125 protein-coding genes and 2 tRNA genes (1 of these 127 only partly in view) are annotated in these 109,438 nt (G+C 63.5%); 87 read left to right on the forward strand and 40 right to left on the reverse strand.

Annotation, left to right across the window (positions count from 1 at the left end):
- Positions 1 to 14: 14 nt before the first annotated feature.
- The 4 genes from rplL to QQK18_RS23420 all read left to right on the forward strand — a co-directional run bounded on the left by rplL (position 15) and on the right by QQK18_RS23420 (position 9,852).
- On the forward strand, positions 15 to 392 hold the full coding sequence (gene rplL / locus QQK18_RS23405; protein WP_284342817.1) for a 50S ribosomal protein L7/L12: 378 nt from the start codon (positions 15 to 17) through the stop codon (positions 390 to 392).
- A gap of 282 nt (positions 393 to 674) precedes the next feature.
- Positions 675 to 4,814: a DNA-directed RNA polymerase subunit beta gene (gene rpoB / locus QQK18_RS23410; protein ID WP_284342818.1), complete on the forward strand. Its 4,140-nt coding sequence runs from the start codon at positions 675 to 677 to the stop codon at positions 4,812 to 4,814.
- A 79-nt stretch (positions 4,815 to 4,893) separates the two neighbouring features.
- On the forward strand, positions 4,894 to 9,078 hold the full coding sequence (gene rpoC, locus QQK18_RS23415; RefSeq protein ID WP_284342819.1) for a DNA-directed RNA polymerase subunit beta': 4,185 nt from the start codon (positions 4,894 to 4,896) through the stop codon (positions 9,076 to 9,078).
- A 108-nt stretch (positions 9,079 to 9,186) separates the two neighbouring features.
- On the forward strand, positions 9,187 to 9,852 hold the full coding sequence (locus QQK18_RS23420) for an O-methyltransferase (protein WP_284342820.1): 666 nt from the start codon (positions 9,187 to 9,189) through the stop codon (positions 9,850 to 9,852).
- A 51-nt stretch (positions 9,853 to 9,903) separates the two neighbouring features.
- Here QQK18_RS23420 and QQK18_RS23425 read toward each other — a convergent pair whose 3' ends face one another.
- A complete protein-coding gene (locus QQK18_RS23425) occupies positions 9,904 to 10,380 on the reverse strand; it encodes a YbjN domain-containing protein (RefSeq protein WP_284342821.1) in 477 nt (158 codons plus the stop codon).
- 461 nt (positions 10,381 to 10,841) lie between these two features.
- On the opposite strand from QQK18_RS23425, the gene rpsL reads away from it, so the two are divergent.
- The 32 genes from rpsL (at position 10,842) to cml (ending at position 30,735) form a co-directional block, all read left to right on the forward strand.
- Positions 10,842 to 11,213 carry a 30S ribosomal protein S12 gene (gene rpsL / locus QQK18_RS23430; protein WP_035080811.1) on the forward strand — a complete coding sequence of 124 codons (372 nt, stop codon included), beginning with the start codon at positions 10,842 to 10,844 and terminating at the stop codon, positions 11,211 to 11,213.
- Positions 11,214 to 11,227: 14 nt separating this feature from the next.
- Entirely contained in the window at positions 11,228 to 11,698 is a 471-nt protein-coding gene (gene rpsG / locus QQK18_RS23435) for a 30S ribosomal protein S7 (protein WP_284342823.1), read from the forward strand.
- Positions 11,699 to 11,709: 11 nt separating this feature from the next.
- Positions 11,710 to 13,800, forward strand: coding sequence for an elongation factor G (gene fusA / locus QQK18_RS23440; RefSeq protein WP_284342824.1), 2,091 nt, complete (start codon positions 11,710 to 11,712; stop codon positions 13,798 to 13,800).
- A gap of 70 nt (positions 13,801 to 13,870) precedes the next feature.
- Positions 13,871 to 15,061 carry an elongation factor Tu gene (gene tuf / locus QQK18_RS23445; RefSeq protein WP_284342825.1) on the forward strand — a complete coding sequence of 397 codons (1,191 nt, stop codon included), beginning with the start codon at positions 13,871 to 13,873 and terminating at the stop codon, positions 15,059 to 15,061.
- 71 nt (positions 15,062 to 15,132) lie between these two features.
- Positions 15,133 to 15,441, forward strand: coding sequence for a 30S ribosomal protein S10 (gene rpsJ, locus QQK18_RS23450; RefSeq protein ID WP_035038345.1), 309 nt, complete (start codon positions 15,133 to 15,135; stop codon positions 15,439 to 15,441).
- A gap of 85 nt (positions 15,442 to 15,526) precedes the next feature.
- On the forward strand, positions 15,527 to 16,228 hold the full coding sequence (gene rplC, locus QQK18_RS23455) for a 50S ribosomal protein L3 (protein WP_284342826.1): 702 nt from the start codon (positions 15,527 to 15,529) through the stop codon (positions 16,226 to 16,228).
- Positions 16,229 to 16,870: a 50S ribosomal protein L4 gene (rplD, locus tag QQK18_RS23460; protein ID WP_284342827.1), complete on the forward strand. Its 642-nt coding sequence runs from the start codon at positions 16,229 to 16,231 to the stop codon at positions 16,868 to 16,870.
- On the forward strand, positions 16,867 to 17,160 hold the full coding sequence (locus tag QQK18_RS23465) for a 50S ribosomal protein L23 (protein ID WP_284342828.1): 294 nt from the start codon (positions 16,867 to 16,869) through the stop codon (positions 17,158 to 17,160). Before rplD ends, QQK18_RS23465 begins: the two co-directional genes overlap by 4 nt.
- 17 nt (positions 17,161 to 17,177) lie before the next feature.
- A complete protein-coding gene (rplB, locus tag QQK18_RS23470) occupies positions 17,178 to 18,017 on the forward strand; it encodes a 50S ribosomal protein L2 (protein WP_284342829.1) in 840 nt (279 codons plus the stop codon).
- A 3-nt stretch (positions 18,018 to 18,020) separates the two neighbouring features.
- Positions 18,021 to 18,299 carry a 30S ribosomal protein S19 gene (gene rpsS / locus QQK18_RS23475; RefSeq protein WP_284342830.1) on the forward strand — a complete coding sequence of 93 codons (279 nt, stop codon included), beginning with the start codon at positions 18,021 to 18,023 and terminating at the stop codon, positions 18,297 to 18,299.
- Positions 18,300 to 18,302: 3 nt separating this feature from the next.
- Positions 18,303 to 18,683, forward strand: a complete 381-nt coding sequence (gene rplV / locus QQK18_RS23480) for a 50S ribosomal protein L22 (protein WP_284342831.1) — start codon at positions 18,303 to 18,305, stop codon at positions 18,681 to 18,683.
- Positions 18,683 to 19,399: a 30S ribosomal protein S3 gene (rpsC, locus tag QQK18_RS23485; RefSeq protein WP_284342832.1), complete on the forward strand. Its 717-nt coding sequence runs from the start codon at positions 18,683 to 18,685 to the stop codon at positions 19,397 to 19,399. The genes rplV and rpsC overlap by 1 nt, the downstream gene beginning before the upstream one ends.
- A 14-nt stretch (positions 19,400 to 19,413) precedes the next feature.
- Positions 19,414 to 19,827, forward strand: a complete 414-nt coding sequence (gene rplP / locus QQK18_RS23490; RefSeq protein WP_284342833.1) for a 50S ribosomal protein L16 — start codon at positions 19,414 to 19,416, stop codon at positions 19,825 to 19,827.
- Between the two features lie 11 nt (positions 19,828 to 19,838).
- Positions 19,839 to 20,033 carry a 50S ribosomal protein L29 gene (gene rpmC, locus QQK18_RS23495; RefSeq protein ID WP_284342834.1) on the forward strand — a complete coding sequence of 65 codons (195 nt, stop codon included), beginning with the start codon at positions 19,839 to 19,841 and terminating at the stop codon, positions 20,031 to 20,033.
- An 11-nt stretch (positions 20,034 to 20,044) separates the two neighbouring features.
- On the forward strand, positions 20,045 to 20,278 hold the full coding sequence (rpsQ, locus tag QQK18_RS23500) for a 30S ribosomal protein S17 (protein WP_284342835.1): 234 nt from the start codon (positions 20,045 to 20,047) through the stop codon (positions 20,276 to 20,278).
- A 70-nt stretch (positions 20,279 to 20,348) separates the two neighbouring features.
- Complete coding sequence (gene rplN / locus QQK18_RS23505; RefSeq protein ID WP_284342836.1) at positions 20,349 to 20,717, forward strand: 50S ribosomal protein L14; 369 nt, start codon at positions 20,349 to 20,351, stop codon at positions 20,715 to 20,717.
- The gene (gene rplX / locus QQK18_RS23510) at positions 20,717 to 21,028 is read left to right on the forward strand and encodes a 50S ribosomal protein L24 (RefSeq protein ID WP_284342837.1); all 312 of its coding nucleotides are present in this window, start codon (positions 20,717 to 20,719) and stop codon (positions 21,026 to 21,028) included. Before rplN ends, rplX begins: the two co-directional genes overlap by 1 nt.
- Complete coding sequence (rplE, locus tag QQK18_RS23515) at positions 21,021 to 21,578, forward strand: 50S ribosomal protein L5 (protein ID WP_284342838.1); 558 nt, start codon at positions 21,021 to 21,023, stop codon at positions 21,576 to 21,578. The genes rplX and rplE overlap by 8 nt, the downstream gene beginning before the upstream one ends.
- A gap of 29 nt (positions 21,579 to 21,607) precedes the next feature.
- Positions 21,608 to 21,913 (forward strand): 30S ribosomal protein S14, encoded by a 306-nt coding sequence (gene rpsN, locus QQK18_RS23520; RefSeq protein WP_284342839.1) that lies wholly within the window; start codon positions 21,608 to 21,610, stop codon positions 21,911 to 21,913.
- A 13-nt stretch (positions 21,914 to 21,926) separates the two neighbouring features.
- Positions 21,927 to 22,325: a 30S ribosomal protein S8 gene (gene rpsH, locus QQK18_RS23525; protein ID WP_284342840.1), complete on the forward strand. Its 399-nt coding sequence runs from the start codon at positions 21,927 to 21,929 to the stop codon at positions 22,323 to 22,325.
- A gap of 95 nt (positions 22,326 to 22,420) precedes the next feature.
- Positions 22,421 to 22,954: a 50S ribosomal protein L6 gene (gene rplF, locus QQK18_RS23530; protein ID WP_284342841.1), complete on the forward strand. Its 534-nt coding sequence runs from the start codon at positions 22,421 to 22,423 to the stop codon at positions 22,952 to 22,954.
- Positions 22,955 to 22,966: 12 nt separating this feature from the next.
- On the forward strand, positions 22,967 to 23,329 hold the full coding sequence (rplR, locus tag QQK18_RS23535) for a 50S ribosomal protein L18 (RefSeq protein ID WP_284342842.1): 363 nt from the start codon (positions 22,967 to 22,969) through the stop codon (positions 23,327 to 23,329).
- A 22-nt stretch (positions 23,330 to 23,351) separates the two neighbouring features.
- Complete coding sequence (rpsE, locus tag QQK18_RS23540) at positions 23,352 to 23,888, forward strand: 30S ribosomal protein S5 (protein ID WP_284342843.1); 537 nt, start codon at positions 23,352 to 23,354, stop codon at positions 23,886 to 23,888.
- Positions 23,889 to 23,909: 21 nt separating this feature from the next.
- The gene (gene rpmD / locus QQK18_RS23545; protein WP_284342844.1) at positions 23,910 to 24,104 is read left to right on the forward strand and encodes a 50S ribosomal protein L30; all 195 of its coding nucleotides are present in this window, start codon (positions 23,910 to 23,912) and stop codon (positions 24,102 to 24,104) included.
- 11 nt (positions 24,105 to 24,115) lie between these two features.
- Complete coding sequence (rplO, locus tag QQK18_RS23550; RefSeq protein WP_284342845.1) at positions 24,116 to 24,607, forward strand: 50S ribosomal protein L15; 492 nt, start codon at positions 24,116 to 24,118, stop codon at positions 24,605 to 24,607.
- 139 nt (positions 24,608 to 24,746) lie between these two features.
- Entirely contained in the window at positions 24,747 to 26,084 is a 1,338-nt protein-coding gene (secY, locus tag QQK18_RS23555; RefSeq protein WP_284342846.1) for a preprotein translocase subunit SecY, read from the forward strand.
- Positions 26,081 to 26,647, forward strand: a complete 567-nt coding sequence (locus QQK18_RS23560) for an adenylate kinase (RefSeq protein ID WP_284342847.1) — start codon at positions 26,081 to 26,083, stop codon at positions 26,645 to 26,647. Before secY ends, QQK18_RS23560 begins: the two co-directional genes overlap by 4 nt.
- A gap of 179 nt (positions 26,648 to 26,826) precedes the next feature.
- A complete protein-coding gene (rpsM, locus tag QQK18_RS23565; protein WP_284342848.1) occupies positions 26,827 to 27,195 on the forward strand; it encodes a 30S ribosomal protein S13 in 369 nt (122 codons plus the stop codon).
- 85 nt (positions 27,196 to 27,280) lie between these two features.
- A complete protein-coding gene (gene rpsK, locus QQK18_RS23570) occupies positions 27,281 to 27,673 on the forward strand; it encodes a 30S ribosomal protein S11 (RefSeq protein ID WP_284342849.1) in 393 nt (130 codons plus the stop codon).
- A gap of 96 nt (positions 27,674 to 27,769) precedes the next feature.
- The gene (locus QQK18_RS23575) at positions 27,770 to 28,792 is read left to right on the forward strand and encodes a DNA-directed RNA polymerase subunit alpha (RefSeq protein ID WP_284343304.1); all 1,023 of its coding nucleotides are present in this window, start codon (positions 27,770 to 27,772) and stop codon (positions 28,790 to 28,792) included.
- 31 nt (positions 28,793 to 28,823) lie between these two features.
- The gene (rplQ, locus tag QQK18_RS23580; protein ID WP_284342850.1) at positions 28,824 to 29,255 is read left to right on the forward strand and encodes a 50S ribosomal protein L17; all 432 of its coding nucleotides are present in this window, start codon (positions 28,824 to 28,826) and stop codon (positions 29,253 to 29,255) included.
- Positions 29,256 to 29,532: 277 nt separating this feature from the next.
- Positions 29,533 to 30,735 (forward strand): CmlA/FloR family chloramphenicol efflux MFS transporter, encoded by a 1,203-nt coding sequence (gene cml / locus QQK18_RS23585; protein ID WP_284342851.1) that lies wholly within the window; start codon positions 29,533 to 29,535, stop codon positions 30,733 to 30,735.
- Positions 30,736 to 30,752: 17 nt separating this feature from the next.
- On the opposite strand, the gene QQK18_RS23590 is transcribed toward cml, so the two are convergent.
- Positions 30,753 to 31,292, reverse strand: a complete 540-nt coding sequence (locus tag QQK18_RS23590) for a P-loop NTPase family protein (RefSeq protein WP_284342852.1) — start codon at positions 31,290 to 31,292, stop codon at positions 30,753 to 30,755.
- A gap of 123 nt (positions 31,293 to 31,415) precedes the next feature.
- Complete coding sequence (locus QQK18_RS23595) at positions 31,416 to 32,588, reverse strand: type III PLP-dependent enzyme domain-containing protein (RefSeq protein WP_284342853.1); 1,173 nt, start codon at positions 32,586 to 32,588, stop codon at positions 31,416 to 31,418.
- A 197-nt stretch (positions 32,589 to 32,785) separates the two neighbouring features.
- On the opposite strand from QQK18_RS23595, the gene QQK18_RS23600 reads away from it, so the two are divergent.
- The 7 genes from QQK18_RS23600 to QQK18_RS23630 all read left to right on the forward strand — a co-directional run bounded on the left by QQK18_RS23600 (position 32,786) and on the right by QQK18_RS23630 (position 39,039).
- Positions 32,786 to 34,270, forward strand: a complete 1,485-nt coding sequence (locus QQK18_RS23600; protein WP_284342854.1) for a DegQ family serine endoprotease — start codon at positions 32,786 to 32,788, stop codon at positions 34,268 to 34,270.
- Positions 34,271 to 34,379: 109 nt separating this feature from the next.
- Entirely contained in the window at positions 34,380 to 35,717 is a 1,338-nt protein-coding gene (locus tag QQK18_RS23605) for a replication-associated recombination protein A (RefSeq protein ID WP_284342855.1), read from the forward strand.
- Complete coding sequence (gene crcB, locus QQK18_RS23610) at positions 35,718 to 36,101, forward strand: fluoride efflux transporter CrcB (RefSeq protein WP_284342856.1); 384 nt, start codon at positions 35,718 to 35,720, stop codon at positions 36,099 to 36,101.
- Complete coding sequence (locus QQK18_RS23615) at positions 36,098 to 37,087, forward strand: RluA family pseudouridine synthase (protein ID WP_284342857.1); 990 nt, start codon at positions 36,098 to 36,100, stop codon at positions 37,085 to 37,087. The genes crcB and QQK18_RS23615 overlap by 4 nt, the downstream gene beginning before the upstream one ends.
- Positions 37,087 to 37,746, forward strand: a complete 660-nt coding sequence (locus QQK18_RS23620; protein ID WP_284342858.1) for an HAD-IA family hydrolase — start codon at positions 37,087 to 37,089, stop codon at positions 37,744 to 37,746. Before QQK18_RS23615 ends, QQK18_RS23620 begins: the two co-directional genes overlap by 1 nt.
- Positions 37,747 to 37,777: 31 nt before the next feature.
- Positions 37,778 to 38,569 (forward strand): ATP12 family chaperone protein, encoded by a 792-nt coding sequence (locus QQK18_RS23625; protein ID WP_284342859.1) that lies wholly within the window; start codon positions 37,778 to 37,780, stop codon positions 38,567 to 38,569.
- Positions 38,566 to 39,039: a GNAT family N-acetyltransferase gene (locus tag QQK18_RS23630; protein WP_284342860.1), complete on the forward strand. Its 474-nt coding sequence runs from the start codon at positions 38,566 to 38,568 to the stop codon at positions 39,037 to 39,039. The genes QQK18_RS23625 and QQK18_RS23630 overlap by 4 nt, the downstream gene beginning before the upstream one ends.
- On the opposite strand, the gene folK is transcribed toward QQK18_RS23630, so the two are convergent.
- The 5 genes from folK to rimO form a co-directional block, all read right to left on the reverse strand.
- A complete protein-coding gene (gene folK / locus QQK18_RS23635; RefSeq protein WP_284342861.1) occupies positions 39,023 to 39,466 on the reverse strand; it encodes a 2-amino-4-hydroxy-6-hydroxymethyldihydropteridine diphosphokinase in 444 nt (147 codons plus the stop codon). The two genes, QQK18_RS23630 and folK, sit on opposite strands and share 17 nt — an antisense overlap.
- Positions 39,466 to 39,852: a dihydroneopterin aldolase gene (gene folB / locus QQK18_RS23640; protein WP_284342862.1), complete on the reverse strand. Its 387-nt coding sequence runs from the start codon at positions 39,850 to 39,852 to the stop codon at positions 39,466 to 39,468. Before folB ends, folK begins: the two co-directional genes overlap by 1 nt.
- Positions 39,853 to 39,977: 125 nt before the next feature.
- Positions 39,978 to 40,832 (reverse strand): dihydropteroate synthase, encoded by an 855-nt coding sequence (folP, locus tag QQK18_RS23645; RefSeq protein WP_284342863.1) that lies wholly within the window; start codon positions 40,830 to 40,832, stop codon positions 39,978 to 39,980.
- Between the two features lie 58 nt (positions 40,833 to 40,890).
- Entirely contained in the window at positions 40,891 to 41,313 is a 423-nt protein-coding gene (locus QQK18_RS23650) for a cupin domain-containing protein (protein WP_284342864.1), read from the reverse strand.
- 197 nt (positions 41,314 to 41,510) lie between these two features.
- A complete protein-coding gene (gene rimO / locus QQK18_RS23655; protein WP_284342865.1) occupies positions 41,511 to 42,860 on the reverse strand; it encodes a 30S ribosomal protein S12 methylthiotransferase RimO in 1,350 nt (449 codons plus the stop codon).
- Positions 42,861 to 43,130: 270 nt separating this feature from the next.
- Between rimO and QQK18_RS23660 the strand changes: the two genes are divergently transcribed.
- Complete coding sequence (locus QQK18_RS23660) at positions 43,131 to 43,505, forward strand: DoxX family protein (protein WP_284342866.1); 375 nt, start codon at positions 43,131 to 43,133, stop codon at positions 43,503 to 43,505.
- Positions 43,506 to 43,555: 50 nt separating this feature from the next.
- Here the strand turns inward: QQK18_RS23660 and QQK18_RS23665 are convergent, their stop codons facing one another.
- On the reverse strand, positions 43,556 to 44,116 hold the full coding sequence (locus QQK18_RS23665) for a DUF4282 domain-containing protein (protein WP_284342867.1): 561 nt from the start codon (positions 44,114 to 44,116) through the stop codon (positions 43,556 to 43,558).
- A gap of 50 nt (positions 44,117 to 44,166) precedes the next feature.
- Positions 44,167 to 44,913, reverse strand: coding sequence for a lipoyl(octanoyl) transferase LipB (gene lipB / locus QQK18_RS23670; protein ID WP_379995349.1), 747 nt, complete (start codon positions 44,911 to 44,913; stop codon positions 44,167 to 44,169).
- A 72-nt stretch (positions 44,914 to 44,985) separates the two neighbouring features.
- Between lipB and QQK18_RS23675 the strand changes: the two genes are divergently transcribed.
- Positions 44,986 to 45,219: a FliM/FliN family flagellar motor switch protein gene (locus QQK18_RS23675; protein WP_284342868.1), complete on the forward strand. Its 234-nt coding sequence runs from the start codon at positions 44,986 to 44,988 to the stop codon at positions 45,217 to 45,219.
- A 188-nt stretch (positions 45,220 to 45,407) separates the two neighbouring features.
- A tRNA-Leu gene (locus QQK18_RS23680) sits at positions 45,408 to 45,492 on the forward strand.
- Positions 45,493 to 45,778: 286 nt separating this feature from the next.
- Here the strand turns inward: QQK18_RS23680 and QQK18_RS23685 are convergent.
- On the reverse strand, positions 45,779 to 46,174 hold the full coding sequence (locus QQK18_RS23685; protein WP_284342869.1) for an MmcQ/YjbR family DNA-binding protein: 396 nt from the start codon (positions 46,172 to 46,174) through the stop codon (positions 45,779 to 45,781).
- Between the two features lie 119 nt (positions 46,175 to 46,293).
- On the opposite strand from QQK18_RS23685, the gene mgtE reads away from it, so the two are divergent.
- The 3 genes from mgtE (at position 46,294) to QQK18_RS23700 (ending at position 49,208) form a co-directional block, all read left to right on the forward strand.
- A complete protein-coding gene (mgtE, locus tag QQK18_RS23690; RefSeq protein ID WP_284342870.1) occupies positions 46,294 to 47,709 on the forward strand; it encodes a magnesium transporter in 1,416 nt (471 codons plus the stop codon).
- 399 nt (positions 47,710 to 48,108) lie between these two features.
- Positions 48,109 to 48,786 carry a glutathione S-transferase family protein gene (locus QQK18_RS23695; RefSeq protein ID WP_284342871.1) on the forward strand — a complete coding sequence of 226 codons (678 nt, stop codon included), beginning with the start codon at positions 48,109 to 48,111 and terminating at the stop codon, positions 48,784 to 48,786.
- Positions 48,783 to 49,208, forward strand: coding sequence for a DUF1489 family protein (locus QQK18_RS23700; protein ID WP_284342872.1), 426 nt, complete (start codon positions 48,783 to 48,785; stop codon positions 49,206 to 49,208). The genes QQK18_RS23695 and QQK18_RS23700 overlap by 4 nt, the downstream gene beginning before the upstream one ends.
- On the opposite strand, the gene QQK18_RS23705 is transcribed toward QQK18_RS23700, so the two are convergent.
- Positions 49,109 to 49,957: a hypothetical protein gene (locus QQK18_RS23705; RefSeq protein ID WP_284342873.1), complete on the reverse strand. Its 849-nt coding sequence runs from the start codon at positions 49,955 to 49,957 to the stop codon at positions 49,109 to 49,111. The two genes, QQK18_RS23700 and QQK18_RS23705, sit on opposite strands and share 100 nt — an antisense overlap.
- Before the next feature lie 155 nt (positions 49,958 to 50,112).
- On the opposite strand from QQK18_RS23705, the gene QQK18_RS23710 reads away from it, so the two are divergent.
- The 3 genes from QQK18_RS23710 to QQK18_RS23720 all read left to right on the forward strand — a co-directional run bounded on the left by QQK18_RS23710 (position 50,113) and on the right by QQK18_RS23720 (position 52,527).
- A complete protein-coding gene (locus QQK18_RS23710; protein WP_379995346.1) occupies positions 50,113 to 50,841 on the forward strand; it encodes a VWA domain-containing protein in 729 nt (242 codons plus the stop codon).
- Between the two features lies 1 nt (position 50,842).
- On the forward strand, positions 50,843 to 51,553 hold the full coding sequence (locus QQK18_RS23715; RefSeq protein ID WP_284342875.1) for a DnaJ domain-containing protein: 711 nt from the start codon (positions 50,843 to 50,845) through the stop codon (positions 51,551 to 51,553).
- A gap of 113 nt (positions 51,554 to 51,666) precedes the next feature.
- Positions 51,667 to 52,527: a division plane positioning ATPase MipZ gene (locus tag QQK18_RS23720; protein ID WP_284342876.1), complete on the forward strand. Its 861-nt coding sequence runs from the start codon at positions 51,667 to 51,669 to the stop codon at positions 52,525 to 52,527.
- 89 nt (positions 52,528 to 52,616) lie between these two features.
- On the opposite strand, the gene QQK18_RS23725 is transcribed toward QQK18_RS23720, so the two are convergent.
- Positions 52,617 to 52,895, reverse strand: coding sequence for a hypothetical protein (locus QQK18_RS23725; RefSeq protein ID WP_284342877.1), 279 nt, complete (start codon positions 52,893 to 52,895; stop codon positions 52,617 to 52,619).
- Positions 52,896 to 52,942: 47 nt separating this feature from the next.
- Positions 52,943 to 54,514, reverse strand: a complete 1,572-nt coding sequence (locus QQK18_RS23730) for a serine hydrolase (RefSeq protein WP_284342878.1) — start codon at positions 54,512 to 54,514, stop codon at positions 52,943 to 52,945.
- 282 nt (positions 54,515 to 54,796) lie between these two features.
- Between QQK18_RS23730 and clpS the strand changes: the two genes are divergently transcribed.
- The 4 genes from clpS (at position 54,797) to QQK18_RS23750 (ending at position 58,718) form a co-directional block, all read left to right on the forward strand.
- Positions 54,797 to 55,213: an ATP-dependent Clp protease adapter ClpS gene (clpS, locus tag QQK18_RS23735; protein ID WP_284342879.1), complete on the forward strand. Its 417-nt coding sequence runs from the start codon at positions 54,797 to 54,799 to the stop codon at positions 55,211 to 55,213.
- Between the two features lie 9 nt (positions 55,214 to 55,222).
- Positions 55,223 to 57,586: an ATP-dependent Clp protease ATP-binding subunit ClpA gene (gene clpA / locus QQK18_RS23740; RefSeq protein WP_284342880.1), complete on the forward strand. Its 2,364-nt coding sequence runs from the start codon at positions 55,223 to 55,225 to the stop codon at positions 57,584 to 57,586.
- 65 nt (positions 57,587 to 57,651) lie between these two features.
- The gene (locus tag QQK18_RS23745; protein WP_284342881.1) at positions 57,652 to 58,392 is read left to right on the forward strand and encodes an SDR family oxidoreductase; all 741 of its coding nucleotides are present in this window, start codon (positions 57,652 to 57,654) and stop codon (positions 58,390 to 58,392) included.
- Positions 58,389 to 58,718 (forward strand): hypothetical protein, encoded by a 330-nt coding sequence (locus QQK18_RS23750; RefSeq protein WP_284342882.1) that lies wholly within the window; start codon positions 58,389 to 58,391, stop codon positions 58,716 to 58,718. The genes QQK18_RS23745 and QQK18_RS23750 overlap by 4 nt, the downstream gene beginning before the upstream one ends.
- Before the next feature lie 27 nt (positions 58,719 to 58,745).
- Here the strand turns inward: QQK18_RS23750 and QQK18_RS23755 are convergent, their stop codons facing one another.
- Together QQK18_RS23755 and QQK18_RS23760 are read right to left on the reverse strand one after the other, a co-directional pair.
- On the reverse strand, positions 58,746 to 59,417 hold the full coding sequence (locus QQK18_RS23755; protein WP_284342883.1) for a hypothetical protein: 672 nt from the start codon (positions 59,415 to 59,417) through the stop codon (positions 58,746 to 58,748).
- Between the two features lie 296 nt (positions 59,418 to 59,713).
- Complete coding sequence (locus QQK18_RS23760) at positions 59,714 to 59,842, reverse strand: hypothetical protein (RefSeq protein ID WP_284342884.1); 129 nt, start codon at positions 59,840 to 59,842, stop codon at positions 59,714 to 59,716.
- A 275-nt stretch (positions 59,843 to 60,117) separates the two neighbouring features.
- Here QQK18_RS23760 and QQK18_RS23765 point away from each other — a divergent pair, with 275 nt between their 5' ends.
- Together QQK18_RS23765 and QQK18_RS23770 are read left to right on the forward strand one after the other, a co-directional pair.
- Complete coding sequence (locus tag QQK18_RS23765; RefSeq protein WP_284342885.1) at positions 60,118 to 60,507, forward strand: cupin domain-containing protein; 390 nt, start codon at positions 60,118 to 60,120, stop codon at positions 60,505 to 60,507.
- Between the two features lie 263 nt (positions 60,508 to 60,770).
- A complete protein-coding gene (locus QQK18_RS23770; RefSeq protein WP_284342886.1) occupies positions 60,771 to 61,469 on the forward strand; it encodes an SDR family NAD(P)-dependent oxidoreductase in 699 nt (232 codons plus the stop codon).
- A gap of 88 nt (positions 61,470 to 61,557) precedes the next feature.
- On the opposite strand, the gene QQK18_RS23775 is transcribed toward QQK18_RS23770, so the two are convergent.
- The 7 genes from QQK18_RS23775 to QQK18_RS23805 form a co-directional block, all read right to left on the reverse strand.
- Positions 61,558 to 63,285, reverse strand: a complete 1,728-nt coding sequence (locus tag QQK18_RS23775) for a SulP family inorganic anion transporter (RefSeq protein WP_284342888.1) — start codon at positions 63,283 to 63,285, stop codon at positions 61,558 to 61,560.
- Between the two features lie 95 nt (positions 63,286 to 63,380).
- Positions 63,381 to 63,806 (reverse strand): HIT family protein, encoded by a 426-nt coding sequence (locus tag QQK18_RS23780; protein WP_284342889.1) that lies wholly within the window; start codon positions 63,804 to 63,806, stop codon positions 63,381 to 63,383.
- 62 nt (positions 63,807 to 63,868) lie between these two features.
- Positions 63,869 to 65,041, reverse strand: a complete 1,173-nt coding sequence (locus QQK18_RS23785; RefSeq protein ID WP_284342890.1) for a GNAT family N-acetyltransferase — start codon at positions 65,039 to 65,041, stop codon at positions 63,869 to 63,871.
- 76 nt (positions 65,042 to 65,117) lie between these two features.
- The gene (locus QQK18_RS23790) at positions 65,118 to 65,876 is read right to left on the reverse strand and encodes a glycerophosphodiester phosphodiesterase family protein (protein ID WP_284342891.1); all 759 of its coding nucleotides are present in this window, start codon (positions 65,874 to 65,876) and stop codon (positions 65,118 to 65,120) included.
- A 76-nt stretch (positions 65,877 to 65,952) separates the two neighbouring features.
- Positions 65,953 to 66,417, reverse strand: a complete 465-nt coding sequence (locus tag QQK18_RS23795) for a RidA family protein (protein ID WP_284342892.1) — start codon at positions 66,415 to 66,417, stop codon at positions 65,953 to 65,955.
- Positions 66,414 to 67,727: a DNA polymerase IV gene (locus QQK18_RS23800; protein WP_284342893.1), complete on the reverse strand. Its 1,314-nt coding sequence runs from the start codon at positions 67,725 to 67,727 to the stop codon at positions 66,414 to 66,416. Before QQK18_RS23800 ends, QQK18_RS23795 begins: the two co-directional genes overlap by 4 nt.
- Before the next feature lie 9 nt (positions 67,728 to 67,736).
- Positions 67,737 to 68,015: a DUF3572 family protein gene (locus QQK18_RS23805; RefSeq protein WP_284342894.1), complete on the reverse strand. Its 279-nt coding sequence runs from the start codon at positions 68,013 to 68,015 to the stop codon at positions 67,737 to 67,739.
- A 98-nt stretch (positions 68,016 to 68,113) separates the two neighbouring features.
- Between QQK18_RS23805 and QQK18_RS23810 the strand changes: the two genes are divergently transcribed.
- Both QQK18_RS23810 and QQK18_RS23815 read left to right on the forward strand, forming a co-directional pair.
- Entirely contained in the window at positions 68,114 to 68,485 is a 372-nt protein-coding gene (locus tag QQK18_RS23810; RefSeq protein ID WP_284342895.1) for a response regulator, read from the forward strand.
- A gap of 181 nt (positions 68,486 to 68,666) precedes the next feature.
- Positions 68,667 to 70,037: a PleD family two-component system response regulator gene (locus QQK18_RS23815; protein ID WP_284342896.1), complete on the forward strand. Its 1,371-nt coding sequence runs from the start codon at positions 68,667 to 68,669 to the stop codon at positions 70,035 to 70,037.
- 7 nt (positions 70,038 to 70,044) lie between these two features.
- Here the strand turns inward: QQK18_RS23815 and QQK18_RS23820 are convergent, their stop codons facing one another.
- From QQK18_RS23820 to ruvX, 10 genes are all read right to left on the reverse strand, one after another.
- Positions 70,045 to 70,365: a luciferase domain-containing protein gene (locus QQK18_RS23820; protein ID WP_284342897.1), complete on the reverse strand. Its 321-nt coding sequence runs from the start codon at positions 70,363 to 70,365 to the stop codon at positions 70,045 to 70,047.
- 462 nt (positions 70,366 to 70,827) lie between these two features.
- On the reverse strand, positions 70,828 to 70,995 hold the full coding sequence (gene rpmG, locus QQK18_RS23825; RefSeq protein WP_284342898.1) for a 50S ribosomal protein L33: 168 nt from the start codon (positions 70,993 to 70,995) through the stop codon (positions 70,828 to 70,830).
- Positions 70,996 to 71,102: 107 nt separating this feature from the next.
- On the reverse strand, positions 71,103 to 71,519 hold the full coding sequence (locus QQK18_RS23830) for a DUF983 domain-containing protein (RefSeq protein WP_284342899.1): 417 nt from the start codon (positions 71,517 to 71,519) through the stop codon (positions 71,103 to 71,105).
- A gap of 4 nt (positions 71,520 to 71,523) precedes the next feature.
- Positions 71,524 to 73,806, reverse strand: a complete 2,283-nt coding sequence (gene rnr, locus QQK18_RS23835; RefSeq protein ID WP_284342900.1) for a ribonuclease R — start codon at positions 73,804 to 73,806, stop codon at positions 71,524 to 71,526.
- Positions 73,806 to 76,394: a type I DNA topoisomerase gene (topA, locus tag QQK18_RS23840; protein ID WP_284342901.1), complete on the reverse strand. Its 2,589-nt coding sequence runs from the start codon at positions 76,392 to 76,394 to the stop codon at positions 73,806 to 73,808. Before topA ends, rnr begins: the two co-directional genes overlap by 1 nt.
- A gap of 106 nt (positions 76,395 to 76,500) precedes the next feature.
- Complete coding sequence (gene dprA / locus QQK18_RS23845; RefSeq protein WP_284342902.1) at positions 76,501 to 77,634, reverse strand: DNA-processing protein DprA; 1,134 nt, start codon at positions 77,632 to 77,634, stop codon at positions 76,501 to 76,503.
- Positions 77,635 to 78,246 (reverse strand): glycerol-3-phosphate 1-O-acyltransferase PlsY, encoded by a 612-nt coding sequence (gene plsY, locus QQK18_RS23850; protein ID WP_284342903.1) that lies wholly within the window; start codon positions 78,244 to 78,246, stop codon positions 77,635 to 77,637.
- Positions 78,243 to 79,496 (reverse strand): dihydroorotase, encoded by a 1,254-nt coding sequence (gene pyrC / locus QQK18_RS23855; protein WP_284343306.1) that lies wholly within the window; start codon positions 79,494 to 79,496, stop codon positions 78,243 to 78,245. Before pyrC ends, plsY begins: the two co-directional genes overlap by 4 nt.
- A gap of 41 nt (positions 79,497 to 79,537) precedes the next feature.
- Entirely contained in the window at positions 79,538 to 80,533 is a 996-nt protein-coding gene (locus tag QQK18_RS23860; protein WP_284342904.1) for an aspartate carbamoyltransferase catalytic subunit, read from the reverse strand.
- 141 nt (positions 80,534 to 80,674) lie between these two features.
- Entirely contained in the window at positions 80,675 to 81,136 is a 462-nt protein-coding gene (gene ruvX / locus QQK18_RS23865; RefSeq protein ID WP_284342905.1) for a Holliday junction resolvase RuvX, read from the reverse strand.
- An 85-nt stretch (positions 81,137 to 81,221) separates the two neighbouring features.
- Between ruvX and QQK18_RS23870 the strand changes: the two genes are divergently transcribed.
- From QQK18_RS23870 to QQK18_RS23900, 7 genes are all read left to right on the forward strand, one after another.
- Positions 81,222 to 81,761: a hypothetical protein gene (locus tag QQK18_RS23870; RefSeq protein ID WP_284342906.1), complete on the forward strand. Its 540-nt coding sequence runs from the start codon at positions 81,222 to 81,224 to the stop codon at positions 81,759 to 81,761.
- Between the two features lie 94 nt (positions 81,762 to 81,855).
- On the forward strand, positions 81,856 to 82,143 hold the full coding sequence (gene gatC / locus QQK18_RS23875) for an Asp-tRNA(Asn)/Glu-tRNA(Gln) amidotransferase subunit GatC (RefSeq protein ID WP_284342907.1): 288 nt from the start codon (positions 81,856 to 81,858) through the stop codon (positions 82,141 to 82,143).
- 3 nt (positions 82,144 to 82,146) lie between these two features.
- Positions 82,147 to 82,632, forward strand: a complete 486-nt coding sequence (locus QQK18_RS23880) for a GNAT family N-acetyltransferase (protein ID WP_284342908.1) — start codon at positions 82,147 to 82,149, stop codon at positions 82,630 to 82,632.
- 45 nt (positions 82,633 to 82,677) lie between these two features.
- Positions 82,678 to 84,162 carry an Asp-tRNA(Asn)/Glu-tRNA(Gln) amidotransferase subunit GatA gene (gatA, locus tag QQK18_RS23885; protein WP_284342909.1) on the forward strand — a complete coding sequence of 495 codons (1,485 nt, stop codon included), beginning with the start codon at positions 82,678 to 82,680 and terminating at the stop codon, positions 84,160 to 84,162.
- A gap of 219 nt (positions 84,163 to 84,381) precedes the next feature.
- Positions 84,382 to 84,705, forward strand: a complete 324-nt coding sequence (locus QQK18_RS23890; protein ID WP_379995199.1) for a hypothetical protein — start codon at positions 84,382 to 84,384, stop codon at positions 84,703 to 84,705.
- A gap of 80 nt (positions 84,706 to 84,785) precedes the next feature.
- The gene (locus QQK18_RS23895; RefSeq protein WP_284342911.1) at positions 84,786 to 85,097 is read left to right on the forward strand and encodes a hypothetical protein; all 312 of its coding nucleotides are present in this window, start codon (positions 84,786 to 84,788) and stop codon (positions 85,095 to 85,097) included.
- Between the two features lie 85 nt (positions 85,098 to 85,182).
- Positions 85,183 to 85,722, forward strand: a complete 540-nt coding sequence (locus QQK18_RS23900; RefSeq protein WP_284342912.1) for an SRPBCC family protein — start codon at positions 85,183 to 85,185, stop codon at positions 85,720 to 85,722.
- Positions 85,723 to 85,736: 14 nt separating this feature from the next.
- On the opposite strand, the gene QQK18_RS23905 is transcribed toward QQK18_RS23900, so the two are convergent.
- Positions 85,737 to 86,354: a 5'-methylthioadenosine/S-adenosylhomocysteine nucleosidase gene (locus QQK18_RS23905; RefSeq protein WP_284343307.1), complete on the reverse strand. Its 618-nt coding sequence runs from the start codon at positions 86,352 to 86,354 to the stop codon at positions 85,737 to 85,739.
- Positions 86,355 to 86,427: 73 nt separating this feature from the next.
- Positions 86,428 to 86,775 (reverse strand): iron-sulfur cluster insertion protein ErpA, encoded by a 348-nt coding sequence (erpA, locus tag QQK18_RS23910; RefSeq protein WP_284342913.1) that lies wholly within the window; start codon positions 86,773 to 86,775, stop codon positions 86,428 to 86,430.
- Between the two features lie 81 nt (positions 86,776 to 86,856).
- On the opposite strand from erpA, the gene QQK18_RS23915 reads away from it, so the two are divergent.
- The 16 genes from QQK18_RS23915 to QQK18_RS23990 all read left to right on the forward strand — a co-directional run bounded on the left by QQK18_RS23915 (position 86,857) and on the right by QQK18_RS23990 (position 103,426).
- Entirely contained in the window at positions 86,857 to 88,059 is a 1,203-nt protein-coding gene (locus QQK18_RS23915) for a deoxyguanosinetriphosphate triphosphohydrolase (RefSeq protein WP_284342914.1), read from the forward strand.
- Positions 88,060 to 88,089: 30 nt separating this feature from the next.
- On the forward strand, positions 88,090 to 89,838 hold the full coding sequence (gene argS, locus QQK18_RS23920; RefSeq protein ID WP_284342915.1) for an arginine--tRNA ligase: 1,749 nt from the start codon (positions 88,090 to 88,092) through the stop codon (positions 89,836 to 89,838).
- 99 nt (positions 89,839 to 89,937) lie between these two features.
- Positions 89,938 to 92,121, forward strand: coding sequence for an SPOR domain-containing protein (locus QQK18_RS23925; RefSeq protein WP_284342916.1), 2,184 nt, complete (start codon positions 89,938 to 89,940; stop codon positions 92,119 to 92,121).
- Between the two features lie 216 nt (positions 92,122 to 92,337).
- A complete protein-coding gene (locus QQK18_RS23930) occupies positions 92,338 to 93,132 on the forward strand; it encodes a segregation and condensation protein A (RefSeq protein WP_284342917.1) in 795 nt (264 codons plus the stop codon).
- Position 93,133: 1 nt separating this feature from the next.
- Positions 93,134 to 93,808, forward strand: a complete 675-nt coding sequence (gene scpB, locus QQK18_RS23935; protein ID WP_284342918.1) for an SMC-Scp complex subunit ScpB — start codon at positions 93,134 to 93,136, stop codon at positions 93,806 to 93,808.
- On the forward strand, positions 93,805 to 94,914 hold the full coding sequence (locus QQK18_RS23940; protein ID WP_284342919.1) for an ABC transporter ATP-binding protein: 1,110 nt from the start codon (positions 93,805 to 93,807) through the stop codon (positions 94,912 to 94,914). Before scpB ends, QQK18_RS23940 begins: the two co-directional genes overlap by 4 nt.
- Positions 94,915 to 94,974: 60 nt before the next feature.
- Positions 94,975 to 95,187, forward strand: a complete 213-nt coding sequence (locus tag QQK18_RS23945) for a twin-arginine translocase TatA/TatE family subunit (protein WP_284342920.1) — start codon at positions 94,975 to 94,977, stop codon at positions 95,185 to 95,187.
- Between the two features lie 56 nt (positions 95,188 to 95,243).
- Entirely contained in the window at positions 95,244 to 95,933 is a 690-nt protein-coding gene (gene tatB / locus QQK18_RS23950) for a Sec-independent protein translocase protein TatB (RefSeq protein WP_284342921.1), read from the forward strand.
- 3 nt (positions 95,934 to 95,936) lie between these two features.
- Complete coding sequence (tatC, locus tag QQK18_RS23955; protein WP_284342922.1) at positions 95,937 to 96,755, forward strand: twin-arginine translocase subunit TatC; 819 nt, start codon at positions 95,937 to 95,939, stop codon at positions 96,753 to 96,755.
- Between the two features lie 93 nt (positions 96,756 to 96,848).
- On the forward strand, positions 96,849 to 98,168 hold the full coding sequence (gene serS, locus QQK18_RS23960; RefSeq protein ID WP_284342923.1) for a serine--tRNA ligase: 1,320 nt from the start codon (positions 96,849 to 96,851) through the stop codon (positions 98,166 to 98,168).
- 1 nt (position 98,169) lies between these two features.
- A complete protein-coding gene (gene surE / locus QQK18_RS23965) occupies positions 98,170 to 98,943 on the forward strand; it encodes a 5'/3'-nucleotidase SurE (protein WP_284342924.1) in 774 nt (257 codons plus the stop codon).
- 99 nt (positions 98,944 to 99,042) lie between these two features.
- Positions 99,043 to 99,777: a cytochrome c biogenesis CcdA family protein gene (locus tag QQK18_RS23970; protein ID WP_348523253.1), complete on the forward strand. Its 735-nt coding sequence runs from the start codon at positions 99,043 to 99,045 to the stop codon at positions 99,775 to 99,777.
- A 123-nt stretch (positions 99,778 to 99,900) separates the two neighbouring features.
- Entirely contained in the window at positions 99,901 to 101,142 is a 1,242-nt protein-coding gene (locus QQK18_RS23975; protein WP_284342925.1) for a GNAT family N-acetyltransferase, read from the forward strand.
- Between the two features lie 114 nt (positions 101,143 to 101,256).
- Positions 101,257 to 101,613, forward strand: coding sequence for a YciI family protein (locus QQK18_RS23980; protein WP_284342926.1), 357 nt, complete (start codon positions 101,257 to 101,259; stop codon positions 101,611 to 101,613).
- A gap of 41 nt (positions 101,614 to 101,654) precedes the next feature.
- Positions 101,655 to 102,911: an RNA polymerase sigma factor gene (locus QQK18_RS23985; RefSeq protein ID WP_284343309.1), complete on the forward strand. Its 1,257-nt coding sequence runs from the start codon at positions 101,655 to 101,657 to the stop codon at positions 102,909 to 102,911.
- Between the two features lie 137 nt (positions 102,912 to 103,048).
- Positions 103,049 to 103,426 (forward strand): VOC family protein, encoded by a 378-nt coding sequence (locus QQK18_RS23990; RefSeq protein ID WP_284342927.1) that lies wholly within the window; start codon positions 103,049 to 103,051, stop codon positions 103,424 to 103,426.
- A 45-nt stretch (positions 103,427 to 103,471) separates the two neighbouring features.
- Here QQK18_RS23990 and radC read toward each other — a convergent pair whose 3' ends face one another.
- Both radC and map read right to left on the reverse strand, forming a co-directional pair.
- Positions 103,472 to 104,191 carry a RadC family protein gene (radC, locus tag QQK18_RS23995; RefSeq protein WP_284342928.1) on the reverse strand — a complete coding sequence of 240 codons (720 nt, stop codon included), beginning with the start codon at positions 104,189 to 104,191 and terminating at the stop codon, positions 103,472 to 103,474.
- Between the two features lie 2 nt (positions 104,192 to 104,193).
- Entirely contained in the window at positions 104,194 to 105,021 is an 828-nt protein-coding gene (gene map / locus QQK18_RS24000; RefSeq protein ID WP_284342929.1) for a type I methionyl aminopeptidase, read from the reverse strand.
- Positions 105,022 to 105,214: 193 nt separating this feature from the next.
- On the opposite strand from map, the gene QQK18_RS24005 reads away from it, so the two are divergent.
- A complete protein-coding gene (locus QQK18_RS24005; RefSeq protein ID WP_284342930.1) occupies positions 105,215 to 105,994 on the forward strand; it encodes a sulfite exporter TauE/SafE family protein in 780 nt (259 codons plus the stop codon).
- Here QQK18_RS24005 and sfsA read toward each other — a convergent pair.
- Complete coding sequence (gene sfsA / locus QQK18_RS24010) at positions 105,991 to 106,707, reverse strand: DNA/RNA nuclease SfsA (protein ID WP_284342931.1); 717 nt, start codon at positions 106,705 to 106,707, stop codon at positions 105,991 to 105,993. The two genes, QQK18_RS24005 and sfsA, sit on opposite strands and share 4 nt — an antisense overlap.
- Positions 106,708 to 106,772: 65 nt before the next feature.
- Here sfsA and QQK18_RS24015 point away from each other — a divergent pair, with 65 nt between their 5' ends.
- Together QQK18_RS24015 and gpt are read left to right on the forward strand one after the other, a co-directional pair.
- The gene (locus tag QQK18_RS24015; protein ID WP_284342932.1) at positions 106,773 to 107,543 is read left to right on the forward strand and encodes a competence/damage-inducible protein A; all 771 of its coding nucleotides are present in this window, start codon (positions 106,773 to 106,775) and stop codon (positions 107,541 to 107,543) included.
- Between the two features lie 62 nt (positions 107,544 to 107,605).
- Complete coding sequence (gpt, locus tag QQK18_RS24020; RefSeq protein ID WP_284342933.1) at positions 107,606 to 108,100, forward strand: xanthine phosphoribosyltransferase; 495 nt, start codon at positions 107,606 to 107,608, stop codon at positions 108,098 to 108,100.
- A gap of 9 nt (positions 108,101 to 108,109) precedes the next feature.
- Here the strand turns inward: gpt and QQK18_RS24025 are convergent, their stop codons facing one another.
- Both QQK18_RS24025 and QQK18_RS24030 read right to left on the reverse strand, forming a co-directional pair.
- A complete protein-coding gene (locus QQK18_RS24025; protein ID WP_284342934.1) occupies positions 108,110 to 108,913 on the reverse strand; it encodes a class I SAM-dependent methyltransferase in 804 nt (267 codons plus the stop codon).
- 113 nt (positions 108,914 to 109,026) lie between these two features.
- Positions 109,027 to 109,111, reverse strand: a tRNA-Leu gene (locus tag QQK18_RS24030).
- Positions 109,112 to 109,185: 74 nt separating this feature from the next.
- On the opposite strand from QQK18_RS24030, the gene QQK18_RS24035 reads away from it, so the two are divergent.
- Positions 109,186 to 109,438 carry the 5' portion of an ASCH domain-containing protein gene (locus tag QQK18_RS24035; protein ID WP_284342935.1) on the forward strand. Its footprint extends 32 nt past the window's final position, so 253 of the gene's 285 nt are visible here — the first part of the coding sequence; it begins with the start codon at positions 109,186 to 109,188; the stop codon falls past the right edge of the window.

The raw sequence follows: 109,438 nt of genomic DNA on the forward strand, positions 1-109,438 counted from the left end.
TAGGAAGACCCCAAATGGCTGATCTCGCCAAACTCGTAGACGAACTGTCTGCCCTTACCGTCCTCGAAGCCTCTGAGCTCTCCAAGATGCTCGAAGAGAAGTGGGGCGTCTCAGCCGCCGCTCCGGTCGCCGTTGCCGCCGCCGGCGGTGCCGCGGCTCCCGCCGCTGCCGTCGAGGAAAAGACCGAGTTCGACGTGATCCTCGCCTCCTTCGGCGAGAACAAGATCAACGTCATCAAGGAAGTCCGCGCCATCACCGGCCTCGGCCTCGGCGAAGCCAAGGCGCTCGTTGAAGGCGCGCCCAAGGCCGTCAAGGAAGCCGTGTCCAAGGCCGAAGCCGAGGACATCCAGAAGAAGCTGGAAGGCGCCGGCGCCAAGGTCGAACTCAAGTAGTTCGTCGCGACGAAGTTTTTTGGGGCGGCGCCATCGTGCCGCCTCATTTTACCCCATATGGACAATCTGGGGCTAATGCCGGAACATCCGGCAAGAGGTTGCGGAATAGAGTTTTCCAACGCGCTGAACCGAAACGAGGCGGTTGCCGCCCGTTCGGTATTGCGCGTTTCAGTCGCCTGAAACAGGCAAAATGCAAGGGCACATGTCCCGATACCCGCCGGCTGATTGTCGGGTCTTTGGACATTTGCCTCCGAGACAAATCGCAAGGATCAAGGAGCTTTTATGGCTACCACGTTCAACGGCCGCCGCAAGGTACGCAAATCTTTCGGCTCCATCCGCGAAGTCACGGAGATGCCCAACCTGATCGAGGTCCAAAAGGCCTCCTATGATCAGTTCCTTCTCGTCGATGAGCCCAAGGGCGGGCGTCCGGACGAGGGGCTTCAGTCCGTCTTCAAGTCGGTTTTCCCGATCACCGACTTTTCCAACACCGCCTCTCTCGAATTTGTGAAGTACGAGTTCGAGCAGCCCAAATACGACGTCGACGAGTGCCGGCAGCGTGACATGACGTTCGCCGCGCCGCTGAAGGTCACGCTACGCCTCATCGTCTTCGAAGTGGACGAGGAGACCGGTGCGCGCTCGGTCAAGGACATCAAGGAGCAGGACGTCTATATGGGCGACATGCCGTTCATGACCTCGAACGGCACCTTCATCGTCAATGGCACCGAGCGCGTCATCGTTTCGCAGATGCACCGTTCGCCCGGCGTGTTCTTCGACCACGACAAGGGCAAGACCCATTCCTCGGGCAAGCTCCTGTTCGCTGGTCGCATCATTCCCTATCGCGGTTCGTGGCTCGACATCGAGTTCGACGCCAAGGATATCGTCTATGCGCGCATCGACCGGCGCCGCAAGATTCCGGTGACCTCGCTGCTGAAGGCTCTCGGCATGGACGCCGAGGAGATCCTCGACACCTATTACAGCAAGCTCGCCTACGAAAAGACCGACAAGGGCTGGCGCGTTCCGTACGACGCCGAGAAGTGGAAGGGCGCCAAGCCGACCCACGACCTCATTGACGCCAAGACCGGCGACGTCGTGCACGAAGGCGGCAAGAAGCTCTCGGCCCGTCAGGCCAAGAAGCTCGCCGAGAACGGCCTGACCCACCTGCTGGCGGTCGATGAAGATCTTCACGGCATGTACGTGGCCGAGGATCTCGTCAACCTCAAGACCGGCGAAATCTACGTGGAAGCGGGCGAGGAGCTCGATGAGAAGCTTCTCACCAAGCTTGTCGACCTCGGCTTCACCGATCTGCCGATCCTCGACATCGACCACATCACCATCGGCGCCTACATCCGCAACACGCTTGCGGTCGACAAGAACGAAAGCCGCGAGGACGCGCTCTTCGACATCTATCGGGTGATGCGTCCGGGTGAGCCGCCGACGCTGGAAACGGCCGAGGCCATGTTCCAGTCGCTGTTCTTCGATTCCGAGCGTTACGACCTTTCGGCCGTCGGCCGGGTCAAGATGAACATGCGCCTCGAGCTCGACGCTCCCGACACCATGCGCATCCTGCGCAAGGAAGACATCGTCGAGGTGGTGCGTACGCTCGTCAACCTGCGCGACGGGCGTGGCGAGATCGATGACATCGATAACCTGGGCAACCGCCGGGTGCGCTCGGTGGGCGAGCTGATGGAGAACTCCTATCGGCTGGGCCTGCTGCGCATGGAGCGGGCGATCAAGGAGCGCATGTCGTCGGTTGAAATCGACACCGTCATGCCGCAGGACCTGATCAACGCCAAGCCGGCGGCAGCCGCCGTGCGCGAGTTCTTCGGCTCCTCGCAGCTCTCCCAGTTCATGGACCAAACAAACCCGCTGTCGGAAATCACCCACAAGCGGCGTCTGTCGGCGCTCGGACCGGGTGGCCTCACCCGCGAGCGCGCCGGTTTCGAGGTGCGCGACGTGCACCCGACCCACTATGGCCGCATCTGCCCAATCGAGACTCCGGAAGGGCCCAATATCGGTCTCATCAACTCGCTCTCGACCTTTGCGCGGGTCAACAAGTACGGGTTCATCGAGACCCCGTATCGCAAGATCGTCGATGGCAAGGTGACTGAAGAGGTCGTCTACCTCTCGGCCATGGAAGAGGCCAAGCACTACGTGGCGCAGGCCAATACCGCGGTCAGTGCGAAGAACGAGCTTGTCGACGATCTGATCGTGGCGCGCCACGCCGGCGACAACGGTCTGACGCCCAAGGAGACCGTCGACCTGATGGACGTGTCGCCCAAGCAGATCGTCTCAGTGGCCGCCGCGCTCATCCCGTTCCTCGAGAACGACGACGCCAACCGCGCGCTGATGGGCTCGAACATGCAGCGTCAGGCTGTGCCGCTGCTCAGAGCCGAGGCGCCGTTCGTGGGCACCGGCATGGAGCCGGTCGTGGCCCGTGACTCAGGTGCGGCGATCGGGGCCAAGCGCAAGGGCATCGTCGATCAGGTGGACGCAACCCGTATCGTTATCCGGGCGACCGAAGAGACGGATGCGTCGAAGTCGGGCGTGGACATCTACAATCTGATGAAGTTCCAGCGCTCCAATCAGTCAACCTGCATCAATCAGCGTCCGCTGGTGGTGGTGGGCGACCATGTGGAGGCCGGCGACATCATCGCTGACGGTCCCTCGACCGAGCTCGGCGACCTTGCTCTCGGCCGGAACGTGCTCGTCGCGTTCATGCCGTGGAACGGCTACAACTTTGAAGACTCCATCCTGTTGTCCGAGCGGATCAGCATGAACGACGTCTTCACCTCGATCCACATCGAGGAATACGAGGTGATGGCGCGCGACACCAAGCTTGGTCCCGAAGAAATCACCCGCGACATCCCGAACGTTTCGGAAGAGGCACTGAAGAACCTCGACGAGGCGGGCATTGTCCATATCGGTGCCGAGGTGCAGGCGGGCGACATCCTGGTCGGCAAGATCACGCCCAAGGGCGAATCGCCGATGACGCCGGAGGAAAAGCTCCTGCGCGCCATCTTCGGCGAGAAGGCCTCGGACGTTCGCGATACGTCGCTGCGTGTGCCCCCGGGCGACGCGGGCACGGTTGTCGAGGTGCGTGTCTTCAACCGCCACGGCATCGACAAGGACGAGCGTGCCATGGCCATCGAGCGCGAGGAAATCGAGCGCCTGGCCAAGGACCGTGACGACGAGCAGTCGATCCTCGACCGCAACGTCTACGCACGTCTCAAGGAGATGCTCTTCGGCAAGGTCGCGACCTCGGGCCCCAAGGGTTACGTCACCGGCACCAAGCTCAACGACTCGATCTTCGATGCGCAGCCGCGTTCCAAGTGGTGGCAGTTCGCCGTCGAGGACGACAAGGTGATGGCCGAGATGGAGGCCCTGCACGCGCAGTACGAGGAGAGCCGGCGTCTGCTGGAACAGCGCTTCATCGACAAGGTCGACAAGCTGCAGCGCGGTGACGAGCTGCCGCCGGGCGTGATGAAGATGGTCAAGGTCTTCGTTGCGACCAAGCGCAAGCTCCAGCCCGGCGACAAGATGGCCGGCCGCCACGGCAACAAGGGCGTGGTTTCCCGTATCGTGCCGGTCGAGGACATGCCGTACCTCGAAGACGGCACGCCAGTCGACATCGTACTGAACCCGCTGGGCGTGCCCAGCCGCATGAATGTCGGGCAGATCCTCGAGACGCATCTCGGGTGGGCCTGCGCGGGTGTCGGCCGTAAGATCGACCAGATGCTCAGGGCCTATCAGGCCAAGGGCGATCTGACCCCGCTGAAGAAAGAGATCGGCGATCTGTTTGCCGGCGATGGGGCGATCACCGACCTCGACGACGACGGCGTGGTGCGGCTCGGCGAACACCTTTCCAAGGGTCTCTCGATCGCCACGCCGGTGTTCGACGGAGCCAAGGAAGCCGACATCGTCGAGATGCTGGAGCGGGCAGGGCTCAAGGGCTCGGGTCAGTCAACGGTCTTCGACGGGCGCACGGGCGAGCAGTTCGACCGGCAGGTGACCGTGGGCTACATCTATATGCTCAAGCTCCACCACCTCGTCGACGACAAGATCCATGCCCGTTCGATCGGTCCTTACTCGCTCGTCACCCAGCAACCGCTGGGCGGCAAGGCCCAGTTCGGCGGACAGCGGTTCGGCGAGATGGAGGTGTGGGCGCTCGAAGCCTATGGCGCCGCCTACACGCTCCAGGAGATGCTGACCATCAAGTCGGACGACGTGGCCGGGCGCACCAAGGTCTACGAGGCCATCGTGCGCGGCGACGATACCTTTGAAGCGGGGATCCCCGAAAGCTTCAACGTTCTGGTCAAGGAAATCCGTTCCCTGGGCCTCAATGTCGAGCTCGACATGCGCAGCAACGACAACGAGCCCGACCAGACCGAAGAGCTGGCACCTCCTCAGGACGCGGCGGAATAAGCCTGCCGAGCCCTACCCATCAACGCTTCCGACGGCCGGGCGAGACAAAGCCCGGCCGGGCGGAACGAGGAGAGAACTGATGAATCATCATTCCCACGTCATGGACCCCTTCAATCCGGCGGTTCCGGCGCAGACCTTCGATCAGATGAAGATCAATATCGCCAGCCCGGAGAAGATCCTTTCCTGGTCCTATGGCGAGATCAAGAAGCCCGAGACCATCAACTACCGCACGTTCAAGCCCGAGCGTGACGGCCTGTTCTGCGCGCGCATCTTCGGGCCGGTAAAGGACTACGAGTGCCTTTGCGGCAAGTACAAGCGGATGAAGTTCAAGGGCGTCATCTGCGAGAAGTGCGGTGTCGAGGTCACGCTTTCGCGTGTGCGCCGTGAGCGCATGGGCCATATCGAGCTCGCCGCGCCCGTCGCGCACATCTGGTTCCTGAAGTCGCTGCCGAGCCGCATCGCCTTGCTGCTCGACATGACCCTGAAGGACATCGAGCGGGTTCTCTACTTCGAGAACTACCTCATTCTCGATCCGGGCCTGACCCCGTTCACGCAGTACGAGCTCCTGACCGAAGAGCAGTACATCGACGCCCAGGACGAGTACGGCGCCGACAGCTTCACCGCCAAGATCGGCGCCGAGGCCATCCGCGACATGCTGATGGCGCTCGACCTCGAAAAGATCGCAGCGGACCTGCGGGTCGAAATTGCCGAGTCGACAACCGAACTTAAGCCCAAAAAGCTCGCCAAGCGCTTGAAGATCGTCGAGCAGTTCATCGTGTCGGGCAACAAGCCCGAGTGGATGATCATGACGGTCATTCCGGTCATTCCACCGGAACTGCGTCCGCTCGTCCCGCTCGACGGCGGCCGGTTCGCGACGTCCGACCTCAACGACCTCTACCGCCGTGTGATCAACCGCAACAACCGGTTGAAGCGCCTCATCGAGCTGCGGGCGCCCGACATCATCATCCGCAACGAGAAGCGCATGCTGCAGGAAGCTGTCGATGCGCTCTTCGACAACGGCCGGCGTGGGCGCACGATCACGGGTGCCAACAAGCGTCCGCTGAAGTCGCTCTCGGACATGCTCAAGGGCAAGCAGGGCCGGTTCCGCCAGAACCTGCTTGGCAAGCGCGTCGACTATTCGGGCCGTTCGGTCATCACCGTCGGACCGAACCTGCGACTGCATCAGTGCGGCCTGCCCAAGAAGATGGCGCTCGAGCTCTTCAAGCCGTTCATCTACTCGCGGCTCGAGGCCAAGGGGTTCTCATCGACCGTCAAGCAGGCCAAGAAGCTGGTCGAGAAGGAAAAGCCGGAGGTCTGGGACATCCTCGATGAGGTGATCCGCGAGCATCCGGTGCTCCTCAATCGTGCGCCGACGCTCCACCGCCTCGGCATACAGGCGTTCGAGCCGATCCTCATCGAGGGCAAGGCGATTCAGCTGCACCCGCTCGTCTGCTCGGCGTTCAACGCCGACTTCGACGGAGACCAGATGGCCGTGCACGTGCCGCTTTCGCTGGAAGCCCAGCTCGAAGCGCGCGTCCTGATGATGTCGACCAACAACATCCTGCACCCGGCCAATGGTCAGCCGATCATCGTGCCGAGCCAGGACATCGTTCTGGGGCTCTACTACCTCTCGCTGATGAACGAGAACGAGCCGGGCGAGGGCATGACTTTCGGGTCCATGGCCGAGCTCGAGCACGCGCTCGACAACAAGATCGTCACGCTCCACACCAAGATCAAAGCACGTGTCAAGGCATACGATGCCGAGGCCAACTCGACGACGCAGATCGTCGAAACGACCCCGGGCCGCATGATGATCGGGCAGATCCTGCCCAAGCATCCGGCTGTGCCGTTCTCGGTGGCCAACCAGCTGATGACCAAGAAGATGATCTCCAAGATGATCGATACGGTCTATCGCGGCTGCGGCCAGAAGGAGACGGTCATCTTCTGCGACCGCGTCATGCAGCTGGGCTTCGGCCAGGCGTGCAAGGCCGGCATCTCGTTCGGGAAGGACGACATGGTCATCCCGCCGACCAAGTACGGGATCGTGGAAGCGGCCCGCAAGCAGGTCGAGGAGTTCGAGCAGCAGTACAATGACGGCCTGATCACCCAGGGCGAGAAGTACAACAAGGTGGTCGACGCCTGGGCCAAGTGCGGTGACAAGGTGGCCGAGGAGATGATGAAGGGCATCGCCACGATCCAGTTCGACGAGGAGTCGAAGCGGCAGAGACCCATCAATTCGGTCTACATGATGAGCCACTCGGGTGCGCGCGGTTCGCCGGCGCAGATGAAGCAACTCGCCGGTATGCGCGGCCTGATGGCGCGTCCGGATGGTTCGATCATCGAAACCCCGATCACGGCCAACTTCAAGGAAGGCCTGACCGTGCTCGAGTACTTCAACTCGACCCACGGCGCCCGCAAGGGACTGGCCGATACCGCCTTGAAGACGGCGAACTCGGGTTACCTGACCCGCCGTCTGGTCGACGTGGCGCAGGATGCGATCATCGTTGCAGAAGACTGCGGGACCGACCGCGGCCTGACGATGGAAGCCATCGTCGATGCCGGTCAGGTGGTGGCCTCGCTGGGCCAACGTATCCTCGGCCGCACCTCCGCCGACGACATTCTCCACCCACTGACGGGCGAGGTGGTCGCGGCCAAGGGGACGTTGCTCGAAGAAAGCCACGTGGACGTCATCGAGGCGGCGCGCATCCAGACGGTGCGTATCCGTTCTCCGCTGACCTGCGAGATGCGCCAGGGCTGCTGTGCGGCCTGCTACGGCCGTGACCTTGCGCGCGGCACGCCAGTCAATATCGGCGAAGCGGTCGGCGTCATCGCGGCTCAGTCGATCGGCGAGCCGGGCACGCAGCTCACCATGCGCACGTTCCACATCGGTGGTACGGCTCAGGTGGTCGACTCCTCCTTCCTCGAGGCCGGGGCTGAGGGCAAGGTCGCCTTCCGCAACCCCAACTTCGCCAAGATTGCCGACGGCAAGCTGGTGGTGATGGCGCGCAACGTGCAACTCGTCATCGTCGATGCCGAGGGCAAGGAGCGCACCTCGCACCGCGTGACCTACGGCTCCAAGCTCCTGGTCAAGGAAGGTGACGAGGTGCGGCGCGGCCAGCGTCTGGCCGAATGGGATCCCTATACCCGTCCGATCCTCGCGGAAGTCGAGGGCGAGGCGGTGTTCGAGGATCTGGTCGACGGTGCATCGGTGGCAGAGACCACCGACGAGGCGACGGGCTTTACCAAGCGTGTCGTCATCGACTGGCGCACCAGCCAGCGCGGCGAAGGCCTGCGGCCCGCACTCTCGATTGCGCGCAGCGGCAACGTGGTCAAGCTCGATCGCGGCGGCGATGCCCGCTATCTCCTCTCGGTCGATGCCGTCATCACGGTGGAGCCGGGCGAGAAGGTTGCGCCGGGCGACGTGCTGGCACGTATCCCGCTCGAGAGCGCCAAGACCAAGGACATCACGGGCGGCCTGCCGCGCGTGGCGGAGCTGTTCGAGGCGCGCCGTCCCAAGGACCACGCGATCATCGCCGAGATCAGCGGTACCATCCGCTTCGGGCGCGACTACAAGAACAAGCGTCGCGTGATCGTCGAGCCTCTGGAAGACGGTGTCGATCCGGTCGAGTACCTGATCCCGAAGGGCAAGCCTTTCCATCTGCAGGAAGGCGACGCCATCGAGAAGGGCGAGTACATCATGGATGGCAACCCGGCCCCGCACGACATCCTTGCCATCAAGGGCGTCGAGGAGCTGGCGCGCTACCTCGTCAACGAGATCCAGGAGGTCTATCGCCTGCAGGGCGTGCTGATCAACGACAAGCACATCGAGGTGATCGTTCGCCAGATGCTGCAGAAGGTCGAGATCGTCGAGCCGGGCGACTCCGGGCTCCTCAAGGACGAGCAGATCGACCGGCTGGACTTCGACGAGCTCAACGACCAGCTGGTGGCAGAAGGCAAGAAGCCGGCGACGGCCAATCCGGTGCTGCTGGGCATCACCAAGGCGTCGCTGCAGACCCGCTCGTTCGTGTCGGCCGCCTCCTTCCAGGAGACGACGCGCGTGCTGACCGAGGCTGCAGTTTCCGGCAAGGCGGACCTTCTGGAAGGCCTCAAGGAGAACGTCATCGTCGGCCGCCTCATTCCTGCGGGCACCGGCGCGGGCATCACCCAGGCCAAGCAAATCGCCACCAAGCGCGACGATCTCATTCTCGAGGAGCGTCGCCGGCAGGCATCGACCGCCGCCATTGCCGCTCCGGCAGCCGAATAGGCAGTCGACAACGATCGAAAAGGGCCCCGCGGGGCCCTTTTCTTTTCTGCCGCAGCCTCTCGGAGGGGCATGCGGACGTGATGTCGACCGATGGGAATGGAGGCGGGAATGACAGGCGAACGCTGGCGGGCGGTGGACGATTATGTGGCCGAACGTCTGCTCGGGAGGGACGAAGCGCTTGCCGCGGCTCTCGAGGCCAACGCAGCCGCGGGACTACCGGCGATCGACGTGTCGCCCCTGCAAGGCAAATTCCTCGAACTGCTCGTGCGGATCGCCCAGGCGCGCAGGCTTCTCGAAATCGGCACGCTTGGCGGCTATTCCACCATCTCCATGGCGCGGGCATTGCCGGCCGACGGACAGCTCGTCACGCTCGAATATGAACCGCATCATGCCGAAGTCGCCGCCGCCAATATCGCGCGGGCCGGCGTTGCGGACAAAGTGCGCATAGTCGTCGGTCCGGCGGCCGCAAGCCTGCCGAAACTCGCCGCTGAGGAAGGGGAACCGTTCGACCTCATCTTCATCGATGCCGACAAGCCGAACAACCGCACATATCTGGACTGGGCGGTCAAGCTCAGCCGGCCGGGTACCTTGATCATCCTCGACAACGTGGTGCGGGGCGGAGAGGTCATCGAACCCGACAGCGCGGACGCGAGCATCATCGGTACCCGCGCGGCTTTCGATTTCATCGCTGACCACCCCAGGCTTTCGGCGACGGCCCTTCAAACGGTCGGGGCCAAGGGCTGGGACGGCTTCGCCATGATGGTCGTCAGCTGAGCTTGTCCGCGCATCCCTGGCGATGGCGAAGGTGCGAGGAGCTGGCGTTCCTCACTGGTAGCCGATGTGCTCGGCGAACTGGATGACGATGAGGCTCCAGAGTTCGAACGTCGATTCCATGTATTCGACCGAGACCGGCACGGCGAGGTCGAGTTCCATTTCGACGCAGGCGTCCTTGTCGGCATCGAGATAGGCACGGCTGAAGCGCTTGTTGTAATTCCAGTCGTTGATGACCTCGAGGGTCGGCTTCACGTCGAGAAAGCCCAGATAGAAATTGAGGTCTTCGCAATTGCCACCGTCCTCGTCACAATTGAGGAAGTAGATCTGGTAGAGGAATCCCTCCATGCGGCCGGTGATCTGCGGATTGCCGTTGTCCTGCTCGGAGAGCGAGGCCTTGCCGTAGATGCGTGCGATATCAAGGATCGCCTCAGTGTCGTTGGCCGTCACCAGATCCTGGGCCAGGGCAGGGGCCGCCAGCAGAACGAGGCTCGCCGGCACCAGTGTCATTCGTTTCCAGGATATCAGCATTCTCCCCAACTCCCCAAACTCCCTATGATACGACCGAGGCTCCGGAACGGATTCTACACGTTTGCGGGCCGGCCGATATGCAGATTTGCCGACCGGAAGACCGTCGGGCGTCCTGCCGATGGCGATCGCCTTGAGGACCGCGGGAAACGCATGAACGCTCTGCAGCCTTTTTTGCGAAAGAATCCTTGACGGGGCGAGTCCCCGGCATTAAACAGCGCCTACCTTAGCGGTCGGTCGTGATTGTCGCTTTGGGTGCCTGCCGTCTAGCGCGGGCATCCGGGACACTCAAACACACTGTCGGGTAGATAGACGAAGCAAATCCTTGTGCGCATGACTGTCGCCAAACGGGCGATGGTCCGCTGCAATTGGGGCGCCGCCGTTTCCCTTGGGGTCACGGGCCGAGCGCCATTTTGGTTTGCTTGTCACGATCGAAACGAATTTGGACGATGGAAAGAGCTTGAATGCCGACCATTAATCAGTTGATCCGCAAGCCTCGTGCTTCGAAGCCGAAGCGGAACAAGGTCCCGGCGATGGAGGCGAACCCGCAAAAGCGCGGCGTTTGTTCTCGCGTCTATACCACCACGCCCAAGAAGCCGAACTCGGCTCTACGCAAGGTGGCCAAGGTTCGCCTGACCAACCAGCGCGAGGTGATCTCCTACATTCCCGGCGAGGGGCATAATCTGCAGGAGCACTCGGTGGTGCTGATCCGTGGCGGACGCGTGCGCGATCTTCCCGGCGTCCGTTACCACGTGCTGCGCGGCGTGCTCGACACGCAGAGCGTGAAGGACCGCAAGCAGCGCCGTTCCAAGTACGGCGCCAAGCGTCCGAAGTAAGGAGAACCTGAGTCATGTCCCGTCGTCACCGCGCAGAAAAGCGTGATGTCCTGCCCGATCCCAAGTTCGGGGATCTGGTCCTCACCAAGTTCATGAACTCGCTTATGAAGGACGGCAAGAAGTCGGCCGCCGAATCCATCGTCTACGGCGCATTCGACATCGTTGAGTCCAAGACCAAGCAGGATCCGATCACCGTTTTCCACACGGCGCTCGATAACATCCGCCCGGCCGTTGAAGTGCGTTCGCGGCGCGTTGGCGGTGCGACCTATCAGGTCCCCGTCGAAGTGCGCACCGACCGCCAGCAGGCGCTTGCCATCCGCTGGCTGATCGAGAGCGCTCGCAAGCGCGGCGAGAACACCATGCGGGAACGCCTTTCGGGCGAGCTCATGGACGCCATGAACGGGCGCGGTCAGGCGGTCAAGAAGCGCGAGGACACGCACCGGATGGCTGATGCCAACCGTGCGTTCTCGCACTACCGCTGGTAGGAGGAGCCCAAATGGCCCGCGAATACCCGATCAACCGTTATCGCAACTTCGGCATCATGGCCCACATCGATGCCGGCAAGACGACGACGACCGAGCGCGTCCTCTACTACACCGGAAAGTCCCACAAGATCGGCGAAGTCCATGACGGCGCCGCGACCATGGACTGGATGGAGCAGGAGCAGGAGCGCGGCATCACCATCACTTCGGCCGCGACGACGACCTTCTGGAAGGGTCGCGACGGTGTGATGCATCGCTTCAACATCATCGACACGCCCGGACACGTCGACTTCACTATCGAGGTCGAGCGGAGCCTGCGCGTGCTCGACGGCGCGATCGCGCTGCTCGATGCCAATGCCGGTGTCGAGCCGCAGACCGAGACCGTCTGGCGCCAGGCCGACAAGTACCACGTGCCGCGCATGATCTTCGTCAACAAGATGGACAAGATCGGCGCTGACTTCTATCGCTGCGTCGAGATGATCGGCTCGCGCCTCGGCGCGAAAGCCGTCGTCATGCAGCTGCCGATCGGCGCTGAGAACGAGTTCAAGGGCATCGTCGATCTCATCGAGATGAACGCGCTGATCTGGCGCAATGAAGAACTCGGCGCCCAGTGGGACATCGTCGAGATTCCGGCCGATCTCAGGGAGCGGGCCGAGAAGTACCGCGAGCAGATGATCGAGGCCGCCGTCGAAGTCGACGACGCGGCCATGGAGGCCTATCTCGAAGGCGAGATGCCGGATAACGACACCATTCGCCGGCTCATCCGCAAGGGCACGGTCGACGTGCAGTTCTTCCCGGTGTTCTGCGGCTCGGCCTTCAAGAACAAGGGCGTGCAGCCGCTGCTCGATGCAGTCATCGACTTCCTGCCGTCCCCGATCGACATCCCCTCGATCGCCGGCATCGACGCCAAGACCGAAGAACCGATCGAGCGTCACGCCGACGATACCGAGCCGCTGTCGATGCTGGCCTTCAAGATTGCCAACGACCCGCACATGGGCTCGCTGACCTTCTGCCGCATCTATTCGGGACGCCTCGAGGCCGGCTCGACACTGGAGAACACGGTCAAGGGCAAGCGCGAGCGCGTCGGCCGCATGTTCCAGATGCACGCCAACAGCCGCGAGCAGATCAACGAAGCCTTCGCCGGCGACATCGTCGCCATCGTCGGCCTCAAGGACACCACCACGGGTGATACGCTTTGCGTTGCCAGCGCGCCGGTGATCCTCGAGCGCATGATCTTCCCGGATCCGGTCATCGACATCTCGGTCGAGCCCAAGTCCAAGGCCGACCAGGAAAAGATGAGCCTGGCGCTCAACCGCCTCGCCGCCGAGGACCCGAGCTTCCGCGTCAAGACGGATGAAGAATCCGGCCAGACGATCATCTCGGGCATGGGCGAACTGCACCTCGACATCATCGTCGACCGCATGAAGCGCGAGTTCAAGGTCGAGGCCAATATCGGTCAGCCGCAGGTGGCCTATCGCGAGACCATCACGCGCCGCACCGAGAAGGACTACACGCACAAGAAGCAGTCCGGTGGTTCGGGCCAGTTCGCGCGCATCAAGATGATTGTCGAACCCGGCGAGCCTGCCAAGGGCCTCGAGTTCGTCAACCAGATCGTCGGCGGTGCGATCCCGAAGGAGTACATCCCGGGTGTGAGCAAGGGTGTCGAGTCGGTTATGGGCGCTGGTCCGCTGATCGGCTTCCCGGTGGTCGACGTCAAGGTCACCCTGGTGGACGGCGCCTACCATGACGTCGACTCGTCGGTCCTCGCCTTCGAAATCGCCGGGCGTGCGGGTTTCCGCGAAGCACTGCGCGAGGCCGGCCCGAAGATCCTCGAGCCGATCATGAAGGTTGAAGTCACGACGCCAGAAGACTACATGGGCGATGTCATCGGCGACCTCAATTCCCGTCGTGGCCAGATCCAGGGCACAGAAAGCCGTGGCGTGGTCCAGGTCGTGAATGCCTTTGTGCCGCTTGCCAACATGTTCGGATACGTGAACTCGCTGCGCTCCATGAGCCAGGGTCGTGCGCAATACACGATGCAGTTCGATCACTACGAGCAGGTTCCGCAGGCAGTCGCCGACGAAGTCCAGGCCAAGTACGCCTAAACAGCGCAAGCCTAACAACAGAAACCAACTGAATGTCGGCCTCTGCGCTGACGACATACGGAGAAAAGCGATGGCGAAGGAAAAATTCTCCCGCAACAAGCCGCACTGCAACATCGGCACCATTGGTCACGTGGACCACGGCAAGACCTCGCTGACGGCAGCGATCACCAAGGTCCTGGCCGAAACCGGCGGGGCGACCTTCAAGGCCTATGATCAGATCGACGCGGCTCCCGAAGAGAAGGCGCGCGGCATCACGATCAACACGGCTCACGTCGAATACGAGACCGAGAACCGCCACTACGCTCACGTCGACTGCCCCGGTCACGCCGACTACGTGAAGAACATGATCACCGGTGCCGCCCAGATGGACGGCGCCATCCTGGTGGTGTCGGCTGCCGACGGCCCGATGCCGCAGACCCGTGAGCACATCCTGCTCGCCCGTCAGGTTGGCGTGCCGGCGCTGGTCGTGTTCCTCAACAAGTGCGACATGGTCGACGATCCGGAGCTGCTCGAGCTCGTCGAGCTCGAAGTGCGTGAACTCCTCTCGTCCTACGAGTTCCCGGGCGACGACATTCCGATCGTCAAGGGTTCGGCCCTCGTTGCCCTCGAGAACGGCGATCCGAAGCTCGGCCATGATGCCGTGCTCGAGCTGATGCGCCACGTCGACGAGTACATCCCGCAGCCGGAGCGTCCGGTCGACCAGCCGTTCCTGATGCCGATCGAAGACGTGTTCTCGATCTCGGGTCGCGGCACGGTGGTTACCGGCCGTGTCGAGCGCGGCATCGTCAAGGTTGGTGAGGAAGTCGAGATCGTCGGTATCAAGCCGACCCAGAAGACGACCGTGACCGGCGTTGAAATGTTCCGCAAGCTGCTCGACCAGGGCCAGGCTGGCGACAACATCGGCGCGCTGATCCGTGGTATCGACCGCACCCAGGTCGAGCGCGGCCAGGTGCTGTGCAAGCCCGGTTCGGTCACTCCGCACACCGACTTCGTGGCCGAGGCCTACATCCTGACCAAGGAAGAGGGCGGCCGTCACACTCCGTTCTTCGGCAACTATCGTCCGCAGTTCTATTTCCGCACCACGGACGTGACCGGTGTGGTCACGCTGCCGGAAGGTACCGAGATGGTGATGCCGGGCGACAACATTAACATGAACGTTCAGCTGATCGTTCCGATCGCCATGGAAGAGAAGCTGCGCTTCGCTATCCGTGAAGGTGGCCGCACTGTCGGCGCCGGTGTGGTCGCGAAGATCCTGAAGTAAGGGTTGCATGACATTCGCGGCGCGCGACATTGCCTCGCGCGCCGCGTTCCATTGTTGTCAGGATTAACAAGATGAACGGTCAAAATATTCGCATCCGGCTCAAGGCCTTTGACCATCGCGTGCTCGATACGTCGACGCGCGAGATCGTCAATACGGCCAAGCGCACGGGCGCGCAGGTTCGCGGCCCGATCCCGCTGCCGACGCGAATTGAAAAGTTCACCGTCAACCGCTCGCCGCACATCGACAAGAAGTCGCGCGAGCAGTTCGAGATCCGGACCCACAAGCGTCTCCTCGACATTGTGGATCCCACGCCTCAGACGGTCGATGCGCTGATGAAGCTCGATCTCGCCGCCGGCGTCGACGTCGAAATCAAGCTCTGAAGTCTGGAGTTTCCGCGCCTTCCAGTTAATGGGTCCTCTTAAGAAAATGACCCGGAACGGCGCCAAAGAGAGAAGGTAGCAACCGATGCGTTCTGGATTGATCGCACAGAAGCTGGGCATGACCCGCATCTTCATGGACGACGGCTCGCACGTCCCCGTGACGGTGCTCGGTCTGCAGAACTGCCAGGTGGTGGGCCAGCGCACGTCCGAAAAGGATGGCTATGTGGCGCTGCAGCTTGGCGCCGGACAGGCCAAGGCCAAGAACAAGACCAAGGCCGATCGCGGACAGTTCGCCGTCGCCAAGGTCGAGCCCAAGAGCCATATCGCGGAATTCCGCGTCGATCCGGACAACCTCATCGAAGTGGGCGCCACGCTGAAGGCCGACCACTTCTCCGAGGGCCAGCTCGTGGACGTGACCGGCACCTCGATCGGCAAGGGCTTCCAGGGCGGCATGCGGCGCTGGAATTTCGGGGGCCTGCGGGCTTCGCACGGCGTGTCGGTCTCACACCGCTCGATCGGTTCGACCGGTGGCCGCCAGGACCCGGGCAAGACCTTCAAGAACAAGAAGATGCCGGGGCACATGGGCGCCCGCCGCATCACCACGCAGAACGTCAAGGTCGTCCGGACCGATGTCGAGCGCGGCCTGATCATGGTCCAAGGGTCGGTTCCGGGCGCCAAGGGCGGCTGGATCCAGATCAAGGACGCGGTCAAGAAGCCGGCGCCTGAGGGCGCGGCGCTGCCGGGCTCGTTCAAGACCGCCGCTGAAGCTGCGGGGGAAGGTAAGTAAATGGAACTCCAGGTCACAACCCTCGACGGCAAATCGGCCGGCAAGGTTGAGCTTGCCGAGGACGTATTCGGTCTCGAGGTCCGTCCGGACATCCTGCACCGCATGGTCCGCTACCAGCAGCTCAAGGCAATGGCGGGCACGCACAAGGTCAAGCATCGGTCCGAAGGTGCGGGCACGGGCAAGAAGTTCGTCAAGCAGAAGGGCTCGGGCGGCGCCCGTCACGGCGACCGCAAGGCGCCGCAGTTCCGCGGCGGCGGCCGCGCGTTCGGTCCCGAACCGCGCAGCCACGCCATCGATCTTCCCAAGAAGGTCCGCGCGCTCGCCCTGAAGCACGCGCTCTCGGCCAAGGCCAAGGGCGGCGAGATCGTCGTCGTCGACAGCCTCGTCCAGAAGGATGCCAAGACCGCTGCGTTGCGCACGACTTTCGGCAAGTTGTCGCTGACCAACGCGCTCATCATCGACGGGGCGGAAGTCGACAAGAACTTCGCGCTTGCCGCACGCAACATTCCGCACATCGATGTCCTGCCGGTGCAGGGCCTCAATGTGGTCGATATCCTGCGCCGCGAGAAGCTGGTGCTGACCAAAGCCGCGCTCGAGGCAATCGTGGCGCGCTTCAACAAGACTGACGAGGTGTCGGCATGAACAAGCTCGCTGCCTATGACATCATCCGCAATCCGGTCGTGACTGAAAAGTCGACGATGGCCTCGGAGCACAACCAAGTCGTCTTTGACGTCGCGGTCGACGCCTCCAAGCCCGAGATCAAGGCTGCCATCGAGCAGCTCTTCTCGGTCAAGGTCAAGGCGGTCAACACCTTTGTGCGCAAGGGCAAGGTCAAGCGCTTCCGCGGCCGGCTCGGCACGCGCAACGACGTCAAAAAGGCCGTGGTGACCCTCGTCGACGGCCAGTCGATCGACATTTCGACCGGCTTGTAAGAGGGGAGAAGAGAACAATGGCTCTCAAGCACTATAATCCGACCTCCGAGGGCGTACGCCACCTCATTACGGTCGACCGCTCGGAACTCTGGAAGGGCAAGCCGGTCAAGGCTCTGACCGAAGGCCTGACCAAGTCGGGTGGCCGCAACAACTATGGCCGCATCACCGCCTACCACCGCGGCGGCGGCCACAAGCGGACCTACCGCCTCGTCGACTTCAAGCGCGCCAAGTTTGACGTCGAAGGAACGGTCGAGCGGCTGGAATACGACCCCAACCGCACCGCCTTCATTGCGCTCGTCTCCTACAAGGATGGTGAGCAGGCTTATATCCTGGCTCCGCAGCGGCTTTCCGCCGGGGACAAGGTGATCTCGTCGATGAAGGCGATCGACGTGAAGCCGGGCAACGCCATGCCGCTCGAACGCATGCCGGTCGGCACGATCGTGCATAACATCGAGCTCAAGCCCAAGAAGGGTGGCCAGATCGCTCGCTCGGCCGGCGCCTATGCGCAGTATGTCGGCCGCGACCAGGGCTGGGCGGTCCTGCGCCTCAACTCGGGCGAGCAGCGCCGCGTGCATGGCTCGTGCCTTGCAACGGTCGGCGCGGTCTCGAACCCGGACCACTCGAACACCACTGTCGGCAAGGCGGGCCGCAACCGCTGGCTCGGTTGGCGCCCGGTCAACCGGGGCGTCACCATGAACCCGGTCGACCACCCGCATGGCGGCGGTGAAGGCCGCACCTCGGGCGGCCGTCATCCGGTCACCCCGTGGGGCAAGCCGACCAAGGGCAAGAAGACCCGCTCCAACAAGTCGACGGACAAGTTCATCGTCCGCTCGCGTCACGTCAAGAAGGGCCGCTAAGCCATGACCCGTTCGATTTGGAAAGGCCCGTTCGTCGATGGCTACCTGCTGAAGAAGGCAGAGAAGTCGCGCGAGAGCGGCCGCAATGAAGTCGTCAAGATCTGGAGCCGTCGCTCGACCATCCTGCCGCAGTTCGTGGGCGTCACGTTCGGCGTGCACAATGGCCAGAAGCACATCCCGGTCCTCGTGACCGAGGAGATGATCGGCCACAAGTTCGGCGAGTTCGCACCGACCCGGACCTATTACGGCCACGCGGCCGACAAGAAGGCCAGAAGGAAGTAAAAGATGGGCAAGCCGAAGACACCGCGCGCGCTCCCCGACAACGAGGCCAGGGCTGTTCTGCGCATGATCCGCATCAGTCCGCAGAAGCTCAACCTCGTCGCGCAGCTCATCCGCGGCAAGAAGGTCGAGAAGGCGCTCGCCGAACTCGAATTCTCGCACAAGCGTATCTCGGGCCAGGTCAAGAAGGTGCTGGAAAGCGCCATTGCGAATGCCGAGAACAATCATGGGCTCGATCCTGATGCGCTGGTCATCAAGGAAGCCTACGTGGGCAACTCGCTGGTGATGAAGCGCTTCCACGCGCGCGGCCGTGGCCGGTCTTCGCGTATCCTGAAGCCGTTCGCACACCTGACGATCGTCGTCCGCGAAGTTGAGGAGGCCGCATAATGGGCCAGAAAATCAATCCGATAGGCTTCCGCCTCGGCATCAATCGCACTTGGGATTCGCGTTGGTACGCCAACAAGGGCGAATACGGTTCGCTCCTGCAGGAAGATCTCAAGATCCGCGAGACCCTGCTCCAGGACCTGAAGCAGGCGGCGGTCTCCAAGATCGTCATCGAGCGTCCGCACCGTAAGTGCCGCGTGTCGATCCACACTGCCCGCCCGGGCATCGTGATCGGCAAGAAGGGCGCCGACATCGACAAGATCCGCGCCAAGGTGAAGAAGTTCACCGACAGCGAGGTGCACATCAACATCGTCGAGGTGCGCAAGCCCGAGACCGATGCGACCCTCGTTGCGCAGGGCATCGCCCAGCAGCTCGAGCGCCGCGTGGCGTTCCGCCGCGCCATGAAGCGCGCGGTGCAGACGGCGGTCCGCATGGGCGCCGGCGGCATCCGCGTCAATGTGGGCGGGCGCCTTGGCGGTGCCGATATCGCCCGCACCGAATGGTACCGCGAAGGCCGGGTGCCGCTGCACACGCTGCGCGCCGACATCGACTACGGCATGGCCGAAGCCGAGACGACCTACGGCATCATCGGCATCAAGGTGTGGATCTTCAAGGGCGAAGTGCTCGAGCACGATCCGATGGCCCATGAGCGCCGCGCCACCGAAGGCGGCGAGGGTGCTGGCCAGCGCCGTCCGCAGCCCGAGCGCGAACGCGCTTAAGGAAGGTTAGTATCATGCTGCAACCGAAACGCACAAAATTCCGCAAGGCCCACAAGGGCCGCATCCATGGCGTGGCCAAGGGCGGTACGGACTTGAATTTCGGGCAATATGGCCTTAAAGCCACCGAGCCCGAGCGCGTGACCGCGCGTCAGATCGAAGCGGCCCGCCGCGCGATCACCCGCGAGATGAAGCGCCAGGGCCGTGTGTGGATCCGGATTTTCCCTGATCTGCCGGTTTCCCAGAAGCCGACCGAAGTCCGTATGGGTAAGGGCAAGGGGTCCGTCGAGTATTGGGCGGCCCGCGTCAAGCCTGGCCGGATCATGTTCGAGATCGACGGCGTCCCCGAGGACGTCGCCATGGAAGCTCTGCGCCTCGGCGCCATGAAGCTTCCGGTAACCACGCGGGTCGTGACCCGCATCGCTGACTAAGGATACGAGCGATGAACGCCAGTGATGTGCGGGCAAAGACCGCAGACGAGCTGAAAGCCGAGCTCGTGAACCTGAAGAAAGAGCAGTTCAACCTGCGCTTCCAGCAGGCGACCCAGCAGCTTGAGGCTCCGGCCCGCGTTCGTCAGGTCCGCCGCGACATCGCGCGGATCAAGACGATCCTGGCCCAGAAGAGCGCAGCAGAGTAAGGAGCGGCCAGATGCCAAAGCGTATTTTGCAGGGGACGGTCGTCTCCGACACGAACGAGAAGACTGTCGTGGTGCGCGTCGAACGTCGCTTCACCCACCCGCTTTTGAAGAAGACCGTGCGCCGGTCCAAGAAGTACCACGCCCACGACGAAGCCAGTGTGGCCAAAGTCGGTGACGTGGTGTGGATCGAGGAATGCGCGCCGATCTCCAAGAACAAGCGCTGGACGCTCGTTCCACAGGCGTAACTATAACAAGGTATCCAGTCGGCGAGCCGGTCAGCGGCGAAGGCCGGTTCAATTTAGAAGGCATCCAGTCATGATCCAGATGCAATCCAATCTCGACGTCGCGGACAATTCCGGCGCGCGTCGCGTCATGTGCATCAAGGTGCTGGGCGGCTCGCATCGCAAATACGCCTCGGTCGGCGACATTATCGTCGTTTCGGTCAAGGACGCCATTCCGCGCGGGCGCGTCAAGAAGGGGCAGGTGATGAAGGCGGTCGTGGTGCGCACGGCCTTCGACATCCGCCGTCCCGACGGCACCGTCATTCGTTTCGACAAGAACGCCGCGGTTCTGATCAACAATCAGAAGGAACCGGTCGGCACCCGCATCTTCGGACCGGTTCCGCGCGAGCTGCGCGCCAAGAACCACATGAAGATCATCTCGCTTGCACCAGAGGTGCTGTAATGGCTGCCAAGATCAAGAAAGGCGACAAGGTCGTCGTCCTGGCCGGCAAGGACAAGGGCAAGACCGGGCAGGTCCTGCAGGTCATCCCGTCGGAAACCCGGGCGGTGGTCCAGGGGATCAACCTCGTGCGCCGCCACACTAAGCAAACCGCGTCGAACGATGCCGGCATCTTCACCAAGGAAGCGTCGATCCATCTGTCGAACCTGGCTGTTGCCGACAAAGACGGCAAGCCCTCGCGCGTCGGCTTCCAGATCAAAGACGGCGTCAAGGCGCGCGTCGCCAAGACCACCGGAGATGTGATCGATGGCTGAGACCCTTTACGTTCCTCGGCTTCGCACCGAGTACGAAGAGAAGATCAAGAGCGCACTGCGCGAGCAGTTCGGCTACAAGAACGTCATGGAGCTCCCCAAGCTCGAGAAGATCGTTCTCAACATGGGCGTGGGCGACGCCGTCAACGACACCAAGAAGGTGCGTTCAGCTGCCGCCGACCTCGAGCGCATCGCTGGCCAGAAGCCGGTGATCACCCATGCGCGCAAGTCGATCGCGGGCTTCAAGGTGCGCGAGGGCATGCCGCTCGGCGTCAAGGTGACGCTGCGGAAGCAGCGCATGTATGAGTTCCTCGACCGCCTGGTGAACATCGCTCTGCCGCGCGTGCGTGACTTCCGCGGGCTCAACCCGAGCTCCTTCGACGGCCGCGGCAACTATGCCATGGGCATCAAGGAGCACATCGTCTTCCCGGAGATCAACTACGACCAGGTCGACCAGATCTGGGGCATGGACATCGTGATCGCGACCACGGCGAAGACCGACGAGGAAGCGCGCGCGCTGCTGCGGGCATTCAACTTCCCGTTCCGCCAGTAAGGCAACAGGGAAGGGACAAGGATTAGGACATGGCAAAGACCAGCTCCATCATCAAGAACAAGAAGCGCGCCGAGGCCGCCAAGCGTACCGCTGCCAAGCGGGCCGCGCTCAAGGCGATCTCCAAGGATCAGAACCTCTCCATGGAAGATCGCTTCAAGGCCCAGCTGAGGCTCGCCGAGCTGCCGCGCAACTCCTCGCCGGTACGCGTGCGCAACCGCTGCGAAATGACCGGGCGCCCGCGCGGGTACTATCGCAAGCTGAAGCTCAGCCGCATTGCGCTGCGTGAGCTGGGCAATCTGGGCCTGATCCCGGGCCTAGTGAAGTCGAGCTGGTAAGGAGACGAGACAGATGAGCTTTTCAGATCCTATCGGCGATATGCTGACCCGTATCCGCAATGCGCAGATGCGGAACAAGACTTCGGTGACGACGCCGGCCTCGACCCTGCGCGGGCGCGTGCTGGACGTGCTGCAGGCCGAGGGCTTCATCCGCGGATACAGCGAAGTCAAGTTCGAGAACGGCGCTGCTGAATACGAGGTCGAACTCAAGTATTCCGACAATGCGCCGGTGATCCGCGAGATCGAGCGCGTGTCGCGCCCGGGCCGCCGCGTTTATGCGTCGGTCAAGAATATTCCGTCGGTGGCCAATGGTCTCGGCGTGTCGATCCTCTCGACCCCCAAGGGTGTGATGGCCGACCACGAAGCCCGGGCTGCCAATGTTGGTGGTGAGGTACTCTGCCGCGTGTTCTAAACTCGTATGTGCCCGAAAAGTGGGTCTCCGATTTTCGGACAATGCACGTACGAAACAAGACACGCGGTGTGACGATTACTCGAAGGTAGAACAAAATGTCACGTACTGGCAAAATGCCGGTTGCCCCGGTGAACGGCGTCACGGTGACCGTCGATGGACGCACCGTGTTGGCCAAGGGCCCCAAGGGTGAGCTTTCCGTAAAGCTCATGGATAACGTCAATGTCGAGCAGAATGGCGAGGGTATCGTCGTCACGCCGGCCAACGACACGCGCGAGGCCCGCGCCGCCTGGGGCACGACACGTGCTCTGATCCAGAACATGGTCACCGGCGTCAGCACGGGATTCGAGAAGAAGCTCGCCATCCAGGGCGTCGGTTACCGCGCAGCCCTGCAGGGCAGGGACGTCAAGCTCTCGCTCGGCTTCAGCCACGAAGTGGTTTACGAAGCGCCCCAGGGTATCACGCTGGCCGTGCCGAGCCCAACCGAGATCGTGATCTCGGGCATCGACAAGCAGCAGGTCGGCCAGGTTGCCGCCAATATCCGCGAGTGGCGTGCCCCCGAGCCCTACAAGGGCAAGGGCGTGCGGTATGCCGACGAGTTCGTCTTCCGCAAGGAAGGCAAGAAGAAGTAAGGAGCGCCTGAGATGGCTATCAGTGCAAAGGGAGCGGCCCGCCGCAAGGCTCGCGTCCGCAAGGCGCTCAAGGCCCGTGCATACGGGCGTCCGCGTCTTTCGGTCCACCGGTCCGATAAAAATATCTACGCCCAGATCATCGACGATGCATCCGGCCGCACGCTGGCTGCCGCATCGACCCTCGATAAGGACGTCAAGGCCCAGGTCAAGAACGGCAGCACCGCCGAGGCCGCGATCACGATCGGCAAGCTCATCGCCGAGCGCGGCACCAAGGCGGGTGTGTCCGAGGTCGTCTTCGATCGCGGCGCCTATATCTATCATGGCCGTGTGAAGGCCCTTGCAGACGCTGCCCGCGAGGGCGGCCTGCAGTTCTAACCGCGGCGAGGAAAGAAGAATTATGAGCAGAGACGTTCAAGAGCGCGAAAGCGAATTCGTCGACCGCCTGGTCCACATCAACCGCGTGGCCAAGGTCGTCAAGGGCGGCCGGCGCTTCGGCTTTGCAGCGCTGGTCGTCGTCGGCGACCAGAAGGGGCGCGTCGGCTTCGGTCACGGCAAGGCCCGCGAGGTGCCTGAGGCGATCCGCAAGGCTACCGAGCAGGCAAAGCGGCAGATGATCCGTGTGCCGCTGCGCGATGCGCGCACGCTCCACCACGACGTCGCCGGCCGCCATGGCGCCGGCAAGGTCATCCTGCGTGCAGCGGTGCCCGGCACCGGCATCATCGCAGGCGGCCCGATGCGCGCCGTGTTTGAGACGCTGGGGATCAACGACATCGTCGCCAAGTCCCAGGGCACGGCCAATCCCTACAACATGGTGCGCGCTACCTTCGATGCGCTGAAGCGCGTCGACAGCCCGCGCTCGGTCGCCGCGCGCCGTGGCCTCAAGGTTTCCGAACTGCAGGCTCGCCGCGGCGAAGCTGCGGCCGCCGAAGCCTGAGCCTGGTGACGGAGAAGAACAATGGCTAAAGCCAAGACCATTATCGTCGAGCAGGTCGGTTCCCCGATCCGCCGCGACAAGAGCCAGCGCGCGACCCTCATCGGTCTCGGGCTCAACAAGATGAACAAGAAACGTGAGCTCATCGATACGCCCGACGTGCGCGGCATGATCAACAAGATCCCGCACCTCGTGCGCATCGTGGGCGAGCAAGGTTAAAGGGTAGAACTATGACCCGTTTGAACGAACTGCGCGACAACCCCGGCGCGAACAAGTTGCGCACCCGCATTGGGCGCGGCATCGGCTCGGGCAAGGGCAAGACCGGTGGGCGCGGCGGCAAGGGCCAGACCGCTCGCTCGGGCGTTGCCATTAACGGCTTTGAAGGCGGCCAGATGCCCCTTCACATGCGCACGCCGAAGCGCGGCTTCAACCCTTACAATCCTGGCAAGTGGAACGCCATCCGCATTGACCGGATTCAGGCCTATATCGATAGCGGCAAGCTCGATGCCAAGAAAGTGATCGACGCCGAGGCGCTGGTCACGGCCGGCGTCATCCGCCGGATCAAGGATGGCGTACGCCTTATCGGTTCGGAAGGTTTTTCCGCCAAGAAGGTCTCGTTCAAGGTCGACTATGCGACCAAGGGCGCGCTCGCTGCTATTGAAGCGGCGGGCGGCAAGGTCGATATGCCCAAGTCGACGGCAGAAGACGCAAAGGCCGAGTGATCTCGGCCTCGCGCCTGGCCTCTGGAGCACAGAGCGCGCAAGATCGCTTGCCGATCCTGCGTGTTCTGGTGCGGGTTACAACAGAATGGTGCGCTCCCGGGGCCCCGGGGCCAACGCGCACTAGCCAAGGGAGCGATTGATGGCGTCCGCAGCCGAACAGCTGGCCAGAAATCTAAGTTTCTCGACGTTTTCCAAGGCCAAGGCCTTGCAGCAGCGCATCTGGTTCACACTGGGCGCGCTGCTTGTTTATCGGCTGGGCACCTTCATCCCGGTGCCAGGCATCGATCCGGACGCATTCCGCGCCACGTTCGAGCAGAGCCAGCAGGGCATCATCGGCATGTTCAACATGTTCGCCGGCGGTGCCGTCGAGCGCATGGCGATCTTTGCTCTCAACCTCATTCCCTATATTACCGCTTCGATCGTGATCCAGGTGATCGCCACGGCCTCGCCGCGGCTCGAGGCTTTGAAGAAAGAGGGCGAGCAGGGCCGGCGCAAGCTCAACCAGTATACGCGGTACCTGGCGGTCGTCTTCTGCGCAGTGCAGGCCTACGGCATCGCCATAGGCCTCGAAGGCAGCCAGGGCGTGGTGCTCGAGCCCGGCTGGATCTTCCGCTTCTCGACGGTCGTCTCGCTCGTCGGCGGCACCATGTTCCTGATGTGGCTCGGCGAGCAGATCACGGCGCGAGGTGTCGGTAACGGCATTTCGCTGATCATCTTTGCCGGCATCGTGGCGAACCTGCCGGGGACGGTGGTACAGACGCTCGAGTTGAGCCGCACCGGCGCGCTGCCGGCCTGGGCGGGTATCGGGCTCTTGGTGCTGGCGGTGCTGGTCATCGGCGTCATCGTCTTCTTCGAGCGGGCGCAGCGGCGGCTTTTGATCCAGTATCCAAAGCGCCAGGTCGGCAACAAGATGTTCCAGGGTGATACCTCGCACCTGCCGTTGAAGCTCAATACCGCGGGCGTCATCCCGGTTATCTTCGGTTCCTCGCTTCTCCTCCTGCCGGCAACGATTGCTTCGTTCGCCGCGCAGGGCAACGCGTCGGGTTGGCTGACGACGGTGACGGCGCTGCTGGGACGCGGGCAGCCGCTTTACCTCGCGCTCTTTGCCTTCTTCATCATCTTCTTTGCCTTCTTCTATACGGCTATCGTCTTCAATCCCACGGAGACGGCCGACAATCTCAAGCGGTCGGGCGGGTTCATTCCCGGCATCCGTCCAGGTGAGCGGACGGCCGCTCATATCGACTATGTGCTCACCCGCATCACGGTGGTGGGCGCCGCGTACCTGACGATCGTGGCCTTGATCCCGGAAGTGCTGGTCAGCCAGTTGACGGTCAGCCAGTTCATTGGCGGTACGTCGCTTCTGATCATGGTGACGGTGACGCTCGACACCATCAGCCAGATCCAGAGCCATCTGATTGCCCAGCAGTATGAGGGGCTGGTGAAGAGATCGAGACTTGGAGGGGGCAAACGCCGATGAGGCTGATCCTGTTGGGGCCGCCGGGGGCGGGCAAGGGCACGCAGGCGAAGATCCTGATCGAGACCTACGGCATTCCGCAACTGTCGACCGGCGATATCCTGCGTGCCGCGATCGCGGCCAAGACGCCCATGGGGCTCGCAGCCAAGGAAATCATGGACAGGGGCGACCTCGTCTCGGACACGGTGGTCAACGGCATCATCTCCGAGCGACTCGATGCCGAGGACTGCAAGGCCGGGTTCGTGCTTGACGGGTTCCCGCGCACTATTGCCCAGGCCGAGGCGCTCGAGGACATGCTCGAGGACAAGGGCATGACGCTCGACGCGGTCATCGAGATCAAGGCCGACCCGGACGTCCTGGTCGAGCGGGTCGTCAAGCGGGCCAAGGAGAGCGGGGGCGCGCGGGCCGACGACAACGTAGAGGTGCTGCGCAAGCGGCTCGACGTCTATATGGAGCAGACCGCGCCGCTCATCGCGTTCTACCGTGAAAAGGGGCTGTTGCAGTCGATCGACGGCATGGCCCCCGTGGAGGAGGTGACCACCGCCATTCGCGCGGCGATCACTTGAGACAAGAGGGCTCGGTTTGCCGGTTGACACCGGCAGGTCTTGTCCTTAAAGAACCGCACCAGTCTCACGGATAAATGGACTGGATTCGGTTCCTCACCTTAGTTGGGGGTCGAAATCCGGTCCCTTGTTGTTTAACGGCACGAGCCGCAAGGGCTTGTGTTGCATGAAGGAGAGCAGACGTGGCTCGTATTGCTGGCGTCAACATTCCGACCAACAAGCGCGTCGTCATCGCGCTGCAGTATATTCACGGTATCGGCGACAAGTTCGCGTCCGACATCTGTGGAAAGGTGGGCATCCCCGCCGAACGCCGCGTCAACGAACTGACCGATGCGGAAGTCATCCAGATCCGTGAGGCCATCGACCGCGACTATGTGGTCGAGGGCGATCTGCGCCGTACCGTTGCCATGAACATCAAGCGTTTGATGGATCTCGGCAACTATCGCGGCCTGCGCCATCGCCGTGGCCTGCCGGTGCACGGGCAGCGCACCCACACCAATGCCCGCACCCGCAAGGGTCCGGCCAAGCCGATCGCCGGCAAGAAGAAGTAAGGTTCCAGACTTCCGGAGCCCCCGATGTAGCTGCCGGGACCTTGAAAAGGCTTACGGCAGCGCCGATATCGAACTGAGGACATGAATGGCAAAAGCTGAAACGACGCGCGTCCGCCGCAAGGAGCGCAAGAACATCACGTCGGGCGTGGCCCACGTAAACGCATCCTTCAACAACACGATGATCACCATCGCCGACATGCAGGGCAACACGATTTCGTGGTCGTCCGCCGGCGTGATGGGCTTCAAGGGGTCGCGCAAGTCGACCCCTTACGCGGCGCAGGTCGCCGCCGAAGACGCCGCAAAGAAGGCTCAGGAGCACGGCATGAAGACCCTCGAGGTCGAGGTGCGCGGCCCGGGCTCGGGTCGTGAGTCGGCGCTGCGCGCGCTGCAGGCGGCCGGCTTCAACGTCACCTCGATCCGTGACGTCACTGCCATCCCGCACAATGGTTGCCGTCCGCGCAAGCGGCGCCGCGTCTGATCCGACGTTCTTTTCGAACTCCCGGTTCCCTCCGAGCCGGGAGTTTCCATTGCGTTTGCGGCCGGCGGCCGGGTAGGGCCGCACTTTTGAAAGGAAATTACCGTGACGATCCAGAGGAACTGGCAAGAACTGATCAAGCCGACCAAGCTGGAGTTTGTTTCGGGCGACAACGCGCGCGTGGCCTCGGTGGTTGCCGAGCCGCTTGAGCGCGGTTACGGGCTCACCCTGGGCAATGCTCTGCGCCGCGTGCTGCTGTCGTCGCTGCAGGGCGCGGCTGTCACCGCGATCCAGATCGACGGGATTCTGCATGAATTCTCGTCGCTTCCGGGCGTGCGAGAGGACATGACCGACCTCGTGCTGAACGTCAAGGAAATCGCCTTGAAGATGGAAGCCGAAGGTCCCAAGCGCCTGACGCTCTCCAAGCAGGGTCCGAGCGCCGTGACTGCCGCCGACATCAAAGTGACCGGTGACATTGAGGTCCTGAACCCGGAGCTCGTGCTCTGCCATCTCGATGACGGCGCCGAGATCAACATCGAGTTCACCGTCGACACCGGCAAGGGCTATGTGTCTGCCGAAAAGAACCGACCCGAAGATGCGCCGATCGGCTATATCCCGGTCGACTCGCTTTTCTCGCCGGTCAAGCGCGTCTCCTACAAGGTCGATGCCACCCGCGCAGGCGAGAGCCTCGACAAGGACAAGCTGACGCTGCAGGTCGAAACAAACGGGGCAATCAGCCCTGAGGATTCAGTGGCGTATGCCGCGCGCATCCTGCAGGACCAGCTCGCCGTCTTCGTCAACTTCGAAGAGCCGACGAAGGAGAAGGCCGCCGACACTGTTCCGGAACTCGCCTTCAATCCGGCGCTTCTCAAGAAGGTCGACGAGCTCGAGCTCTCCGTGCGTTCGGCCAACTGCCTCAAGAACGACAACATCGTCTATATCGGCGACCTCATCCAGAAGACGGAAGCCGAGATGCTGCGGACGCCGAACTTCGGCCGCAAGTCGCTCAACGAAATCAAGGAAGTTCTCGCGCAGATGGGCCTCCATCTCGGCATGGACGTGGCCAACTGGCCGCCCGAGAACATCGACGACCTCGCCAAGCGCTACGAAGATCACTATTGATCTCGCGCGGCACTGCTAAAGGAGACACACCATGCGCCACGGTAATAAGGGCCGCAAGCTGAGCCGGACGGCGAGCCATCGCAAGGCGATGTTCGCCAACATGTCGGCTGCCCTGATCAAGCACGAGCAGATCGTGACCACGCTTCCCAAGGCCAAGGACCTGCGTCCGATCGTCGAGAAGCTTGTCACCCTCGGCAAGCGCGGTGACCTGCACGCCCGCCGCCAGGCGGTCGCCCAGATCCGCGACGAGGCCCAGGTCAAGAAGCTCTTCGAGGTTCTCGGCCCGCGCTATGCCGACCGTCAGGGCGGGTATCTGCGCATCATGAAGGCGGGCTTCCGCTATGGAGACAATGCGCCGCTTGCCGTCATCGAGTTCGTCGACCGCGATGTCAACGCCAAGGGCCTGGACAGCGGTCCGGTCACGGCGCGCGAAGAAGAAGACGACGAGTCCGTAGCGGCGTAAGCCCAGAGCGTCCAGCCAGACAGTTCAGGCGGCTGCGGAGCTTTCCGCGGCCGCCTTTCGTTTCTGCCAGTTGCGGTTGCAGGGTAGGGCTGCTACATCTGCGCTTCCCGTCGAGGTGGGGAATGGAGTGCCGACCATGGGTAGTCTCGCCAAAGCGGACAGGTAAGCCGCAGCGACTGTTCTCGTCGTTGCGGCTGTCTGCCAGCTCACTTTCCAGATCCAAATAGCTCAGGCAGATCGCCGCCAAATGTTCTCACATTTGAGCGGATGTTCACCCATGCCTACCCAGTCCCAAGCCTGGGGCCATTCCCTGGCGGCTTCGCTGCTGCTTATGGCCCCGTTCGATGTCCTGGCGTCGCTCGCCATGGATATCTACCTTCCCATCGTTCCGGCTATGCCTGAGATTCTCGGTGCTTCGCCGGCGGTGGTGCAGCTCACCTTGAGCCTCTACATGGTCGTGCTTGGCCTCGGCCAACTCGTCTTCGGCCCGCTTTCCGATCGTTTCGGACGGCGCCCGGTGTTGCTGGCCGGCGCGCTTATCTTTGCCGCGACATCGATCGCCATGGCGGTGGCGACCTCGGCGGCAGCCTTCGTTCTACTGCGCATCCTGCAGGCGACCGGGGCGTCGGCGGCAATGGTGGCCACCTTCGCCACGGTGCGTGACGTCTATGCTGAACGCCGCGAGGGTACGGTGATCTATGGCCTGTTCAGTTCCATTCTCGCCTTCGTGCCGGCCGTCGGACCGATCGCAGGCGCGCTGATCGCGGACACCTTGGGATGGCAGGCGATCTTTCTCGTCCTCGGCGGTCTGGCGCTTGTCGCGCTGGCCAATGCCTGGCCGAGATGGCATGAAACACGGGTGCCGGCACCTGCCGGCAAACGTGGGTTCTGGCCGATACTCAAGAGCCGCGCCTTCTGGACCTATACGCTCGGTTTCAGTGCTGCAATGGGGACGTTTTTCGTCTTCTTCTCGACGGCGCCGCGCATCCTCATCGAGCGGACAGGATTGTCCGAGATAGGCTTCAGCTTTGCTTTTGCGACAGTGGCGTTCGTGATGATTGCTACGACACACTTTGCCAAGAGGTTCGTGGCGGGGTGGGGCGTTTCCGGGAGCCTCACCCGTGGCATGGTGCTGCTCATTGCCGGTGCTGTCGTCCTGGCGCTGTGCGAGACGCTGTTCGCACCATCAGTGTGGACGGTGATCCTGCCCATGTGGCTTGTCGCGATTGGCATCGTGCTTGCCGTTTCGGTCACCGCCAACGGCGCGCTCGCGGCGTTCGGTGAGGTTGCGGGCGCGGCGGTCGCGGTCTACTTCGCCGTCGAAAGCCTTTTCATCGGGGTTGTCGGCACGCTGATGGTGGTAGTGCTCGGCGGCCATACACTCTGGCCGCTCGTCGGCTATTGCGGGTTGATGGCGCCATGCGTGCTTGTCGCCTTGGCGCTGCTCAGGCGTCGGGAGATAGCGGACGCCATCGCATAACGAAGTCGCCGGTGCCGTTAGCGTGGCACCGGCAAACCCCAGAGCGCGTAAAGCGCGTTGAGCTCACGCGCGGTGTGGCATTCGACGAACGGCAGGCCCGACTCGCGAATGAGGCGGCCATACCTAGCCTGACTGTTGCGGGTCTTGACCAGGATCCAGTCGATCATCTCCCACTTGATGCTGTCCCTGGCGCCTTCAAGGTGCCCGGCGCGGTCGCTGTGGTTGATGAGCGTGCGCTTCAGATAGCGGCCAAATCGCAGCCATTGGTGGGAAGAGATGAGGATAGCGCCGGTCGCACGGGCAAAGCGCTGCGGAAACAAGCGCGAATAGTTGCCCTCCATCACCCAGCTTTCGCCCTCGATCGCCGCGTCGTGAAGCGCGGCGAACTCGGGGTCCGGGCGCGGCTGCCAATCGGTGTTGGGCAGGTGCCGGAACTGGTCGAGATGAACAGCGGGAATGCCGAGCTTGCGCGAGATGGCGGCAGCGAGTGTCGACTTGCCGGCATTGGACGGGCCGAGGACGACGATGCGCCTGCCAAGGGAGGCCAAGGGCAGCATGGGAACACCAGGTCTCTGGAAATGCGGGGCGAGGGCAATCGCCCAGACCGGTGGAGTTGTCAAGACAAAAGAAACGCCGCCGGGGGGACCGGCGGCGTAATCAGGTTTCGGCAGGCCGGACGATTATTCCGGCTGCACGTCCTTGCCGGTATAGATCTCGTCGACTTGATACCAGTCACGCCGGTCGAACCCGTTGAAGGGGGTGAGGGAAGCCTGCGTATAGGCGCCCATCAGCCCGAACTCGATCCAGTCGTCCTCGCCGATATCGACGGGCAACATGAAAGTCTGCGGTAGCACGTCGTAGCTGTCGCAGGTTGGGCCGAAGATGGTAAAGCCTGCTACTTCCTCCTCGGTATGGAGCCGCGCGCCGCGCCAGACGCGCACGGGTGGAGTGAAGTCCATGAACTTGACTTCCATCAGCGCGCCATAGGCACCGTCATTGAGATAGACGGAAAGACCGCCGCGCTGGTGCTTGACGCGCAGGAGCAGCGATGTCGAGGAGGTGACCAGCGCCCGGCCGGGCTCGGCGATCAGCTCGGGCTTGGATGAGCCGAAATTATCCTCGATGGCTTCGGCGATGGTCTCGAAATAGTAATCGATCGGCGGAGCGACGCTGGTCGGATAGCGGGCGGGGAAGCCGCCGCCGACATTGAGGCGCTTCAGCTCAATGCCCGATTCCTTGGCAATGCGGGCGGCCGCAGCGATGTGCCGTTCGTAGGCATAGGCGTCCTCGCATTGGCTACCGACATGGAAGCAGAGGCTGGCGGTGTAGCCCATCTGCTCGACCATGTTGGCGATCTCGACCGCGCCCTGTTCCATGACGCCGAACTTGGTGCCGAAGTCGTAGGATTTGAGCGCTTTGCCGGCCTTGAAACGCGTGGTGACCTCTACATCGCGCGATGGCGCGACGACCGCCTGCAACTGGTCGAGTTGCTGGGGATGGTCGATGGTGAACGAGCGTACGCCGAATTCCTCGTAGGCACGCTCGATCTCGCGGCGGTTCTTGATGGGGTTGTTGTAGTGCATGGCCGCACCCGGCGCATGCTGTTGAACCAACGCCATCTCGGTGTTTGAAGCGACGTCGAAGGCCTTCACGCCCTCTTCGTGCAGCTTGGCGATGATGTGGGGCGAGGGGTTGCACTTGACCGCGTAGGTCAGCAGGCCATCGAAGCCCTTGCGAAAGATTTTGGCGGCCTTGCGCAGCTCGCGCTCCGAATAGAGAAAGCTCGGAAAATCCGGCGCTTCGGCGGCGATGAGCGCCGAGGTGTTCGGATAGACGGTTGTCGGCTCAGTCATTGGACTTTTTGCCTTTCGGGGCGTGAGGGAGCGAAAATGAGCGCTGCATATAGGGATCAAATGACTGGGGCGCAAACGATATTTTGCCCGTCATCTTATCGATCGCTGTGACACCTTAATGGCGTCAGATTCCGGGGCTTTCTCGTGTGTTGCGAGGGGAGGGTAAGAGTTGCGGATTCGTGAATGGAAACATGCACATGATCTTTTTTCGTAAGATTGTTCTGACGGTTGCCGGTGTCGTCGTCCTTGGGGCTTTAGCTTCGGCCGCGGCAGGCGAGCGCGCAGGTGGCGTGGCACCGTTGCCGCAGCAAGCACCCGTGCGTATCGAGCTGGCGCAGGCCGAGCGGCAGGTGCCGCAATCGCGCGAGCAGGTGCAGCTGAGCTTTGCGCCAGTGGTGCGGCAGGTCGCCCCCTCTGTGGTCAATGTCTATGCAACCCGGGTCGAAGAGCAGGTGGTCTCGCCCTTTGCCAACGACCCATTCTTCCAGCGTTTTTTCGGTGAGCGATCGCCATTTTTTCAGAGCCGGCCGCGGGAGTCGCGTTCGCTCGGTTCGGGGGTGATCGTCGATTCCACCGGCCTCATCCTCACCAACAGCCACGTGGTCTCCGGCGCAACAGACATCCGCATTGCCCTTGCTGACCGGCGCGAGTTTGCGGTCGACCTAGTGCTCGACGATCCGGAGACCGACCTGGCGGTGCTGCGCATCCGCGATACCGGAGGCGTCGAGCTGCCGGCCATCGCCTTTGCCGATTCAGACGTGCTCGAGGTGGGCGACCTGGTGCTGGCCATAGGCAACCCGTTCGGAGTTGGACAGACGGTGACAAGCGGCATCGTCTCGGCGCTCGCCCGAACCGGCGTGGAAGCCAGCGACTACGAGTTCTTCATCCAGACAGATGCGGCGATCAATCCGGGCAACTCGGGGGGAGCCTTGGTCGATCTCGACGGTCGGTTGGTCGGCATCAACACCGCCATCTATTCGCGCACCGGCGGTTCGGTCGGCATCGGCTTTGCCATCCCCTCCAACATGGCGGCGGTCGTCGCGCAGGCGGGACTGGCGGGCGGAGAGATCGTGCGGCCTTGGCTCGGTGCCAAGACGCAGGTGGTCAGTGCCGACATCGCCGAAAGCTTGCAGCTTGCCTCGCCGACCGGTGCGATGATCACCGATGTGGCTCCGGGTGGTCCGGCCGAACGCGCGGGGCTCAGGCCCGGCGACGTGGTGACGGCGATCGACGGCGTGACAGTCGAGGATCCAAGCGCGTTCAATTTCCGCCTCGCCACCAAGCAGCTGGGGAGTGAGGCGCGGCTGGCGGTGATGCGTGGTGGTCAGGCTTTCGAGGCGACGCTGCCGGTTGAGGCGCCATCCCAGCCCGAAGAAAGCCAGATCGCCCGCATCACCGGCAACACCCGCTTTGCCGGCGCAACAGGGCAGGAGCTGACGCCGGCGCTGGCCCAGGAACAGGACCTGCCGTTCGATGCGCGCGGCATCGTCATCACCGAGGTCGAAGAAGGGTCTCCTGCCGAGGCCATGGGGCTGGCGACGGGCGATATCATTTTGAGCCTCAATGGCATAGAGATGACCGACGCAGGTACCTTCGCCGAGACCGCCTCGCGGCGGGTGCGGACATGGGAGATCGTGCTGCAGCGCGATGGACGCGTCGTGCGCACCTATGTCAGCGGATAGGAAGCGCCTGTCTCCAGAGGCGTCTCGAGGGGGATACCCCTTGCGGGACAGGTCCGGAGGGGGGTACTTCCGGTTGTAGTCCAGTTTGCCGAGGCGGCGCCCAATTCAGATGTCGGATCTATTTGCCACCGATAACGACGACGAGCCCAGCGCGCCCTCGGTTCAGCAGGGCCGGCCGCTCGCCGACCAGTTGCGTCCGAAGTCGCTCGACGAGGTCATCGGGCAGGCGCATCTCCTCGGCCCGGAAGGAACCTTGAGGCGCATGATCGCCTCCGGGCGGCTTGGCTCGCTAATCCTATGGGGGCCGCCGGGTACCGGCAAGACGACGGTGGCGCGGCTGCTGGCCAACGAGACCGGCTACAAGTTCGAGCAGATATCGGCCGTGTTTTCGGGGGTTGCGGACCTCAAGAAGGCGTTCGAGAAAGCGCGGTTCGATCGGATGAACGGCCAGCGCACGCTGCTTTTCGTCGATGAGATCCATCGCTTCAACCGCGCCCAGCAGGATGGGTTCCTGCCGGTCATGGAGGATGGCACCATCGTCCTGGTCGGCGCAACGACCGAGAATCCGTCGTTCGAACTCAACGCCGCGCTGCTCTCGCGATCCCAGGTGCTGCGATTCGAGCCGCTCTCGCTCGAGGATCTTGAAAAGCTGGCCGAGCGTGCCGAGGCGCTGACCGGGGAGGCCCTGCCACTCGACGTCGAGTCCCGGCGCACCATGCTCACCCTCGCCGACGGCGACGGTCGGGCGATGCTCGGGCTGGTCGAAGAGGTTCTTGCGTCAGCTCGGACGGACGAGGTGATGGACGTCGAGACTCTGCTTTCGGTGGTGCAGCGACGCGCGCCGATCTACGACAAGGCCCAGGACGGGCACTACAACCTGATCTCAGCGCTGCACAAGACCGTGCGCGGTTCGGACCCCGACGCCGCCCTCTACTACTTCGCCCGCATGCTCGATGCCGGCGAAGACCCGCTGTTCCTGGCGCGGCGGCTCATTCGGATGGCCGTTGAGGACATCGGCCTTGCCGACCCGCAGGCGCTGCCGCAAGCGGTGGCTGGGCGCGACGCCTATCAGATGCTGGGCTCGCCCGAAGGCGAACTGGCGCTGGCGCAGGTCGTCGTCTATCTGGCGCTCGCGCCCAAATCCAATGCCGTCTACACCGGTTTCAAAGAGGCAACGAGCATCGCCAAGGCGGGCGGTTCGCCGACGCCGCCCATGGTCATCCTCAACGCGCCCACCAAGCTCATGAAAACGAGCGGCTATGGCGAGGGCTACATCTACGACCACGACACGCCGGAGGGGTTTTCGGGACAGGAATACTTCCCGGAAAAGATCGGCCGGCAGGAGTTCTACCGGCCGGTGGAGCGGGGGTTCGAGCGCGAATTGAAAAAGCGGCTCGACTATTTCACCCGGCTGAGAGTGGCCAAGCGTGGGGGCGAAGAGGACTAGATGCAGGCATTCTTGCTGGTCGGCGCCGGTGGCGCGCTGGGGGCCATGATGCGCTTTGGCGTGTCCTCGATCGTCGGACGGCTTTGGCCGTCCCAGTTTCCGCTTGCAACGCTCATCGTCAACATCCTCGGCTCGCTGGCGATGGGACTGCTGATCGGCTGGCTGGCGCGTACTCTGCCGGCATGGGCTGCCGAGGCGCGGCTGTTCGTTGCCGTCGGCGTTCTCGGAGGCTTCACCACGTTCTCCGCCTTCTCGCTCGACACGATCACGCTCATCGAGCGGGGCGCATGGAGCCAGGCCGGGCTCTATATCCTGCTGTCGGTTGTTCTTTGCCTTGCGGGGCTGTATTGCGGGCTGCTGATGACACGAGGATTTCACGCATGAGCCGCGTACAGCAGCGCGAGGTGGTAGCCGACGAGGACGGAATGCGGCTCGACCGCTGGTTCGCCCGCAATTTTCCGCAGCTGGGATTCGGGCGGCTGCAGAAGCTCATCCGCAACGGCGAGGTGCGCGTCGACAAGGGCCGGGTGCAGACGAGCACGCGGCTCTCGGCTGGCCAGGTGGTGCGCGTTCCGCCCATCGACGATCCCGATGTCGTCCGGCCGATGCGCGTCAGCGACGAAGATGCCGATTTCCTGCGCTCGCTCATTCTTTACGAGGATGATGAGATCTACGTCTTCAACAAGCCCTATGGGCTCGCCGTCCAGGGCGGCAGCGGCACCAAGCGCCATGTCGACGGTATGCTCAAGAGCCTGCCCAACAAGAAGGGAGAGCCGCCTCGGCTTGTCCACCGGCTCGACCGGGATACGTCCGGGTGTCTTGTCGTTGCCAAGACGCATGCAGCGGCCAGCCATTTCGGCACGGTGTTCCGCTCGCGTTCGGCGCGCAAGATCTATTGGGCGGTGGTGGCGGGCAATCCCAGCCCCCGACAGGGCGAGATCTCCTGCTGGCTGGCCAAGCGCGCGACCACCGATGGCGAGCAGATGGTCGTCGTGCCGCACGGCACCCCCGGTGCCCAGCACTCGATGACCTATTATTCGATCACCGACACGGCCAGCCGGCGCTTTGCCTGGGTGACGCTGAAGCCGGTGACCGGGCGCACGCACCAGTTGCGCGTGCACATGGCCCAGCTCGGCAACCCCATCCTCGACGATCCGCGCTATTTCAATATCGAAAACTACCAACCGGCCGAGGGGCTGGGTGAAGGGCTGCATCTGCACGCGCGCCGCATCGCGCTGCCGCTGCGCTCGGGCAAGCGTCTCGACGTCTCGGCCCCGCTCCCGCCACACATGCAACAAAGCTTCGATGCCCTGGGGTTCGACGCCAGCCGATACGATGTGCAGGCGGTCGATCCGGAGGATGCAGCCTGATGCTCGTCATGTTCGACATGGACGGCACGCTGATCGACACGCAGAGCCTCATTTGTGAGCACATGGCGACTGCGTTCCGCGGCGCCGACTTGCCGGCACCGACACCGGAGGAAGTTCGGCGCATCATCGGCCTGTCTCTGCCGGTCGCCATCGAGAGACTTGCCGGCAGCCAGGACGATAGCCTGATCAACCGGTTAGTCGAGGACTACAAGGAGCACTATCGTGCTTCGCTCGTGGGTGGGAGTGACCGCGAAGGCTTGTTTCCGGGTGCGAGAACTTCGCTCGATGCACTGCGCGCCGAGCCGGACTATGTGCTGGGGATCGCGACCGGCAAGGGCCTCGCGGGTGTAAGCCGGATACTGGAACTGCATAGCCTCGGCGATCACTTCACCACTCTGCAGACGCCAGACCACAATCCATCGAAGCCGCATCCGGGCATGCTGCTGCGGGCGATGGACGAAACCGGCGCGGCGACGTCCGAAACGGTGATGGTGGGAGATACGGTGTTCGACATCGAACTCGGCCGAGCGGCCGGGGTCGCTACCATCGGCGTCACCTGGGGCTATCACGATCCTGCCGATCTGGTCGCTGCGGGCGCCGACGCGATGATCGATCATTTCAGCGATCTGGCGCCGGTCATCCGGCGGCTGATGGATTAGAACGCGATGCGCCGTGCACTAAGGAACAGCCATGCGTGACTTCGTCGAAGACGCCCTCAACCATCGCGACGACGGCTATGGCCGCGCACAGCGGCTGATCAAGCGCGAGCTGCCCAAGCGCTTCTACAAGGAGACGGGCGTTGCGGCAGTCGAGGGCGGCTACACGGTGACGCTCGACGGGCGACCGACCCGCACACCAGGCAACAAGACGCCGGTGGCGGTGCCGGTCGTTGACCTTGCCGAAGCCATGGCGGCCGAATGGGCGGGGCAGGGCGAGCGGATCGATGCCGAGACGATGCCGGTCGTGCGCCTTGTCAACTCGGCGCTGGAAAGCGGCAGCGAGACCTTGCCGGCTTTCCGCGAGGAAGTGGTGAAGTACGCCGCCAGTGATCTGCTGCTCTATCGGGCTGACAGCCCCAGAGAGCTGGTCGCCGAGCAGGAGCGGCTGTGGGATGATGCGCTGGTGCGTGCTGCGCGGCATTTCGGTGTCAGCTTCCAGCCGACCATCGGCATCCTGCATCAGCCGCAGCCGGAAGCGACGCTCTCGCGTCTCGGCGAGATGTTGGCGGCAGAGGGGCTCCTGACGATGACGGCGCTCGTCTCCATCACCAATCTCACCGGCTCCGGTATCCTTGCACTCAGTCTGCGGCACCAGCTCCTCGAGCCGGAGGACGTGTGGGTGCGCGCCCATGTGGATGAGGACCACCAGGCCAGACTCTGGGGCATGGACGAGGAAGCGGCGCTGCGGCGGACCAAGCGCAAAGCTGAGTTCGACGCGGCGGTCGCCGTCCTCGAGTTTCTTGGGGAGGAACGGGGGCGATGAGCATTGCGGTCCGCGAGTGCGAGGCCGACGACCTGAAGGGGGTCGTCAAGATTCTCGAAGCGCGGCGAGACGATTATGCGCGCTATGAGCCGGTCTTCTGGAAACGCCGGCAGGGCATCGCTCAAGCAAGCGCGGACTATCTCAAGACCTTGCTCGGCGCCGAACGCACGGTCTGCCTCGTCGCGGCCGCAGATGACGAGATCGTCGGATTTCTGTTTGGGCGGGAGATGCCGACGCCGCCGGTCTATGATGCGGGGCCAACGGCGGCGATCGACGACTACTACGTGCGCTCCCCCGAGCTCTGGGCGACGGCCGGCGCGGGCCTCCTCGCCGAGGCGCGCTCGCGGTTCAAAGACCTGGGTTTCCAGCAGATCGTCGTCGTTTCCGGCTACAAGGATCACGCCAAAATGGTGTTCCTGCGCGACCACAAGCTCTCGCTGGCCGCCGCCTGGTTCACGACCCCGCTTTAGCCCGCTCCATCACCCATTCGGCCGTTGCCGGATCGATTTCGCGCAGCGGAACGAGCACGAAGTCGCGCTCGTGGGCATATGGATGCGGCACCGTCAGCCGCTCGGTCGTGATCTCGAGCCTGTCGTAGGCGATGATGTCGATGTCGATGAGGCGTGGTCCCCAGACCTCGATGCGCTCGCGGCCCATGTCGCGTTCGACGGCAAGGCACGCATCGAGCAGCGGCTCGGGCTTGAGGCTGGTTTCGACGGCCACGGCCATGTTGGCGAAATCGGGCTGGTCGGTCTTGCCCCAGGGCCTGGTGATGATGACGCTCGAGCGACTGGTCACGGTGACCTCGGGATGGGTGTCAAGCCGCTGCACGGCCTCGGCGAGCTGCGCCTTGGGATATCCGATGTTAGCGCCCAGTGAGAGCCACGCCTTTGGCATCATCCATTCTCCCGAAGGCGGTGGAGCTCGATTGCCGCATTGCCGCGCACCATGGAAATGGGCGCCTCGGGCTTGCGGACGCGCACCTTGATCCAGCCGATATCCGGGAAGGCGGCGAACAGGCGGTCGGCGATGCGCTGGGCTACCGCTTCGATGAGGTTCAACGGGCTTTCCTCGAAGGCGGCTTTGGTCACATTGTAGATTTCGGCGTAGGAGGCGGTCTTGCCAAGTTCGTCGGTCGAGCCCGCAGGCGACAGGTCGATGCCGCAGACGAGGTCGACGAAGAAGCGCTGGCCGAGCGTACGCTCCTCGGGTAGGACGCCGTGATAGCCGTAAAAGCCCAGGTCCTCGAGAATGATACGGTCACCGGTGAAGCGGTCGGTCATGGTGCAGTCCCTGGTTCTAGAGCAACGTGCGAAAAGAGCCTGTCCCGGACCTGATCCGGGATGGGGTCCGGCTTTTCGCAAAAACGTTGCGACAAAAAACAACTAGAGCCGGCGCTCTGATTCCGTCAGAGCGCATAAGGCTCGGAGTCCGGGCCGTAGAGTGTCGCCTGCGCAACCCTAAGGGCGTCCCTGTTGGCCCCGACGTCATGGACCCGGAAGATGTGGGCTCCGAGGCCGTAGGCGATGACGTTGGTGGCGATGGTGCCGGGCAGGCGCTCCTCAGCCGTGTTGCCGAGTAACTTGCCGATCATCGACTTGCGCGAGGTGCCAACGAGGATCGGATAGCCGGGATAGGCTTTCGGCAGGTCGCGCAGCAGGAGGTAGTTTTCGGCGAACGATTTGCCAAAGCCGAAGCCGGGATCGATGACGAGCTGGCCACGGGCAAGCCCGGCACGCTCGGCAATCTCGACCGTGCGGTCGAACCAGCGGCGCATCTCGTCCAAGAACGGTTTCTGCAGGTCGCGCGCCTTGTCCCAGTGCATGGCGATGACCGGCGCGCCATGGAGGACGGCGACGTCAGCCATTTCGGGCTCGCGCTGCAAGCCATAGACGTCGTTGACGATCGCGGCGCCCGATTGCAGGGCCTGATCGGCGACGAGGGCCTTGTAGGTGTCGATGGAGAGCGGCGCGCCGACGCGGTCGGCCTGGATCACCTCCAGCACCGGGATCACCCGGTCGAGCTCGTCCTGCACCCCGATCTCCTGCGATCCCGGCCGGGTACTCTCGCCGCCAACGTCGATGATGTCTGCGCCTTCGGCGAGCATCTGGCGGACATGGGCGAGGGCCTCATCGACGCGGTCGAACCGGCCGCCATCCGAAAAGCTGTCGGGCGTGACGTTGAGGATGCCCATGATGCGCGCCGTCGAGCCAAGCGCAAGCTCGGATCTGTCGGGCAGGGTAAGGGTATAGGCGGTGTGCATGGCGGTACCGGCTCCGGTTGCCGGTCTATCAGTGCGATGCGCACTGGTCCAGATGAGGCTACTTGCGTACGGGCCCGAGATCGTTGTCGGGATAGTAGATGGTTTCTTTGCCGGGAAGGCGGGAACCGACGACGAGATAGCTCGCGGGAGCCTGCGATCGATTCTGGAGGTGATGACCGTTGGGTTCACCGGCGGGGAAGCCGACGATCGCGCCCGCGGTCAGTTGATGATCGCCGTTGTCGTCGACGAGGGTCAGAACGCCATCGAGCATGTAGACGAACTCGTCTTCGGCTTGGTGCCAGTGACGCAGCGCCGACCATGCGCCGGGGTCGAGCGTCAGCACATTCACACCGAACTGCGTTATGCCGAGACCCTTGGCAAGCCTCTGCTCATGTCTGCCGCTGAAGCGCTCCCGCTCGATCTTGTAGCCGGCGCCGGAGACGACGGGCAGCTTGGAGATGTGCGAAAGTCTCGTTGGCATGGCTGTCCCCCAAAGCGTTCTGTAAGTCCTCTTTACTTACGTCGTGGGGCGCCCGCGAGACAAGACGATGAAGTGCGCGGATCCGCGTCGAGGACGAAGCGCAGCGCCGGTATTCGACAGTCGACGGAAATCGTGCGCCAAACGACAAGGCCCCCGTCCGGGTGGACGAGGGCTTCAACTCCGACTGGTGCCGATGGTCAGTTCGCGTTGCGGACGGGTTCGGCGAAGAGGTCGTATTCGTCGCTGCCGGTGACGGTGACCGTCACCAGGTCGCCGGGCTTGATGCCGGCGGCATTCTCGACGATCACCTGGCCGTCGATGTCGGGCGCATCCCATTTGGAGCGGGCGAGGGCGCGGTTCTCCTCAGGGCGGACGTCGTCGACGAGCACCTCGATGGTGCGGCCGACCTTCTTGGCGAGCTGGTGGGTCGAAACGTCCTGGGCGACCTCCATCAGCCGCTCGAAGCGCTCGCGCTTGACCTCGTCGGGAATGACGCCGGCGAGATCATTGGCGGGCGCACCCGTTACCGGCTCGTACTCGAAGCACCCGGCGCGGTCGATCTGGGCTTCCTCGAGCCAGTCGAGGAGGAACTCGAAATCCTCCTCGGTCTCACCGGGGAAGCCGACGATGAAGTTCGAGCGGATGGTGAGATCCGGGCAGATCTCGCGCCATTTCTTAATGCGATCGAGCGTCTTTTCCTGGTTGGCCGGGCGGCGCATGGCCTTGAGGACGCTGGGCGAAGCGTGCTGGAAGGGAATGTCGAGATAGGGGAGCACCTTGCCCTCGGCCATCAGCTCGATGACCTGATCGACATGCGGGTAGGGGTAGACGTAGTGCAGGCGCACCCAGGCGCCTAGCTCGCCCAGTTCCTTGGCAAGATCATAGAACCTGGCCTTCACCGGTCGGCCGCGATATTTCGTTTCGGCATATTTGATATCGACGCCATAGGCGCTGGTATCTTGCGAGATGACCAGCAACTCCTTGACGCCGGAGCGGATGAGGCCTTCAGCCTCGGAGAGCACGCCGGCCGCGGGACGGGACACGAGGTCGCCCCTGATCTGCGGGATGATGCAGAACGAGCAGCGGTTGTTGCAGCCTTCGGAAATCTTGAGATACGCGTAGTGACGCGGGGTGAGCTTCAAGCCCTGCTCGGGCACGAGGTCCACAAACCTGTTGGGCACGGGCGGCAGGTGGTCGTGTACGGCGCCGACCACGGCCTCATACTGGTGCGGGCCGGTGACGGCCAGCACGTTCGGATGCGTCTTGCGGATCAGGTTCTCCTCGACGCCGAAGCAGCCGGTAACAATGACGCGGCCGTTCTCGTTCAAGGCTTCGCCGATGGCCTCCAGGCTTTCCGCCTTGGCGCTGTCGAGGAAGCCGCAGGTATTGACCAGCACGAGGTCCGCGCCCTCGTAGTCGCGCGAGAAGGCATAGCCTTGAGCGCGCAAGGTCGTCATGATGCGCTCGCTGTCGACGAGGGCTTTCGGGCAGCCGAGGCTAACAAGGCCTATCTTAGGCGCTTGGCCGGACTTCAGGGCTTGGCTCATGGATATCTCATGGCTCGCGGCACGCATTGTCTCGGGCCAATTCGAGCTCTGGGTAAAACAAGCGCGTTTCATACTGCAAACGGCGCAAAATGCAACCAAAAGCCATCCCGGCAGCGGGAATGCTGGGTTGCAGTGGTTGCTGATCACAAACAGTTATGGCCAAATTCTCGAACAGTGCGTGCGCTTTGCCCGGGTAGTTCGTCATGCCGTCGATGGGTTAGGTGCACATTCCGCGCCGCATGGCAGGACCAACAGCCAAAAGGATAACAGATGTTCGATCGTCTCTCCGCTTATGCGCCGCAGGCCCTCGCCGTGCTGCGTATCATCACCGCCCTGCTCTTCATCGAGCACGGTACGCAGAAGTTCTTCGGCTTTCCCGCCGAGTTCCCGGCACCTCTAGATCCGCTGTTCGTCGTCGCCGGCGTCCTCGAACTGGTCGGGGGCCTGCTGGTACTGGTCGGCTTCTTCACGCGTCCGGTAGCTTTCATCCTCGCGGGCGAGATGGCCGTTGCTTACTGGATGTTTCACGCGCCGCAAAGCGTCTTCCCCCTCGTCAATATGGGCGAAGCAGCAGTTCTCTACTGCTTTGTCTTCCTCTATCTCGTGTTCGCCGGTCCTGGCGCCTGGAGCGTCAATAAGCAGTAGCGGATTGCACGGGTGACGCCGGGCCGCCGCGAACCGTCGCGGCGGCCTTTTTATGTCGGCGGGGGCTTGGGCTTGGGCGTGCGCTTGGCCGTACGCCGCACAGCGCGCTTGGGGGCGGGCTTCTCGGTCTCAGGCGGAGCAGGCCGGGCGGTGGAGCTGTCGGGCGGCATGGTGGCGGGCGGCTCGGGCGCCCGCGGCGGTGGTTCCGTGGCCGGGGTGATATATTCGTCGGCCTCGGCGAAGTCGGTCTCGTCCTCCTCGGCCAGATCCCGGATGGCCTCGCGGACCTCGTCGAGCAGGGAAGCCGAATAGCGGCTGCGGTTGACCGCTTCGCCCTCGGTTTCATGCGTTTTGAAATAGACCAGCAGCGCCTCGCAGAAGACGCGCAGGACCAGCACCATCAGCAGACCGAAGACCGCGATCTCGATGAGGCCCCAGAGGCCGTTGGTGAAGCCCACGGCGAAGGTGGTAACGAGATGCCTGACCGCCCAGAGCAGCACGCCCGCCAGCCCCACGGCATAAATGATGGAGGCGAGCCTGGGTGCGAGGACCGCGTCGAGCCGGAAAAGTGTCTGCCGGCTGAAGAGGCGTTTGAGGTCATCGAGTGTCATTTCAGCCTCCTTGGGCGTGACGATTCGAGCTTAACCCCAGACTGGGGAAGTCATCCAGCACTGGCAAGGCCTTGGGTCCGCGTGGCACCGGTCGGCCCGAAATTGCGCTCGAATGCCTGCTTCATGACAATGTCGACCTCTGCCAGCGACACGATGTGTCCAAGGTCTTCAAGGCTCGTAACGCCCTGATCGGAGATGCCGCAGGGCACGATACCGTCATAGTGGGCAAGGTCAGGTGCGACATTGAGGGAGATGCCGTGGAAGGTCACCCATTTGGAGACCCTGACGCCGATGGCGGCGATCTTGTCCTCACGGCCTTGCCCCTTGTCGGGGCGCCCGACCCACACGCCGACGCGCCCCGGACGCCGCTCGCCAAGCACGTTGAAGGCGGCCAGGGTGTCGATCACCCAGGCCTCCAGACCCTCGACCAGGCAGCGGATGTCCCGGCCCCGCTGGCGCAGGTCGAGCATGACATAGGCCACACGCTGGCCGGGGCCGTGATAGGTATACTGGCCGCCGCGGCCGGCCTCATACACGGGGAAACGGGCAGAGACGAGGTCTTCGGGGCGTGCGGAGGTACCGGCGGTATAGAGGGGAGGGTGCTCCAGCAGCCAGATGGCTTCCGGCGCCTCGCCCGCGGCAATGGCGGCCGCACGTTCACGCATCGCCTCGAGCGCTTGGCGGTAATCGACAGGATTGTCCGAGATGAGCCATTCAACTGGGCGCGCATCCGGGCGTGCGAGCTTACCCTGCACCGAGCACGCTTGCGGTTCCGGCGTTAATGCTTCGCTAACCAAACTGACCAATGCTGGCTCCATCGGATTCTCGGCCGGCGGCACAGTGCCGGCCCCTGCTACTGGTGCTTATTTATGAGTTCTCTCGACACTATTGAAGTCGATATCACGGTCGAACTCGGCGCAACCACCATGCCGATCCACCATCTCCTGCGCATGGGGCGCGGCGCCGTGATCGAACTCGATACCACTGAGCACGATCCCATGCGCATCTACGCCAACTCGACGCTCATCGCCGAGGGCGACATCAGCGTCGATGACGGACAGTTGCGGGTGCTCGTCACCCAAAAGGTTCTGAAGCGCGGGTAACCCTTCGGCGCGTTGCTCCAGGCTTTCCTGTCAACCTTCTGAATTTCAAGCACAAAGTTGGGCCAAAAAGCGAAGGCGGACGCACGTTCTGCAAGCGCTTCGGAAAAATCATATATAGCGCTTGAGGTCACGGAACCGATTTGCTACATGCTGGCTCGCTTCGCCGCAGGGCGGGCATCCCCCGATGTGCGGTCGTGGCGGAATTGGTAGACGCGCAGCGTTGAGGTCGCTGTGCCGCAAGGCGTGGAAGTTCGAGTCTTCTCGACCGCACCAGGGTCACCCTCAAGGTGAACATGAAAAAGCCGCCCGGTTGGGCGGCTTTCCTGTTTCCGGCCCTATTGCGCGGGCGGGGGGGCCGTATCGGCGGGCGGCGCGTCGGCAGGCGGAGCGCCGGCATCACCCGGAGGGGCGTCGCCGCAGGCCGCGAGCGCCATGAAAAGCAGGGCTGCGAGAGGGGCGAAGAGCTTAAAGGACATTTGGACGTCACCTGTGGTGTGTTGAAGGTCCCCCAAAACCGCACCAGCCTTGTCGTTCAATCAGGCAAAGTTGGGGCCACTGGTCAATCTTCCGTTAACGGCACCTGCAGGGGCTTCTGAGCGGCGACTTTCGCCGGTGCCTTGAAGCGCCAGGAATTTTCGAGGCGCAGCGACAACTCCTCGTCGTCGATCGCCGAGAGGCGCACCAGCACGGCCGGCCAGGCAACATAGTGGTCGGTCTCGAAGTAGATGTGCGGCGACATCTCCATCAGGAGTGCCTTTTGTTCCAATGGGCAGAGCAGCACCAGCGTGTCGGCATCCTTGAGGCGCACGAATGATTTGTCCTTGACCTTGAGGCTTGGCGTCCCATAGCTCGTCGAGCGTGTGACTTCCGGCAGGCCGCGCTCCCGCGCCAGTCGGACGACCCGCTCAAAGACCGTGTCGAGGTTCGATCCACGTTCTGCCGGTTTCATTTGCATTTGCCGCCTCCCAACGGCGTGGAAATCCGAGCTGACTTGCAATCGGGAGTCTGGCGCGGCCGGCAGCGATTGGCTACAGCTTTGTCAGCCCCGAACCTGCGGTCACATGAGGGCCCCCAATGAGCGACGATCACACCGACAGCCCGGTCGAGCCTTCCGGGATCGATCCTGATGCGTTCCGCGATGCCGAGGATCGGATCAATCCGCTTTGGATTGAACGCCTTCGCGCGCATTTGGCTGCCGGCGAGACGGGCGATGTCGCCGATATGATGACGCCGCTGCATGCAGCCGATACCGGCGACGTGCTCGAGGCCCTCGACAATCCCGAACGACTGGCGCTGGTCCTCGCCCTCGGAGATGCGTTCGACTATTCGGCGCTGACCGAGGTGGACGAATCCGTACGCCTCGGGCTCATGGAACTGCTGCCCAATGCCGAGATCGCCAGGGGCGTTGCAAACCTCGACAGCGACGATGCCGTATATCTCCTCGAGGACCTCGAGGAAGAGGATCGGGACGCCATCCTCGCGCAACTGCCGCCCTTCGAGCGACTCAGCCTCAAGCGCAGCCTCGATTTTCCCGAGGAGTCCGCTGGCAGGCGGATGCAGACCGAGTTCATCGCCATCCCGCCGTTCTGGACGGTCGGGCAGACGATCGACTATCTGCGGGCTGAAAAGGACCTGCCCGACGAATTCTATCAGATCTATGTGGTGGACGCTTCCTACCACGTTCTCGGCATCGTGCCGCTCGACAAGCTGTTGCGCACGCGGCGACCGGTCAAGATCGAAGCGATCATGAACACCAACGTCGTGCTGGTCGATGCCATGGAGGACCAGGAGGAGGCCGCCCGCGACTTTGAGCGCTACGACCTCGTCGAGGTTGGCGTCGTCGACGAAAACAAGCGGCTCGTCGGCGTGCTGACGGTGGACGACATTGTCGACGTCATCCATGAGGAGGCGGATGAGGACATCCGCCTGATGGCGGGCGTCGGCGACGAGGAGGTGTCCGACTCGACCTTCGATACGGTCAAGAGCCGCGTACCGTGGCTGGTGGTCAACTTGATCACGGCGGTGCTCGTTTCCCTCGTCATTGGCCTGTTCAACGCCACCATCGAGCAGATGGTGGCCCTCGCCGTGCTGATGCCGATCGTTGCGTCAATGGGTGGTAATGCCGGTACGCAGACCATGACCGTGACCGTGCGCGCACTCGCCATGCGCGAGCTCGAGGGGCGCCGCAGGCGCCGGCTCGTCACCCGCGAGATGGTTGTCGGGTTCCTCAACGGCGTGATCTTTGCCGTGCTGGTCGGCGTGGTGACGGCCCTGCGGTTTGGCAATATCGACCTGGGCATCGTTATCGGCATGGCCATGACCATCAACATGATCGTGGCGGGGACGGCCGGTATCCTCATTCCGCTCACCCTCCACAAACTCAAGGCCGACCCTGCCGTCGCCTCGGCGGTCTTCGTTACCACCGTGACCGACGTCGTCGGGTTCTTTGCATTTCTGGCGCTGGCGGGGCTCTGGTTCGGGCTGTTCTGAGCAGGGAGGCGGTGCGGTCAACCTATTGAATGAGAATATGTTTTTGCCTCGCTTTACGTTCCTCATGCCGCCGCTTTTCCACAGGTTGTGCCAGTAACGAGTGTGTCTTTTTGGCCGCTTGCAAAGCCAATTCGGCGCGGTTAACGATTTCTGACCGGCATGTGACATCGTCCACACGATGGATGCGGCGCCGGTGTGAAGCGGCTGACAAGGAGCATTTGCATGCGAAGTCAACCGAAGACATGGTGGCGGGCCGCCACCTGGACATTCGTTTGTCTGGTGTCTATGGGGCTCGTGTTTTCCGTGGTTGCCGGCGTCTAACGGCCGATCGACCGCTGATCTTGAAAGTTCAGAAGGGGCGCCCCGTGCCACAGGGCGCCCCTTCTTCTTGGAGGCCATATGAAGCTCATCATCGCCAACCGCAACTATTCGAGCTGGTCGATGCGTCCCTGGCTGGTGCTGGCGCATTTCGACATCGCGTTCGAGGACGAAGTGCTGATGCTCTCGGGAGAGGGCTGGCGTAAGACGATCGCGGCGCGTTCACCGACAGGCCGGGTGCCGGTGCTCGTCGACCGCGACCTGATGGTGCCCGAAACGATCGCCATCATCGAATACCTGGCGGACAAATTTCCCGACAAAGCCATCTGGCCGTCCGACATGCGCCAACGGGCTCTGGCCCGCGCGGCTTCTGCCGAAATGCATGCCGGATTTGCGGCGCTGAGGTCGCAGGCGCCAATGAACCTGCGCGCCAGCCACCCGGGCAAGGTTGCGCTCGATGCGGTCGCGAGCGACCTGCACCGGATTGAAACGCTTTGGGGCGATCTGCTTTTGGCCTCCGGCGGACCATTCCTCTTCGGTGCGTTTACGGCGGCCGATGCCATGTTCGCGCCGGTCGCGACGCGGCTGCGTGTCTATGACCTGCCGGTCTCGGACGGGGCGGCGGCCTATGTCGAAGCGATCTACGGTCTGCCCGCTTTCCAGCAGTGGTTGAGCCTGGCGCTCAAGGAGCCGTGGATCGTTGACGACGACGAGATCGATGTGATCCAGGGCCGGATCGCGCGGGGGACGCTGGCATGATCCATATGGTGAAGCTCTGCGTCGGGGTCTCCAGCATAGAGGAGCTGGAAAGCTACCGTGACGAGCGCGCCCATTGGTGGGACGCCGACTATGGCGAGGATGTGCATGTGCACCGCACACGCATGATGCCCAAGCGCGCCGCAGAGATGGAGGGCAAGGCATCGATCTACTGGGTCATCTCCGGCGTTATCGGCTGCCGTCAGCCGATCCTTCGGCTCGCGCCCTATGCGGACGAAGAAGGCAAAACCTATTGCGACATCATCATGTCACCTGAGCTCGTCCGCACCGTTCCCTATCCCAAGCGTCCTTTCCAGGGCTGGCGCTATCTGCGGCCGCAGGACGCGCCGCCAGACCTCGGCGCGAACGACGACGCCGGCTCGGAGGTTATCGCCAGGGAATTGGCGCGGCTGGGGCTGCTGTAACGACCCTCTTTCAGGAACGGCCGCACCGCGCTTGCCATCAAGCCAGCGAACTCCAGGCGCCTGATCCATTGCAGCGGATCATCGTCGCCGGTATCGGCCGGCGCTCCGAACTCCTCGATGGCCCGATAGAAAAGGGCGTCGGATTCGGCATAGCCGACGCTCAGGCCGGCTTGCCTTGCCAGCAGCGGCCATTCCACGTCGTTGGCGAGCGTGTCGACCGTGCTCTGCGTGACGATCGTGGCTGCAGCGCGGCTCGACATGCGCCGGACCGCGAACATCAGGTCCCAGCTCTTACCGGTCATGAGCGTGTAGATGTGGTTGACCAGTCGTTCCGTCTCCTGCAGACGACGAGGCCCGGCCGAGAGGGCCCGTGCAGAGCGGCCAACTACGAGAAAGTCGAGATCGGGACGGTCCTGCAGGACATTTGCGAGGTTGGTGCCGCCATGCTCTATCCAGCGCAGCAGATGGTCGAGGTCGCTTAAAAGGATAGTCGGGCAGTCCAGCGCGAGCCGGACCGCGTCCCGGCGAGCTTTGCCGATGGTTGCTTCGTTGGCAGGATGAACGACGACCTTTGCGCCGCGCAACGAGCGAACGGCTTCTACGAGAGCGGGCGCCGAGGCGTCCGAGACGTTGAGGGCGATGCGGGAAAACATGTCGGTGAGCGGTGTCGACAGGCGTTCGACCGCTGCAACGAGGTTTCCGTCGGGATCGTGAACCGCTGACGCCAGAGCAGTGTCGGTGGAAGGCATTCAGCACCTCATGAGCCGTCGACAGAAGTCGTTGGTTTCTTAGCCAAGTTCGGTCACCTTTTGGAGGGTGTCCTGTCGGCGAAACAAACCTTCGTCGGCAACACACCTTCCGGCGCGGCCTTGCGGCGGTCCCGGTGCGGTTCCATATTCGATCTATGGGAGACAAGGATCGTAATCTCGAGCGTCGCGATCGCCCCGGTTCCGTGACGAACCGGGAGGGGGAGTCGGCAAGCTCGGACGTTGCCGCGTTCGTCAAGCAGGTCGGCGCCATGGCGCGGCCGGCAGGAGCTGGCCGCGGCCGGCTGCTGTTCGCCCTCGATGCCACCATGAGCCGGCAACCGACCTGGGACCTCGCCTGTCAGCTCCAGGCCGAGATGTTCGAGGCAATTCCGAAGGGCAAGCTCTCCGTGCAGCTTCTCTACTTTCGCGGATTCGGGGAATGCCGCGCCTCCAAATGGGTGGTCGATGCGTCGGCGCTGGCCAAGCTGATGTCTGGCCTCGAATGTCGAGGCGGCAACACCCAGATTTCCAAGGTTTTCGCTCATGCCCGGGCCGAGCATGCAATGGAGCGGATCAACGCGGTCGTCTATGTCGGCGATGCGATCGAGGAGAATGTCGATGCCTTGGCCGAAAAGGCCGGGCAACTCGGGCTTCTCGGCTGCCCGATGTTCGTCTTCCAGGAGGGACGTGACAGCCGGGTGGAGGCCGCGTTCCGCGAATTCGCGCGGCTGACCAAAGGCGCCTATGCGCGCTTCGATTCCTCGGCGCCGCGTGAACTTGCCGAGCTGCTCAAAGCTGTGGCGGCCTATGCAAGCGGCGGGCGCGAGCTTTTGAGACTGCAGAAGAGCGCACCGGCGCGGGCGCTGCTCGAGCAGTTGCGCTGACATGACCTATTTCTTCATCGGTGGCGCCATTTTGCTTGCGGTGCTGGCCGCATGGCAGGGACTGCGTGGATTGGGGCGCCCTCGGATGATGTTCCTGTTGCGCTGGATCACTGGTGGAGGGGCGGCGCTGATCGCCGTGCTGCTGCTCATTGCGCGACGCATCGACATTGCCGTGTTCTTCGGTTTTGTCGCCTATACGATCCTGGTGCGTGGCCGAATCGGCCCGTTCTCCTTTGAAAGCGAGACGCTCAGCCAGGACAACATCTCAAAGGTGCGCAGCCGCTACTTTGCCATGGAACTCGACCACGACACGGGGGAGGTCAAGGGACGTACGGTGGCTGGCCAGTTCGCCGGCGCAGATCTTATCGATCTCGGCGAAATAGAGACGCGGGCGCTGATCGAAGAGGTCGCATGGGATCCCGACAGCGTCAGTCTCCTCGAAAGCTGGCTGGACGCCAACCGGGCGGGCTGGCGGGAGTATTTCGAGGAAACGGCGCACACCGAGGCCGGCGGTGCGCCAGCGCAGGGAGATCCGGTGGCCGAGGCTTACGAGGTGCTGGGCCTCCAGCCCGGTGCGACGCCCGAAGAAATCCGGGCTGCCCATCGCGAACTGATGAAGGGCGTCCACCCCGACCACGGCGGCTCGAGTTATCTCGCCTCCAAGATCAACGAGGCGCGCGACCTGCTGCTCAAGAAGCACGAGACGCCTTGAGTCCCGGTTGCCCGGTCAACCCGTGAATTCAGATTTTGTTAACCATATCCGCGCTTGTATCGGCTGAGGGAACCGCCACATTCGGCGAAGCGAAATTCCAGGAGTCGGCGACGGTGCGGTCCGGAGCGTATGTCATAGTCGTGGGCAACGAGAAGGGTGGTTCGGGCAAGTCCACCACGGCCTTCCACTTGGCAGTCTACCTGCTTTACGCCGGTTTCCGGGTCGCCAGTATCGACGTCGACAGCCGCCAGCAGACCTTTACCCACTATGTGCGCAATCGGCGCAACTGGATGCAGCGGCTGGAAACAAAGCTGCCGCATACGACCCATTACCATCTGCCTCTGGTGCGCAGCGATTCTGCCGCCGAGCGACAGAGGCTTGAGTTCGACCTGTTCCGACAGGCGCTGGCGGAGGTCGACCGCAATGCCGATTTCCTCATCATCGACACCCCAGGCTTCGATACCAACCTCTCGCGGCTTGCCCATTCCATGGCCGACACGTTGGTCACTCCGGTCAACGACAGCCTCATCGATCTCAACGTGATCGCCCATGTCGATCCATCGAGTGGCGAACCGGGGCCGACGAGCCACTATGCGCGGCTGGTGCAGCGGGCCCGGTCCGAACGGTTGGCGGCGGATGGTCAGACGATCGACTGGGTGCTTCTGCGTAACCGCATCTCGACGCTCTCCTCGCGCAATGCACGCCAGGTGCAGGCCATGCTCGAGCGTATCGCGGGCCGGCTCGGCTGCCGAGTGGCCGACGGGATTGCCGAACGGGTGATCTTCCGTTCCCTGTTTCCCACGGGCCTGACGGTCTTTGATCCCCTGGATGAGACGATGCTCGGGGGGATGCCGTCAATGTCCCATGTCAGCGCCCGCCAGGAATATCGATTACTGGTGCAAGCTCTCAACCTTCCCATCGGCGCCCGGGCACACGTGCGCCGGGAGATCGAGGTCGCCGCCGCCGGGCAGTAAGCACAGCAAGGTTCTGACGGCCCGAGCGCATTTCAGCAATTGGCTCTACCGATGATCCCGAAACGTCTGCGAGTCTTCGGGATCGTGCTTTAGCGCCGGCGGCCGAGCTCGAGGTTCACGGCCCGCCGGCCGTCGGGTGAGAAGACATCGAGATCGACGGCGGCCGGCGGCAGCGCTGCGCGGCGGGTACGTGCCGAGAGCGCCAGAACGGCGCCCAGTAGTTCAGTGACCGTACGGCGATGGGTCTGGGGCGCAAGGCGTGCCACCAGCCCGTCCAGGGCTCGGCGGCGGACTGCCTCGTTGGCCGAGGACAGGGGCGAACGGCCAACGAAGGCGGCCAATTCGGAAAGGGCTGAACGTTCGGTCATCCGGGCTTACTCCAAACCATGTGCCAAGAGACGGGTCCCTGTAGCGGCTAGCTCTGCATTGCGAGGCAGCTCAGATTTTGTTGCTTGAGTTGATTGCATACGTTCGTGGCATCATCCCGGTCGCCGAAGCCGGCAAAGCGGGCGCGGTAGAAGATCTGGCCGTTCTTTTCGAAGCGTTCGACATAGGGGCGGAAGTCCGTGAGGACCCCGAGCTTGCCGGTGGCGTCGTTCAGCAGGCCACGGGCGCTCTCTTCGGAAGGTGCTGCGCCGATCTGGACCACCCAGCCGCCGGCAGCTGGCTGGTTCTCGCTGACCGAGATGCTGCCGCTCGTCATCAGGTCGATGGGCTGACCATCGCCAGTCTCGACCGGCGGCACCAGCGGGGCGGAGGGAGCCGTCTGACCTAGCGCTGAAGGTGGAGCGCCGAGCGAATAGGTTTCGCTGAGCCAGGCGCCGATGACATCCTCAGCCGGGTAGGCCTGCTGAGGGGCCTGCGTGGGAGCCGCCAGGACGTTGGCGGCCTGTACGGCAGGCTGGAGGGCGAGATCTGCGGGCATCGGGGCGGGCGCGGGAGCGGCCGCCGGCGCCAGGCCTGCCGTCACGACCGTCGGTGCGGGTTGTGCGCCATTGGCGGCAACGAGCTGGGCAAGGCGGAAGCCGGGCAGTGGGGCGGGCGTCACATAGACCGGTTTTGCCGACTGGGCCACCATGGTCGCACCGCCGCCCTGGCGGCCAGGCAGCGGGATCATCGCGGTCTGCAGATAGTCGCCGCGGCGGCCCTTGGGGAGATAGTTGGCGACAAGCTCGCGCACCTTCTGGTCGCGGGACGCTGCACTGTTGAAGCCGAAGGCGACGACGACGATGTGGCGGTTGTCCTTGCGCGCGGCGGTCAGGAGATTGGAACCGGCCGCGTTGATGTAGCCGGTCTTGATGCCATCGACGGCGTTCATATAGCCCAGCACCCGGTTGTGGTTGCCGAAGGTCTTGCCGCCGTAGCGGAAGCTGCGGGTCTGGAAGTACTCGTAGTAGCGCGGGAAGTGCTGGTAGACAGCGATGCCGAGGATTGCCTGGTCGCGCACGGTTGTAATCTGGCCGCCATCGGGCAGCCCCGAGGCGTTGCGATAGGTGGTGTTGCGCATGCCGAGCGCACGGGCCGTGGCGGTCATGCGCTCGGCGAACTTGGATTCGGTGCCCGAGATGTGCTCGGCGATGACCCGGGCCATGTCGTTTGCCGAAAGGGTTACCAGCGACTTGATCGCGTCTTCGACGGTGATGGTGGCACCGGCCCGCAGGCCGAGCTTGGTGGGCACGGCCGACGCCGCGTGGCGCGACACCGTCATCTTGGTCGAAAGGCTGAGATTGCCCGCCTCCAGCTCCTGAAAAAGGACGTAGAGGGTCATCACCTTGGCAACGGAGGCCGGATAGCGCTTGGAGTCGGCGCCTTCTTCGTAGAGCACCTGACCAGATTTGGCGTCGACCACGATACCAGCATATTTGCGCAGGTTCTCGATGGCCGAAGCGGGCGCCGTCGAGGGCAAAAGGATTGCGAAACAGACGAAGAAAGCGGCAAGTGCACGCGCCAACTGGGCACGCAAAGGGGATTGCGCCTGGGAAGCCACCCGGTACTCCAACTCGTTACTCCCGGACGACGACTGCGTCCGTACACAACTCGAAATGTGTGGCGCCGGCGACAAGCCCCCACGGCCACAACTGCGCCCACAACAGGCGTAACCATAGGTGCGGCCCTGTTACTTTTCGGTAAAATGTCAATGAAATTGGAGCGAAAAGCGGTGCTCCGGCGTCATCACAAATATGGGACAGGCTGCCCCTTAACAGCGCGGTGATTTTGCCTACATAATGGGTCCACCAGTTGCGTCGTTCCTCCATCCGATAGTCCGGCCATGACGACCTCGCGCCACGCCATCGCTGCAATTGCCGAACCGGCGGGCCTGCCGCCTGCACCGGTGCACGAGTACCTCCGCGCTGGCCCTGATGATGGGAGCGGCGACAGCGGGCGTCCCGGGCAGGAAACCGGGACGGCCACCAAGACGCGTACCAAGACCAAGCGGCCGAACCTCTATCGGGTGCTGCTGTTGAACGACGACTACACGCCCATGGAGTTCGTCGTGTTGGTCCTGCAGGACGTCTTCAACAAGTCGCGCGAAGACGCGATGCGCATCATGCTGCACGTTCACCAAAAGGGGGTGGGGGAGTGCGGTATTTATCCATACGAGGTGGCTGAAACCAAGGTTACGCGCGTTATGGACATAGCACGCAAGAACCAGCATCCGCTGCAATGCGTGATGGAAAAGCAATAGGAATACACTATGCCCTCATTCTCCCGCGGACTGGAAAAGGCTCTGCACCAGGCGATGAACCTGGCGCGGGAGCGCAACCATGAGTTCGCCACCCTCGAACACCTGCTGCTCGCCCTGACCGACGACCGCGAGACGATCGCCGTTCTGAATGGCTGCGACGTCGACATCGAGGCGCTGAAGAGCGACCTCGAGGATTTCATCAATGAGGAGCTCGACAGTCTCATTGTGCCCAACGGGCAGGACGCGCGCCCGACCGCTGCGTTCCAGCGCGTTATTCAGCGCGCCGTCATCCACGTGCAATCCTCCGGACGCGAGGAGGTGACGGGCGCCAACGTGCTGGTTGCGATCTTTGCCGAGCGCGAGAGTCATGCCGCCTATTTCCTCGAGCAGCAGGATATGAGCCGGCTCGACGCGGTCAATTTCATCTCGCATGGCATTACCAAATCCGGTCCCACCGAAGCGCGGCGGGTGCGTGGTGCCGAGGAAGGCGAAGGCGGCGGTGCGGGCGAGAGCGCGCGCGGCGAAGGCGGCGGCAAGAGTTCGGCGCTGGCCGATTTCTGCACCGACCTCAATGCCAAGGCGCGCGACGGCAAGATCGATCCACTGATCGGGCGCGATGCGGAGCTGCGCCGTACCATCCAGGTACTCTGCCGACGCTCCAAGAATAATCCGATCTATGTGGGTGATGCGGGGGTCGGCAAAACGGCCATCGCCGAAGGTCTGGCCCGCAAGATCGTCGAAGGCGATGTGCCCGAGGTTTTGCGCGAAGCCACCATCTATGCGCTCGACATGGGCGCATTGCTGGCCGGTACCCGCTACCGCGGCGACTTCGAGGAGCGCTTGAAGGCGGTGATGAAGGAGCTTGAGAAGCTGCCGAACTCGGTGCTCTTCATCGATGAGATCCACACCATGATCGGTGCGGGCGCGACCTCAGGCGGGGCGTTGGATGCCTCCAACCTCTTGAAGCCCGCGTTGGCGTCCGGAACGATCCGTTGCATCGGCTCGACCACTTACAAGGAGTACCGGCAGTTCTTCGAGAAGGACCGGGCCCTGGTGCGCCGTTTCCAGAAGATCGATGTCAACGAGCCGTCGATCCCGGACGCCATCGAGATCGTCAAGGGTCTGCGGCCCTATTTCGAGGCGTTCCACAAGCTCAAATATACCGACGACGCACTGAAGGCCGCCGTCGAGCTTTCGGCCCGCTACATCAACGACCGCAAGCTCCCGGACAAGGCGATCGACGTGATCGACGAGACCGGCGCAAGCCAGATGCTGGTGACTGAGGACCAACGCAAGAAGATCATCGACGTCGAGGATATCGAAGCAACCGTCGCCGGCATTGCGCGCATTCCGCCCAAGTCGGTCTCGAAGTCGGATTCCGAGCTGCTGTCGGGTCTCGAGAATAATCTCAAGACCGTGGTGTTCGGTCAGGAAGCGGCGATCACGGCGCTCTCTTCGGCAATCAAGCTGGCCCGCGCGGGCTTGCGCGAGCCGGAAAAGCCGATCGGTTCCTATCTCTTTACCGGTCCGACGGGCGTCGGCAAGACCGAGGTTGCCCGGCAACTGGCCGATACGCTCGGCGTCGAGCTTTTGCGGTTCGACATGTCGGAATACATGGAGCGGCACACGGTCAGCCGGCTGATCGGGGCACCTCCGGGCTATGTCGGGTTCGACCAGGGCGGCCTCCTGACCGATGGGGTCGATCAGCATCCGCACTGCGTGGTGCTGCTCGACGAGATCGAGAAGGCACATCCAGACCTGTTCAACATCCTGTTGCAGGTCATGGACCACGGCAAGCTCACGGACCACAACGGCAAGTCGGTCGATTTCCGCAACGTCATCCTCATCATGACTTCCAATGTGGGGGCTATGGAGCTGCAGAAGAGCCCGATCGGGTTCGGGCGCAAGCGCGAGCAGGGCGACGACGAGGAAGCCATCAACCGCCTGTTCACGCCCGAGTTCCGCAACCGGCTCGACGCGATCATCTCGTTCGCACCACTGCCGCCGGAAGTCGTGCGGCGCGTGGTCGAGAAGTTCGTGCTGCAGCTCGAGGGTCAGCTCGCAGAGCGGGGCGTCACCATCAACCTGACACCCGAGGCGGCCGACTGGCTGGCCGAGAAGGGCTATGACGAGCGCATGGGCGCCCGTCCGCTGGCCCGCGTCATCCAGGAGCACGTCAAGAAGCCGCTGGCCGAGCAGGTGCTGTTCGGCGAACTGGTCAATGGCGGCACGGTGACGGTGGCGGTTGTGGGCGAAGGCGCCGAGGCCAAACTCGAGCTCGTCGCGGCACCGCCGCGCCCGGCCAAACCCAAGGCGTTGACCGGACCCAAAACGCGGCGCAAGCCCAAGAAGGCGACAGTCGAAAAGGATTGATCGACCGTCTACACCAATACCAAGGCCGGGCTTGTCCCGGCCTTTTTCATGTCGGGGGAAATTGAATGGGACTAGCGGGACGCAAGATCGCCATTACCGGGGCGGCACGGGGATTGGGCGCAGCGCTGGCGATCGTTGCCGCGGACCAGGGCATGACGCCGTTGCTGCTCGGCCGCAACCGGGCGCGGCTCAGCGAAGTTGCCGACGCCATCGCTGAGCGAACCGGCAAACAGCCCGATTGCTTACGATGCGATCTCGCCGATCCGGCGTCGGTCGCCGATGTCGCCGGATGCATCGCAGCCGAACATGGCGATCTCGATATCCTGGTCAACTCCGGCTCGCAGTGGACAGGCGGCGCCTTCGAGGCGCTGACCGACGAGCAGATCGCTGCCATGGTCGATTCCACGGTGACTGGCACCATGGCATTGACGCGGCGGCTGTTGCCGGTCCTGCGCGCCCGCCCGCAAGCCGACATCCACACGGTCGTCTCGATGAGCGGCTTGCCCTATGCCCGCATGAGGGGCTCGTCGGTGGCGTTCGTTGCCGCCAAGGCCGGTCAGAGCGGATTCGTGCAGGCGCTGACGGAGGAACTGATCGGTACGAACGTGCGGGTGACCTCCGTCTATCCCGGGATCATCGAGGATGTCTCGCCGGTTGAGGAAGCCTGGTCCTCGGAGCGTGGTGCCGACGATATGCTCAGCGATCGCAACGTGGTGGAGGCGATCCTTTATATTTTGAGTCAGCCCCCAAACGTCGCTATCCGCTCGCTGGTCATCGAGCGGGCGCGGACGGAGTTCTTGAGTTGAATGCCCTGCCGTGCCCGCTATACCATGACCGTTGCTCCACACGCGTCGCGAACCTCCTGCGTCGGCTTTGCGTTAATGTCGGTCGTTCCGGGCACTTTGACAAACGCCCGAAAGCCGCCGTTCGGTTTACGCAATTCATTGTCGATGACGGGGTGGTATCGGACGATGAGCAACCAGAGCTGACGCTGGCGCATGACGTCTTCGAACAATTCCACGCATATGCCGGAAGCGCTATTCTGATTGGTGAGGTCGATGACACGCTCGCAACGGCCTGCTCGCTTGTGGTCGTGCCAACCTCACGCGGGGTGGAAAGCCGTATGGCGTGATCGAGAACGTCGTCTCTGAGACGCCCTTCACACGCCATGAAGTTGCAGGATCGTCAAAGCTTGCACCGTAGCGTAGCTTCGCCATTCGAGGGCGGCCGCAGGTGAATGCACATCAATGTTCACCGACCAGCCTCCATCCGGCCGTTGTTCCGAAGTCAGGCGGGCAAGATCGGCCGCAACGGCGTCTTTGTCGAACAGCCGACGGGAGGTATTGTCTGGTCTTGGTGAAAGGTCGAGGAGGTAGAGCGCCTCCCCAGCCGCGCCGCCATCGACCGACACAATACCGTTGCGTGGCAGATGCAGCGCCAGTCGATCGATGAGATTTTCAGCCCGCGGATCTTGGCCGGTTGCCGCATCGAGCATACGGAGAGCGAAGAGAAGCTCGTATGCGCTCGGAACGAATGTATCCGCGCCTAAGACGTCAAAACAGTAGTTTGACGCACGAGCGAGCCAAGGGTGGCTAGCAACGGTTGGGTGGTTGCGCCCGATGAGATGCAACTGCGCTACGACCTGTGCGGTCATCTGCAGAGACGACATATCTGGATTCGCCGACGCCCAAAAAGGTGCTGTGCCGGAGGGATCGAGCACTGGAAGGGCGAAAGGGAGTCCACCGTCCGGCAAGGTATGGCTTTGCAGCCACACACACAGCTCCAGCACGTGGTTCACCTCGGACGCGCTGGTCATGCCCGGATCGGCCATAATCTCCAACGCGTGCATAGCTCCGACTGGCTGGCTTTCCGGAGCGCGCAGGTCTGGCTCCAGACCCCACCCGTATCCGCCATCGACGTTCCGATAAGCCCGTAGCGCAGCCCACACGCTCTCAGACGTGCCCTCACCGCGGATGAACTGCAGGCGCCGCCGGTCAACGAGTCGACCATGCGTGGCCAAGAACGAAACGGCGGTCTCCACATTTGCGCCCATTGATTGGATCCCTCGCCTTAATATGTAAGCTTACGAAGCGAAGCGATAGTCAGTCATTCCTGCCGCAGTTCCCTTTACTGCGCCGTCTCGGCGGACTGCGCGTAGCCGTCGAGAAACGGGATCGCGAGATCGCTGATCGCGGTCGTGTTGATGATGTCGTAGTGCGTGGTATTCGGGATGACCGCAAAATGGTTCTGGCCCATCCGGAGCGGTCCCACTGGGCGCCCTGCGCGCCGCCAAGGAGCTCGAAGCGCGGCTGCTTCCTTATGTCCAGTTATATGCGATCGGCGCATGAACCGAAATGACCGACTAGGGTTCACTCTAGTCGTTCGTTGCGCTTGTCGTCGATGGCTGCATGGGGAAACGCGACATACGCAGACGCTGCCGTCTTTGTCAGGCGAGATCACTGCCTGAGCCTCGGCATCTTGCTTCGAGGCTCCGTGTCGATCATCCTCCGCCTTCCACTGGAGGAGGCTACATGACACGACGCGACTTCGATCCTGCGACCGTCACCCCTGACGGTCGCCCGCCCGCCAAGGCGCGACTCTTTGATGCCACCGTTGACGGTCCCAATCGTGGCTTTATCAACGGCGAAACGCTGGCAACCCAGATCACGGTGCTCACCTATGGCAACGATGAGCCGGGGGTCGGCCCGATGCTGCACGTGCATCCCTACGACGAGGTGTTCGTGGTCCAGGAGGGTCGCGCACGCTTTTTCGTTGGCGACCAGACGATCGATGCCGAGGCGGGAGAGACGGTGATGGGGCCGGCCGGCGTGCCGCATCGGTTCATCAACCTCGGTCCTGGACGGCTCCAAACGCTCGATATCCACCTATCGCCTCGCTGGATCCAGACGAACCTCGAATAGGTATACGATGCGATCCCGCCGATATGCTCAGCGATCGCAATGTGATGGAGGCGATCCTTTATATTTGGAGTCAGCCCCCGAACGTCGCCATCCGCTCGCTGGTCATCGAGCGGGCGCGGACGGATTTTCTCCGCTAGGCGACCGCGGTTGCCCCAAGGCTGGAACCCACGACTACCGCTCTCGTTCTGCTCGAACAAGGGAGTTACTCGTGGACGTGTGCGGCAGATGTGCGATCGTGACAGGATCGGGCGCTGGATCGGGGCGTGCCGTCGCACTTAGACTGGCTGCGGAGGGGGGCCATTGTCCTTGTGGCTGACCTGGACGAAGACGCCGCGAATGCTACGGCAAAGAATATAGCAGACGCAGGTGGTCGCGCCGTTGCGGTCGTGGTCGACATGCGCGAACCCGCAAGCATCGAACAACTGTTGCGGTTGGCGGACCGCCAACCCGAACCTCTCGGAGTGCTCATCAACAACGCCGGGGGCGGGGGAGAGAAGCCGCCGCATTTTCCCGATGCGGAGCCGGCGATCTGGAAAACCAAGGTCGACTTGAACCTGATCGGTCCGATGTACGCAACGCAGTTGGCAGTCCGATCGATGATTGCGGTTGGAGGCGTAGTCGTCAACATCGCCTCGACGGCCGGACTGGGTCTTCTTCCTTACGTCTCGCCAGAATACGCAGCCGCCAAAGCGGCCTTGATTCGGTTTACCGCAACCTTGGGTGCGCGGTGGGATCATATCCGGATAAATTGTCTTGTGCCCGACTGGATTCTCACCGAGAGGGCTCAGCGCGAACTTAGTGACAGGTCGGCATCGGAGCGGACGGCTGTACCGACGCCCATACCCCTCGACCACCTGACGGCTGCCGTGATGAAGCTTGTTTGCGACGAAGAGCTGTCGGGGCGTATCATGGTCCTACGCGGCAACGAAGCTGCTGAGTTCTTGGGTCCGGCGGACGGTTAGACGCGCTCCGGTTTCCTCAGCTAAACCAGCGTTGCGAGGATTTCCTTGGTCAGTGGCCATAGTTCGGCCGTGCTGGCCCATCTTCCCGTCATGCAGCCGCGCGTTCGGATTTTGCCGCGACGGTGGCCATCGCCTTGTCGATCGTGCTGACGAAGCGGGCTAATGGTGGGCGGGTGCCGTGGGTCAGCAGCGTTCGCCGCACGGACGGCGACGCGCCGGTGATGTAGACGGCAATGCCATTGCGTTTGGCCTTGCGTGCAACGCCGGCGATGGTGTTGGCGGCCGTTGAGTCAAGAAAGGGTACGGCGGCGAAATCGATGACGAGGGCCTTGCGCTGATCGCTGATGTTGTCGAGGACGGTGCCGACGGCGGCAGCCGCACCGAAGAAGAAGGCTCCGGTGATGCGGTAGATGACGACATCGGGATTGGTGGCGATGCCGGGTTCGTAGGGCCGGCGGTCGCCATTGGCACTGTCGGCACGGTCCGCCGGCACCTCCGGCGCGTGCGCCTCCACTCCCGTGACCTGCGCCATGCGGCCTATGAAGAGCAGGGCCCCAAGCGCGAAACCGACGACGATGCCTTCGGTCAGGTCCCGGAAGACTGTCAAAAGGAACGTGGCCAGCAGCACTACTGCATCACCCGGTGAGGACCGCACGAGCGTTACGAACTGGTGCCGCTCGGCCATGTTCCAGGCAACGACCGCCAGCACGCCCGCGAGTGCAGATAGCGGAATGAAGGCGGCGAGGGGGGCTGCGACCAGCATGAAGGCGAGCAGGAACAGCGAATGCAGCATGCCCGAGACCGGCCCGCGGGCACCGGCGCGCACGTTGGTTGCGGTCCGGGCGATGGTGCCGGTCACGCAGATGCCGCCGAACAGGCCTGACCCGATATTGGCGATACCCTGCGCCACGAGCTCGCAATTGGAGCGGTGGCGCCGCCCGGTCATGCCGTCGGCGACGACGGCCGAAAGCAGGGATTCGATAGCCCCGAGCAGGGCAAAGGAAATGGCATTGGGCAGCACTGCCAGGATACGGTCCGGGGACAGGCTGGGCAGAGAGGGCAGGGGCAGGGCGTTGGGGATTCCGCCGAAGCGCGATCCAATGGTGTCGACTGGCAGGGCGAAGATCGCCGCGGCAAGGGATGTGACCGCCACGGCGATCAGCATGCCGGGCCAGGCCGGCCGGACGCGACGCAGACCGAGAATGATGAGGATGCTGGAAAGCGCAACGAGGACGGCGGCGGGGTTGATGGTATCGCTGGCCAGCCAGAGTACGTGCAGTTTTTCGACGAGTTCGCCCGGTTCCTTGTCCGCAAGCGTCAGGCCGAGAAGATCCTTGATCTGGCTGGCGAAAATAATGACCGCGATGCCGGCGGTAAAACCGACGGTCACGGGATAGGGGATGAACTTGATGTAGGTGCCAAGGCGCAGAAGACCTACGGCGATGAGGATGAGACCTGATAGCAACGTCGCCAGGATCAGCCCGTCGATGCCGTGCTGGGCAACGGTTGCAGCGACCAGCACAATGAACGCTCCGGCCGGCCCGCCGATCTGGAAGCGGCTGCCGCCGAGGAGCGAGACCAGGAAGCCGCCGACTATGGCGGTATAGAGCCCTCGGTCGGGTGTGGTGCCGGAGGCAATGGCGATGGCCATCGAGAGCGGCAGGGCAACCACAGCAACGGTGAGGCCGGCGATGGCGTCCGCCTGAAGGCTGTGCCAGCCATAGCCTTCGCGCAGGACCGTTACGAACTTGGGCGTGTAGAGATCGAGAAAGCCGGGTCTGGTGGGTTTGTTTCCGGGGCGGACTGTGGCGTCCATTCGGGCTGGCGCCTTTCAGGAAAGGCGGCGGGATCGTCGGCGGTTCGGGTCGGCGGTCGCGTCGCGACGTGGTCGGGAGTTTGAGGAGGGGGAAGTCAGGAGAGATTGGCCGCGATGTCCTTGGCGAGTGCCGCGAGCTCTTCGCTGTCGGCCTCAGCGCCACCAGCGTGGCGGCCGATGGCAACGCCTTCGTAGACCGGGATCAAGTGGAAGTGCAGGTGGAAGATCGTCTGGCCAGCCGCAGTCTCGTTGAACTGGACGAGGCGAATGCCGTCGGCATTGGTTGCGGCCGTCACGGCCCGGGCCACCTTCTGGACGAGCGGCATGACGCCGGAGAGTGTTTCCGGCGCGGCATCGAGCAGGTTCCGCGAGGCCGCCTTGGGCACGATCAGCGTGTGGCCGCGGGACTGGGGAAAGATATCCAGCATCACCAGCGCCGCCTCGTCCTCGTAGACCTTTACCGCCGGAATTTCCCCGCGCAGGATCTTGGCGAAGATGTTGTCGGGCTCGTAGGTGGTCATGGTTCCCTCGCGGCGTGGTGATCGGGCGAACCTAGCGCCTTGGCGCCCGTTGGGACAAGGCTCTAGTCTCTACGCTCCCCGCGGCGAAATGGCGTGTAGCGGTCGAGAACTTCCTGTTCATGGACGACCGACAGCCGCTCGCGCTCAAGGAAGTCGGCGATCGCCCGCCGCAGGCCGGGATGCGCGATCCAATGGACCGAGTAGGTCGAAGTCGGCTCATAGCCGCGTGTCAGCTTATGCTCACCCTGGGCACCCGCTTCGACGACCGCGAGGCCATGGGCAATGGCATAGTCGATGGCTTGGTAGTAGCACAGCTCGAAATGCAGGAACGGGACATCGCGGGTGCAGCCCCAGTTGCGCCCGAGGATGCGATCCCGCCCGACGAAATTGAGGGCACCGGCGATCGGCGTCGGCCCGTCATAGGCGAACATCAAGACGATGCGGTCGGCCATCGTCTGGTTGAGGAGCGAAAAGAAGCGGCGGTTGAGGTAAGGCCGGCCCCATTTGCGGCTGCCGGTGTCTTCATAGAATTCGAAAAAGGCGTCCCAGTGGTGCTCCCTAAGATCGCTGCCGGTCACCCACTCGACCCTTAGGCCCTCGGCCAGCGCGTCCCGCCGCTCACGGCGGATGGTCTTGCGCTTGCGCGAAGAGAGGGTCTCGAGGAAGTCCTCGAAGGTCGAAAAGCCGTGATTGTACCAATGGAACTGGGTATCGACCCGCTTCAGCCACCCGGCCGCCTCGACCTGGTCGGCCTCCTCCTCGGGCACGAACGTTGCATGCACGGAGGAGGCGCCGTGCTGTCGCGCCAGTTGCTGGGCGGCTGCCAGCAGGTGTGTGCGGACGTCGAGGCTGCCGGAGGGCACCAGGAGCTTGGGAGCAGTCACCGGGGTGAAGGGCACCGAGCATTGGAGCTTGGGATAATAGGAGCCGCCTGCCTGGTCGAAAGCGTTGGCCCACCCGTGGTCGAAGACATACTCGCCCATCGAGTGGGATTTGAGGAAGAGCGGCATCAGACCGACAGGCGTGCCGGCAGCGTCGTTGAGCAGGATATGCTGGGGCTGCCAGCCAGTGCGGCCGGCGGCGCAGCCGGACTCTTCGAGCGCCAGGAAAAAGGCATGATCGAGGAATGGATTGTCCGGCCGGCAACCCTCACCGGGCGTCAGGCGGTTCCATATCTCGGCCGGAATGGAGGCGGTCGAGGGGTGAACGGTCGCGGTATAGCCGGGGTCGGACATGCATTCTCGGAAGTTGGCTCCGTTCCATTCTAACGCATATCCGTCAGGCCTGTGGATGCCAGCGAGCGGTCAATCTCTATGCGTCGGGGTCAAAGCCTTCAAAGACAATCTGATCGATATGGGGGCCCGCCGCTTCGGCTTCAACCGCCGATTTGATGGTCCATCCGGTGACGGGCTTGCCGAGCGCGCGCCAGAACTTGACGGCCGGTAGTTCGAGCGCATCCTTGGCGCACGAGATGAAGTCGAACTGCGTTTCGTGCCAGTGCAGCAGGTGCTTGAGGACGAAGCGCTGCTCTTCAGGCAGGTCCCCGTGCCAGCCGTTCGGTGTGTAATCTTGGGTGATGATACCGCGTGGACCGGTAAAGCCGAACTGACGGATGAGGGTAATGAGGCGCGGATCGAAGGATTCGACGGTGACGGGACCCTCATAGGCCTTGAGTGCCTCGGCGGCGGCGCGGGCGAGGAGCTGGGTGTTGGTGATGTCGCGCTGGTGCTTGAGCTCGACCTGAAGGAGCGCGCGGCCGCGGATCTGGGCGAGGAAAGCTGTGAAGGTCTGCGGGCAGTCGCCGGCGGCGCTGTCGAGCAGCGGTGTGGTCGTCATCTCGGCGGCGGTGGCGTCGGCCACCAGCCCCTCGACGCCCTGCAGGCGCTTGCGGTCGGGATCATGGAAGACGACGGGCACGCCGTCGCTGGTCAACTGCAGGTCGCATTCTATGGCGAAGTTGCGGGCGATGGCTGCCTCGAAAGCCGAGGCGGAATTCTCGATGATGCCGGCAGCACGATCATGCAGGCCGCGATGGGCAACGGGACGATCGAAAACAAGCGGATTGGTCATGCGGCAACTCATGCTGGTTTGGAGATCGGGTCCTGAGTGGCACCGATCCATGACGATAAGGTAACAGGCAAAAAGACTAGTGTTCGACCTCGACAACAGCGTCGATCTCGACGGCGGCGCCGAGTGGAAGGCTCACGACCCCAAAGGCTGCGCGGGCGTGCTTGCCCTTGTCGCCGAGAACGCCCACGAACAGGTTGGACGCACCGTTTGCCACCAGATGCTGCTCGGTGAAATCCGGCGTCGAGGCGACGAGGACGGTGAGCTTGACGATGCGCCTGATGTCCTCGAGGCGGATTCTGCCAATATGAACGATTTGAGCGAGAATGTTGAGGGCGGCAAGCTCGGCCGCGTTGCCGCCCTGGACGACATTCATGGTGTCGCCGAGACGCCCCTGGACGACGCCAAAGTCGTTGGAGGAGATCTGGCCGGAGACGTAGACGAGGTTGCCTGTGCGGGCCACGGGCACATAGCTGGCGACCGGGGGCTTGGGGCTCGGCAGCTCGTAGCCATATTCGCGCAGTTTCTCGATCGGGCTCGTCATGGCATCTCGCCTTTGTTGGTTTCGTCTTCCGGTTCCGGCGCGGGCTTCAGCCCATAGAGCTTGCCGCGCACCAGAGCCTCGCGGCCGAATCGTCCACGGACCTTGTCGATGGCCCGTTCGGCAGCCGCCCGGCGGGCGATGGCCGGTTCGAGCAGGTCGATCGGATCGGTGTCGGCAGCCTTCTCAATACCCGAAATGCCGATTCCGATCAGCCGAAAAGCCGTGCCGTCGATCTCGCGGGCGAGCAGCGATCGTCCCGTCTCGTAAAGGACTCCCGTCAGTTGCGTCGGTACGATCAATTGGCGTGCGCGGGTGCGCAGGCGAAAGCCCGCTGATTTGAGCTTCAGGGTGACGGTATCGCCGACGATCTCCTTGGCTTTCAGTCGCTCGGACAGGCGCTCGCAGAGTGCGAGCAACTCGGTCGAAAGCTGCTCGAAGTCGATGCAGTCCTTGGAAAACGTCGTCTCGCAGGAGATGGTCTTCATGTCGCGGTCCGACGAGATGGCGCGGTGGTCCTCGCCGCGCGCGAGGCGCGATAGGCGTGCGCCGATCTCACCGTAGCGACGCATCAGATCCGTCGGCTCCATCTCCTGGAGCTGCCCGATGGTCATCAGACCGTCCTTGCGTAGCGTTTCAGCGAAAACCTTGCCGACACCGTAGATCAGCGAAATGGGCCTTGGGGCGAGGAAGGAGACCGTCTCGGCAGCGCCGATGACGGCAAATCCGCGCGGCTTGTCGAGTTCGGAGGCAACCTTGGCGAGGAACTTGTTGTGGCTCAGGCCGATCGAGACCGTGACCCCGATATACGTTTCGATATTCTTGGCGAAGCGGGCGAGAACGACGGCTGGCGGGGCTTTGTGCAGCGTCCTGGTGCCCGAAAGATCCAGGAATGCCTCGTCGATCGACAGCGGCTCGACCAGGGGAGTCAACGCCTCCATGCGCTCGCGGATCTGCCGACTGACGGCGACGTATTTGGCCATGTCGGGCTTCAGGATCACGGCGTCCGGGGAAAGGCGCTTCGCCTGGAACATGGGCATGGCCGACCGAACGCCGCTCTGGCGGGCGATGTAGCAGCAGGTCGAAACGACACCGCGCTGGCCGCCGCCGATGATCAGCGGCTTGTCGACAAGGGATGGGTCATCGCGCTTTTCGACCGACGCATAGAAGGCGTCGCAGTCGATATGGGCGACCTCGAGCTCGAAGAGTTCGGGGTGGGAAAGAAGGCGAGGGGAGCCGCAGGCGGGACATCGGTCGGGGATGACGGTTGCCTCGCCGCTCGCTATGCAGTCCCGGCAAATGTATGGCGCCATGGGCATGGTTCAGCCGGCAGGATTGAGCTTTTGCCAGACGCGCATGAATGCCTCGGGCTCGATCGACGCGTTGGCGCAAAGCGCGAGCAGAATCGTTTCGTTTGAGGCAAAGTAATCGATCAGGCCGATGGCCAGCTGCCGAGAGCCGACGTCGCGGCGCAGGGCGGCCGGATCATAGCCGGCATGGTCCATGAAGCCGGCGAGTTCCTCGGGGTTTTCAGCGAGGTGCCCGAGGCAGAGATCGGCAAGGGATTGCGTGTTGTGGTCGAGTGTGCCGCGTGTTGGCAAGGCCGAGCTCATTTCGGGTTTTGTAACGCATTGCATGCTAGCGCAAGGCAACGGCAAAGCGAAGCGCCGGGCTGCCAACAGGTGGCAGGAGAGATTTGATGGCCAAGACCGTGATGATCGTCGAGGACAACGAGCTCAATATGAAGCTCTTCAACGACCTGCTTGAATCGCGTGGCTATTCGGTGATCCAGACCCGCAGCGGCCTGGAGGCACTGGATCTGGCGCGCGCCCACCATCCCGACCTCATCCTCATGGATATCCAATTGCCGGAGGTTTCCGGGCTCGTCGTCACCAAGTGGCTCAAGGACGACGAGGAACTGCATTCGATTCCGGTCATAGCGGTGACGGCCTTCGCTATGAAAGGCGACGAAGAGCGGATTCTGCAAGGCGGGTGTGAGGGTTACATCTCCAAACCCATCTCCGTGCCTCACTTTTTGGAAACCATTGAGCGCTACATTGGCCGCGCCTGAGGATCGGCCCCGGAAGTCTACTCCGCCGGCCGTCTGATGCGGTTCTCTGCGCTTCCGGCGCTTGCGTACTTTAGCGTACGCTGCGCTCCGGTCTCGATAACCACGCCAGCCGACTCAGCGCAGCGACTTCCAGGGCCGATGCTCGCCGACTGAGAGTCCGTTAGAATTCGGAGTGGCAGGTGTGACTGCACGTGTTCTGATCGTTGACGATATCCCTACCAATCTGCGCCTTCTGCAGGTGCGGTTGGAGGCGGAATACTACGACGTCGTGACTGCGACGACCGGACCCGAGGCAATTGCTGCCTGCGAAAGCTCCGACATCGATATCGTACTGCTCGACGTGATGATGCCTGACATGGACGGGTTCGAAGCCTGCCGTCGGCTTAAGTCCAACCCGAAGACCCATCACATCCCGGTGCTGATGATCACCGCGCTCGATCAGCCTTCCGACCGGGTGAGGGGGCTCGAAGTCGGCGCCGACGATTTCCTGACCAAGCCTGTCGACGACATGCAATTGATGGCTCGGGTCAAGAGCCTGGCGCGCCTCAAGAACCTCACCGACGAGCTGCGCGCCCGTGCGTTGACCGGCCAGCAGATCGCCATCGAGGATTCGATCCGGGCGACGGATGCCATCAGCACCGACGGCGGTTCGGTTCTGATTGTCGACAGCGACCCGCGCCACGCCGAGCGCATCAAGGGATATCTGGAAAGGGAGCATCGGGTAGATGTGCTGACGCAGCCGGCCGACGCGGTATTCCAGGTGACTGGTGGACGCTATGAGCTGGCGCTGGTCTCGATGGCGCTCACCGATTTCGACCCGCTGCGGGTCTGCTCGCAGATCCGCACGCTCGACCATTCGCGCAACCTGCCGATCATCCTCATCGCCGACGAGGCCGACAAACCCAAGGTCGTGCGTGCGCTCGACCTCGGCATCAACGATTTCATTTCCCGTCCGGTCGAGCGCAACGAGCTGGCAGCGCGCGTGCGCACGCAGATCCGCCGGCATCGATATGCGATGGAGCTGCGCGAGAGCGTCAACAACACCATGGCCATGGCGGTGACGGACGAACTGACCGGCCTCTATAACCGCCGTTATTTCGACCGGCATCTGGCCGTAATGCTCGGCAAGGCCCAGGCGCAGGACCGCGAGCTGGCCGTGATGCTGCTCGACATCGACCACTTCAAATCGGTCAACGACACGCACGGGCATGACGCAGGGGATGCCGTTCTCAAGGAGTTCGCCCAAAGGCTGCGACGCAACATCCGTGGGGTTGACCTCGCCTGCCGGTTCGGCGGCGAGGAGTTCGTCGTCCTGATGCCTGATACGGACCACAGGCAGGCGGAGGCCGTTGCAGAACGCGTACGTAATGCCATGGCGGAGCGGCCGTTCGAGGTTGGCACGGTGCTCGAACTGACGTTGACGGTCTCGGTCGGCGTGTCGCTCAACGAGCACGACCACGATACGCCGGAAACGCTGCTGAAGCGGGCTGACATTGCGCTCTACCGGGCCAAGCGCGAAGGCCGCAACCGCGTGGTGTTCGACGCCGCCTGACAACGCCTCAGGCCGTCAAGCGCTCGTAGTTCATCCTCATCATCGCGATGATGTCCTCGACATCCGTTACCGAACGGATGCGCCGGGCGGCCGGGCCTTTGGCGTCCGGAAATACCGGGTGGTGTTCGATGCGCCCGGCGGCCTTCAGCTCCCGCCAGAGGGGCTTGGGAAAGAAGAAATGGGCGACGCTGTCGCCATGAAGATGCCCGATCTCGTGGTCGTTCACCTTGAACGCCCATTCACCGCGGCTGCCGAAGCCCGCGGTAACCCCGGGCCAGGATGTGACCACGGCGGTGACGTGGTTGCTCGCTGTCATGGTGTCGGTCATTTTCGTTGCCTTTGCTCGTGTTCAATCGAGGCTACAACCTCAACCAAAGTTGAGGTCAAGCGCGGGCAACGGCGCAGGCGGCAGAGGGGGCAGCGCTTAAAACTTTAGATATTAGGGTTATTTCTTATAGTTAACAAATGTTTGCCGGCCCCGGTTGGTTGGTTTTACTTGAGTTTGCTTGGGCGGAGAGTAGGGTCCGGTCAAAGAGCAGCGGAACATTTTGCTTCCGAAAGCTCAGTTCTCCCTACGGTTCTTCTCAGGTCCGCCGCAACTCCTGAGTCCGTAGGGCGGCTGGTCCGGTGTTGGTAAGAGTGGCCTCTTCGAAAACCGCACCGGACCAGCCACACCCTCTTCCAGCTTACGCGGCCAGAGCCCTGCCGGGTACTCCCGCCTCACCGCGAACCACAACAAAAAACCCCGCATCGAGTGCGGGGTTTTCATGTTCGTTCCGACAGGACCAAGTTATTTGATCTTGGCTTCCTTGAACTCCACGTGCTTGCGCACGACCGGATCGTACTTCTTGAAGGCGAGCTTCTCGGTCTGAGTCCGGGCGTTCTTCTTGGTCACGTAGTAGAAGCCAGTATCAGCCGTCGACACGAGCTTGATCTTGACGGTGTTGGCCTTGGCCATTTCGGTGTCCTCTAAACAGCGAAGCGCCGCGTCGAGCGGCGCCTTGGGGAATTTGCGCGCAACCTACGGATTTGTGGCCGATTGTCAACCGGCAAGGTGGTTGGCAGCTAGGGGTATTCGGGCTGCGCCGGGTCGCGATGGTCGGGATCGAAGCCGTGCATGCGCAACGCCCATTGCAGGCCGACGATCGCGCCCTTGATCGAGGGCAGCATCAGCAGCGGCAGGATGATCGCCAGCGGCACCATGGTGTAGATATAGGTCATCGGGTGGACCCGCCAGACCATCTCCATATGCAGCATGAGGCCGACGAGCACATGGCCCACGACAAAAATGGCGACATAAGGCGGCAAATCGTCGGCGCGGTGGTGAAAGAACTCCTCGCCGCAGGCGGAACAGGTGCGGTCGACCTTGAGATAGGCACGAAAGAGCTTGCCCTCACCGCATTTCGGGCACCTGCACAGTCCGCCCTTCCACATCGCATCGCCGACGCTGCGTTTGTCGGCGACCCCAATCTCGACACTCATCCTGCTACCTCTTCCTGCGACCGCGCGGTCCGCCTGTCATAGATCGGCGCTTTGCGCTGGAACGGAAAGATGGCGGTTTGACGCGGGGGCCTTCGGAAAGCATCTCAAATCTGAGAGCGCCGGCAATCGGAGCGGCCTCCAGTAGCCGAACGGTTACGGGATCGCCCAGCCCGAAACGTTCACCGGTGCGCTCGCCGATCATGGCCTGCTGTTCCTCGACATGGCGGAAATAATCGCTGCCGAGCGTCGAGGCGGGGATGAAGCCGTCCGCCCCGGTGTCGGTGAGGCGGACGAACAGGCCCGAGCGGGTGACGCCCGAGATACGGCCCTCGAAGCGCGCTCCGATGTGCTCGGCCAGATACTGGGCGAGCAGGCGGTCGGCGGTTTCGCGTTCGGCGATCATGGCACGGCGTTCCGTGGCCGAGATATGCTGAGCAATGCCTGCAAGCTTGCCGATCTCGTTGTCGGAAAGGCCATCATTGCCGAGGCTGAGCGCAGCGATCAGCGCCCGGTGGACGATGAGGTCGGCATAGCGGCGGATGGGTGAGGTGAAGTGGGCGTAGCGATCGAGATTGAGGCCGAAATGGCCGTAGTTCTCGGCGGCATACTCGGCCTGAGCCTGGCTCCTCAGCACCATTTCGGAGACCTGCTCGATATTGCCGGCCTTACGGGCCTGGCTCAGGATGCCGTTGAACTGGCTGGGCTTGAGCGCGTCGGTCTTGGCCATGGAGATATCGAGTGAGGCCAGGAATTCGCGTAGCGCACCCAGCTTTTCACGGCTGGGTTCGTCGTGGACACGGTAGAGCAGGGGTGTTCTGGCTCTCTCGAGCGTCTCGGCGGCCGCAACGTTGGCGGCGATCATCATTTCCTCGATCAGCCGATGCGCCGCCAACCGTTCGGGCACATGGATATCGGCGACGAGGCCGGCTTCGTTCAAAAGAATCTTGCGCTCGGGCAGTTCGAGGTCGAGCGGACTGCGCTTGTCACGGGCCTTGGCCATGGTGGAATAGGCGGCCCAGAGGGGCTTCAGGACCGGCTCCAGCAGCGGACCGGTCTTGTCGTCCGGCTTGCCGTCGATGGCGGCCTGCGCCTGTTGGTAGCTCAGTCTTGCGGCCGAGCGGATCAGGACGCGGTGGAAGCTGTGGCTGCGCTTGCGGCCGTCAGCGCCGATGACAATGCGCACGGCGAGCGAGGGGCGCGCCTCGCCCTCACGAAGCGAGCAGAGGTCGTTGGAGATGCGCTCTGGGAGCATCGGCACGACCCGGTCGGGGAAGTAGACGGAGTTGCCGCGCAGATACGCTTCGCGGTCGAGCGCGGTGCCGGGGCGTATATAGGCCGCAACGTCGGCGATGGCGACGCGTACGATATGGCCGCCGGGGTTCTTCGGATCAGTGTCCGGTTCGGCCTGCACCGCATCATCGTGGTCCTTGGCGTCGGCCGGGTCGATGGTAACGAGGGGAATGTCGCGCCAGTCCTCGCGACCCTTGAGAGTTGCGGGTTTGGCTGCCTCGGCCTCTCGCTCGACGGAGGCCGGGAAGCGGTAGGGAATCTCGAGATTGTGGATGGCGATGAGACTGACTGCGCCTTCCGACTTCGGATTGCCGATGACGTTGGTGACGCGGGCACGCGGCAGCATCAGGCGTCCAGAGAGCTTGACCTCGACTTCGACGAGATCGCCGTCGCGCGCTGCCCCGAGGTCCCCCTTGGGGATGCGCATCTCCTTCTGCTTGCGTTCGACCGGGATCAGGCGGGCGCCGTCCTCGTCCATGCGCACAATGCCGATATGGGCGCGGCGCGGCTTGTCGAGGATCTTCATTGCCCTGGCCGTATAGTGCGGCACAGGGCCGTCGCCGGCGTCGATGCGGGCCAGGATGCGGTCGCCGGGCGCGGGCGCAACGCGGGCGGATTTCCCCTGGACGACGGTTACACGCGGTCGCTCGCCTTCCTCCTCGTTCCATTGAGCTGGAAAGGCGTGGAGGTCGTCGGGATCGGCGTCGGACGGAATATCGAGGACGGTGACGGCGGGTAGAGCCGCGGTGCGGCGCAGGGCCTTGCGGGTGCGGGTGATGATCCCCTCACCTTCGAGCTCGTTGAGCATGGCTTTGAACGGGCGGCGTAGTTCGCCGCGGATGCCGAAGACCTTTGCCAGGTCACGCTTGCCCTTGATGTCGGGTTCGTTGGCGAGCGCCTCGAGGAGCTGCTCGCGGGTCGGGAGTTCGCCGGCTGTATGCTGGCGGGCCCGTTTCGGGCCGGATGTGTTTTTGTTTCTGGTTGGCGCTTTGGCCATTAATTCGCTTTTTCTGCCGCCTTCTTCTTGCTTGCGGCTTTCTTGGTGGTGGCCTTCTTGGCCGGTGCCTTCTTGGCTGGTGTTTTCTTGGGCTTCGCGCCGGTCGCGGCGGCGCGGGCGGCGATCCATTCGATGGCCTGCTCGCGCGTCACGTCCTCGGGTTTAGCGTCCTTAGGGATCGTGGCGTTGATCTTGCCCTGATTCACATAAGGACCATACCGTCCCGCCCGGACGGTGATCGGGCCGTCATCGTGCTCGAACGTCTTGATTGCGGCCGGCGTTGCACGGTTGCCGCGTGAAAAGCCGTTGGCGGCCTTTTCGGCTAACAAGTCTACAGCGCGGTTGAGACCGACGGTAAACACCTCCTCCACTTCGGGAAGGTTGGCGTATTTGCCGTCGTGCACGACGAACGGCCCATAGCGGCCGATGCCCGCCGATATGGGAAGTCCCGTCTCGGGATGCAAGCCTATCTCTCTCGGCAGGGAGAGAAGTTGCAGTGCACGGTCCAGGGTCAGGCCCTCGGGCGACCAGCCCTTGGGAAGGGAAGAACGCTTGGCGTCCTTGCCATCGCCCAGCTGGACGTAGGGGCCGAAGCGCCCGGATTTGAGGTAGACCTCTTCGCCCGAGTCCGGATCGATGCCCAGCACACCGTCGCCGCTGCCGGCGGCCTCGGCATTGCCCATCGCAGCATCCGAAAGCTGCATGGTATAGCGGCACTCGGGATAGTTCGAACAGCCGATGAAGGCCCCGAACTTGCCGAGCTTCAGGGACAGCGAACCGGTGCCGCAATTGGGGCAGCGGCGAGGATCGGTCCCGTCGGGCTTTTCGGGGAAGATGTGGTCGGCGAGAAGATCGTTCAGCGCATCGAGAACCTCGGAGACGCGCAGGTCTTTGATCTCGGCAGTATGGTTGGAAAAGTCCTGCCAGAACTCGCGCAGCACCTGCTTGTAGTCGAGGTCGCCGGCAGAGATCTGGTCGAGCTGCTCTTCGAGCCCGGCGGTGAATCCGTATTCGACGTAGCGGCGGAAGAAGCTCTCGAGGAAGGCGGTGACGATCCGGCCGCGATCCTCGGGCACCAGGGCGCGCTTGTCGAGGCGGACGTAGTCACGATCCTTCAACGTGGCGAGCGTTGCCGCATAGGTCGAGGGGCGGCCGATGCCAAGCTCTTCCATCTTCTTGATGAGGCTGGCTTCGGTGTAGCGCGCGGGCGGCTGGGTGAAGTGCTGATCGATCAGCACCTCTTCGAGTGCCGGCTTATCGCCGACGGCGAGCGGGGGCAGTTCGCGGCTTTCCTCGTCGTCCTCGTCCGTGTCGGACTTCGCCTCGACGCCATAGAGGGCGAGGAAGCCGGGGAAGGTGACGACGGAGCCGACGGCGCGCAACTCGATATTACGGCCCGGCACGTTGACCGCGATATCGGCGGTGGTGCGTTCGATCTCGGCCGATTTCATCTGGCTTGCAAGCGTACGGCGCCAGATGAGGCCATAGAGCTTGGCCTGGTCAGGGTCGGCGTTGCGCAGCGTATCCGGATGCCGGAACATGTCCGTCGGTCGGATGGCCTCGTGCGCCTCCTGAGCATTCTTGGCCTTGGTCTGGTAGATGCGGGCCTTCTCGGGCAGGTAATCGGCGCCGAACTCCTTGGTGATGGCGCGGCGGGCCTGGTCGATGCCCTCCGGGGACATCTGCACGGCGTCGGTACGCATATAGGTGATGTGCCCATCCTCATAGAGACGTTGGGCAACCTGCATGGTGCGCGAGGGCGACATGCCGAGGCGCGAGGAGGCGTCCTGCTGCAGGCTCGAGGTGGTGAAGGGGGCGTAAGGATTGCGCTTGGTCGGCTTCTTTTCGACGTTGGCGACGTTGAAATTGCCGGCCTCGATGATCTGGCGCAGCGCCGTTGCTTCCTCGCCGGTCTTGACGGCAAGCTTGTCGGTCTTCTTGCCGTCGACTGAAAAGAGCCGGGCCTCGAAGCTCTTGCCCTTTTGGTTGAGGCGGGCGGCGACCGACCAGTATTCCTCGGGCTTGAACCTTTCGATCTCGGCTTCGCGATCGCAGACGAGCCGAAGCGCCACCGACTGGACGCGGCCGGCCGAGCGCGAGCCCGGCAACTTCCTCCAGAGGATCGGCGAGAGGGTAAAGCCGACGAGATAGTCGAGCGCACGCCGGGCGAGGTAGGCATCGACAAGCGGTGCGTCGATCTCGCGCGGATTGGCCATGGCGGCCGTCACTGCGTCCTTGGTGATGGCGTTGAACATCACCCGCTTGACGGGCGTGTCCTTCTTGATCGCCTTCTTCTGCCTCAGCACATCGAGCAGGTGCCAGGAGATGGCCTCGCCTTCGCGGTCAGGGTCGGTGGCAAGAATCAGTTCGTCGGCGCCCTTGAGGGCGTTGGCAATGTCGCTGATGCGCTTCCTTGCCGCCGTATCCACCTCCCAGGACATGGCGAAATCTTCTTCGGGACGCACCGAGCCGTCCTTGGCCGGCAGATCGCGGACATGGCCAAACGAGGCCAGGACTTCATAGTCCTTGCCCAAATATTTGTTGATTGTCTTGGCCTTAGCCGGACTTTCAACGACGACGACTTTCATGCCAAACCGATCCGCAACACGATTTCAAAATCGCGGGCAACATGGTGAAGGCCAGAGGCGGTGTCAACGGGGAGGGAGATTGCCGTGTGCAAGCGGCTCGCGCAGATCACTCAAAACGCAGCGCCACCAGCTGGCCGCTTGACCATTCAATCCGGCCGGCGAGATCCAGTTCCAGGAGCAGTGTCTGGACGGCAGGAACCGCCAGTCCCGTCTGTGCGATGATGTCGTCGACCGGCATCGGCGTCGTGCTCAGCGCCTCGAGGAGACGCGAGCGGTCATCGGCGGAGGGTGGCGGCAGGTCGATCCTTATGGCCGGAGCGTCAGGTTCCCAGTCGGGATCGAAGAGGGTCGAGCGTGCGGGATCGGCGGTCGACAGGCTCTCGATGATATCGGCGGCGCAGGTGATCAACTTGGCGCCCTGCTGGATCAGGGCGTTGCCGCCTTCGGCGCGCGGGTCGAGCGGTGAGCCGGGGACGGCAAAGACGTCGCGGTTCTGCTCGAGGGCGAGACGTGCAGTGATCAGCGAGCCCGAGCGCTTGGCGGCTTCCACCACGACGATACCGAGTGAAAGGCCGGAAACCAGCCGGTTACGCCTTGGGAAGTCACGGGCCCGCGGTTCCCATCCCATCGGCATTTCGGTCAGTAGCGCTCCGCCATTGTCGAGGATCTCCTGGGCGAGCGGGATATTCTCGTCGGGATAGATCCTGTCCAACCCGCCGGCAAGGACGGCAACGGTGCCGGTTCGTAAGGACGCGCGATGGGCGCCCGCATCGATGCCGCGGGCAAGACCTGAGACAACGGTGTAGCCGCGCTCGCCGAGATCGAGGGCGAGGATCTGCGCCATCTTGTGCCCGGCCGACGATGCGTTGCGGGCGCCGACGATGCCGACCGTGCGCTGCCAATCGAGGTTCTCGCCGCCGGCGATGGTCACCAGCGGCGGGGCGGCGGGAATGAAGCGCAGGTGCGCGGGATAGTCGGCCTCGCTGCTGGCAACGAGACGGGCGCCTGCCGCCGCGACGGCGGCAAGCTCATCCTCGGCTTCTCCCTGCGAGGGAATACGCACGCTGCGGCCGGTGCCGCGCGTCAGGCCGGGCAGGGCCTCGAGCGCGGCCTCGGCCGAGCCGAAGCGGCCGAGCAATTGCCGAAAGGTGACGGGACCGACATTGTCGGTGCGCAGAAGGCGCAGCCAGGCGACGCGTTGCGGCCGGCTCAGCGTGACGCCTCCCAGTGCTGCCTCCATCTACTCTTCCCCGGCCTTGTTCTCGCTCCCGATCCTGGGCTCAGTGCCCTTGAGCAGCCGGGCAAGGTTTGCCCGGTGCTGGAAGATCAGCACCAGCGCGATCAGCCCCGAGGTGATGGCGAGAGGTTCTCCGGAGAAAGAGTAGGCGAAAATGGGCGCGGTGACCGATGCGGTGAGGGCGGCCAGCGATGAGTACTTCTGTGCAAAGGCGATCAGGAGCCAGACGGCGCAGAAGATGAGACCGATGGGCCAGTAGAGTGCCAGCAGGACGCCGATAAAGGTCGCCACGCCCTTGCCGCCCTTGAAGTTGAGCCAGACAGGAAAGCAATGGCCGAGGAAGGCGAACCCGCCGGCGATCATCGCCGGCAGCTCGCCCCAGAAATAGCGGGCGATGAGCACCGCGAGGGCGGCCTTGCCGGCATCGAGGATGAGCGTTGCGGCCGCCAGCTTCCGGTCACCGGTGCGCAGCACATTGGTCGCCCCGATATTGCCCGAGCCGATGGCGCGGATGTCGCCGAGGCCGGCCATGCGGGTGAGGATGAGGCCGAAGGGGATGGATCCCAGCAGATAGCCAAGGAAGACGGCATTAAAGTTGCCGATCTGGAACGTCATGCGAGAGCCTCCTCGCTCATCTCGAAGACGGTCCTGCCGCCGACGATGGTGCGGATCGCCTTTCCGGCCAGGCGCGCGCCCTCGAACGCCGTGTTGCGCGAGCGCGAGCGCAGCTCGGTTTCCTTGACCTGCCATGGATAATCGAGATCGACAAGCACGAGGTCGGCGGGCGCGCCCCTGGCGATGCGTCCGGTTTCGAGGCTGAGGATCTGCGCGGGCCGGATGGTCATTGCGCGAAGGACCGTCATCAGGTCGACCTCGCCACTGTGAACGAGGCGGAGGGCCGCGGCGAGCAGGGTTTCGAGGCCAATGGCGCCGCCCGAGGCCTCGGCGAAGGGTTGGCGCTTGACTTCAGTGTCCTGCGGATCGTGATCTGAATGGATGGTGTCGATCACGCCCGAGCGCAGGCCCTCGATGATCGCCAGGCGATCATCCTCGGAGCGTAGCGGGGGCGCCAGCTTGAAATAAGTCCGGTAGCGGCCGACGTCGTTTTCGTTGAGCGTGAGGTTGTTGATCGAGACGCCGGCGGAGATGCGCTCCGATCTGCGCTTGGCCTCGCGCACCAGGGAGATGGAATTGCCCGCCGAAATCTGCGCCGCGTGATATCTGACGCCGGTCAGCAGGGCGAGTTGCAGGTCGCGGGCGAGAGGAATGGTCTCGGCTTCCACGGGAATACCCCTGAGGCCGAGAACCGTGGCAAAGAGCCCCTCGTTCATCACGCCATCGCCGGTCAATTCCCTGTCGGAGAGGTGATGGACCACCGGCATGTCGAAATTGGCGGCGTAAGTGAAGGCGGCGCGAATGAGGGCATTCGACTGGATCGACTGCTTGCCGTCGGTGAAGCAGACCGCACCGGCCTCCTTCAACAGCCCGAACTCGGTGATCTCGGCGCCGCCGACCCCTTTGGTAATGGCGGCGGCCGGCAGGATGTGCACCTTGGCAGTCGCTTCTGCCCGACGGATGAGGAAGTCGACCAGCGCACCGTCGTCGACGACCGGAGTGGTATCCGGCATCATCACGAAGCTCGTCACGCCGCCGGCAGCGGCGGCCTCGCCGGCCGAGGCCAGGGTTTCGCGGTATTCCTTGCCGGGTTCGCCGACGAAAACGCGCATATCGATGAGACCGGGGGCGAGGACAAGGCCCTTGGCATCGATCACCTCGGCGCCGCCGGGTATTCCGGGCGCGTCGGCGAAGTCGAGGTCGGCGATACGGCCACCCTCGACCAGCACCGAACCGCTCTGGTCGGTCATCGAAGCCGGATCGACGATGCGGGCATTGCGTATGACGAGGTTCACTGCGGACCCCCGTTGCTGTCCGGCAGCAGCGCATCGAGCACGGCCATGCGCACGGCCACGCCCATCTCGACCTGGTCGGTGATGACCGAGCGCGGGCCGTCGGCGATGGCAGGGTCGATCTCGACACCGCGATTCATCGGGCCCGGGTGCATGACGATGGCGTCAGGCCTGGCGCTTTTGAGCCTGGCCGCGTCGAGGCCATAGAAGCGGTAGTATTCGCGCACCGAAGGGATCATCTTACCATTGGCGCGCTCGTGCTGCAGGCGCAGCATCATGACGACGTCGACGTCCTTCAACCCCTCTTCCATGTCGGTGAAGACCTCGGTCGCCAGATGCTCGATGCCGGCGGGCAGCAGGGTCCTGGGGGCGATCACGCGGGTGCGCACGTTGAGGGCGCCAAGGAGCAGGAGGTTCGAGCGTGCGACGCGCGAATTGGCGATGTCGCCGCAAATGGCCACTGTCAGCCCGGCAATGCGGCCCTTGTGCTGACGAATCGTCAGCGCGTCGAGAAGAGCTTGCGTTGGATGTTCATGGGCGCCGTCGCCGGCGTTGACCACCGAGCAGCCGACCTTCTGGGAGAGGAGCTCGACCGCGCCGGCGGCCGAGTGGCGGACGACTATGACGTCCGGACGCATGGCGTTGAGGGTGGCGGCGGTATCGATCAGCGTCTCGCCCTTGCTGACCGAGGAGGTCTTGACCGACATGTTGACGACGAGAGCGCCAAGCCGCTTGCCGGCAATCTCGAAGGAAGACTGGGTGCGGGTCGAGGGCTCGAAGAAGAGGTTGATCTGGGTCTTTCCCGACAGTGTCGAGAGCGATTTGCGCTCCTGCCGGGAGACCGGAATCATCCGCTCGGCCCGGTCGAGCAGCTCGACGATCTCGTGCTGCTGGAGATCGGCGATCGAAATGAGGTGACGCTGGGAGAATGGCGGAAAGCCGGCGAGCTGGCCGGGGAGGGCGCCCGAGGCGTTGGCTGGCGAAGACTGGGCCATGCGCTCCGATCCTGATGGATTGCCAGCGGTCTAGCGACTGGTATCGGTTTTTGCAACCGAGATTGCAGACATCCGCAAGACATCCAACAGACTAATCGCGGCAGGGGCCGGGCGGAGCCTCGGCGAAGGAGTTGCGCGCGGCTATGGCAGGCGCAGCCGGTCGAGCGCGCCCTGCAGGATGTAGCTGGCGGCCAGCTTATCGACCACCTGGGCGCGGCGGTCCCGGCGCAGGTCGGCCTCGATCATCATGCGGGTGACGGCGCTCGTTGAGAGCCGCTCATCCCAGAAGGCGATGGGGATGGCGGTCTTCTGAGCAAGGTTACGGGCGAAGGCGCGGGTCGACTGCACCCGCGGCCCTTCCGAGCCGTCCATGTTGAGCGGCAGGCCAAGGATGATCGCGACGGCGCCGTTCTCGGCAATAAGCTCAAGGATCCGCTCGGCATCCTGGGTGAACTTCACGCGCTTGATCGTCTCGAGCGGCGTTGCCGAATAGCGCATGGCATCGGAGATCGCGACGCCGATGGTCTTGGTGCCGAGATCGAGCCCGAGAATCTTGCCGGTAGCAGGCAGGTCGGCGAGGGGATTGGGAGGAAAGTCGGTCACGCTCGCTACGCCACAGTTGAATCGACTTCTGCTTCCTATAGGTTTCGCACGCGTTGCGACAGTCACCGACACGAGGGCCAAGACAATGAAACTCACCTGGTTCGGCGAGACAGCCATACGCATCTATATCGGCGGGCAGATTTTCGTTGTCGATCCGCAACTCGCACCCGAGGGCGTGGATCGCGCCGAGCTGACGGCAGGAACCGACCGGGTCCTGCGCCTTGCCGAGGCGGACGAAAACCTTGCTTCGTTCGACCCGGCCGAATGGCGGCCGCGCAAGGCGCCGCGCGCTATTGACGAGGATCAGGGACCGCTGCCGGTCCATGCCTATCGCATCGGTGGCGGAGCCATGCTGATCGATGCCGTGGGCGAGCCGGCGCTGGTTCTCGTTGGCGGCGAGGCGCCGAGCTTCGGGCGATGGGCGGATGGTGCGGTCGTCGTGCTTTTCGGGGGCGGAGAAGCGATGGGGGCGCTGGCCGAGGGATTGCTTGCGGCAGCCCAGCCAAAGCTCGTCGCGCTCGCCGCCGATGAGGCGGCGATCGACTTCGTCGTCGCTGCGCTCAAGGAGAATCTCGACGGCACCGGGCTTGTCTCGCTCGAGGCGGGGCTGGCTCTGGAAGTTTGATGCGTGCCATAAGGCAAAATCGTTGTCTTTTGTCCGGGTGCATTGCTAAAAGCGCCGGATCAGATGAACTCATCCAGTTTTTTTGGAGCATTTCATGTCGGTCGACGCCGCCACAGTGAAGCGTATCGGGCGCCTGGCGCGCATTCGCATTGAGGAGAGCGAGGTTCCCGCGTACCAGAATGAGCTCAATGCGATCCTGGGATTTGTTGAACAACTGGGTGAGGTCGATATTACCGGCGTCGAACCGATGACGTCAGTGACGCCAATGGCTCTGCGACAGCGCGAGGATGCCGTCCGCGACGGTGGCTATCCCGAAAAGATCGTCGCCAACGCGCCGCTCTCGGAAGACGACTTCTTCATGGTCCCGAAGGTGGTGGAGTAGGCGATGGTCGCAACGGTTGCCATCGAGACGCCCCTGCAGGACGACGTGCGTCGGCTGGTCGACGCGCTCAACGACCACCTGCTGCCGCTCTCACCGATCGAATTCCAATTCAAGATGACCGTCGAGCAGATGGCGGGGTCCGATACCACGGTGCTTGTCGCCCGTCTCCAGGACGGCACGGCGGTCGGCATGGGGGCCCTCAAAGTGCACGATGCCGAACTCGGTGAAGTCAAGCGCATGTTCACCGACCCTTCGGTGCGCGGGCAGCGGGTGGGCGTCAAGATCCTCGAGGCCATCATCGCACTCGCCCGCGATAAGAAACTGCGGCAGCTCAAGCTCGAAACCGGCGTCGGAGAGGGGTTTGCCGGCGCTCATCGACTCTATACGCGCTACGGCTTTACCGCTTGCGGCGCCTTCCTCGACTATCCCGACAGCGGCCATTCGGCGTTCTACGAAATGACGCTGACGGTGCCTGCGACCGCGGCCTGAGATGATGCCGGCCGGCTGGCCGCGACCAAAGAAAGAGCAGACCTCTTGACCGAACTCACCAAACTCACGCTTGCCGAAGCCCGCAAGGGCCTGAAGGCGAAGGATTTCACCTCGGTCGAACTGACGCGGGGCTACATCGAGGCGATCGAAACGGCCAATCCCAGCCTCAATGCGTATGTGGCGGTGACGCCCGAGCATGCGCTCGAGATGGCCAAGTCGAGCGACATGAAGCTTGGTGCAGGCCAAGCCGGACCGCTCGAAGGCGTCCCACTGGGCATCAAGGATCTCTTTGCCACCAAAGGTGTGCATACGCAGGCAGCCAGCCACATCCTCGACGGCTTCAAGCCGGAATACGAATCGAGTGTCACCGCCAATTTGTGGCGCGACGGCGCGGTGATGCTGGGCAAGCTCAACATGGACGAGTTTGCCATGGGCTCGTCCAACGAGACCTCCTATTACGGTCCTGTCGTCAATCCGTGGCGCGCCGAAGGTTCCAACATGAACCTGGTGCCGGGCGGTTCCTCGGGCGGCTCAGCGGCGGCGGTTTCCGCCTGGCTTTGTGCGGGCGCGACGGCAACCGACACGGGTGGGTCCATTCGCCAGCCGGCCGCGTTGACCGGCACGGTCGGCATCAAGCCGACTTATGGGCGGTGCTCGCGCTGGGGGACCGTTGCCTTCGCCTCGTCGCTCGACCAGGCGGGACCGATCGCCCGCACCGTCGAGGATGCCGCGATCCTGATGACGTCGATGGCGGGGTACGACCCCAAGGACTCGACCAGCGTCGATATCGACGTGCCCGACTTTGCTGCCGCTGTTGAGCGGGGTGTCAAGGGTCTGACCATCGGTGTTCCGCGCGAGTATCGCATGGACGGGATGCCCGACGAGATCGAGACTCTCTGGAGCCAGGGGCTCGCCTGGCTGAAGGCGGAAGGCGCGACGATCAAGGACATTTCGCTGCCGCACACCAAATACGCGCTGCCGGCCTATTATATCGTGGCGCCGGCGGAGGCGTCCTCCAACCTTGCCCGTTATGACGGGGTCAAGTACGGCCTGCGCGTCACCGGCAAGGACATCACCGACCTCTATGAGCTGACGCGTGCTGCCGGGTTCGGTCGCGAGGTCAAGCGCCGTGTCATGATCGGCACCTATGTGCTCTCGGCCGGCTATTACGACGCCTATTACGTGCGGGCACAGAAAGTGCGCACGCTGATCAAGCGCGACTTTGAGCTTGCCTTCGCCGACGGTGTCGATGCGATCCTCACCCCCGCCACGCCTTCGGCGGCTTTCGGAGTGGGCGACGAGGACATGAACGCCGATCCGGTCAAGATGTACCTGAACGACATATTCACGGTGACGGTGAACATGGCGGGGCTGCCGGGCATCGCCGTGCCCGCGGGCAAGGACGCCAAGGGACTGCCACTTGGTCTCCAGCTCATCGGCAAGCCTTTCGACGAGGAGACGCTGTTCGCTGCCGGGCGGGCGATCGAGCGCAGCGCGGCGATGGATTTCTCTCCGAGCCGCTGGTGGTAGATACCGCGGGACCGGCCGCCTCTTCCGCGCTTTCCTTGATTGCGCAGGGTTTGAGCGTTATTTGCCGACAAGAGCCTTTCCCGTTCTGATTGAATCAGAACGGCAGCTCCAAGTTGTTGAGTTGTCGCGTTTTCGAACCGCGAAAGTGGTATCCACTTTTTCTGAAAACGCTCTAGGACAAATTTCCGGCGCGCCGTGGCGTGCTGAGGGACTATGGTGATGCGTATGGCCAACGATGTCTTTTCTACCCTCGACTGGTCCGAGCCGCCCAAGGACATGAGCAAGCCCCTGCAGGCGCTCTGGTGGGTCAAGAAGGGTGGCTTTCGCGTCGGTCCGGAATGGGAGCAGGCCCACACCATCTGTCAGGCGATGGAGGGCGTACAGGCCTTCGACTGGGTGCATGCGCTGCTGCACTGGGTCGAGGCCGACATGGGCAATGCCGACTACTGGTATCGCCGTGCCGGCAAGCGCCGGGCGACCGCCAGCGTCTCCCAGGAATGGGAACATATCGCGGCCGCGCTCAGCGATGTGACGCGGCACTGACGCAAGGCGTGCGGGGCGGGGGATTGCAGAGCGGGCACGGCTCCCCATATGCGAGTGCGGACTATCCGGACGGACTCGCCATGAGCGACAAGAACAAGCGGCGGCTCGACCGCCAATTCGACATGATCGAACGCATGGCACCGCCGGCCAGGCGAGTGCTGGAGTTCCTGCGCCGGCCTGGCGTCCGGCTCATCCGCATCCCGCTTGGCTTCGTGCTGGTTCTCGGCGGCATTTTCAGCTTCCTGCCGGTCCTCGGCATCTGGATGCTGCCGCTGGGCCTGCTGCTGCTCGCAATCGACCTGCCGTTCCTGCGCCCGCCAGTCACCTGGAGCATTGTGCAGGCGCGGCGCAGGTGGTCGACCTGGCGGCGCTCGCGGCGCAGGAAACCCTGAGATTTTTTGACAACGCACTCCCGCGCGGGCAATCTGCTGGCACCGTGCTCCGGCTGGTGCCGTCATGGGGTCGGGGGAGGCTACCGTGATTGAAACCATTGTCATTATTGTCATTCTGGCGGTCGTCGCCGTCGCGATCTATGCCGCGTCCAAGCCCAACCGGTTCCGCATGGAGCGTTCGATCGTCATCGATGCGACGGCCGAGCGGGTCTTTCCGCTGATCGCCGATTTCCACAAATGGCCGCAGTGGTCTCCCTGGGAGAGCCTCGATCCCGAGCTCAAGCGCACTTATTCCGGTGCCGCGCACGGGGTCGGAGCCATTTACGCCTATGAGGGCAACAGCAAGGTGGGCAGCGGTCGCATGGAGATCACCGAGACGGTTATCCCCAGTCGCGTCGTCGCCAAGCTCGATTTCATCAAACCTTTCGAAGCGCACAACTTTGCCGAATGGACGCTGACGCCCGATGGGAAAGGTACGCGCGTCACCTGGGCCATGCACGGACCGCAGAACTTTCTCTTCAAGCTCATGGGCCTCGTCTTCAACATGGACAAGACCGTCGGCGCCGATTTCGAGCGGGGGCTCACCAATCTCAAGCAGATCGCCGAAAGTGGTGAGGCGGCATAAGACCGGGTTCAGGCCTAGACGAGCTCACCGGCTGCGAACGCCGTCTCGATGCAATCGACCGCATTGGCCAGTTTTTCGTCTATGACATGCAGGTATTGCGTCCAGTCAGCCAGGTGCCCAAGTTCGTCCGAACCGTCGGAAATGCCGCGGAGCGCAATGAGCGGCAGGCTGAAGGTCTGGCAGGCGCGGGCAATCGCATAGGTTTCCATATCGACCATGTCGGCATCGATGCCGTCGTAGGCGTGGCCCGAGACGACGTTGGCGCCGGTCGAAAGGCGCGCTTGCGGGATGTCTGGCAGGGCGTTTCGCAAAGGCAGTTCGAGCGGCTGGTCGAGGAACGGCGTCTGGCCTTTCGGGAAACCCAGGGCCGATGCGTCCATGTCGCGATAGGAGACCGAAGAGGCCTGATAGAGTCCGGCCTGCTCGAGCGTGCGCGAACCGGCAGAGCCCAGCGAGACGACGAGGTGGGGCAGTTCTCCTTCGAGTTCCGCGCGAGCCAGGGCGCGGGTCAGCGCCACCGCCGCCTCGACCGGGCCGACTCCGGTCATCAGCGGCTTGATGCGGGATTGAAGATGCGCGCCGTACTCGGCCTCGGCGGCCATGACGTAGAGGATCTGGCCGGCCACCGTCAGTCCGGGGTTCTAGTTTTTTGTTGTCGCGGGACTTTTCGCGAAAAACGGGTTCCCACGTTTTCGCAATCCCGCTCTAGAGGGCAAAGCTCGTGCCGCAGCCGCAGGAAGCGACCGCATTGGGGTTCTTGATCTGGAAGGACTGGCCGATGAGGTCGTCGACATAATCGATCTCGGCTCCACCCATGAATTCGAGCGAGAGGGAATCGATGAGGACTGTCGCGCCGTTCTTTCCGAGCACGATGTCATCCTCGCTCGGCGTCTCCTGGACGAGATTGTATTCGTACTGGAAACCGGAACAGCCGCCGCCGGCCACCGAAATGCGCAGCACCGTTCCCTCAGGTTCCTTGGAAATAATCCGCGCTACGCGCTTGGCAGCGCGGTCGGTGAGGACTACTTGGGGGCGTTCGAGCACTTGCGTCATCGGTTTGGTCCAACCGTTTCGTAACTTCATAACAGCACCTGCAAGATAGGTGTTCCGGACGCAGATGAAAAGGGGGCGGGATTGATCGAAAACGGTCTGAATGCACCCTATGCATCTTTCTCCGAGCAGTCGCGCGGGCGGGTCTATCCAACCAGCGAAAGTCCGACGCGCTCCGAGTTCCAGCGCGATCGCGACCGCATCATCCATTCGACCGCCTTCCGCCGCCTGCAGCACAAGACGCAGGTGTTCCTGCACCACGAGGGCAAGCATTTCCGCAACCGGCTGACGCACACGCTCGAGGTCAGCCAAATGGCCCGCTCGATGGCTCGGGCACTCGGGTTCAACGAGGATCTGGCGGAGGCCGTGGCGCTCTCGCACGATCTTGGCCACACGCCGTTCGGTCACGCCGGCGAGCGGGTGCTCAACGAGCTGATGGCGCCGTTCGGCGGGTTCGACCACAATGTGCAGGCGCTGCGCGTCGTCACGCAGATCGAGAATCGTTATGCCGAGCATGACGGCCTCAACCTCACCTGGGAAACGCTTGAAGGCATATTGAAGCATAACGGGCCGCTCATCGATGCTCAGGGGCATCCGGTCGGCCGCTACGCGAAAGAGGGGTTGCCGGCCGGCCTCGAGGCCATTCCGGCCAGCGAGGATCTGCGCATCGATACGTTCGCGAGCCTAGAGGCGCAGGCGGCGGCGATCGCCGACGACATCGCCTATAACGCCCATGACATTGACGATGCGCTGCGCGCCGGGCTCCTCGAGCTCGGCGACTTCGCCGACGTGCCCATGGTTGGCCCGATCCTCGCGGAAGTGCGGGCGCACTATGGCGATGTTGCGGTCAAGCGGCAGACGCACGAGGTGCAGCGACGGCTGATCACGCGGGCCATCGAGGATGTGATCGCAACCAGCGCCACGCAGATCGCCGCAGCCGGGGTCGGCAGCGCCGACGACGTGCGCGCCGCCGGGCAGGCCCTGGTGCGGTTCTCGCCGGAGATGGCGGCGGCAGAGAAGGGGCTGAAGGAATTCCTCTTCGAGCGGGTCTATAGGCACGAGGACGTGATGCGCCCGGTGCACGAGAGCGAGGCGGTCGTGGCGGGGCTTTTCGACAAATTCACGGATGGCGCTGAGATGCCCGGGCGTTGGGGCGAGGCGATGCGGAAGGCGGAGGATGAGCTGGCGCGGGCGCGGATTGCCGCCGACTTTATCGCCGGCATGACCGACCCTTACGCGCTCGACCAGTACGAGCGCCTGTTTGACGCTCGTCCGGAATTCCGCTAACCCCGGCCGGTTTTCCACAACAGGTCAATCATGGACATTTTCGCCCTCTTTGCCGTGCGCGTCGCCGATGCCCTCAAGTCGCTTCATCCGGATATTCCCGAGGAGCTGCTTGGCCGTATCGTGGTCGAGCCGCCGCGAGACGCTGGGCATGGGGATCTTTCGACCAATGCGGCAATGGTCGTCGCCAAGCCATTGGGAAAGAATCCGCGTGAGGTGGCGACGGCGATCGCAGCTCGGTTCGAGGGCGATGAAGACGTTATCTCGGTCGAGGTCGCCGGACCGGGCTTCCTCAACTTCCGCCTGGCGCTGCCGGTCTGGCACCGGGTGCTGCGGACAATCGCCGCCGAGGGCGACGACTACGGGCGCAGCAACATCGGCAAGGGCGAGGCCGTCAATGTCGAATATGTCTCGGCCAACCCGACCGGGCCCATGCATGTCGGCCATACCCGCGGTGCCGTGTTCGGTGACGCAGTGGCCTCCCTCATGGCCTATTCGGGCTACGTGGTGACGCGCGAATACTACATCAACGACGCGGGCGGACAGGTGACAACGCTCGCGCGCTCGACGCTGCTGCGCTACCGCGAAGCGCTGGGCGAAACAATTGAGATCCCGCCGGGGCTTTACCCCGGCGACTACCTCATTCCGGTCGGCAAGGCGCTTGCCGACGAGTTCGGCGCGAGCCTGCTCGCCAAACCGGAAGAGGAGGTGCTGGCGCTGGTCAGGGATCGCGTACTCGGTGCGATGATGGATCTCGTCAGGGCTGACCTTGCCAAGCTCGGCATCCGCCATCAGGTGTTCTTTTCCGAGCGTACGCTCCACGGTCAGGGCGGCGATATCGACCTGACCCTCGAATGGCTGCGTGAGCAGGGCATGGTCTATCAGGGCCGGCTCGAGCCGCCCAAGGGCCAGCCTGTCCACGAGGAGTGGGAGGATCGCGAACAGACGCTGTTCCGGGCGACCGACTATGGCGACGACGTTGATCGGGCGCTGGTCAAATCCGATGGGTCCTATACTTACTTTGCTGCCGACATTGCCTATCACCGCAATAAATACCTGCGCGGCTTCAAGCATATGATCAATGTACTGGGCGCGGACCACTCAGGCTACGTCAAGCGCCTGCAGGCCGCGGTCAAGGCGGTGTCGCACGGCGAGGCAGACGTCGACGTCAAGATCTGCCAGCTCGTGCGGCTGATGAAGAACGGCGCCCCGTTCAAGATGAGCAAACGCTCCGGAGACCTCGTCACCGTTGCCGACGTCGTCGACGAAGTGGGATCGGACGCTACGCGCTTCATGCTGCTCTTCCGCCGGAACGATGCGGTCATGGACTTCGACTTCGATCTCGTCAAGGAGCAGACACGGGACAATCCGGTCTTCTACGTGCAATACGCGCATGCCCGGGCCTGCTCGGTATTCCGGACCGCCGAACGGGACATGCCGGGGACGGACCTCTCCAAAACAGCACTCGCGGCGGCCGAGATCGAACGGATCGCGACGGCCGACGAGCTCGAGCTGGTGCGGCTCCTGGCCGCTTGGCCACGCATCGTCGCGGGGGCCGCTGCGGCGCATGAGCCGCACCGCATCGCGTTCTACCTCTACGACCTGGCCGGCGCCTTTCACGGCTTCTGGGCCAAGGGCAGGGAAAATATTGGTTTGCGTTTTGTTAACGCCGACGATCCAATGATGACTATGGCGCGACTCGCCCTCGTCGACGCCACGCGGCAGGTTCTTGTCAATGGCCTGCGAATACTAGGGGTGTCGGCGCCTGAAGAGCTTTCATAATTCGGGCGCATTGATGTGATGACTGTGCCGACCGCCCTTCAGGCGTCGGTTCAGTAACGAAAGGGCGCTGTATCGATGACGACAGCGAAACCGCAACAAGTGAATGATCAACCGGAAGCTGCCGACGATCTGATCGCAGAACTCGCCAAGCTGATGGCTCACGACGCGCAAGGGGACCGCAAGGACAAGGCGCCAGAGCCGGAAGCCGTCGAAGAGAAGCCTTCGCAAGCGTTCGCTCCTGCGGTCGAGCCGCAGCCGGCTGTGGAACCTCCGGCCGCCGATCCGGCGCCGGCGGCGCCAACGCCCTTCACCTTCCGCATGCCGGGGGATGCCGCGCCGACGCATCGCGATCCCGTTCCGGCACCGCGCTTCGATTTCAGCACGACCCCCGCGCCCAATCCGGCTGCGCCGTCCGCCTCCGGTTCGGCTGCCCCTGCGCCGGCCGAGCCTTTCGCGTTCGACTTCGGGTTGAACCGGCCGGCGCCGGCCGCCACGCCGCAGACCTCCGAGGAAGCATATCAAGCCGATCCGCAAGCGACCGAAGCTGCGAGCGCCGCCGAGGAGCAGGATGCGATCGGCGATCTCATCGCGGCCGAACTCAGCCAGGAGATCGATGCGGCGCAAGATCAATTCCCGAACGAAGCTGAAGCTGAGCAGGCGACAGCGCCACCGGCCATGACGATCCGCAACGAGCCGCAGGTGTCTGCGCCCGAGGCCGGGCCAAGGGAAGCGTCCGACGACTTCAGGGTGGCACCGGTCTTCGGGCTTGGTGGTCCTAGCAGTCAGGTCGAGCCGGCAGCACCGCCGGTTCGCAACGAACCGGCGGCGGGCGGTGCACAGGCGGGATCAGCCAGCCAGGACCCGATAAGCGACATCGAATCACTCATCGGTGACGCCGTTCGTGTCCAGCGCGAAGCGGTCGCGCCGCGGGCAGACGTCGAACCGAAAACCGGCGAAACCCGGATGAATGCCAGCCCGGCCTTGCGCAGCCTTGCAACGCCTGTTCTGCCGCAAAGTCCTGCCGCACAGCGTTCGACCCCCGTGGCCGAAACCGTGGCAATGAGCGCAGAAGACACCATTCTTGCTGCCGCTGAGGCGAGCGGGGCTCAGGTGGATTGGGCCGACACGCATGAGGTGGCAACCGATTTCGAGCCGTCGGCCATCGGCGAGGAGCCGCATGCTCGCGTGCGGCGGGGGGGTGGGTTGCTTCGCGCCTTTGCAGGCCCGGCCATTGCCGTGGCGCTGCTGCTTGCAGCAGGTGTAGGGCTCTACAGCGTGCTGGGGCTCGGCGGCGGCAATGATGGACCGGCGCCGCTGCTGACGGCGGATGCCGGGCCGGTCAAGGAAGTGCCGGAAACGGCGGCCGATGCCGAGCCTGAACCGCAATCGGTGGTGTTCAGCGAGATTGCCGGGACTGCGACGCCGGCAGAGGACGAGCAGCTCGTCTCGCGGGACCAGAGCCAGACGACAGAGGTTGCTGCGCTGCCAACGGATGAGGCGAGCGCCGAGGGCCTCGTCAACCGCAAGGTGCGCACCGTGACCGTGCGGCCGGACGGTACGATCGTCGGTGGCGAGGATTCGGTGGCGGGCGCGGCCATGCTGCCGGTCGACCGGCCAAACGTGCCGGCTGTCCCCGGGGCCGAGCAGGCGACCCGGGCGATAACGGTGACGGAAGGCGAGACACCCGCACCGGCCGAGACGCAGGCGGCTGCCGCGTCGCCGGCAGACACGACAGGCGCGGCGGTCGGCCAAACCGGAACGGACGCGACGGATCCTGTGGCGGAGCTCATTGCAACCGCACCGACGGACCCTGCCGCCCCTGCGAACGCGGCTGCAGAAACACCGGCGACAAACACGGCAACCAGTGGCGCCACCGCTCCCGTGCCGATGCCCCGCATTGAACGTCCCTCGGCGCCTTCGACCGTCACCACGGTTGCCGATACCCCTTCGCAGCCGTTTAATGCGGTCATCCAGGGCACGCTGCAGCCGGTTGCTCCGCAGGCACCTGCCCAGCAGGCCGCGGTCAACCAGCAGCAAAGCAGCGCACCGGCCTATGTGCAGCTCTCCTCGCAGAGGTCGCAGGAGGCCGCCAAGCAGACCGCGACAAGCCTGCAGACCCGTTTCGGCAACCTCTTTGGTGGCACCTCGCTCGAAATCCAGCGCGTTGATCTGGGCGAGCGCGGCATCTACTACCGGGTGCGGCTGCCGGCGCAGTCGCTGCAAAGTGCCACGCAGATCTGCAACAGCGTCAAGTCTGGCGGCGGGGATTGCTTCACGCTTTAGGTGTGTTGCTATTCAGGTGATGCCGGTCTGCAAATGCCCGTTTTCTGCGCTTCCGGTGCTCTCGTACCCTAAGGTACGCTGCGCTCCGGTTCTCGAAAACGGCCAACTTTCGCCTCGGCCTGACCTGAATCCGAACACACCCAGGTGCGTACTGCGGACTTGACGCTCCACACCGCAGCAGCCAAGGTCGCCTGATCGTCAGGAGGCGGCCACCCAATGGCCATTACACCCAGCGACTGGTTCGACACGACGCCGGCGCGTGCGCCGGCCGATGAGGACGTGCTCAATGTCGACGTGACGGGCTATGAAGGCCCGCTTGACCTGCTGCTGGACCTGGCGCGCCGGCAAAAGGTGGACCTCGCCGCCGTTTCGATCCTCGCGCTCGCCGAGCAATATCTCGCCTTCATCGAGACGGTGCGCAGCCGGCGGATCGAGGTGGCAGCCGACTATCTCGTCATGGCGGCGTGGCTAGCCTACCTCAAGAGCCGGCTGATGGTGCCGCAGGCGCCCAGCGACGATGAGCCTTCGGGCGAGATGCTGGCGGCGCTGCTGCAGTTCCGCCTCAAGCGCCTCGAAGCCATGCGCAACGCCGCAAGCCAATTGATGCACCGGCCGCGCCTTGGCCTCAGGGTCTATGCGCGCGGCGAGCCCGAGCCGATGGTGGTCAACCGACGCAGCATCTGGGAGGCGAGCCTTTATGACCTGCTGAAGGCCTATGCCACGCAGCGCGAGCGGGGGATCGCCACCGACTATGCGCCCGTGCAGCGCACCGTCTGGTCTCTGCAGGAGGCGCGCGAAATCCTCGAGCGGCTGATCGGGGAGAGCATGGACTGGGTGCCGCTCGACACCTATCTTGCCGACTACCTCGCCTCGCCGCAGGAACGCGCGACGGTCAGAGCGTCGAGCTTTTCGGCCAGCCTTGAACTGGTGCGCCAGGGACAGGTAGAACTGCGCCAATCGAACGCTTTCGGGCCGCTCTTCGTGCGGCGGCGCAGGACTGGCGAGCAATAGGTTGGCACTGGCAGACGAATACGGCGAATTCCAAGAGGTCAAGGAACGCAATTTGCGTATCCTCGAAGCGCTGCTGTTCGCTTCGGCCGAGCCGCTGTCGGTGGCGCAAATGACCGGATTCCTGGGAGAAGGCGCCGATGCAGCGGCGCTGCTGACCGAGCTTGCCGAACGGTATGCCTCGCGCGGGGTCAACCTCGTCAGTCGCGGCGACAAATGGGCATTCCGCACGGCCGAAGACCTCGGCTTCCTGTTGCGGCGCGAGGAAGAGGACAACCGGCCGCTCTCGCGCGCCGCCCTCGAGACGCTTGCCATCATCGCCTATCACCAGCCGGCGACCCGTGCCGAAATTGAAGAAGTACGGGGCGTTGCGACGGGTAAGGGCACCATCGACCTGCTCATGGAAGCCGGTTGGGTGCGCATGCGCGGACGGCGGCGCACGCCGGGGCGGCCGGTGACCTACGGCACGACCGACGCTTTTCTCGATCATTTCGGGCTCGAAGCTTTGAGCGACCTGCCGGGACTGGAGGAGTTGAAGGGCGCGGGGCTGCTCTCGAGCCGCCTGCCGTCCTCCATGCAGATCCCGCTGCCCTTGGACGGACCGTTACGAGAGGACGAGGACCCGCTCGACCCGGACGATACGGATGGCAGCGACATCGACGACGACGAGGCTCGATGAGCGCCGGCGATCTTTCGGGGGAGTTTTCGGGCTGGGGCGCACGCGGCACCGCGGGGGTCAGCTTTGCGGCCGCACTCGCCTTCACCGGTGTCGATGTGCGGCTCGGGGGGCGCCCGGTGCTCGACCGGTTCGACCTTTCGCTGACGCCGGGCGAGATCGTCTGCCTCTTGGGCGAATCCGGCTCGGGCAAATCGACCGCGCTCAGGGTCGCTGCAGGCATCCAGAGAGTCGATGCCGGTGAGGTGAAGATCAACGACGAGGTGGTGTCCTCGCCTAATCGGCATGTGCCGCCCGACCGCCGCGGCATCGGTCTCATGTTCCAGGACTTTGCGCTTTTTCCACATCTTAGCGTGTTGCAGAACGTCATGTTCGGCTTACGGCACCTCGGGCGGGCCGGAGCGCGGGCGCAGGCCCATGCGGCGCTGGCCCGCGTCGGGCTTGCCGGACGCGAGGCAGACTACCCGCATATGCTTTCGGGCGGGCAGCAGCAGCGCCTGGCCCTGGCGCGAAGCGTCGCTCCACGCCCAGGCCTGCTGCTGCTCGACGAGCCTTTCTCGAGCCTTGATGCGCGCCTGCGCGAGAGCGTGCGAGCCGAGACCCTGGCAGTTCTGCGCGAGACCCGGGCAACGAGCGTCATCGTGACGCACGATCCGGAAGAGGCGATGCTGCTTGGCGATCGAGTGGCGCTGCTGCGGGCAGGGCGTATTGCCCAGGTCGATACGGCAGCCGAAATCTACCGCCATCCCGTCGATCTCAATGCAGCGCGGTTCTTCTCACCCTTGAGCGAGGTGGAGACGGTCGTGCGCGCCGGGGCGGCCGAGACACCGCTCGGCGTCGTGCCGACACCAGGGCGCCCAGACGGCAGGCGGGTCACTGTCGCCATCCGACCAGCCGGCGGCGTGGAACTCGACGCGGTATCCGGGAGCGTTCCCGGACGGATCGTCAGCAAGCGCGATGCGATCGGGGAAGACATTTACGAAGTCAAGGTCGAGGGCATCGAGCGGCCGCTGACCGTGCGTCAACGTTCGAACGGCGCGTTGCGACCTGGCGAAGACGTTTTCGTGATCCCCAATCCCGAACACATCCTTGTGTTTGATCGTGATTGAACCTATTTGTGCCGCTAGAAGTCGCGTGTATCGCGTTCTGAATATCGAAGGGAGATTTCTATGCACGCGCCATCGATTTGGGCCATCCTCATCGTCGCCATCGTCGTTGTTTTGCTGTTCGGGCGCGGCAAGATATCCGGCATGATGGGTGAGGTCGCTTCAGGCATCAAAGCCTTCCAGAAGGGCATGCGGGACGACGACAAGCCGGCCGAGCGTATTGAAACCGCTTCCGGCGTCGAGACGCGCGAAACCGAAAAGAGCAAGGACGCCTGAGGCCAACCGTGCCGGGCGCTTCACGCGCACCCAAATCCTTTAGGAACTAAGAGACGATGCTCGGCCTGGGCTGGATTGAAATGCTCGTTGTGGGCGTGGTGGCGCTGATCGTCATCGGCCCGAAAGACCTGCCTATGGTCATGCAGCGCATCGGCAAATTCGCCGGGCAGGTGCGGCGCATGGGCGCCGAGTTTCAGCGCGAGATAAACAAGACCACCGGTCTCGACGAGGTGCGCAACCTCAGGCAGTCCATCACTGAGCCGCTGCGCAAGTCGACCGAGGAAATTCGTCGCGAATTCAACGCCATGACCCCGAGTGGTCCCAAGCCCTCGGGCCTTATCAAGCCGTCCGATCCCGCCAAGGAAAGTGTTGCCGACGAAATCCGCGCGGCCGCCGGCATGGGGAAGGCCGAGCCGGTCAAGGCTGCTCGGACCGTGACGCCGAAGCCGCCGGCCAAAGCCGAACCCGTCGTCGAAGGTACGGTGGAACGTGCCGAACTGCAGGCGCTCGGGGATAAGCCCGCTCCAGTCAAGGCGCCGCGGGCGCGCAAGGGGGCGCTCGACCTCGCAACAAAGCAGGACGAACCTGGGCCGGCAAAAGCGCCGACGGCAAAGAAGCCCGCCGCGCGCAGGACATCGGCCAAGACCGCCGCATCGGCGACGGCTGAAAAGAAGCCGGCGCCTAGGAAGGCGCCTGCCCGCCGCAAGGCGCCCGCGAAGCCTGCTGAAACGGGCGGGGAGGGCTAAGTCATGGTCGACGCCCCCAAACAGATCGAAGACAAAACGGCCGAGCCCGAGGACGAACTCGCCGGCAGCGAAGCGCCGCTGCTCGATCACCTGATCGAGCTCAGGAAGCGTCTCATCCGTTCACTGATCGCGCTCGCCGTGCTGATGGTCGTCTCCTTCATCTTCGCCGGGCAGATCTTCGACATCCTGCTCCAGCCCTACAGATCAGTCGTGCCCAACCCAGCCGAGCTCGAGCTCATCTATACGGCGCCGCAGGAATTCTTCTTCACCCAGCTGAACATCGCCATGTTCGGTGCGATCTTCCTTGGCTTTCCCTTTGTAGCGACGCAGATCTACATGTTCGTGGCACCCGGCCTCTACCGGCACGAGCGCAAGGCCTTCGTCCCTTATCTCATTGCTACGCCCATCTTCTTCTTGCTGGGCGCGCTTCTGGTCTATTTCGCCGTCCTGCCCATGGCGATGCGGTTCTTCCAGAGCATGGAGACCGAGAACGTCTCTATGCTGGTCAAGGTCAGTGAGTATCTCGGCCTTGCCATGACGCTGATCATCGCCTTCGGCATCTGCTTCCAGCTACCGGTTGTCCTGACGCTCCTGGCGCGGATCGAACTCGTCAACTCCGATATGCTCAAGAAGGGCCGGCGCTACGCAATCGTGGCGATCCTGGCGATGGCAGCGTTCATCACGCCGCCAGATCCGATTTCGCAGATCGGCCTGACACTGCCGGTCTATCTTCTCTACGAAGCCTCGATCTGGTCGGTGCGTTGGATCGAGCGATCCCGGGCGGCCAAGCAAGCGGCAGAGGCCGCAAAGCCGCAGGCATAGGCGACGCACCGGGTTTCCCGGACGGCGCAAATGCGCTAACCCGTTTTCGTTCCGAGATTCAGAAGGCCGGCCCGCACCGGGCCTGACCATCCCATGTTCGACATCAAATGGATTCGTGCCAACGCCGAGGCGTTCGACACGGCAATGCAGCGGCGTGGCGCGCTGTTCCGGGCTGACAAGCTCATCGCACTCGACGAGAATCGTAGAGGAGTGATCGTCCGCCTCAATGAGGCCCAGGAGAAGCGCAACGCCGCCTCCAAGCAGATCGGTCAGGCCAAGGCGCAAAAGGACGAAGCCCGGGCGCAGGCGCTGATGGACGAGGTTTCGAGCCTCAAGGAGTTCATCCAGAAGGGCGAAGCCGAGGAGCGTGAGGCGGAGAAGGCCCTGAGGGAAGCGCTCGAGGTCATCCCCAACCTGCCGCTTGCCGACGTCCCCGTGGGCGAGGACGAGACGGACAATATCGAATATTTCGGACCCAACGGATCGCCGGAGCTCGCCGCCAAGGCGCGGCCGCCCAAGCCCGCGTTCACCTACCGGCCCAAGGAGCACTACGAACTCGGCGAGGCGATGGGTGAGATGGACTTCGAGGTGGCCGCCAAGTTGTCGGGCAGCCGCTTCGTGGTGTTGAAGTCGCATCTGGCGCGGCTGGAACGCGGCATCGGCCAATTCATGCTCGACATGCATGTCACCGAGCACGGCTATACCGAAGTGCAGCCGCCCTTGCTGGTGCGCGATGACGCGCTCTATGGCACGGGGCAATTGCCGAAATTCGAGGAGGATCTGTTTTTTGCCGGGCAGGGCGAGATGCGTTTCGCCCTCATTCCTACCGCCGAAGTTCCCCTCACCAACCTCGTGCGCGAAACCATCCTCGAGGAGAAGGAATTGCCGTTACGCTTCAGCGCACTCACTCCGTGCTTCCGCTCGGAGGCGGGTTCGGCGGGGCGGGACACGCGCGGCATGCTGCGGCAGCACCAGTTCAACAAGGTTGAGATGGTCTCGATCACCACGCCCGAGACCTCGATCGACGAGCACGAACGCATGCTCGACTGTGCCGAGAAGGTGCTGGCCCGGCTGGGGCTGCACTATCGCGTCATGACACTTTCGACCGGAGATATGGGGTTCGGCGCGCAAAAGACCTACGATATCGAGGTGTGGCTGCCGGGCCAGGACGCCTATCGCGAGATTTCGTCGGTGTCGGTGTGCGGGGATTTCCAGGCCCGGCGCATGGAAGCGCGCTACCGCGCCACCGACGGCAAGCCGCGCTATGTCCATACCCTCAACGGGTCGGGCACTGCGGTCGGCCGGGCGCTGATCGCCGTGATGGAGAACTACCAGCAGGAAGACGGCTCGATCGCCGTGCCCGAAGCGTTGCGGCCCTATATGGGGGGCCTGGCCACCATCGGCGGCCGCTGAGATGGGGACCCTGCGCATCCTTCTGACCAATGACGACGGTGTGGATGCGCCGGGCATCGCCGTCTTGCAAAGGATCGCACGCGCGCTTTCCGACGACGTCTGGGTGGTGGCGCCGGAAGGCAACCAGAGCGGGGCAGGGCACCGTTTCACGTTCGGACGTGAGCTCGAGGCCGTCGAGCGAAGCGAACGCATCTATGCCATAGACGGCGCCTCACCAGCCGACTGCGTCGTCTATGGCATAACGCACCTGCTCAAGGACCGGCGGCCGGACCTAGTGCTTTCGGGCGTCAACAACGGGCAGAATCTAGGCGACATCATCCATTGCTCGGGGACGGCGGCCGGCGCGCGCGAGGGCGCGCTGCAAGGTGCGCTGGGCATCGCGCTTAGCCAGGCAGTCGACTACGTCCACGGCCACGACGTCGTCTGGGACAATGCGAAGCGCTACGGTGCCGAGGTCATCCGGCAGATCCTCGCAGGCGCCGAGGGACGGGACACGTTCTACAACGTCAACTTTCCGCTCGGCGACCCCGAGACGGTCGCGGGTATTCGCGTGGTGCCCCACCAGCGCTTCTCGCGCTCGCCGTTTCGCTACTATGCCAGCCACAACGCCGATAAATTCTTCATCGCCATCCCCGAGACGCCCTTGCCGCTGGACCGGCAGGCCGATTTCGAGGTGCTGCATGAGGATCGGGCAATCACTGTAACGCCGATCAGCCTCATGCAGACAGATATGGGGGCGATGGCACGGCTCGAAGGGAAGCTGCGCCTGGAGTAGCCTTCGCCATCACTTTCCGGCGATGCGGCAGTGGAGCACATATGTGCGGATCGCCGATTGCATTAAAACGGCGCCAGGCGAAAAGAGGAGCGCTCGATCTTGGAGTTTTCGCTGCCGATCGTATTCGGGGCCGGGATACTGAGTTTCCTCAGCCCCTGCGTATTGCCGCTGGTGCCCCCCTACCTCACCTATATGAGCGGGGCGAGCTTCGAGCAGTTGCGCGCCGACGGCCAGGGGGCGGCGGCTCTGCAGAGGCGGGCGGCGGGCACGTCGCTCTTCTTCATCCTCGGCTTCTCGCTGGTCTTCGTTACCCTCGGAGCGACTGCGACAGCGTTCGGCCAGGCGTTCCGGCAGGCCCTGCCGGTGCTCACGCCCATCGCCGGCATCGTCATCATCGCCATGGGCCTGCACTTCCTCGGCGTCTATCGCTTCGGATTCCTCGACCGTCAGTTGCGGCATCGGGGACCGGGCACGGCGAGCGGCCCTATTGGCGGGTTCCTCCTCGGCCTTGCCTTCGCCGTTGGCTGGACGCCCTGCATCGGGCCAGTGCTGGCGGCGATCCTGTCGGTGGCCGCGAGCCGTCAGACTGCCGCGGAGGGGGCGGCGCTCCTCGGCCTCTATTCGCTGGGGCTCGGGGTTCCGTTTTTCCTTGCCGGAATCGCGGTCGGTCCTTTCCTTACCTTCTTCCAGAGTTTCCGCCGGCATTTGGGCGTTGTGGAAAAGATTATGGGCGGGCTGCTGGTGTTGACCGGCCTGCTTTTCTTAACCGGCCAGTTCACGCGTCTATCCTACTGGTTCCTCGAAACTTTCCCTGTTCTTTCCCAGTTTGGCTGAGCACAAGACCCCTTTAACCTTGCGGGCAGTTTTTGCACACAAGCCCATCCGCTCCCGCCAATGTGAACGCGAGCTTTACCGGCTGCCGGCAGGGTGGCTGGCGTCGACGGACAAGGAAAGTCCATGAGTGGGGAGACTGCGCTTTTGAGCTCTGCGCCGGTGATGAAGGCCGCCGCGGCCGGTGCCGCGGCCGGTCCGATCGTCGACGTGGGCGCCTTTTCCGTCGCGGTCACCAGCCGCATCGCGGATGTCGAGGCAGTCTGGAGGCAACTCGAGGCGGCAGGCGTCGAATCGCCCGGTCAGAGCTACGACTTCATCCGTCTGTGGGTTCGCGAACGGGCGGTGCCCGAGCGGGACCAGCTCTATCTTGTCGGGTCGGTTGGGTCAGTGCCGGTGGCGTTGATGGCGCTGCAGCGGCGTACCGCATTCGGCGTCAGGGTGCTGACGTGGTTTCCCGGCACGCATGTGGGGTGTCACGCACCGCTCGTCGACCGGCAACGGCTGGCGGCTCTCGGGTCGGAGGGGCGGCGGGCGTTCTGGCGCGCGCTGACGGCGAAAATCGCCGATGCCGATGTGGTCTACCTGCGGGCGGTTCCAGCGGAAAGTGAAGGTCACGACGGAACTTTCGATGAGTTGGGACGTGCCGTGGCCGTCGATACGCTTTACCGCGCGCGCTTTGCCAGCTGGGAAGAGTGCGACCGCATCCAGCGCAGCCGTTCGCGCCGCAAGCACGACCGGCAGCAGGGCGAGCGGCTTTCCGCCATGGGCGAGGTCGCCTTTGCCGAGATGCGCAACGGCGATGACGTCGACCAGGCCCTCTCGACCATGTTCCGCCAGCGTTCGGCCCGATTCAAGCAGATGGGTATCCGCGACATTTTCGCGCTGAACAACTTCGCCGGTTTCTACCGGGCGGCGCTGCGGACGGACTCGCATGTCGATGTTCGCCTGCACGTTCTGCAGCTTGACGGCCAGATTGTCGCCACGCGCTATAACATCGTGCATGGGGAGCGGATGTTCTGCCTCATATCGTCGATGTCGGACGATCAGGCGATCCAGAGCGGATCGCCGGGAAAGCAGTGCCTGTTGCGAGTGATGCAGACCGTATTCGACGCCGGCATTCGCATTTTCGACATGGGGGCCGGCTTCACCGACGAGAAGCGGCACTGGTGCAATGAGCAGACGGTGTTGCGCCAGCACTATGTAGCGCTGACCTGGCGCGGCCGGCTGGCCGTCGCCGCCCATGAGCGTTTCCAAACCACGCGGGCGTGGATCAAGGCCGACCGGCGCTTCATCAGCCTGCGGCGCAGCCTCGGAAGGATCCTCCACCGCAAGAGCTGGCAGAGTGGAGAGGTCGACCCGGGCTGACCGGGAAGGTTTGCCGCATCCATCCGAGCAGCGCATTCAAATTCGCCCAGCCGGATGTGTCCGTTTCATGCAATCCTGGACGTCCCCCTAGTGGGGACGTGTCGGGAGCAACTCATGCTTTTTACGATTTTGATCTATGGCGCCGAAGGGCTGGCGGACCGTTTGCCGGCTACCGAGCGGGAAGCACTCCTCGATAAGCACCGCGCCCTGCAGGCAAGGCTGCAGGCAGAGGGCAAGTTCCGCGGTGCCGTGCAACTGATGCCGCCTTCGACGGCCATGAAGGTGCAGGACAAGGGCAGCGGCTTGCGTGTGCTCGATGGCCCCTACGCCGAATCCAAGGAACAGATCCTCGGCTTCTACCTCGTCGAATGCGACACCATGGAAGAAGCGCTCGAGGCGGCCAAGGCGCTTCCGCAGGGAGTGGCCCAAATGGAGGTTCGAGCGGTCAACTGGGCGGGCGGGCTACAGTGAGTTCCGCAGAATGGGCGGAAGCCGTTGGTGATGTGAGTGGAATGGACGGAGCGGGTCTGACCAGCGCCATCTTCGCAGACAGCAGACCACGGGCGCTGGCGGTACTGGTGCGCAGCTTCCGCAATCTCGATGTCGCCGAGGAGCTGTACCAGGAAGCATGCCTGCGAGCAGCGGAGCACTGGCGCGGAACCGGCGTCCCGCGCGACCCGACGGCCTGGCTGATTACGGTGGCGCATAATGCCGGGTTCGACCGTATCCGCAGGGACCGCCGCCTTTCACCGGTCGACGTCGGGACGGCGCTGGATGCGCTGTCGGGTGGCGATGCGCAGGCCGAGATTGCGGAGGCGATCGACCGGACCGAATACAGGGACGATGTGCTGCGTCTGCTGTTCATGTGCTGCCATCCGCAGCTGAAGGTGCATGAGCAGTTGGCGTTGGCATTGAAAGTGATCGTCGGCTTTTCGGTCGAAGAGATCGCGCGCGCCTTCGTGGTGACGCCCGACACGATGCAGCGACGGCTGTCGCGCGCAAAGGCGCGCGCAGCCGGCATTGCTTCGAAGTTGGATACGCCAAGCCTGGCTGAGCGGGCTGAGCGACTCAGCGCAGTTCAGACCATGATCTATCTGCTCTTCAACGAGGGCTATACCGCCGCAAGCGGCAGTGAGCACATACGGCATGCACTCTGTGAGGAGGCGATCCGACTGGCCCGGCTACTTCTTGAACTGTTCCCTGGGCAGGCCGAGCTGATGGGGCTGTTGGCGCTCTGCCTACTGCAGCACGCGCGCACCGGCGCGCGCATCGACGGGGAGGGGCGGTTGGTTTCTCTCGAGGATCAGGACCGGTCGCTCTGGGATCGGGATAGAATCGTCGAGGGCCGGGTGCTGGTCGAGAAGGCGCTGATGAAAGGCCGCCCGGGGCCGCTGCAGGTGCAGGCGGCGATAGCGGCCGTCCACTGCGCGGCCGAACGCGCCGAGGATACCGACTGGCCGGAGATCGAGCGTCTTTACGGTGCCCTGGAACTGCTGGCGCCCGGCCCGGTGGTGACGCTCAACCGCGCGGTCGCGATCGGAAAGGTTCGCGGGCCGGAAGCGGCGCTGGCGACGCTGATCCCGCTAGCCGAAGAGCTCGATCGCTACCGGCCCTATCACTCGGTGCGCGCCGCACTCCTGGAGGAGAGCGGTAAGATCGAGGCGGCGATCGCTGCGCTCAAGGCGGCGCTTTCCTGCGAGCCGACCCGCCAGGAGTCGGCATATCTGAGGGAGAACATTGCGGCGCTCGAGACCTTGCGCGCGACATGATTGGCCAAATGCGCATGGGTTTGGCGTCAGTTTTGAAAATTCTCAGTTGCACTGTCCGGTTCGGCCAACCTGGCGCGTCCTCTTGGTGTGCTCGAGAGAGCGCACTTAACAATCTGTGATTGAACATGAGGACGACAATGGCAAACGAACCCAACACCACTCATGGCAGCCCGAGCTGGCTTCAGCATTCGAGCCGGGATCCTGCTGCCGCGCGCAAATTCTACGAGACTGTGCTCGGTTGGACCGTCAGCGAAATGCCGATGAAGGACGGCTCGAATTACCCGGCCATCGTCGTCGGGGAGGCACCCGTCGGCGGCTTCTCGCCAATGCCGGGCGATGGCGGCTGGCTCGCCTATATCACTGTCGACGACGTCGATACACGTCTCGCCAAAGCCAAGGCGGCCGGCGCCGTGATCGTTTCGGAAGCGATGACGGCTCCGGGCGTCGGACGCATGGCCACGATCGCGGATCCGTTCGGAGGAAGGGTTGCGCTGATCGACTACACGAAGGCCTGACGACAAAATTGCTGCCGGCTTCCAGCCGCCGGCAGCAGAGATGCTTCAGATCAGCTTCAACCCACGCAGCGACGTGTGCCCGGCCTTGCCGATGATGATGTGGTCGTGGAGCGTGATGCCGAGCGGCTTGGCAATGTCGGCGATCTCGCGGGTCATGCGCACATCGGCCGAGGAGGGGGCCGGATCGCCCGACGGGTGGTTGTGGACGAGGATCAGGGCTGTCGCCGAAAGCTCGAGCGAGCGCTTGATGACTTCGCGTGGATAGACCGGGGTATGATCGACGGTACCGGTCTGTTGTACCTCGTCGGCAATCAGCCGGTTCTTCTTGTCCAGGAAGAGGATGCGGAACTGCTCGATGTCATCGAAGGCCATCTGCGCCCGGCAATAGTCGATGAGCTGGTTCCACGAGCCGAGGATCGGCTGGTCGCGCACGATCTGGTCGCGCCCATAGCGCTGGGCGACGGCCTGCATGACCTTGATGTGGGTGATGGTCGTCTCACCCAACCCCTTGATCTCGGTGAGGCGTGCCCTGCTGGCCCCGAGCACCTGCGAGAACGAACCGAAACGGGCGATGAGATCCTTGGCGAGCTGCTTGGTGTCTTTTTGCGGGATGATCATGTGGAGCATCAGCTCCAGTAGCTCGTAGTCCTGCAGAGCCTCGCCGCCGACGGCATTGAAGCGTTGGCGCGCACGTTCGCGGTGGCCCAGATAGTGCGGCTTGACGGCTTCAGGCAGGTCGCCTTCCGGTTTGACGGCCTGCGGCACGGTCAGGCCCGGGCGAGGGGGTTGAAGAGGCCGGCGGGCGAGAGGGTGAATACCTCGCAGCCGTCTTCGGTAATGCCGATCGAGTGCTCGCACTGGGCCGACAGGGTGCGGTCACGGGTGACCGCCGTCCAGCCGTCCGAAAGGATCTTCACGTGCGGGCGGCCGAGATTGATCATCGGCTCGATGGTGAAGATCATGCCGGGCTTGAGCTCGATGCCGGTGCCAGGCGTGCCGAAGTGCATGATGTTGGGCTCGTCGTGGAAGAGACGCCCGACACCATGGCCGACGAAGTCCCTGACGACACTGGTGCGTTCGCCCTCGGCATAGGCCTGGATGGCCGCGCCGATGTCGCCGGTGGTATTGCCGGGCCTCGCGGCGGCGATGCCGCGCTCGAGGCTCTCATAGGTGACTTCGACCAGCCGCTCGGCTTTGCGCGAGACCTCGCCGATCGGGTACATTCGGCTCGAATCGCCGTGCCAGCCGTCGACGACGAGGGTCAGGTCGATGTTGACGATGTCGCCTTCGCGCAATGGCCGTTCATCGGGAATACCGTGGCAGACGACGTGGTTGATCGAGGTGCAGACCGAGTGTCGGTAGCCCTTGTAGAAGAGCGTTGCAGGTATCGCGCCGTGATCGCGGGCGAACTCGTAGGCGAGCCTGTCGAGCTTGATGGTCGGCACGCCGGGCTGAGCGTGTTCGACCAGCATGTCGAGCGCTTCGGCCGTCAGCCGCCCTGCCTTGCGCATGCCGGCAAAGCCTTCTTCCCCGTGCAGAGGGATAACGCCGGGTGTGCGGCGGGCCTTGGCCTGGGCATCGACATAGGTGATCATGAACACTCCGGCCGCACCGCGGCGATATTGATTTACCTATAAGTAATCGGTGCCCCTGCTGATGGGAAGAGCCTGGTGCCTGCTCGCCAACAATCGCGCCCGCGAGATCGCCGCTGGCGCGCGCTCTCGGGGAGGGATGTGACGAGTTCCGGCCGCTTGGTTTCGGCGTATTTCAATCGATTGCGGAGACGTCATGGACGCCGCCAGTCTTGCCGGTCTGCTGCTCCTTGCGAGTGTCGCGGCCTATATCCAGACGCTGACCGGCTTTGCCTTCGGGCTGGTGATGATGGGCGGAATCGGGCTCACGGGATTGATGTCCCTGCCGGATGCCGCGGTGGTCGTCAGCGTCCTGACGCTGGTCAATGCCACACAGGTGCTGGTGCGGGGTTGGCGCGATGTTGCCTGGCGTGAACTGCTGCTCGTCCTCGTGGCCGGCCTGCCGATGCTGCTTGCCGGCTACTGGCTGCTCGAGTATCTGGCCGCGACCAGCATAGTATGGCTGCAGTTGATCCTCGGTCTGGTCATCGTCGCCTCCAGCATACAGCTTTCGTTCAAGCCGCATCCACGCACGACGATGTCGCCAAAGGCGACTTTCCTCGGTTTCGGCGCCGTTTCCGGGCTCATGAGCGGCTTGTTCTCGACCTCGGGACCACCGTTGATCTACCATTTCTACCGACAGCCCTGGCCCCATGCGAAAGTGCGCGAAACGCTGGTTTCCGTTTTCGCCACCTATGCGGTGGTGCGCTTCATGAGCGTTGCTGCGTCCGGCAACTTGCCGGCGCCACGGGTGTGGTGGTCCCTCTTGGCCATCCCAGTAGTCATGGCGCTCACGTTCGTGGCCAAACGCTGGCCGCCGCCGGTCTCGCAGCTCTTCCTGCGGCGGGCAGCCTTCCTGCTCCTGCTGCTCTCGGGCCTTTCGCTGTTTATTCCGGCCGCCCTCGCATTGCTGGGCGCTTTCGGACAAGCAATCTAGATGTAGTCGCCGGCCGGGAGTATTGGCAGGGCCTGCCGCAAGGTGATGGTCTCGGTCGAAAGAGCGCAATCATAGCAGAGCGCCTCGACGCCAGCGGCTTTGGCCAGCGCAAAGGCGGCGGCATATCTGGGGTCGAGGTCGCCGGCAAGACCGAACCGGCTGCAGTCGGTCCGCTGCACGAGATAGAGCATGACCGCACGATGGCCGGCGGCAACCATCGCCGAAAGCTCGGCAAGGTGCCGTGCGCCGCGCTCGGTCGGGCTGTCCGGGAATTCGGCAAGGCCCGGTTCGCGTGAAAAATGCACGTTCTTGACCTCGAGATAGAGGTCGGGGAGGCCCTCGCAGGTCAGGAGAAAGTCCACTCGGCTTCTTTCGCCGTACTTCACCTCCGGTCGGCACGACTCATAGGCGGCGAGCTCGGGGATGGCGCCACTGGCGACCGCTTCGGCAACGATGCGGTTGGGATGGGCTGTATTGATGCCGACGAGGCCAGTGGGCAGTTCCACCAGCTCCAGGTTCCAGGCAAGCTTTCGCGCCGGGTTTGCCGATGGCGACACCCAGACGGGCAGGCCTGGGTCCTTCAGGCCCAGCATCGCCCCCGGATTGGCGCAATGGGCAACGATCTCCTCGCCCGAATCGAGGCGGACATCGGCAAGGAAGCGTTTGTAGCGGGCAACGAGCGTGCCGCGCTGCATCGGTTGGGGGAGGCGCATGGGCTGCTTGACCTTTGGCGTGTCAGCGGGCATCCATGGCCGGCAGCAAGCCCGCAGGTCAAGCCATGACGAGCCAAGACATAGTAACCGCCGGTCTCGTGGTCATCGGCGACGAGATCCTTTCCGGGCGGACCAAGGACGTCAACATCGGTGCGACCGCCGAGTTCTGCACGGACCTCGGCATCGAGCTGAGGGAAGTGCGCATCGTCTCCGATGAACTCGACGCCATCGTCGAGGCGGTCAACGCGTTGCGCGCCCGCTATACCTATGTGTTCACCACCGGCGGCATCGGACCGACTCACGACGACATCACGGCCGACGCCATCGCCAAAGCCTTCGGGGTGGCACTGCCCATTAACGAGACGGCGCGGGCGATGCTGGAAGCGCGCTGGAAACAGACCGGCACCGAGATCAACGAGGCACGGCTGCGCATGGCACGCATCCCGGAAGGAGCCGACCTCATCGTCAATTCGGTGAGCGCGGCCCCGGGTTTTCGCATCGGCAACGTCCACGTCATGGCCGGTGTGCCGGTTATCATGCGTTCCATGCTCGAGGCTTTGGCCCCTAAGTTGAGGGGCGGACGCAAGGTTGCTTCCATCACGGTCAAGGCTGCCGTCGGCGAGGGGACGGTCGGTGGACCGCTCGCGCGGCTCCAGGCCGAGTATCCCGACGTCAAGATGGGCAGCTATCCGCAGATGGGCCGAGACCGGGTGATGACGGAACTGGTGCTGCGCTCGTCCGATCCGGTGCTGCTCGAAGAGGCGGCTGAAAAGGTGCGCGCCATGGTGGCTGAAGCCCACGCGAAAGCTGGGGTGGAACCGCCTGCGGAGGATTGAGGGCACAGCCGCATTTTGCTATTGGCGTGCCTTCCCCGCGCTGTCAGCTGGAGAGCCGAGCCTTGAGCACCAACCAGAAGTCGTTCCCGGTCACCTGGGATCAGTTCCACCGCGACAGCCGGGCGCTCGCCTGGCGGCTGATGGGTATGGGCTCGTTCGACGCAGTCGTCGCCATTGCCCGGGGCGGCTTGGTGCCGGCGGCGATCGTGGCGCGCGAACTCAACATCCGCACCGTCGAGACGGTGGCGGTCAAGAGCTACGACCATCAGAACCAGGGCCACATCAAGGTCCTGAAGGAAATCTCCAAGCCCGTACTCGAGATGGCGCAGAACGGGGGCAAGGTGCTCATCGTCGACGACCTGGTCGATACCGGCGCGACGGCCCGCGTCGTGCGTGACATGCTGCCGGGGGCCCATTTTGCCACCGTCTACGCCAAGCCCAAGGGGCGCGAGTTGGTCGATACCTTCGTCACGGAGGTCAGCCAGGATACCTGGATCTTCTTCCCCTGGGATCTCGACGTAGCCTATGTGGCGCCGATCTCGGGAGGGACGGACTGAGGCTGGCAATTAACCCTTCCGGCACAGGAACAGTCCGACGACCTTCCTGATCTCGAAAACACCGCCTGCCGCCTCGAAGGCAGCCTCGGTGAGCTCGCGCAGGCGTGCCTGCTGCTCGGCCGGTGCGCCGTCGCCCGGGGGGTGAGAGAGCAGGAATGCAACGACGTCCTTCGGATCGGTGCAGACGAGCCGGCTCTGGAAGGGGAATTCCTCCACCTCACCGAAGGCTGCCCTCAGCATCGGTCCGCCCATTTCGAGATCGAACAGGCCCGCGATCGGGCTGCCCGGCTTGCCGCCGAAGGCCCTGTAGCCGAGATCGTATAGGCTGGCGCAGTCGTCGCGACCGTTGGTGGTGACGATGGCAACGCCGCCGGGCTTGAGGACGCGCGCGATCTCAGCAATCGCCCTGGCGCGATCGGACGCGTGATAGAGCATGTGCACGGCGAAAATCGCATCGAAGCTGGCATCGTCGAAGGGAAGTTCCGTCACATCAGCGACAGTACCCTCGACTTCAGCCCAGCGCCCGATGCCGCGCACGCGTGCGATGGCTTCGTCCACCATTCCAGGGGAGAGGTCGGCAAGCTGGATGTCGAGTGATTCCGGCAGGCTTTCGGCTGCCTCTGCCCAGAACCAGCCGGGGCCGCATCCGATGTCGAGGACGCGTGAACCAGATTGGAGCTTCGCCTTTCCCGCAATCCAACTGAACCAGGGCGCCTCGGTCTGCGCATATTTGCGGTGCAGTCGGGCACGGGCCTCGAGCTTGGAGCTGTCGCCATATTGTTCGCGATTGTCCACGAGATCTGCTTGCGTCATTGGACACTCCCCCATGTCTGGTGCACTCGTCCTCCTACGCCAAGGCTTTGGAGGATACTCCGTCGTCTGGCGATCTCCGGGTGGCTGCCACCCGAAGCTCGAAGAGCGAAGGGTGGTGCGGGCGGCGGGACTCGAACCCGCATGGCCGAAGCCGAGGGATTTTAAGTCCCTTGTGTCTACCGATTCCACCACGCCCGCGCTCTTGGCCTCGCGCCTCGTGTTTGTCACAAGGCTTGCCCCAAGACAATGTGGTGCAGGATTCGGAGGTTGTCATGCTGTTGAAGCGTGAACTGTTGGAAGACATCAAGGCGGGCAGGGTGGATATCGTCTTCCGGCGCTGGAAGCGGCCGACGGTCAAGGCCGGTGGTACACTGAAGACCAAGGTGGGCCTGCTAGCCATCAAGGCGATGGACGAAATACGTCCTGAGGACGTCAGCGATACCGACGCCCGCCGTGCTGGTTTCGCCGACGCGGCCGACTTTCGCAAATGGCTGTTGACGATGAAAGAGGGACACCTCTTCCACC

Origin of the sequence: Devosia nitrariae, assembly GCF_030160115.1 — a bacterium.
Taxonomy (GTDB): Bacteria; Pseudomonadota; Alphaproteobacteria; order Rhizobiales; family Devosiaceae; genus Devosia; species Devosia nitrariae.

Bases quoted from the DNA above. Each gene is read 5' to 3' on its own strand.
- rplB (WP_284342829.1), top strand. From the start codon at position 17,178: ATGGCTCTCAAGCACTATAATCCGACCTCCGAGGGCGTACGCCACCTC.
- QQK18_RS23745 (WP_284342881.1), top strand. From the start codon at position 57,652: ATGGGACTAGCGGGACGCAAGATCGCCATTACCGGGGCGGCACGGGGA.
- QQK18_RS23660 (WP_284342866.1), top strand. From the start codon at position 43,131: ATGTTCGATCGTCTCTCCGCTTATGCGCCGCAGGCCCTCGCCGTGCTG.
- rpmC (WP_284342834.1), top strand. From the start codon at position 19,839: ATGAACGCCAGTGATGTGCGGGCAAAGACCGCAGACGAGCTGAAAGCC.
- QQK18_RS23980 (WP_284342926.1), top strand. From the start codon at position 101,257: ATGCTTTTTACGATTTTGATCTATGGCGCCGAAGGGCTGGCGGACCGT.
- gatC (WP_284342907.1), top strand. From the start codon at position 81,856: ATGTCGGTCGACGCCGCCACAGTGAAGCGTATCGGGCGCCTGGCGCGC.
- rplD (WP_284342827.1), top strand. From the start codon at position 16,229: ATGGAACTCCAGGTCACAACCCTCGACGGCAAATCGGCCGGCAAGGTT.
- QQK18_RS23420 (WP_284342820.1), top strand. From the start codon at position 9,187: ATGACAGGCGAACGCTGGCGGGCGGTGGACGATTATGTGGCCGAACGT.
- QQK18_RS23930 (WP_284342917.1), top strand. From the start codon at position 92,338: ATGGCCATTACACCCAGCGACTGGTTCGACACGACGCCGGCGCGTGCG.
- QQK18_RS23650 (WP_284342864.1), bottom strand. From the start codon at position 41,313: ATGCCAACGAGACTTTCGCACATCTCCAAGCTGCCCGTCGTCTCCGGC.
- QQK18_RS23590 (WP_284342852.1), bottom strand. From the start codon at position 31,292: ATGCTGCCCTTGGCCTCCCTTGGCAGGCGCATCGTCGTCCTCGGCCCG.
- QQK18_RS23465 (WP_284342828.1), top strand. From the start codon at position 16,867: ATGAACAAGCTCGCTGCCTATGACATCATCCGCAATCCGGTCGTGACT.
- rplQ (WP_284342850.1), top strand. From the start codon at position 28,824: ATGCGCCACGGTAATAAGGGCCGCAAGCTGAGCCGGACGGCGAGCCAT.
- QQK18_RS23755 (WP_284342883.1), bottom strand. From the start codon at position 59,417: ATGGCCGATCCGGGCATGACCAGCGCGTCCGAGGTGAACCACGTGCTG.
- QQK18_RS23605 (WP_284342855.1), top strand. From the start codon at position 34,380: ATGTCGGATCTATTTGCCACCGATAACGACGACGAGCCCAGCGCGCCC.
- rpsQ (WP_284342835.1), top strand. From the start codon at position 20,045: ATGCCAAAGCGTATTTTGCAGGGGACGGTCGTCTCCGACACGAACGAG.
- QQK18_RS23780 (WP_284342889.1), bottom strand. From the start codon at position 63,806: ATGACCACCTACGAGCCCGACAACATCTTCGCCAAGATCCTGCGCGGG.
- QQK18_RS23695 (WP_284342871.1), top strand. From the start codon at position 48,109: ATGAAGCTCATCATCGCCAACCGCAACTATTCGAGCTGGTCGATGCGT.
- QQK18_RS24025 (WP_284342934.1), bottom strand. From the start codon at position 108,913: ATGACGCAAGCAGATCTCGTGGACAATCGCGAACAATATGGCGACAGC.
- QQK18_RS23880 (WP_284342908.1), top strand. From the start codon at position 82,147: ATGGTCGCAACGGTTGCCATCGAGACGCCCCTGCAGGACGACGTGCGT.
- QQK18_RS23775 (WP_284342888.1), bottom strand. From the start codon at position 63,285: ATGGACGCCACAGTCCGCCCCGGAAACAAACCCACCAGACCCGGCTTT.
- rplV (WP_284342831.1), top strand. From the start codon at position 18,303: ATGGGCAAGCCGAAGACACCGCGCGCGCTCCCCGACAACGAGGCCAGG.
- clpS (WP_284342879.1), top strand. From the start codon at position 54,797: ATGACGACCTCGCGCCACGCCATCGCTGCAATTGCCGAACCGGCGGGC.
- serS (WP_284342923.1), top strand. From the start codon at position 96,849: ATGTTCGACATCAAATGGATTCGTGCCAACGCCGAGGCGTTCGACACG.
- folB (WP_284342862.1), bottom strand. From the start codon at position 39,852: ATGACCGACCGCTTCACCGGTGACCGTATCATTCTCGAGGACCTGGGC.
- QQK18_RS23800 (WP_284342893.1), bottom strand. From the start codon at position 67,727: ATGGCGCCATACATTTGCCGGGACTGCATAGCGAGCGGCGAGGCAACC.
- QQK18_RS23975 (WP_284342925.1), top strand. From the start codon at position 99,901: ATGAGTGGGGAGACTGCGCTTTTGAGCTCTGCGCCGGTGATGAAGGCC.
- QQK18_RS23795 (WP_284342892.1), bottom strand. From the start codon at position 66,417: ATGACGAGCCCGATCGAGAAACTGCGCGAATATGGCTACGAGCTGCCG.
- QQK18_RS23860 (WP_284342904.1), bottom strand. From the start codon at position 80,533: ATGGCCCAGTCTTCGCCAGCCAACGCCTCGGGCGCCCTCCCCGGCCAG.
- QQK18_RS23630 (WP_284342860.1), top strand. From the start codon at position 38,566: ATGAGCATTGCGGTCCGCGAGTGCGAGGCCGACGACCTGAAGGGGGTC.
- tatC (WP_284342922.1), top strand. From the start codon at position 95,937: ATGGTCGACGCCCCCAAACAGATCGAAGACAAAACGGCCGAGCCCGAG.
- QQK18_RS23700 (WP_284342872.1), top strand. From the start codon at position 48,783: ATGATCCATATGGTGAAGCTCTGCGTCGGGGTCTCCAGCATAGAGGAG.
- QQK18_RS23595 (WP_284342853.1), bottom strand. From the start codon at position 32,588: ATGACTGAGCCGACAACCGTCTATCCGAACACCTCGGCGCTCATCGCC.
- rplC (WP_284342826.1), top strand. From the start codon at position 15,527: ATGCGTTCTGGATTGATCGCACAGAAGCTGGGCATGACCCGCATCTTC.
- rpsK (WP_284342849.1), top strand. From the start codon at position 27,281: ATGGCAAAAGCTGAAACGACGCGCGTCCGCCGCAAGGAGCGCAAGAAC.
- QQK18_RS23625 (WP_284342859.1), top strand. From the start codon at position 37,778: ATGCGTGACTTCGTCGAAGACGCCCTCAACCATCGCGACGACGGCTAT.
- QQK18_RS23765 (WP_284342885.1), top strand. From the start codon at position 60,118: ATGACACGACGCGACTTCGATCCTGCGACCGTCACCCCTGACGGTCGC.
- folK (WP_284342861.1), bottom strand. From the start codon at position 39,466: ATGCCAAAGGCGTGGCTCTCACTGGGCGCTAACATCGGATATCCCAAG.
- tuf (WP_284342825.1), top strand. From the start codon at position 13,871: ATGGCGAAGGAAAAATTCTCCCGCAACAAGCCGCACTGCAACATCGGC.
- QQK18_RS23810 (WP_284342895.1), top strand. From the start codon at position 68,114: ATGGCCAAGACCGTGATGATCGTCGAGGACAACGAGCTCAATATGAAG.
- QQK18_RS23425 (WP_284342821.1), bottom strand. From the start codon at position 10,380: ATGCTGATATCCTGGAAACGAATGACACTGGTGCCGGCGAGCCTCGTT.
- secY (WP_284342846.1), top strand. From the start codon at position 24,747: ATGGCGTCCGCAGCCGAACAGCTGGCCAGAAATCTAAGTTTCTCGACG.
- rplE (WP_284342838.1), top strand. From the start codon at position 21,021: ATGGCTGAGACCCTTTACGTTCCTCGGCTTCGCACCGAGTACGAAGAG.
- QQK18_RS23990 (WP_284342927.1), top strand. From the start codon at position 103,049: ATGGCAAACGAACCCAACACCACTCATGGCAGCCCGAGCTGGCTTCAG.
- rpmD (WP_284342844.1), top strand. From the start codon at position 23,910: ATGGCTAAAGCCAAGACCATTATCGTCGAGCAGGTCGGTTCCCCGATC.
- QQK18_RS24015 (WP_284342932.1), top strand. From the start codon at position 106,773: ATGACGAGCCAAGACATAGTAACCGCCGGTCTCGTGGTCATCGGCGAC.
- QQK18_RS23820 (WP_284342897.1), bottom strand. From the start codon at position 70,365: ATGACCGACACCATGACAGCGAGCAACCACGTCACCGCCGTGGTCACA.
- map (WP_284342929.1), bottom strand. From the start codon at position 105,021: ATGATCACCTATGTCGATGCCCAGGCCAAGGCCCGCCGCACACCCGGC.
- QQK18_RS23785 (WP_284342890.1), bottom strand. From the start codon at position 65,041: ATGTCCGACCCCGGCTATACCGCGACCGTTCACCCCTCGACCGCCTCC.
- plsY (WP_284342903.1), bottom strand. From the start codon at position 78,246: ATGACGTTCCAGATCGGCAACTTTAATGCCGTCTTCCTTGGCTATCTG.
- QQK18_RS23760 (WP_284342884.1), bottom strand. From the start codon at position 59,842: ATGGGCCAGAACCATTTTGCGGTCATCCCGAATACCACGCACTACGAC.
- QQK18_RS23665 (WP_284342867.1), bottom strand. From the start codon at position 44,116: ATGACACTCGATGACCTCAAACGCCTCTTCAGCCGGCAGACACTTTTC.
- rpsC (WP_284342832.1), top strand. From the start codon at position 18,683: ATGGGCCAGAAAATCAATCCGATAGGCTTCCGCCTCGGCATCAATCGC.
- QQK18_RS23985 (WP_284343309.1), top strand. From the start codon at position 101,655: ATGGACGGAGCGGGTCTGACCAGCGCCATCTTCGCAGACAGCAGACCA.
- QQK18_RS23890 (WP_379995199.1), top strand. From the start codon at position 84,382: ATGCGTATGGCCAACGATGTCTTTTCTACCCTCGACTGGTCCGAGCCG.
- QQK18_RS23945 (WP_284342920.1), top strand. From the start codon at position 94,975: ATGCACGCGCCATCGATTTGGGCCATCCTCATCGTCGCCATCGTCGTT.
- rplX (WP_284342837.1), top strand. From the start codon at position 20,717: ATGGCTGCCAAGATCAAGAAAGGCGACAAGGTCGTCGTCCTGGCCGGC.
- QQK18_RS23600 (WP_284342854.1), top strand. From the start codon at position 32,786: ATGATCTTTTTTCGTAAGATTGTTCTGACGGTTGCCGGTGTCGTCGTC.
- fusA (WP_284342824.1), top strand. From the start codon at position 11,710: ATGGCCCGCGAATACCCGATCAACCGTTATCGCAACTTCGGCATCATG.
- argS (WP_284342915.1), top strand. From the start codon at position 88,090: ATGGACATTTTCGCCCTCTTTGCCGTGCGCGTCGCCGATGCCCTCAAG.
- rpsN (WP_284342839.1), top strand. From the start codon at position 21,608: ATGGCAAAGACCAGCTCCATCATCAAGAACAAGAAGCGCGCCGAGGCC.
- QQK18_RS23560 (WP_284342847.1), top strand. From the start codon at position 26,081: ATGAGGCTGATCCTGTTGGGGCCGCCGGGGGCGGGCAAGGGCACGCAG.
- QQK18_RS23940 (WP_284342919.1), top strand. From the start codon at position 93,805: ATGAGCGCCGGCGATCTTTCGGGGGAGTTTTCGGGCTGGGGCGCACGC.
- dprA (WP_284342902.1), bottom strand. From the start codon at position 77,634: ATGGAGGCAGCACTGGGAGGCGTCACGCTGAGCCGGCCGCAACGCGTC.
- erpA (WP_284342913.1), bottom strand. From the start codon at position 86,775: ATGACGCAAGTGCTCGAACGCCCCCAAGTAGTCCTCACCGACCGCGCT.
- QQK18_RS23620 (WP_284342858.1), top strand. From the start codon at position 37,087: ATGCTCGTCATGTTCGACATGGACGGCACGCTGATCGACACGCAGAGC.
- QQK18_RS23725 (WP_284342877.1), bottom strand. From the start codon at position 52,895: ATGACCGAACGTTCAGCCCTTTCCGAATTGGCCGCCTTCGTTGGCCGT.
- rpmG (WP_284342898.1), bottom strand. From the start codon at position 70,995: ATGGCCAAGGCCAACACCGTCAAGATCAAGCTCGTGTCGACGGCTGAT.
- QQK18_RS23715 (WP_284342875.1), top strand. From the start codon at position 50,843: ATGACCTATTTCTTCATCGGTGGCGCCATTTTGCTTGCGGTGCTGGCC.
- rpsE (WP_284342843.1), top strand. From the start codon at position 23,352: ATGAGCAGAGACGTTCAAGAGCGCGAAAGCGAATTCGTCGACCGCCTG.
- rpoB (WP_284342818.1), top strand. From the start codon at position 675: ATGGCTACCACGTTCAACGGCCGCCGCAAGGTACGCAAATCTTTCGGC.
- rpsS (WP_284342830.1), top strand. From the start codon at position 18,021: ATGACCCGTTCGATTTGGAAAGGCCCGTTCGTCGATGGCTACCTGCTG.
- QQK18_RS23705 (WP_284342873.1), bottom strand. From the start codon at position 49,957: ATGCCTTCCACCGACACTGCTCTGGCGTCAGCGGTTCACGATCCCGAC.
- rplF (WP_284342841.1), top strand. From the start codon at position 22,421: ATGTCACGTACTGGCAAAATGCCGGTTGCCCCGGTGAACGGCGTCACG.
- rpsJ (WP_035038345.1), top strand. From the start codon at position 15,133: ATGAACGGTCAAAATATTCGCATCCGGCTCAAGGCCTTTGACCATCGC.
- rplN (WP_284342836.1), top strand. From the start codon at position 20,349: ATGATCCAGATGCAATCCAATCTCGACGTCGCGGACAATTCCGGCGCG.
- cml (WP_284342851.1), top strand. From the start codon at position 29,533: ATGCCTACCCAGTCCCAAGCCTGGGGCCATTCCCTGGCGGCTTCGCTG.
- sfsA (WP_284342931.1), bottom strand. From the start codon at position 106,707: ATGCGCCTCCCCCAACCGATGCAGCGCGGCACGCTCGTTGCCCGCTAC.
- QQK18_RS23830 (WP_284342899.1), bottom strand. From the start codon at position 71,519: ATGAGTGTCGAGATTGGGGTCGCCGACAAACGCAGCGTCGGCGATGCG.
- rplO (WP_284342845.1), top strand. From the start codon at position 24,116: ATGACCCGTTTGAACGAACTGCGCGACAACCCCGGCGCGAACAAGTTG.
- QQK18_RS23710 (WP_379995346.1), top strand. From the start codon at position 50,113: ATGGGAGACAAGGATCGTAATCTCGAGCGTCGCGATCGCCCCGGTTCC.
- clpA (WP_284342880.1), top strand. From the start codon at position 55,223: ATGCCCTCATTCTCCCGCGGACTGGAAAAGGCTCTGCACCAGGCGATG.
- mgtE (WP_284342870.1), top strand. From the start codon at position 46,294: ATGAGCGACGATCACACCGACAGCCCGGTCGAGCCTTCCGGGATCGAT.
- QQK18_RS23615 (WP_284342857.1), top strand. From the start codon at position 36,098: ATGAGCCGCGTACAGCAGCGCGAGGTGGTAGCCGACGAGGACGGAATG.
- tatB (WP_284342921.1), top strand. From the start codon at position 95,244: ATGCTCGGCCTGGGCTGGATTGAAATGCTCGTTGTGGGCGTGGTGGCG.
- rplP (WP_284342833.1), top strand. From the start codon at position 19,414: ATGCTGCAACCGAAACGCACAAAATTCCGCAAGGCCCACAAGGGCCGC.
- rplR (WP_284342842.1), top strand. From the start codon at position 22,967: ATGGCTATCAGTGCAAAGGGAGCGGCCCGCCGCAAGGCTCGCGTCCGC.
- surE (WP_284342924.1), top strand. From the start codon at position 98,170: ATGGGGACCCTGCGCATCCTTCTGACCAATGACGACGGTGTGGATGCG.
- pyrC (WP_284343306.1), bottom strand. From the start codon at position 79,496: ATGACCGACCAGAGCGGTTCGGTGCTGGTCGAGGGTGGCCGTATCGCC.
- rpoC (WP_284342819.1), top strand. From the start codon at position 4,894: ATGAATCATCATTCCCACGTCATGGACCCCTTCAATCCGGCGGTTCCG.
- folP (WP_284342863.1), bottom strand. From the start codon at position 40,832: ATGCACACCGCCTATACCCTTACCCTGCCCGACAGATCCGAGCTTGCG.
- QQK18_RS23685 (WP_284342869.1), bottom strand. From the start codon at position 46,174: ATGCAAATGAAACCGGCAGAACGTGGATCGAACCTCGACACGGTCTTT.
- QQK18_RS24005 (WP_284342930.1), top strand. From the start codon at position 105,215: ATGGACGCCGCCAGTCTTGCCGGTCTGCTGCTCCTTGCGAGTGTCGCG.
- rpsG (WP_284342823.1), top strand. From the start codon at position 11,228: ATGTCCCGTCGTCACCGCGCAGAAAAGCGTGATGTCCTGCCCGATCCC.
- rimO (WP_284342865.1), bottom strand. From the start codon at position 42,860: ATGAGCCAAGCCCTGAAGTCCGGCCAAGCGCCTAAGATAGGCCTTGTT.
- QQK18_RS23895 (WP_284342911.1), top strand. From the start codon at position 84,786: ATGAGCGACAAGAACAAGCGGCGGCTCGACCGCCAATTCGACATGATC.
- QQK18_RS23870 (WP_284342906.1), top strand. From the start codon at position 81,222: ATGAAACTCACCTGGTTCGGCGAGACAGCCATACGCATCTATATCGGC.
- rnr (WP_284342900.1), bottom strand. From the start codon at position 73,806: ATGGCCAAAGCGCCAACCAGAAACAAAAACACATCCGGCCCGAAACGG.
- rpsH (WP_284342840.1), top strand. From the start codon at position 21,927: ATGAGCTTTTCAGATCCTATCGGCGATATGCTGACCCGTATCCGCAAT.
- QQK18_RS23790 (WP_284342891.1), bottom strand. From the start codon at position 65,876: ATGACCAATCCGCTTGTTTTCGATCGTCCCGTTGCCCATCGCGGCCTG.
- QQK18_RS23675 (WP_284342868.1), top strand. From the start codon at position 44,986: ATGAGTTCTCTCGACACTATTGAAGTCGATATCACGGTCGAACTCGGC.
- rplL (WP_284342817.1), top strand. From the start codon at position 15: ATGGCTGATCTCGCCAAACTCGTAGACGAACTGTCTGCCCTTACCGTC.
- rpsL (WP_035080811.1), top strand. From the start codon at position 10,842: ATGCCGACCATTAATCAGTTGATCCGCAAGCCTCGTGCTTCGAAGCCG.
- crcB (WP_284342856.1), top strand. From the start codon at position 35,718: ATGCAGGCATTCTTGCTGGTCGGCGCCGGTGGCGCGCTGGGGGCCATG.
- topA (WP_284342901.1), bottom strand. From the start codon at position 76,394: ATGAAAGTCGTCGTCGTTGAAAGTCCGGCTAAGGCCAAGACAATCAAC.